Genomic DNA, 113,626 nt, shown 5'->3' on the forward strand with positions numbered 1-113,626 from the left:
ACCGGTGACTTTCAGCAGATCCTGCCAATATTCTTCTTCGGGATAGGCATCGACCAACACATCTTGCGGTGCGTCGTGCATGCAGCGCAGGTTTCGGGTGTGTTGCGAGTTGCCGCCGCGCCAGATTTTTGGTGCACCTTCCAGCAACATGACGCTAGCGCCGGCCTCTCGAGCCATCAACGCTGCACACAAGGCAGCATTGCCACCGCCAATTACTAATACGTCGATCATCATCACTCCTCAATCGCAAGGAGGCATGAACGAAGTGCTCCTCGCGAGTGGGGAGAAGGTAGTGCTGTCAGCTTATTGTCGAAAGGCGCGAAATGAGTTGGGGTGTTTAGTTTTCGTAAAGGCTTTGCCGGTTGGCGCTCACCGTAAAGCCGGGGTAGGGGGCATAGAGATCATGGCGCGACGTCTTCGATCCACGAAGCGCCCGGCCACTGATGATCAATCACCAACTGTCGCGCGACATCAGTGATGACCAGCCGCGCCGCCAGGGCTGCGGGAGCCAGTTCATCATCAGGCAGTGTCGCCAACAGGTTTCGTCGACCCACGTGAGCATCGGAAATTTCCACCACGGAAAGTCCCGACTCGCCTTTAAGCGCCGCCGCCGCTCCGGGCTGGATGGTGGCGGCATGACCTGCGCGTACGGCGTTCATCAATACGGCAAGACCATCCACTTCCATGATGATGTTGGGCGCCAATCCCGAACGTTCAAACGCAACCATCAGCGTAGAACGCAAACCGTGTTGCACACTCGGCATCACCAGTGGAAGTTGACCCAGATCCGCCAGTTGCACGCTGGTTCCTTGGGGGGCGTGGAGCAGGTGAGGTGAGCTGATGACAAATAGTTTCTCGTCGAGCAGCGGCGTCACGCTCCAGCGCTTACCCCCTTCGAGTTGAAACAGAATGGCCAGGTCGATCTGGCGAGCATTGAGTTGCGTGGCCAAATGCCCGGACAGCATCTCGACCAGGTGCAATTGAATATCCGGGTAGCGCTCTCGCATCGCGTTGATCAATGGCAGGGCGAGAACAGTGGCAGTCGTGGGCGCCATTCCGACGGTGACTTACCCACTCATTCGCCCACGGTGAGCCGCCATGATCGCATTGTCGGCCTGCCGCAAACACAGCTGGGCATGGTGCAGGAACGCCATACCGGAGCTGGTCGGTGTGACGCCAGTGGTGGTGCGATTAAGGAGGCGGGTTGACAGTTCACTTTCAAGTTTCGCGATCTGTTGGCTAAGGGCTGATACGCCCACGTCCAGTTCAAGCGCTGCGCGTCCCAGGCTGCCGTGTTCGAGGATTTTTACGAAATAACGCAGTTGTCTTAATTCCAAGCGTTGCTGCTCCACGTCAAATCGATGTTGGAATGCCTTCCGATCACCGTGGTGACCACCAAGCTGCAATACAATATAGGAGAGCGACTGAAGATGATTTCTAGATTTGTTGTTGTCCCGCTATCCCAACAAGTGAACGGATGCTGGCCCAACGCGATTTTGTGCCCGAAGGCTCGGCTACGGCCAAAGCCTTGGATTACAGTCTTGCAGGTGTAGCTGCGAGTTTGGTCACAGTTGCAGGCGACGTCGCTACAGAGGTTAATGGCGTCGTGCCAAGGGCAAAGATGCTTCCAGTAAGAGGCACGGCGCTGCTGGGGTGGGCGGGGTTTACGAAGTTGCGATTGATTTAAGCGTTGCGCAGATTCAGCGTGGCGCTGGCGCCCTCGATAAAACCGCTGTTTTCATCGGCCTGGACAACGGCGATTTGTCCCGCACCCAGCGCCAGGGCCAGGCTTATCAAAGAGCGTCGTACGGGCACGCCTGGCGCAGCCAGGGCTGACAGCTTATGAGTGTCTGATGGACTACTGGCATGGGTGACAAGACCGCTGCATTTTGACCGGACATGGCGACGAGTGCCTCGTTGTAAAGTTGAGCGCCGAAGTGGCTGATCTTTCGGAGTCTATGCGTCTCACTTTGCGTGATGGGGCAGAAAAAATTGTTTCGAGAGTCACCACCGGCATCGAGCAGGGGGAAGTTGAAAAATGCCTGCCTGCCTGCCTAACGACGACGCACGCTACGTGGCTGAGACGCGATACCAACTTTGGTTGGGTGCAAGTTTGCTCAATAAGTTACAACATACGGGGCAATCCTTCCGCACGTCGATGGCCACGACTAAACGGCTTTTGGGCGCTTGAGCTCAGTATTTGTTCAGCTTTAAACCGTCAGGTTTGATCCGCTATAAGACGGATCCATGACCGTGGGTGTTCAACGTCGACGATCAAGGCCGTGCGGTATCCAGGTGAGCAGAAAAGGAGATGGGGCAATCCGAGTAATACTGTGAGCAAACAGATTATGCGCAAAAGACTCAGCGTATTGATCGCCTCGATTTATGAAAAATCAGGGCATCTATTCCTGGTCAATGTTCTGAGGCGGCCATGTGACGTTTGGCAGCGTTTCATATGCGGGCTTTGCAAACAGATAGCCTTGATAGTAGTTAATGCCCATGGCTAGTAACTGCTGTAGTTCAGCATTGGTCTCTACGCCCTCTGCAATCACTTCAATATTGAGCGCTTTGCATACACCGAGAATGCCTTGGACGATTGCCTGTCGCACCGGGTCAGTGCATATGCTACGTACCAAGGTCATGTCCAGTTTGATGATGTCGGGTTGAAACTCTGCCAGCAAATTGAGCCCCGCGTACCCAGCGCCAAAATCATCTATCGCTGTCTTGAAGCCTTTAAGACGATATTCTCGAATGATACTTTTTAGATGTTCCTTATCCACCAGCTCTTCGTTTTCGGTGATCTCAAAAATCAGTCTTTCGGTGGGAAATCCAAATCTGCGTGCGGCTTCAAGTGTTGCACGAATGCACGTGGCTGCTTGATATACCGCATTGGGTAAGAAATTGATGCTGACAAAGCAGGGTATTTGTAAGCGTGAAGCAAGCTCCACAGCCTTGACTCGACATGCTTGGTCAAAGGCATAACGGTTCTGTTCGTTCACCTTTCCAAGAATGGCAGCGGCACCACTGCCATCGCAACCACGTACCAAAGCCTCGTAGGCAAAAATACTGTTGTCGCGCAGATCTACGATTGGCTGGAACGCCATACTGAACTCAAAACCCAGTTCTTTGCCATCCCTGCAGGCCCTACAAGTAGGGACTGGTTGTGATATTTCGTTCATTCAAAACCTATTTTTCAATTACGCATCAATGTGTCGGTCAAATCAGGATTTTGTTCAAGCCGCAAGGCTGAATCATCTAGCTAATGTCGACGAGAAATTTCTGATCGCGTGTACGACTTGGCGAGCACTATCCTGAATATCCATAATCACTTGACCAGCCTCTCCGGCTAATTTGACTCCTTGTTCCGCCTTGTCTTTACTCGCCTCCATCCTCGCTACTGCCCCCTGGGCCAATAAACGATTGTGCTGCACCACTTCGACAATTTTGATGGTGGCCTGGCTTGTGCGCGAAGCCAGATTGCGCACTTCGTCAGCGACCACCGCAAAACCTCGACCCTGCTCTCCGGCACGAGCCGCTTCGATGGCGGCGTTTAACGCAAGAAGATTCGTTTGTTCGGCGATGCCACGGATGGTCTGCACGATGCTGCTGATGACTTCCGACTGCTGACTGACATCATTGATACCTTCGGCTGCGTGATTCAATTCGCCAGCCAGGCTTTGCATGACATCCACGGTCTCCTGCACCACCCGGGCGCCTTCCTGTGCTGTATTGTCGGTTTTCAGTGAAGTCTCATAGGCCATGCGTGCTGCTCGTGACTCAGTTTCCTGCTGGAGAACCTGAGCAGTAATATCGCTCGCAAACTTAACTACTTTGTAAAGGCTGCCGTTGGCGTCGAACACTGGATTATAAGTCGCACGTAACCAGACCGTTTGTCCCTGTTGGTTGAGGCGCTTGAAGTTACCGGAGAAAAATTCGCCTTTATTCAGGTGCTCCCAGAACTGGCGATACTCGTTGGATTCACTTTCGCTACGTTCACAGAACAGACGATGGTGCTTTCCAACAATCTCATCGAGGCGGTAACCCATCACTGCAAGGAAGTTCTCGTTGGCGCTGATGACATCTCCCTGCCGGTTGAACTCAATGGTTGCCATGGAACGGTTAATCGCGTTGATTTGACTTTCCTGCTCTTGTTCCTTCTGCACCCGTGCAGTGACATCAGTAGCAATCTTGACGACCTTGATCACCCGCCCAGAGGCTTCGCGAACAGGGTTGTAGCTGGCCTCCAGCCAAATCTCATGCCCCTTTTTGTCCAGGCGCAGGAAGCGGTTGTTTATCGACTCACCATTACACAGGCGTGACCAAAAACCTTGATAAGCGACGCTGTTTGCGTAGGTCGGTGTGCAAAATATGCGGTGATGCCGGGAGTGAACTTCCTCAAGGCGATAGCCCATTACGCTGAGGAAATTGTGATTGGCGCCGAGGATCGTGCCATCAGGTTGGAACTCAATCAGAGCCATGGAACCACCTAATGCTGCGAGGGTGGCTTCGCAGTCAGCGAAACGCTGCTTACTGATGGCCAGTTCTTTTTTGATTTTCGAGTTGAACATACGTACCTCAGTGGCTATGGACTGCATGGCGCTTTCATTAAGCCGACACAAACCTATACAGCGCAGTAGCAATTGTACAAGAAAATTCGAGATTGAGCACGAGAGAAGCATGTTGAACGCGGGTAATGCGCTGATCGGGCAGGGGACTGAGCGCCGAAAATTAACTATAGCTCCCAGGCGCAGGTTCAAACCGATCACAGCGGACGCTAATAAACAAAGGTTGGGGCTCATTGTCCCCTCTGCGCAGGTCATTAATGTATAGAGCTCAGAACGGGCATCCATCAACAAAGGAAGGCGTCACCCACTGCTGATCAGTCTTGTGCGAATGACAGCGTCTTGTATAGGTTTGCATCAAGTACGCATAGGTACACACTGATGATGGACGCTATGCTTTGCACCTTGAAGTCCGCCGCATTCCCTTGTCTGGCATGGCCAATCGGGTCGAGTTATCAGCGGCCTGCATTTTATGGTCAAGGATCAGAAAGGCGCTGTCACCGGCATCACCCCTGTAACGTGAACCAAGCCTAAGGCATGAACGTGGTCATCGCTGAAGGTTTTGATGCCGAAAAGTTAAGCGACAGTGCCGCCCTTTTGAGTAGGGGCGGCTGTCTTCTCCTTCGAACGGTATCCTTTAGTAACGCTTAACGATCAATTTCCTCGGTATGTGGAGAAACCGTAAGGGCTCAGAAGCAACGGGATGTGATAGTGAGGAACGGTACCGTCCACCTCAAAAATGACGGGTACCTCCGGAAAGAAGCTGGATGTTTTGTGCGACTTGAACCACTCGCCAGTCTTGAAGGTGACACGGTACGTACCTTTCTCCAGACCCCGACCTTCCGGATACAGCCCGGTAATACGACCTTGCTCATTGGTTGCCGCGCTGTTGAGCATGTCCCAGTTTTTCCCGTCCTGTTTTTCCAATGTGACATTGACTCCAGGGGAGGGCAGGCCATCCTGCAAGTTGAGTACATGCACGCTCAATGGATTTGCTGCCGCTGATGCAAGGGTTGAAAGGGCACTCAATACAGCGCCAGCGAAGAAACTTTTCAAAACGGTCATGGTGATGTCCTTAATTTTTAACGGCAGGTAAAACTTTGTTGATAGCAACCTCTGCACAACCTTCATCGTTTGCAGCGCCCCCTGCACCGGCCACTCCGATGGCGCCAATGACCTGGCCATCGAATTTCAATGGCACGCCTCCGCCCAGCAGCAACAACTCATCAAGGGTGTTGAGGTTTTCAGCGTCTGGATTCGCGCGAGCGCGTTCAGCTAACAAACGCGTCGAAGTCTTGGTCGAGAGGGCGGTATAGGCTTTGCGTTGCGCGGCTAACGTGTTGTGCGGGCCGACATTGTCATCGCGTTGCACGGCAACCAGATTGCCCCCTCGGTCAACAACGGCGGCAACGGCCGTGCGGCCATCGGCGTGACAGGCCGTCAGCGCGGCATTTAGCAAATCGTTGGCCATTGCAAGTGACACGTCCTTGCGCTGCGCAACTTGATCCGGGGCTGCAACGGCGAATGCAGAGCTCATTGCGAGTGGGATCAGCAATGAAGTCGATAGGCTTTTACGCATGCTGTTTCCTTGGTGGGTTGAGTCTGTCTGAGTCATTGCCAGACATCATGAACAGCGCCCCCCGTCAGAATGATTGCCTGCGGATTACGAATATGTAATGTGAGAAATCAGCGAAGCGGGCTAGCCTTCGCGCCAGTCCTGGAGGAAAAAATGCGTATCCTGGTGGTTGAAGATGAAACGAAAATGGCGGATTACCTGCGCAAAGCCCTGACTGAGTCGGGCTATGTCGTAGAGATCGCCCTTGACGGGCTGGATGGCCAGCATTTGGCGCAGGAGAGTGAGTACGATCTGATCATTCTGGATGTCATGCTGCCGGGGTTGGATGGCTGGCAATTGCTGCAAATCATCCGCCGTAAGTGGCAGACCCCGGTGCTGTTTCTCACCGCACGTGATTCGGTTGATGATCGGGTCAAAGGGCTGGAGTTGGGGGCCGATGATTATCTGGTCAAACCCTTTTCCTATGCCGAGCTGTTGGCGCGCGTACGCACTTTGCTGCGCCGTGGCCCGCCTCGCGAGGTGGAGCATTTTGTGGCTGGCGACCTGAGCCTGGATTTGTTGCGGCGCAAGGTGACGCGCAACGGAGAGCGTCTGACCCTGACCAACAAGGAGTTCTCCCTGCTGCATCTGTTGCTGAGTCGTGAAGGGGAGGTTCTATCGCGCTCGCTGATTGCCTCTCAGGTCTGGCAGATGAATTTCGACAGTGACACCAATGTGGTGGATGTCGCTATCCGTCGACTGCGGGCCAAGGTTGACGATCCATACACGCTCAAGTTGATACACACAGTGCGTGGTATCGGTTACATGCTTGAGGTGCAATCTTGACTCTTTTTCCGCGCACCCTGAGCCTGCGCCTGGCGATCATGTTCGCATTGGTCAGCGCACTGTTACTGGGCTCCATTGGTTTTTATCTTTATCAATCGTTACAGCGAGAGATTGCGTGGCGCGACGACCAGGCCCTGCTGGGACGCCTGGAGCGAATGCAAGCATTGATCAGCGATAGCGACAGCATCGAGCAACTGCGAGGTCGGCCCAAGCTTTACGAAAACATGCTGGGCAATCGCGACAGTCTGCTATGGATTGTCGATGACACCGGCAAGGTGTTGATCGAAATCAACCCGGTGGGTATGACTTTTCCAAAGTTGCCGGCTGCCCCCCAGGCGCGCCTTGTTGAGGATCACTCTTCCGAGCCTGTGCGGCTTGCCTGGCAGGATGTCATGCAGGGTGATCGCGGTTTGACCCTGATTGCTGGCAAGTTGTTGGGGGAGCGCGACCAAATGCTGGGGGCTTACCGGCTCAAGCTCTGGGTGGCCATGTCAGTCGGTGCGCTGCTGGCGTTCGCATTCGGCTGGTGGGTCAGTCAACGAGGCTTGCACCCTGTGCGCCTGCTGGCCAAGCGCGCTGCCGGAATCGATGTGCAGCATCTGCATCTGCGGCTGGATGAGTTCATTGAGCTGAATGAGCTCAAACCGCTGTGTAATGCCCTCAACCAGATGCTTGCACGCCTTGAGGACGGATTCGCCCAGCTTTCACGTTTCTCCGAAGACCTCGCCCATGAGATGCGAACCCCACTAGGCAACCTGATGGGACATACCCAACAAACCCTGAGGCGCAGTCGTTCTATAGAGGACTATCAGAATCTGCTGGTTTCCAATCAGGAAGAGTATGAAAGGCTGGCCCGCATGATCGACAGCATGCTGTTTCTCGCTCGCACCGAGCAGCCAAACGCGTGCGTAAAATTCGAGCAAATCAACCTGCACGATCTGATCGAGCAGCTCTGTGAGTATTTCGAAGGGGTAGCGCAAGAACGAGATGTACAGCTGATAAACCAGGCCCGGGATCAATTGCTGGGGGATCCAGGCTTGATCCGTCGAGCACTGGCTAACTTGCTGGCGAATGCGCTGCGCTATGCAACTCCTACCTCTGCAGTGACGATCTGCAGCAGGGTTTTGGAGCACCGTCTCAACATCACGGTGCACAACCACGGCGAGCCGATTGCTGTAGAACATCTTCCACGATTGTTTGAGCGCTTTTACCGGTGTGACCCATCACGCAATCAACCCGACGATTCAGGTGGTCTGGGATTGGCCATCGTTCGTTCGATTATGCAACTGCATGGCGGTGGTATAACCGTTGATAGCAGTGACGCAGGTACGAGCTTTCACTTGGAGTTTCCGCTTATAAACGCCTGAGCTCAAACCGAAGGTATTGCACACGACACAGCGAATGATGGCAAATTGCCCTATAGTGAGTCTCGTTGCAGTGGTGACCATCGAGGAAGCAGCAAATGGAGCTCGAAAATTTTTCTTTCGAGCACATGCGAAAGGGGGAGTCGCAGTGCAGAGCACAAATCGTATCGGATCTGATTCCTTGGGAATTTTTTTCAATGCTCAGCGACCTTTAAATCGGCATTTATCGTTCGTTCACCCGCGATCTCTTTTAGCTTCAACGGTGCTTGCCAAGGCTCGGCTCTCACTCTGCGCCTTGGAAAAGTTAAAGTGATGCTCACCAGGCGGCGCCGCTCCCTGGCAGGTTTCATTATCCTCGCTGTCGGATTGGTCGGTTTTTCAGCTCTGTTACTGCTGAAGTCTGAGACTGAGCGTAGAGAAAAGCGTTTCTCGGAATACGTGCAAAATATTTCAGGTATCGTGCGAAATCAGCTTGATACTAATGAGGCTGTGCTGGCGGGTTTCTCGGCATTTCTTCAGGCCGTCGATCAGAGCGATACGGAAGCTGCGGCCCGGTATGCAGCTGTCGTTTTAGCCGCTTACCCTCATATTTATATGCTTGAGGCGGCGCGGGCGGTACCCATCGCCGAACAGGCGGCTTTTGAAGATCTGTTGCGCCGTACTTGGCGTCCAGACTTTCAACTCAAGGATTTTCCGAGTCTCACTCACCAACCTGCGCAACATCAGGTCTATCTCAATGAGACTTGGCCTGTGTTGTTCATGTACCCCTTACTCCCTGAATCGAGTTCGATCTATGGCGTCAAGCTAGAAACCGTCGCCTATCTCTCCTATGCGTTGGCTCGAACACACAATAATCAGAAGCCGGTCGTATCGCCTGTTTTCTCAATGTATGAGGGCGGTGACGCTTACATTCTGATGCAGTCAGTCATTCGTCCTGAACAGGATCGAGAGAACACTCGCCCCAATTTCTTTGGCAGCACGATGGTGTCTTTGCTTTTGATCAAGACGGATTCGCTAAAGGATGCTGTGAGTTATGCGAACGTGGATCCCCTGGTTCGCGTCAGTGCGGCCCTGAAAACCGCTGCAGGATCTGAAAGCAATGTTTTTTCAACGCAGACCGAGCAAGCCTGTATCTTGGATCGCTTCCTATTACCGGCGCTATCTGACCGGGTCGAGATCAGGAGTGTTTCGCAACCGATGACCTTGTTGTTTGAGCGTCAGTTGCGATTGGAGGATATTCTGACAGCGCAAACATTGATCATCCTTGCGGTTCTCGCGGGGGCGTTCGTGCTTGTGCCTGTGGTGTTGACTCGGCATTTCAAAGCGATCGAAAGAGCAGAGGTTGAACACGAACGCTCGGTTTATCTCGCAACTCATGACGTGCTCACCCAATTGCCTAATCGCTACCTTTTCGCCGATCGCTTTGAACAGGCCTCCGCCGATTGGAAAGTGAACGGGGTTCCGTTTGCCGTGCTGTTGATCGACCTGGATCACTTCAAGGATATCAACGATAAGTACGGCCATGAGGTCGGCGATCAGGTTCTCCGAGCGGTCGCAAATCGCATGCTTCAAGCCACTCGCTCGTGTGACACCATCGCACGCTACGGCGGGGATGAGTTCGTGATTCTGGTTACAGGCATTACCCACCCCGAGAGTGCGGAACTGAAGGCGGCGAGAGTGCTCGAAACCATCGAGCAGACAGTCGTGACCAGTGCGGGAGAGCTTTCAATATCGTGCAGTATTGGTGTCTCGCTCTGTCCTATCCATGGCAATAGTCTCGATACATTGCTTAAGGCAGCGGATCAGGCCATGTATGGCGTTAAACAACTGGGGCGAAGAGGAGTCGCGATGACTGAGTCCCCGCAAGCTTGAGATGCTTATAGGATGTTCAGGCTCATTTAATCGCTAAGTTCGGCAACAAAAAAAGCCAGGGAGCCAGGCTCTATTAAAGGTTCTCTGGATGCAGATATCATTTTTGCATATCGGCATTCCGACTTCTGATGCGGCCTTCCAGATTGAAATAACTTGCAACTCTTGTGTGATTGAGAAACCGCACGCGTCTCTCTAGATTTGATGTCGCAATGCCGGGCCCCTCTGACAGCTACCCGCTGCCATGTCGGAGTTGCAGTTTGTACAACTTCGACACTTAGAGGAGGGGCTCATGACTGCCCTAGAACCGTTCTTCCTGGCCGAGTTCCTCGGCACCGCCACTTGGTTGTGGCTAGTCTTTATCAGCATCGTGATAGGCCTGTTGGTCTTCGACCTCGGGGTTCTCCACCGTGAGCAGCGAGAAATCGGCGTTACTGAAAGTCTGCTGCTGTCTGCTGGCTATATCACGGCTGGCTTGCTGTTTGGCCTCTGGGTCTGGCAGGTCAAGGGGGTTGACGCCGGGATGGATTTCTACACCGGTTTTCTGATCGAGAAATCGTTGTCGATGGACAACGTGTTCCTGATGGCGATGATCTTCAGCTTCCTCTCTATCCCGCGCAGGTATCAGCACGAGGTGCTGTTCTGGGGCATTCTCGGTGTCATCGTGATGCGCGCGATCATGATTGGCCTGGGGGCGGCGCTGATCGCCGAGTTCAGCTGGATTCTCTATGTGTTCGGCATCTTCCTGCTGTTAACTGGAGTGAAGATGCTGTTCAGCAAGGTCGATGCCCATCCAAACCTTAGCGAAAACCTGCTGGTGAAGTTCCTGCGCAAACACATGCGGGTGACCGAGCAACTGCATGAAGGGCGCTTCTTTGTCCGTCAGGCAGATGCCAGCGGCAAGTCCGTGGTCTGGGCGACGCCGTTGTTCTTGGCCTTGGTGCTGATCGAGTGTGCCGACCTGGTGTTCGCCGTGGACAGTGTGCCGGCGATCTTCGCCATCACCCAAGACCCCTTCATCGTCTACACCTCGAACATCTTCGCCATCCTTGGCCTGCGTGCGTTGTATTTCGCCCTGGCGGCGATGATTCACCGCTTCGCCTACCTAAAGTACGCGCTGGCACTGGTGCTGGTGTTTATCGGAGGCAAGATCTTCCTGGTCGGCATCATCGGCAAGATTCCGGCGGTTATTTCCCTGAGCGTGACCCTGGTGTTGCTGCTGGGCGGTGTGCTGCTGTCGCTGTGGAAAACCCGCGTCCAGGCCTCTGCTGGCACGCAGGAGTAAATCCAAAAAGGTGGTGGCCCCGGTCGGCTACCTCCTAGCGAATTGGCGACTCTGAGAAATGGGGTAGTGATGAACAAGACGCTGCAAAGGATACCAAAGGGGCTATTACTGCTGCCGGCGCAGTCGAATTAGTTTTGGCCAAGGTCAGTTATCCCACCACGAGGCGTGTTTGCCTGCGATAAAAGACGTGAATTGCCCATACCACCCCGACCAATAGCAACCCTGTCCCAAGCGCTTCCATAGGAGAGGGCCAGCGTTGGTTGATCAGCAGGCCCATCGTAGTTGCATAAATGGTTCCGCTGGCGATCAATTGCCCGCTGAGCGCCAAAGGTAGACGTCGAGTTGCAATTGACCACGCCCAGGCACCCGCAAGGGTAGCCCCTAACCCCTGAATCAACCCACAGACTAATAGCGCCTGAGTACCTGCTAACCCGCTCGGATGGCTAGCGAAGTGGGACAGGTTCAAGTGCAGACCAACGGGTATGAACGCCAGCATCTCGACGCTGCACATGAAGATCAGCATGGCTGACCACAACATGGGCGACATGCTTGGGCGCTGAGCCAAAGCACTTTCATTTAACAATCCAAAGCCCGTCCAAAATCCAATTGCCATTAACGATGCGAGCAGCCCCAGCAGTATCGAATGGGTCGGGAGCACCACCTTTGCGGCGCTAAAATCAAACACGCTCAAGTTGACCAAACTTATGCCCAATGCGGCCACCAGCAGCGGCCCGGCAATGGCGCGCCAGGGCACGCTGGAGCTTCGCATGTTGCCGGCGATCGCTAGCACAATCGGTACTGACCCCATCATTACCGGAGGAATCACCGGCCCAGCTGCCAAGACCGCAGTGGTGATCAGGAAGAAGTAGCCGATGTATCCCAAGAAGCCCAGCAGTGCTGCACAGGCCCAGTCGGTGAGTCGCAATTGCCTCACTTCGCTACGGTAAACAAACAGCACAAGCAGACTACCTAAACCGGCAAAGGCATAGCTCACCACAGCCAGATCAAAAAGGCTGTAATCGCCGACCAACCCCGGAAAGATGTAGAGAAGTGACCAGGAAAAAGTGGCGGCAATGGCCGCTATTAAACCTAGAGTCATACGCTCTGCTCCTTCTGGCATAGCTTCCGGATCCAGCAATGAGCTACGTGCCGGGCAGTGTCGAATACCCGCACATCCTGGCCCATGGCGCCGCTGACAAAACTACCCTCCAGCAAGATAAAGAGCCCCTCAGCAACTGCGTCAGGGTCGCTTGTACCGGCGCTCACAGCCAAATCAGTAAGTTTTTCGCGTATCCCTTGCTTATGCCTGCTCACTGCCAAATGCACAGGGTGGCTAAACTGGGGGAATTCAGCCGCACTGTTGACGAACAGGCACCCGCGCTCGCTATCTTGCAAAAGAAAGCGTTGATACAAATCGAAAAAAGCGAGCATGCCACTGACCGGGTCAGGATGCCCTGCCAAGGTGCGCGCTACCTCTTCACGCCAGCGTCGGTCACGCTCCTCAAGGCAAGCCACTATCAGCGCATCTTTGGAGGGGAAATGGTTGTAGAGCGTCATCTTGGTAACGCCCGCCATCGCGGCGATGGCCATCACACCAGTAATGTTTATACCTTGTGACAGAAATAGCTTCAGCGCTGAGTCAATCAAGCGCTCGCGGGTATTGTCCAATTTAAGGCACTCCGGCATAGCGACGGAATTGACTATACTGACCGGTAAGATCTGGATGTACCCAAATACGACCTGAATCATGGCCGCTACGACACAAGCCACAGCATGCTAAGGCGGCAGTAAATCGTAGGTTTGGCCAATCAGGACGTTCGCTACGCTAGCTAAACGCACCCTGCACCCGAGTGGTTAACGCATACGCTCTTGCCTCTGGTATGTGACGGGAATCGATCCACTGGGTAAGGATGTGCATTTATGGGGCTAGTTGTAGAGGTCGGCAAAGCGCCAATAACATCATCTTTGAAGCCGATTACGCTTGCAGCGACGTTTGAGGGCTTGCCTATTACATCGGATAAATCACTGAAGCTGGAACAAGCCCGTTTTCTGGCAATTTAGCGCCACGATGCTATCTTTTAACATCTATCAACCGAAATGGAGGTCGTCTTCAAGAAACCGATCGCTTCGAAGCAATAGGTAAGTTTGGACGGCAATACACGATTGTTGAATCAACGAGCCAGTCGTCACGAGATGCCATGATTGGCGATGAGTCAAAGTGGGTTAACGGATCATCATATTTGCGCGCGATAGATTTTGGGCCGGTCAGTCAAATCAGCGATTCCGAGTTTATAATTTTTCTCACCGGAGAAAAAGTGAAGAGGCTTAAATGAGCGCATTTCAATTTTCCGATTACCAAATCAAGTAAAGCAAACCGAGCTTGTTAGATCGCGGACTAAGTAGTAGCTAGAATTTTAAGGTCTACGATAAGACCCAATTAATGCCACTGACGTTTTATTTCCTGCCACTGCTCGTCTGACAGCCACTTATCTGCCAACGGAAAGAAAATATTTTCCTCCGAGTCCATATGATCGAAATATTTTTTGATAAAGTCATCGATAGTGTCAGCAATTACTCTCGTTTCCTGAGTTGTATCCTCCAACATCTTTAGCTGTCCAGCAATGCGTCCAAATGCTTGATGATCTCGCTCGATATCCTTGACCCGTTGGTGGATCGGTGCCTCAGTCCCTAGCAAATACAGCCGAATAAGTTCTTCATTTTCATGGTGGTGTTGTTCTTCGTCACCATGCATGGCTTCCAGCATCTTGAACAACAACTTGCAGTCATCAGAACCATCGGATTCATGCCTTATCTTCCTCAGCAACTCTTTGATCTGAGTGATTTTTATAGCTGCCTCATGATGATAGGCCTGAAGTTCTTTCAACAAGACGTTCATATCAAAACCTCGTCACGACACCAAACCATCTCACAGAAAAATTTATTAACTAGCAACCTCAAAGGCAACCAATATTTTAAATTTCCATATATATCAATACCTTGTTAATCGAGCTCGCCAAAATGACTTAACATTTTTAGTATAGGCGAGCATAGAGCTCTCATCCCCGAAAATTTGCCGCCTTTTGAAAGAATTAAATATTAAATGAATAATCATATGCACCATTTAGATCTTTCGGATGTCGTCGCGCGAATACCGAGGGAGAGAGCGGTGCCGCCCATAAGGTAGATCCCGAGCGTTTTTTAGGAAGCTTCCAGTCAACTCATGTCCGCTCATGCTCCAAATCGGAAATTGACAACGGTCGTTTGCGATGGTGTCATATGGCCACTAATAGCGAAGGGGGCTTGGATAGGGCGTGAAGATGATATCGAGAGCTGTTGTCCCTGAAATTCGAACGGAAAGGGGATCCATGCGAAACAAAACGGATTTCTACTGCGAGACCACGACCAGAGCTTTTAATCTCTGTGCCTAATGTGTAGAAGCTGCGACTGAAGACCACCTACCAGACTCAAGTTGAAGGCGTAGATCCTCGGGTGCTTTGAGTCCCTGCAGGAGACGTACTCTTATCTGTTTCACACTCTCACCATTCAATGCTCCTGCGCCGTTGGCAACGCTGCGAGCAATAGCGCACTTGAGCCCAGCAGCGCGCCCATTTCTTGCGCCAGGCGAAGGGCAGTCCGCAGACCGCACAGGTTTTGACCGGGAGTTCACTCTTCTTCAAAACGACTCCCCGGCATCCAGTTTGGTGAGCAGTTTCTGGCCACGATCCCATAGCGCTTGCTGCTTTGATTCAGTCATGCGATCGAGGTTTTTGTAGACCATGCCCATGCGCTGATTGCCGCGCAAAAGGTCGGCGTGACGCATTAGAAAATGCCAGTAAAGCGAATTGAAAGGGCAGGCGTCGTCCGTCGTGCTTTCACTGACTTTGTACACGCAATTACGGCAGTAGTCGGACATGCGCTTTATGTATTGGCCACTGGCGCAGTAAGGCTTGGAGCCCAGGTAACCACCATCGGCGTGCATGACCATACCCAGTGTGTTGGGTAGTTCGACCCAGTCGAATGCGTCCATGTAGATCGCCAGGTACCAGTCGCAAATCCGGGTTGGCGCGATGCCGGCCAGTAGTGCAAAGTTGCCGGTCACCATCAGCCGCTGGATATGGTGGGCATAGGCATGTTTCAAACTTTGGTCGATCGCTTGGCCCATGCAATTCATCCTGGTGTCGCCCGTCCAATAGAACTCTGGAAGCGGTCTGCTGTTGCCAAACAGATTGCCATAGGCGTAGTCGGGCATCTTCAGCCAATAGACGCCCCGAACGTATTCACGCCAGCCGATGAGTTGGCGGATAAAGCCTTCAGCTGCATTCAGCGGGATCCTGTGCGCCCAATAAGCAGCTTCCACGTCGTTACACAATTTACGCAGATCCAGCAGACCAATATTCAGCGCGGCGCTTATCCGTGCATGAAACAGGAAGGGCTCATCACTGGCCATCGCATCTTGGTAGTCGCCGAAGGCTGCCAGCCCCCAGTCGAGGAAGTAGTCCCACAAGGCTTGGGCATCGTCGTGGGTCACCGGGTAGTCAAAGTTGTCGAGGGCGCCATAGTGGCCGGAGAAGTTTTTTGCGACCAGTTCCAGCACGTGCTGTGTCATCGCATCGGCCGAAAAGCGCATGGGCGAGGGGGCTCTTAAGCCTTTGGGAAGTGCCTTTCGGTTTTCGGCATCAAAGTTCCAGGCGCCGCCGACCGGGCTGCCGTCACCATTGAGTAACAAGCCGCTCTTGCGCCGCATCTCACGATAAAAGAACTCCATGCGCAGTTGTTTTTTATCCTTGGCCCATGACGAAAACTCGGCGCGGGTGCAGAGAAAACGGCTATCGCTATGCCAATGGATCGCTAAGCCACAGTCCTTGAGCGACTGCTCCAGGCGCCAATCTCCACACTCGGTCAGGTGCAGTTCCACTGGGTGCAGCAGCGACTGCCAACGTCGTAACTCTCCTGGCACCGATCCGCTGTTGTGCGGATCGTCAAGGGTGACGTATTGCACTCGCAGGCCGAGCTGCTTCAATGCTTCGGCAAAATGGCGCATCGCACTGAAGATCAGCGCGATTTTTTGCGGATGATGAGGTACATGGCTAGCTTCCTCCATCACCTCAACCAGCAGAATCGTATCCTGCTCGGCATCCAGCCCCTTTAATGATGGCAGGTCGAAGGACAACTGGTCACCCAAGACCAAACATAGTCGGTGAGTCTTGTTCATTCGACAGGTTCCAAAGGAAAGAGAATCACCAGGGTGCAGTCAGCGAAAAAGAAATGCGTAACGACTCGATGGGCCCTTCCCGTGAGCCGCACATCTCGTCATGGACACACTGCTGCACAAGCACGCAGGGGAATGGTGGGACAAACTGCAACAACTCACGCAGATGATTAATGGAGTGAAGGTGAATAGGCTTTGCTTCATCGTTCAGCAGCGTGAACTGGCCGTGATCCAGTCTGACTCGCGCCAGATAAAAACCGCCTTCCAGAGACAGCAGCTCCAGCTCTCGTACTTCTCCCTTCGCGGCCCGTTCGGTCAACGCTTGCAGATTCAACATTCACTCCCTGCCTACCAAGGTAGGCGTTCTCCGGTATATGCAAAGAAATTGCCGCTATCGGCAGGCGCCAAACGATCAATCAGTGATAACAACTCCTCGGCAGCAATACTTGCCGGCCTGGCTGCCGAGGCACTACGAAAGGGTTGTGAAAGGCCCGAAACAACGGTGCCAGGATGAAGGCTCAATAAGCGGGTATGAGGGCGTGTCCGTGCGAGTTCGATCGCAGCCGTTTTAATCAACATGTTCAATGCTGCCTTGGAGGCGCGATAGGCGTACCAGCCCCCCAAACGGTTATCGCCGATGCTGCCCACCTTGGCGGAGAGCACCGCCATCACGCCGTGGGGGTCAAGCAAGGGCAGGAAGTGACGCAAAACAAGTGCAGGCCCGAGTGTGTTGACTTGGAATATCGCCTGGAGCGCATCCGATTCAATAGATGTGTAACTTTTTTCAGGCTTGATGTCTTCGCGATGAAGCAGACCGGCAGCATGCAAAATCAACTGGTAAGGAGCTTCTTCAGCTAATTCGACGGCCGCGCTGGCGATACTGTCGGGCTTTTCCAGATCCAATCCTGGAGCACTGTTGCGCCCCAGTTCACGAACAACCGAACATTTTGGATCTTCGTTGAGCAACTCACAAAACGCGGTGCCAAGCGCTCCACTGGCGCCTATCACCAAAGCACGGTAGCCCTCGCCAAGGGAGTTCATACGGAAGGAACTGTTCATTTAGCCTCTGCGCAGAAAGACATGTTTTTTCGGCGCTAACCGATTCGTCCTATCAACTGAAGGAATTCGTGACGCGTAGCGGACGAATCGCGAAAGGCGCCCAGCATCACCGATGTGGTCATCACCGAGTTTTGCTTCTCCACGCCTCGCATCATCATGCACATGTGCTTTGCCTCAATAACCACAGCCACACCGGCTGCATCGGTCATGTGCTGAAGGGCGTCGGCAATTTGTTTGGTGAGGTTTTCCTGAATCTGTAAGCGTCGGGCAAACATATCCACCACTCGTGCGACCTTGGACAGGCCCAATACCCTGCCTGTCGGGATGTACGCGACATGAGCTTTGCCGATGAAGGGCAACATGTGGTGCTCGCACAATGAATACAGTTCGATGTCGCGCACGATGACCATTTCGTCGTTCAGCGATTCGAACAGTGCGCCGTTGATAACTTCCTCAAGATTCATCGTGTAGCCGTTGCAAAGGTACTGCATCGCTTTGGCTGCGCGCTTGGGCGTATCCAGCAGTCCCTCACGGTCAGGGTTCTCGCCTATGGCGACGAGAATTTCACGGTAATGCTCGGCTATTGATGGGTTCATTTAGACTCCTCGCAGCCATGCTGCGCTTCATCAGACGGCAATCCTTGGTGGTAGGGCCGTTTCTACTGCGCACGATATGAGGCAGATAACACGAGTTGCGCGAGATCACCTGTGGCTCAGGCTCTTCGTCGCGCACCGGTTACCGATACATCGACGGCGGCCATCGGGGTGAGGTAACCACGCTAAATGGGGACGAAGACGACAAAACAGCCGATAACAGAGTGCAAGCAGCGGTCTGAGTGCACGCCAGCTAAGCGGTTGGGCCCAAAATCCCAGGCCAGCGGCACGCCAGCTCCATAGGGTGGCATCCAGACCGCTAACCCAGCGGCCGTCGGCGAAACAGGCATGAAGCGTCGCCTGCATGTGCTCCAACGTGAAACCAAGTGCTTTGGCGTCAAACTCAGCACTGTTTATGTCAACAAAAAGCAGTCGGCTCTCTGCGGCGTGTCGGCGCAGAACCTTAATTTCTCGCGCACACAACGGGCAATCGCCGTCAAAGTACAGCGTCAGTGGCCAACACCTTTTATTATACATTGATCATATCTCTGTATAGGTTTTGTACAAGATAAGCTCAAAAAAACGACCTGACAATCACGGGCATTCCTTTGCCGTTAAATGAACCAATCACGGCAGGCAGGCTTCACCCGCGGCACACCGACTGCAGTCACCGTAGCAGCAAACATCACGAGACTATCTTTGACGTATTTCAGGAAGCGTCACAGGCTGCCCCCGGAAATGCGACACACCACGCCCCAGTACGGCGAAGATCAAGAGGGCGACACAGACATAGAACATCAGCTTGCCGGGCACCGACCAGGCTGGTTTTAACCAGCATACGAGGGGAGGGTTTCATCACCCCCTGACAGACGGCACTACATCGCGCATCGCTGCATAGCGGGCTGAGGTGACTGGCTCCGACGGCGTGGAGTATCGGGTCGGCCATCAGTGTGCTCTATAAAATCGCGAGGACTTTCGCTGACGATATGTTACCCCGCGGGAGGTGGGAGGGCAGGGCGTGAGTGCGCCGTAGCGGAATGCGGTTTTCTGTAGTCGCATTTTCTTGATCTGGCGCAAAGTATCTACCTTCCTTGGGCGTATCTTTTTTATGTTTCTAACAACATTTTTTAGAAATGCTGGAAATTGGCGCTCATCCTTTACGTTTGTCAGTGTGTTTTTTCATACTTTCAAGGGAGTCCCATGAAAACCTCATATTTCGTAGCAGCGGTAATTCTCGCTGCTGGCTTGTCTGCCATCACCCCTCACGCCAACTCGCAGACACTCGAAAAAGTTGCCGACAGTAACAAAATCACCGTGTCTTACCGCGAGGCATCGGTACCTTTCAGCTACTTGATTAGCCCCACCAAAGCCGTGGGTTTCTCAGTCGATTTAACCGATGCCATCGTTGATGATGTGCGCAGGAAGCTCAAGAAGCCGAACTTGGAAGTGGCTTACATTCCTGTGTCTTCGCAGACCCGCATTCCGTTGCTGGTCAACGGCACATACGATCTGGAGTGCGGATCCACCACCAACAACGCTGCGCGTGGCAAGGACGTAGCTTTTGCAATTAGCCATTTCTACACCGGTACGCGCCTACTGACTAAGAAGAACTCCGGCATAAAGAACTATACCGATCTCGCAAAGAAGACTGTCGCCAGCACCGCCGGTAGCACCAACGAGAAGGTCATCCGCCAATACAGTACCGACCACAATCTAGACATACAGATCGTCCTGGGCAAAGACTACGACGACTCCTTGGCACTGGTTGAAAATGATCGTGCCGTGGCGTTTGCTATGGACGATGTACTGCTGTTTGGCCTCATGGCGAACTCTAAAAATCCCGACGCGCTCGAAGTAGTGGGTGATGCGCTGCAAGTTGAACCCTATGGCTGCATGCTTCGCAAAGATGATCCTGAGTTCAAGGAATTGGTCGATGACACCATAACCCGTCTCATGACGTCAGGCGAATTCGAAAGGCTATACACCAAGTGGTTTCAATCACCGATACCTCCGAAAGGAATGAACCTGAACATGCCAATGAGCGAACAGCTCAAAGCCAATCTCAAGGCCCGCAGTGACAAACCAGCGCTGTAAAGCTACCGGGTGAAAACGACCGATTCTGCTGAAAGCCGGTTATGAACAATTACCTGATCATTGACCGGTGAAAACGGTGGTTGCCTCGCTGCGCAACCACCTTCCGTTCGGCGTTTGCGTCAACCGGCCATGCTAACGCTGCCTAAGCTCTGATTTACCGGAAATTATTCCGGAAAATACAAGGAAGGTGTGGCATGACGTTATTGAAGTGCTGCACGTCCATTTTGTTGCTTACCCTGGCAGGTTGCTCGACCAGCAGCTCTTATAAACCGCCACCAGTGCCTTCATCCGCAGTGACGCTCAATGATGAGCAAATCCACGGCACTGAGGGGCCTGAGCAGCTGAATGTTGGTGAGAACTTCTCAGCGAGTAACGGTGACACTCTGTACCTGGCATCCAGCCATTAAAAAAAGCACCCCTTACTCCCAGATATCATGATTTTTCACAAGCACGAGCCTTCCATATAGTCCTCCCAAGCCCACCAGGAACACGGTTGTGTTTCCCTTGATGCGAGACAACTTTATGGAAAACAAAAAACGCACCGTCCAAGCTTCAGAGGTTGGGATGGGAACTCGAGCCGTATGGGGAGGAGAGCAGGTTCAACATCCCTATAATGCGACCCAGGCACCCATAGTGGTCAGTGCCGCCTACGGCTATGACGATATCGACAAGTGGTATGACGTGGCATTGGGAAAGGAGCCCGGCTTCATTTACAGCAGGATGAGCAATCCCACGGTCTCTGTCCTGGAAGATAAACTCTGTGAACTCGAAAGCGCAGAGTCTGCCGTAGCTTTCAGCACCGGAATGGCCGCAATCAGCGGTGTACTACACACCTTCCTATCCTATGGGCAGCGTGTGATATCTACACGTGACAGCTACGGTGGTACGAACAAGATTTTTGAGGAGTTCCTTCCACGCATGGGGGTGGAGGTCACCCTTTGCGATACGCTCGACACTGTGGTTCTTGAGCAGGAGATTGCTAAAGGATGCAGCGTCCTGTACTTGGAAACACCCACGAACCCTACGCTGAAAATTGTTGATATTCGGCGCCTTGTGGCAGCGGCGAAGCGAGTGGGTGCTTTGGTTGTTGCGGACAACACATTCGCGACGCCTCTAAATCAGAATCCGCTCGCTTTAGGCGTTGATGTGGTTGTGCACAGCGCGACCAAATTTCTGTCCGGTCATGGTGATGTACTCGGCGGTGTAGTCTGCGGCGCTGAGCATCTGATGTCTCAAGTTCGCCATTACCGCGAAATCAATGGGGCATCGCTGGATCCTTTTTCGGCGTATCTAATCATCCGTGGCATCAAGACTCTGGCTCTGCGCCTTCGTCAGCAACAGGCGAGCGCACAACTTTTGGCCGAGTACCTCTGTACCGAGCCGTTGGTAGAGTCCGTGAACTATCCGGGCTTGCCTCAACACACTGGTCATGACATTGCTCGATCGCAAATGAACGGATTCGGAGCCATCGTCAGCTTCGTGCTTAAAGGAGGCATGGACACTGTCACTCGTTTGCTCCCGCTGCTCAGATATGCGCATCGGGCGGGTAATTTGGGTGCGGTCGAGACTATTTATGGGCCTGCTCGGACAACCAGTCATGTGGAAAATACCCCGGAAGAACGTCAGGCACTTGGAATTTCCGAAGGTCTGGTTCGGGTGTCTGTAGGAATTGAAGATTCAGCAGATTTACTGGCTGATCTAAAGCAAGCCTTCGCTTTAGTGCGAAGTAAACAAAATGATGCAATCCTTCACGCTGACAGTGCCAAACGTTTCATTGAGATAGAAGCCTGAATGCAGGCAGGACTTTCGATATTCATCTTAAGCCATTCATGAAGAATGAAAATAATAATATCCAGCGACGAAAAAATTGTACTGCCAAAAAACCAGTTACAAGTTTTGTCCGAACATTTCATGAGAATACAACTATGTCCACGCGTATAGAAAATAATCAGCCCGATCCAAACTCGCGCTTTAAAAAGGAAATGCAAACCCGTCATATCGTTATGTTGGCACTGGGCGGTGTGATTGGTACGGGGTTATTCCTTACCTCCGGTTACACCGTGAATCAGGCAGGGCCGCTCGGTGCGGTGATCGCTTACATCATCGGTGCGGTGATGGTGTATTTAGTCATGGTCTGTCTCGGTGAGTTGGCTGTACAGATGCCAGAAACCGGATCGTTCAGTAGCTACGCAACGCGATACCTTGGCCCAGGCACCGGCTATACAGTGGCCTGGCTTTACTGGCTCACATGGGCAGTCGCTATCGGTTCAGAGTTTACAGCCGCGGGTATACTGATGGTGCGGTGGTTTCCTGAAACGCCGGTCTGGATTTGGAGTGCGTTGTTTGCCATTGCAGTCTTCTTAAGCAATGTTGTCTCTGTCCGGTTGTTTGCGGAAACTGAATTTTGGCTTTCGCTGATTAAGGTCCTGACCGTTATCACGTTCATAGCGATCGGGGGGGCGGCAATTATCGGACTTTTGCAAGTACAGAGTCTGCAGGGGGCGGGACTTTCCAACTTCACTCGTGAGGGGCTGTTCCCCACCGGGTTCTTGCCCATTGCAATGACCCTCCTGGCTGTTTCCTTCGCATTTTCAGGAACAGAGCTGATCGGAATTGCTGCAGGCGAAGCGAAAGATCCACAAACCAGTGTACCGAAGGCAATCCGCACGACAGTGGTGCGTTTGGCGTTGTTCTTTGTGGGAACAATTTTCGTCCTTGCGACCTTACTGCCACGGGAGCAGGCGGGACTTGTAGAAAGTCCATTCGTCATGGTGTTTGAGTTGATTGGTATCCCATACTCCGCCGACATTATGAACTTTGTCATTCTCACTGCACTGATTTCTGCCGCCAACTCTGGGCTGTATGCAGCATCGCGCATGCTGTGGACATTGAGCGATCAAGGACATATGCCTAAGCGCTACGCCAGGCTTTCCAGGCGCGGAACGCCCGTAAACGCCATCGTTCTTAGCATGGCAGGAGCAGTGGCTTCTCTGCTCAGCAGTGTGTTTGCCCCTGATACGGTTTACTTGGCTTTGGTGTCCATTTCCGGTCTGGCGGTCGTCGTCGTGTGGATGAGCATTGCTGCAAGCCAGATCGCGTTCCGTCGTCAATACGTTGCCAATGGCGGACGCGTTGAAGACCTGCATTTCCGTGTGCGTGGCTATCCGTGGGTGCCTATCGGTGCAATGTTGTGCTGCCTCCTGGCCTGCGTCGGTATTGCATTTGATCCGGAGCAGCGAGTGGCGCTTTATTTCGGCCTGCCCTTTATTGCGTGGTGCTATTTCGTTTATTGGATCACTCGAAACAAGAGAGCAGAAAGGTTGGCATTAGCCGCAGCTGCTCATTCTTCTAGCACTGCGTGAATTTCTCAGGCAATGATTGAGTATAGATAACGCCCTGATGAGGTTGCGCCGATGAGTCAAAAGTCACTACCACCCTTGAATTGGTTGAGGGCATTCGAAGTATCGGCGCGTTGTTTGAACTTTACCCACGCATCGCAAGAACTCCATTTGACTCAAGGGGCCGTGAGTCAGCAGATTCGTCAGTTAGAAAGTCACCTCGGTGTGGCGCTGTTCAAGCGCTTACCCCGAGGGCTTGGCTTGACCGAGGAGGGGCAGTCGTACCTGCCTGTTGTTCAGGACGCGATCAGTCGCCTTGCCGTTGGCACGAACGAGATTTTCGGTCAGCACAATCGAAGACATGTGAAGGTGCGCGGCAGCCTTTCCTTTCTTCATTATTGGTTGGCCCCCCGACTCGCAGACTTTTGTCGGGAGTATCCCCAGATTGATATTCGATACATCAGCAATCTTTGGGTGAAAGAACCGGATGGTGAGGATGACCTGGAGATCCGGTGGGGATGCGGTGAGTGGTCTGGCTTGCACGCTCAGCGATTGACCTGGGACATCCTTCAACCTGTTTGCTCTCCAGATCTCATGGTCAGATCACCCATACATGAGCCTCGCGACTTGATGAACCATTCCCTGCTTCACGTGTTGGGTTACGAAGAAGGTTGGGGCTATTGGTTGAAGCGAGTTGGAGCAGACGACGTCGATTATTCCCGTGGGCTTCAGTTTGACACGCTGATTTCCACGATTCGCATGGCCGAATTGGGGCAGGGCGTTGCGCTGGCGCGGTCTTCCGTTGTCGAGGATTTGCTTCAGAGTGGGCAATTGATTGCGCCATTCAATCACCGAATAGAGGCCAGCGAATCTTTTTATCTGGTGCACGAGCAGTCCGAAGTGCTATCGCCTGATGCCGCAAATTTTTCTACTTGGCTGGTGGCTCAAGCCCATCGCCTTTTGTAATACCGATTGGGAGTGACCATGGATTATGTAAGCACACGCGGCGGTGACATGCGGGCGGACTTTCGCCGTGTGGTGCTGTCGGGGCTCGCCGAGAATGGTGGCCTGTATGTACCAACCCGTTTGCCGGTATTCACAGAGAAACAAATCACCAGCTGGTCATGGCTGCCGTTTGATGAGCTGGTATGGCGGGTAATCTCGCCATTTGTTGGTTCGTCCATGGACGAAAGCACCCTCCGAGCATTGCTCAGCGACAGTTATCGACAATTCAAGCACCGCGCTATTACCCCGCTTGAGCAGATCGGGCATAACGAGTGGATACTCCAGCTGTTTCATGGCCCGACGCACTCTTCCAAGGATTTCGCCGCGCAGTTGCAGTCGCGCCTGGTCAAGCATTTTCTGGAGGAGGTGGGTAGAGAGGCGTTGGTGGTCGGTGCAACCAATGGTGATACAGGTCTCGCGGCGCTTGAAGCCTTTGCTGACTGCCCGGCTGTCCGCATGGCGATACTGTATCCGCGCGAGGGGCTTGCGCCTGAGCAACTCAGTGCCTTGCAGGCAGCCGACCCAACGCGGGTTCAGCTGTTTGCGGTTGACGGAAATTTCGATGATTGCCAGACGCTGGTCTCCCGACTCTTGCGTGAGTGGCCGTTGGACGCAGTGATGCCGGTCTGTTTCAACTCGACCAATTGGATCGGCGTCCTGGCCCAAATCGTTTTTTACTTCCACGCGGCGTTGCAACTGGGGGGTGGTTCACGTCCCGTCGGCTTTAGCGTTCCCGCTGCCAGCTCGGCCGAGATATACGCAGGTTACATTGCGCAGAAAATGGGATTACCCATCAATCAGGTGATCATCTCTACCAATAGCAATGATGCGCTGCACCAGTTTTTTCATTGCAATCGCTACTCCACCCGGATGACCAGTCGAACAGTTTCGCCAGCGATGGACTTCTCGTTGTTTTCCAACCTGGAGCGGTTTATCTGGGAGATTTACGAGCACGATGGCTGCTCAACAAAAGCGCTGATGGAGCAATTTGAAAGTTGCGGAGAAATGAGCATTGGCAATCAGCAATGGCTGCGTGCCCGAGTACTCTTCGATTCCTATGCGGTAGACGAATCCCAGGTACGCGATGAGGTGGTCGAACTGTTTCGAGAGACAGGTTCTGCCATCGATCCTCACACCGCTGTCGGTGTGCTGGCCGGCCGGCTTCATCGACGCAGCCTGGGGGCGCCAATGGTCACCTTCGGGCAAATAGCGCCGGCCAAGTCAGCAGCGCTGTTGGCAGAGCTCGGCGTCTGGCAAGCAAGCGTTGCGAGGACTGTCGAGGTGCGCGAGCAACTGCCTTACCTGGCCAAGGGCGATCTGGAGGGCCTGTGCCAGGCTCTCCGTCTGGCACAGCAGAGGCTTTCATGAAGCGCATTCTGGATCCGCTGGACGAACGCATACTGGCCGAACTGACCGCCAATGCGCGAATAGCCCATATCGAACTGGGTGCCAAGATCAACTTGTCCCGCAATGCTGTGCGTCAGCGTATCGAGCGTCTTGAGCGCGATGGTGCGATCCAGGGCTACACAGTCCTTCTCGGTGAGTCACGACGACCTACATCGCTTATCAGCGCGGTGATCTTTGTCTACCGCTATGACCGCATGCGTGGCGAAGAAGTACTCGCGGCTCTGCGCTCCATTCCCGAAGTCGTGCAGTGTGAAGTACTCAGTGGTGAGTTCGATTTGATGTTGCGCGTGAATGCCGCCACACCTGAACGTGTCCACCTCGTGTGGAAGGAAATTGCGGCCATGTCGGGGGTGGAAAACACCGTGACATCGTTCGTTCTTTCCGCGGTGTTTTAAAAGATCGCGCTTGGGCAAAACGCTCAACTAATACAGCAGACTGCCATATTCAACTGCCAAAGCTCCGCTCTTAGGATGTTCCTATCGAACAACATCAATAAAGGAACAGCTGTTATGACTGAGTACAAAATTGCCTTGGTAGGGTTTGGTGGCGTGAACCGTGGCTTTGCCCAATTGGTCGCCGAGCGTAATGCCGAGTGGAAAAACTCCCTGGGTTTCACGGTTAAAATCGTCGGTGTTACCGATCTGTTCCTTGGCTCCATCGTTGCCAAAGAGGGTCTTGATGCAAAGCAGTTGGTCGCGCTACCGGTGGAAAAAGGCGCATTCGCTCACCTGCCTGGCGGCAAGGCTGAGGCCTTCAATGAAGCCGTGATCAAGAACTCCGGTGCAGACATCATCGCTGAGGCCACTTTCACAAACCCGGTGGATGGTGAGCCCGCAACTACCTTTTGCCGTTGGGCCTTGGAAAGTGGCATTCATGTAGTCACCACCAATAAGGGGCCCATTGCGCTGCACGGGGCCGAGCTCAAAGCGTTGGCCCGTCGCAACCAGGTGGCTTTCGAATACGAGGGGGCGGTGATGAGTGGCACTCCTGTGATTCGCCTGGCCAAGCAGGCCTTGGCGGGTGCTAACGTCCAAGGTTTTGAAGGCATCCTCAATGGCACTTCCAACTATGTGCTCAGCCAGATGAAAGATGGCCTGGCGTTTAACGATGCCGTGGTGCAAGCGCAACAACTCGGCTACGCCGAGGCCGATCCAACCGCCGATGTAGAGGGGTTTGACGTACGCCTCAAGGTGGTCATCCTGGCCAACGAACTGCTGAATGCACGACTGAATGTCAGTGATGTAGCGTGTTCGGGCATCAGCAATATCAGTGCGCAAGATATTGCTCAGGCAAGTGCCAATGGTGCGAGCTGGAAACTGATTGGCTCAGCCGATCGTGCAGCCGATGGCTCGGTTCGAGCGAGTGTCGAGGCCCGGCTGCTGCCGGATTCGCATCCTCTGGCAGGTATTGCCGGCGCCACGAATGCCGTGTCATTCAATACCGAACTGCTGGGAGCTGTCACGGTGTCCGGGCCTGGGGCAGGGCGTATCGAGACGGCCTTTGCATTGCTGTCGGACATCGTCGCCATTCACACCACCCACGGCAAGTAACAGGAGGTTGTCATGAGCGTATCCAGCATGGCCAGTATCCAGCTTGTGGAAGCCAAACAGATTGATGTTTTCAGTCCATTCGATGGTCGCTTGGTAGGGAGCGTCCCTTGCCTTGATGCAGCCGCAGTTCCTGGCTTGCTGGAACGCGCGCGAATCGGCGTGCGCGAGAGTGCGGCAATGCCTCGTCACCTGCGTGCGCGCATTCTTGAGGATGCCGCTCGGTGTGTGGAGCTTGAGTCTGATGCATTTGCCAAGCTGATCGTTGCAGAGGCGGGAAAAACGCTGCGACAAGCAGAGAAGGAGGTGAAGCGTTGCGTGAACACCTTGAAGCTATCGGCGGAAGAGGCGCGTCGTAACGCCGGTGAAGTAATTCCATTTGGGGCCTATGAAGGATCGGAATCGCGGCAAGGTTGGTTCACACGGGAGCCGTTGGGACTTATCGTCGCCATCACGCCCTATAACGATCCGCTGAATCTGGTCGCCCATAAGCTCGGCCCGGCCATCGCCGGCGGCAATGCCGTGATTTTGAAACCCTCGGAACTCGCGCCGCTGTCTGCTCTCAAGCTCGTCGAGTGCTTGGTGAAAGCGGGGCTTCCACCCTCTGTGATTACCCCGGCTACGGGTGGCGTTGACCTGGGTAAAGCATTGGTGGAGGTTCGCGACGTACGGATGATTTCCTTCACGGGTGGTTTTGCTACGGGTGAGGCCATTGCTCGTACCGCCGGGTTGAAGAAGCTGGCAATGGATCTGGGGGGAAATGCCCCGGTTCTTGTGCTTGAAGATTGTGATATCGGCCCGACCGTTGAGTCCTGTGTGTCGGGTGCCTTTTGGGCAGCAGGGCAGAATTGCATCGGCACTCAACGCATCCTCGTACATAGTTCAATTTATGAGGAGTTCCGTGAGCGTTTTGTCAGTCAAACGCGCGCCTTGGTAGTAGGTGATCCTAACCAGCGAGCAACGGATGTAGGCCCGATGATTACGGAGCAGGCGGCGCGCCGTACGGAGCAATTGGTCAATGAAGCACTGGCCGAAGGTGCTGTCCTTCTGTGTGGGCACCAACGCCAAGCTGGAAGTTATGCGCCGACCGTGCTCGAGCATGTGAGACATAGCAGTACGATTTGGCAGCAGGAAGTCTTCGCGCCGGTGGTTATCCTGGAACCTTTTGATCATCTGGACGACGCCGTTGCTCTGGCTAACGCAACAGAGTACAGCCTGCATGCAGGTCTTTTTACACGTGATATTTCCAAGGCTTTAAAACTATCGCGTCAGATTGAAGCGGGTGGCGTAATGATCAATGACTCTTCGGATTATCGTTTCGATGCCATGCCTTTCGGTGGTTTCAAGTACGGAAGTCTGGGGCGCGAAGGTGTTCGATTTGCGTATGAGGACATGACGCAGCCTAAAGTGGTCTGCATCAGCGAGTTGGATTAAACCTACAAAAAAAATTGCGATTGACTCACATCGGGTGGACGCTTTTTCTGACGCCCGATGTCCGGTCGTCGTGCACCAGTTACTGAGTCCAGGACCAGCACTCGTAAGCCTCGTCAGGTAAAAGTCTACAAAAAGCCGCACACCGGCGGATCGTCGAAACCAAAGGCGGCAATCACAAAACGCTGAAGGAATGGAAAGTGCAACACGGCTCCGCGACCGTTGAGTCCTGGCTGACCAAGTGATTTTGGTTTGAGAACAAAAGGGCCCGTCGAGGGCCCTTTTTTGTGGGCTCCTAAATTTCGCACACCGCGTACACGTCGCGGGCTTAAACCCAACTTCATCCCTCCCATCGACACCTGGTGCGAATCAGCGCCTATGCCTGCGACCGTCAATCACGCAAAAGCAAAAAGATTCACGAGCGCTGTTGACACATCAATTCGTAATTCGGACGCTCATCCCACTGACTCCCGCAGTGGTTCCATTCGGGCTGGTTACCGGGTTTATGGCTATTGAGATGGGAATGTCGCTAGGCATGAGTATGGAGGAGACACGGCTCCTCTACTCAGGTTCGGCTCAGCTCGTTGCACTCCGGTTACTGTCTGCCTTTGTGGGTCGGCCTTGGTTCGCAAGGCCGGGTACCGATGAGCGCAGTTGGCTCAACTGCCCCCCCCCTACAACAACGATATTGGGTAGCTGATGAACAGCCGGTTTTCGTCAAACTCATTGGTGCTGAAAGTCTTGCGGATATTTGAGTTTCTCCATTTGACGCTTAGGTTTTTCAACGTGCCGGACTGCACCACATAAGCCAGTTCTGACTCGCGCCCCCATTCCTTGCCATCGGTAAACGCTCCCGAGTGCACGTTGTCGCCACTGATGTAGCGGTTCATCATGGTCAGTCCCGGGAGGCCCACTGCGACGAAATTAAAGTCATGGCGCACCTGCCAGGAGCGTTCCTGAGCATTATCAAAACTGGAGTTGTAGCTGTCGTTCGCCAGCGTGCCGCCACTGGCTCCGTTGACGCGCATCCAGGCAGTGTCTCCGGTCAGTTTCTGTAAGCCCACATAGAAGGTGTTGCCCCCCAGTTTTGCCGAGAACAAGCCGAAGGCGGTTTTGTTGTCCATGTCGCCAGCGAGGGCGGCACCGTCTTCCTTGCCGGTGAAAAAGCCCATGTTGGCGCCGAGCGTCCAGTCGCCCACCGGCTGGCTGTGGGTCAAGCTGATGTATTGCTGCTGATAGATGTCTTTGAGTTCGTCATACCAGAGTCCAATGGTGGTGCGTTTCTCGTTGAAGGTGTATTCACCACCACCGAAGTTGAATCGGTCAGACGTGAACGCCGCTTTGCCGTTCATGGACATGTCTTCCATGCTGGCGTCGTTACGCGGGCTGTTCTGCCTGATCTGACCGCCGTACAACGTCAATCCGCTGATTTCCTGGGAGGTGATCTGGGCGCCTTGAAAGGTCTGCGGCAACGAACGGCCGTCATCGGAACGGAGAATCGGCAGCGTGCTGACCCATTCGCCTACCTTGACCACCGTCTTCGACACCTTGGCCTTGGCGGCAACGCCAAGCCGTCCGAAATTGTCGGCGGGGCGTCCGTCATCATGGATAGGCAAAAGCTGAGTGCCGCCTTTGCCGCCGTCGAGTTTCTGTGAATAAAGCCCCAGCACATCAACACCAAACCCTACGACTCCTGGGGTATAACCGGAGCGGGCGTCAAGGATGAAGTTTTGCGTCCACTCCTCAGCCTTGCCCTGAGGCGCGGCGCTGCTGGGGTAGGCGGGGTTGACGAAATTGCGGTTGATGTAAGCATTGCGCAGATTCAGCGTGGCGCTGGCGCCCTCGATAAAACCGCTGTTTTCATCGGCCTGGACAACGGCGACCTGTCCTGCACCGAGTGCCAGGGCCAGGCTTATCAAGGAGCGTCGTACGGGCACGTTGCAGTGAAAAAGAGGGGAGTACATGGAGGTGTTCTCGCAGTGGATTATTGTTTTTTTGTGTGCACTTATGAGGTCGGCACCTGGATTTCAGGCGCAGGCGGCCCGGCTAACCTTCTGCCAAAGAGACCGCCGTATCAGGAGTAAGCGATGAGATGCGTCAGTTGCCCAGGGCCTTGCGGCGCAGCAGGTCATCAATGGCCCTGATAGCCAGGGGATAACCGTCGGCTCCCATGCCGCAAATAACGGCGTTGACCACACCGGACATGATCGAGTGACGATGTAGTTCATCGCGGGCGTGGATGTTCGACAGGTGCAGTTCGATCAGCGGTGTATCGAGCAACTTCAGGGCATCGAGCACCGGAATCGAGTGAAACGAAAAGCCGGCCGGGTTGATGATCAGCGCCGCGCCCTGTTCAAAAACCTCCTGGATCCAGTCGACCATCACGCCTTCGTGGTTGGTCTGGCGAAAGTCGCAGACCAGGTCAAGTTCCTCGGCCAGTCTTTCACTGGTCTGGCGAATCTGATCAAGCGTGGTGTGGCCGTAGATGTGCGGCTCGCGCCGACCCAGCAGGTTCAAATTAGGGCCGTTGAGGATGAAGACAGTGCGGTTCATGGTCGTCCTGCTGCTTTATTTAGTGAGTATGGCGGTGGGGGTGGTATCAACGGTGTCTTGTGCAGCGACGGTATTTAGGTCAATACCTCGGGTTTCCGGGCCGATGACGATCATCGCCAGCGAGATCAGATTGATCACCGCGCACAGCGTCACCAGAGGCCACGGCGAGTTGTTCGACTGGGCCATCAGATAGACCGCGATCATTGGCATTGGGCCGCCAACGACCAGGTTGGCGCCGGTGTAGGCCAGTGCGGAACCCGAATAGCGAACCTGGGTCGGGAACGCTTCGGCGAATGCCACGGGCTGGATGCCGCTCTGGAACTGGGTGAAGCCCAGGAACAGACCCATGATTGCCATGATGGCGGGGACGTTCAGGGTGTTGAGGATCGGGAAGTACACGAACAGGATCAGCAAGGTCATGCATGAACCCAGCGCCAGCGCCTTTCTTCGACCCCAGCGATCGGCCAGGTAACCACCGGCCAGTGCACCGAAAATCGCGCAGACGTTTGCCACCATCAGCGACATAAAACCCGTCTGCTGGCTAAAGCCCAGGTGCTTGGTCAGGTAGCTGAGGGAAAAGATCACGATCAGATAGAACAGGGCGGCGGGCGAGCAGAAGAACAACATCAAGCGCAGGATGGTCTTGTAGTGGCTGCCGACGGCGGATTTAAGTGGGCTTTTTTCCTGTTTGACCGGAGTCTTTTTCAAGGCAACGAACGCGGGTGTTTCATCGACTTTCAGGCGGATGAAGATTCCGACCACCACCAGTATGAAACTGAGGAGGAAGGGGATTCGCCAGCCAAAACTTTCAAACTGCTCGCTGGACAACGTGGCGGCCAGTCCCATGAGCACGCCATTGGCCAAAATCTGGCTAAGCGGTGAGCACAGGCCCAGCATGCCCGAATAGCGCCCACGGCGATCGGGTGAGGCGTGTTCCAAGGCCATCAGTTGGGCGCCGGTGGACTCACCGCCCAGCGCGAAGCCTTGAATGATGCGCAGCAGCACCAGCAGGATCGGTGCCCAGACGCCGATCTGACCATAAGTCGGCAACAGGCCCATCAGTACCGACGCCAGCCCCATCAGGGTCACGGTGGCCAGCATCAGGTTACGACGACCCAGTTTGTCGCCGAGGTAGCCACAGGTAATCGCGCCTAATGGGCGAGCGGCCAGACCCACACCGAAGGTTGCCAGCGAGGCCAGAAGGCCCGCTGTTGGCTCCATCGCCGGGAAAAACAGCTTAGGCAAAATGGTTGCCGAAATCGCGCCATACAGCGTGAAGTCAAACCATTCCAGCGCGGTGCCAATAGTCGCGGCGGTCACCGCTTTGCGAGGCATGCGCGAATCATGAGTCTCGTGACTTGTCGTGCTCATAGAGGTGCTCGTCGTTGTTTTTATGGTTATGGGTACTCACACGTTCCCGTTCGGGGCAGGGCCACTGGCAGGACGCGTCGAAGTGGGTAGACGTTAACGCATCCTGCTTGCAGAATAATTATCGAAATCCGTACAAATACATAAGCCAACCTTATGAGTAAGCCTAATGGAACTGCGACATCTGAAGGCCTTTGTCGTTGCGGCCGACCTCCAGCATTTCAGCAAGGCCGCCGAGCAGCTGGGCATTGCACAACCGGCGCTCAGTCAATTGATGCGTACCCTTGAATCAGAGTTAGGCCTGACACTGTTCAGGCGCGAGAACCGTGGCGTGGCATTGACCGCTGCCGGCCTGGCGTTTCTGCCCCATGCCAGGCAATCCATTGAGTCTAGCGAACTGGCGATTGCGGCTGCGCGGCGTGCCAGGAGGGGCGAAGTCGGCGAAATCAACATCGGCTACCATTCGGCATTGTTCGAGGCCAATCTGCCGCAATTGCTGCGGCATTACTTCAGCACGTTCCCCGAAGTCAAAGTGTCGCTGGTGGATGCGGGTATTCGCGCGCAGTTTGAAATGCTGCTCGATCACAAGCTGGATCTGGCATTTGCCAGGGTGTTCAAGGATCACCTTCCAGACCGGTTGCGCACGCATCATTTCAGTCAGTCCAATCTCGTCCTGCTCATGCCGGACAACCATGAACTAGCCGAACGTTTTACCGGCGAGCTGGCGATGCTGCGGCACGAGAAATTCGTATTTTTGCAGGACACTGCCGGTATCGGCTTAACCTCGCACACACTGCAGGCCTGCCGACAGAATCAACTGCATCCGGAGAACATCATGTATGTGCCCTCGTTGATGAGCATTCCCGGACTGGTCGCAGCGGGCATTGGCTTGAGTATCGTGCCGGAAACCATGACCCGACTGACCATGCCTGGCGTGCGGATAATTCCGTTGGCTCAGCCGGAAATGGTCAGCGAGCTTTCTCTGATTTCGCGCATTGATGAGCGTTCCAGCGCCGTGTTGCACTTCATCGAGGAAGCTCATGGTTGGGGTTGATGCTTTAGCGCTTCTGGGCCCTTTGCTTTTGCGTACAGGCTCAGGTTTGGCTGGCCGCTTACGCTGCTCAGTCCGAGGATTTTGGTTTTGCGAACTATGAGGTGGAGGAAGTGAAGTGACTTGGAAACAGAGCGTAGCCAGCAAGCCTGAATTCAGGTCTTTCTGGCAAGGCGTTTCAATCCCATCCAACACGGCAACCACTAACGCCTGGCCATTTCGATGGAGTGGAAGGTCGACCACAGCAACCGCACATTGGCGTCAGTCTCGCTGATAAAGATCTGGGTGGAATTTGCTGGTGAGCTCTGATTTGGTAAGGGGGGAGGGTTCTCAGGAGAGGTTTGGGTTGGATGTGCAGTTGATTACGTCAGGAGGATGATGTTTGATTGCATGAGGTAGAAATTTCTACCTTTGAGCTATCAACCAGCGAACACCATAGCGGAGGGATAAGTCGATGATCCTTACTTATCAGCAACGCGTTCTCCATGAGGTTAAGCTTGCTTTTCTCACCGCACAGACCGGCGAAAAAGATCGATATTTTTCGACGTCCGAACAACTCACGGCCTATTTAAAGAACAGGCCCGACATCAGATTCCACATCTACGCCACAACCGTAGGATCGGAACTTTCCCACGATCCAGAACCGGAAGGTGCGTATGGCGGTGTGTTTGGTGACGTTTTTTGTGGCGACGAAGTCTTTTACGACAGCGTTAAGGGATGCGTTGTGACATACACACAGACAGGACGAATCTGGGGTGGTTAATTTCGGTTAGTAAGCACCGGCAGAAGTCGACTCAACGCCGCCCAGTTGGTCGGAACCGTTTGCTGCCGGTGCGCCGTTTATTGCTGGGTGTGTTCTGATGAAACGACAATGTAATCGAAGGTTACCTGGATGAATGCTGTGAGTCTCTGGGCCTGCTCACAATGCTTTGTAATCTCCAACAGAAAATGAATTTGCTTGGATGTGGATGTACATGCGCAAGGTGCTTCAGGTTCGGTGATCAGTGGGTAGAACTGGGAATGGGGGCAGGCAGAACTCCAGACTTATGAGGTGAGCAACCGAGAACAATCCAAATAAATGATTTAACATAATATACATTATGCGTACTCTAGGGATGCAGCCTTGGGTGGTAGTCTTCTCCTTTTTGAGCACCAAATGGCCTAGCTTCACTAAGCGGCTGTTTTTCATGCCGCGGAGAAAAACCCCAGTGGTCTCCCGATCGCCAGGGTTTTCCTTTGGCAAGTGATCAGCCGGATTCTGTCGAACGCGTACCGTCCAATTACCCCACAAGCTGGTCCAGCTGTGCTGAGGACCGATAAATTATCCGGTTACTCATCTGGTGGTAGCTTAACCTCCGTTAACAAGTCCTTCGAATTCCTCATTTGCTTTTCTAGCTGCTGCTGGCGGAATAATGCGTCTCGTTGTTCCAATTGCTCTGGTGACAAATACTGCAGTTGATCATCTGGCATTTCAACGAGTTGCTCGGGCGTAAAAGTCACCATAACGATTTCTCCTGGGGCTGAGGAAATGAACTGTTCTAACAACCCTTATAGTTCAGCCACCAACTACATTTGAAAACTGTAAGAAATACCAGTTTTTCAGGCGTTTTTACTTTGATCATCATTCACAAAAGGCATATCAAAAGCTCACATAGCCATGGACGTCAAAATACGGCGGAAGCCGGCTTACTTCAAAGCCAAGCCGTATCCCTCGACCACTACACAACCCCCAGGATCCTTACCCTTGCTTGAAGCAGCCCGTGAAATCATCGACCTTTAACGGAGGATCCTGCTTGTGGTGGGCACACGATTCGGCTGCTGCTTTCAGTTAGAATCACAGGACTTCCCTGCCCTATATACAGATGATTCTTATAGCTCAACTAAATGTCTGTTTAGTTGAGTTAGCTGATAGTAGGTTTTGGAATCAGTGATGTAAAACCAACCTCCTCTAAGGCTAGACAACACGCTGGGAATACAAAACTAAATTCAGGCACCGCTCTTAGCCTCTGAAAATTTCGAATGGTTCAATCCTCAATACCTTGCCGATACCCAGGTAACTGGAAAACCCGGCGATGAGAAGGACCAGGCCAAACGCCAAACCCAGATTCCAGAACGCAATAATCACTGCGTAATTGGCCAATTACGTTCGTACAAGGGCAATCATCAGAGTGACCAGGCCGATGCCCAATCCAAAACGGGTCATGGCCGTGAACAGCGCCATGAACAGGATCATATATGCCAGCTCCCGGCTGATGGCTGGATGATCCGCAGGAGTAACCATGACGGTGTTCATCATCTCTCCTGCCATTCGGGCGAATACAAAACCGCGTTATGGCATCAATCGGCACGTGCAAGTTCGATGTCGTAATACTCCGGCACTGACACCGACAAACCCAATTGCGGGCTGATGATATGTCGATGCAGTCGTTCACATGATCGCCGCGTGGTGCAGCCCCTCCCCTACATCCAGTTTCTGCAAAGGCCAAATACACGCGCCTGTACCGCCGCTTCTAAACCGCCAGAATGCTGCATGGCGCCTGATACAGAATGTGTTCGGTGGTGCTGCCCAATAACTTACCCAGACCACGGGACTGGACTTTGCCCATGACGATCACATCCATTTGATGGTCGTGGCTAAACTCATTCAAGACTGCGATCGGGTGTCCTTCTATGAAATGTCGGCGATCGGACGGCACGCCGAACTGGTCGGCCAGCGCCAGAAAGGCTTTTTTCAGATCCCTGCCGAGCGCCTTGGTCAGTTCAGCAAGGGTAAGGCCGTCATAGTCCGCCAGGTACGCTGCCGAGATGGTGCAGGCGTACAGCAGATGCAGCTCGGCATCGCACTGCAGGGCAAGGCTACTTGCCTGCTGGATGATCCGTTCGTTCAACGTGTTGTCGGCGGGCGTGGTATCGGTGACCTCGACAGCAGCCACCACTTTGCGTGGTAACACGTGCCGGCTGCTTCCCACCAGATACACCGGCACTTGGCAATGGCGCAGCAGTTGCCAATCCAGCGGGGTGAAGATTGCCCGTTTGAATGCCGACTCATGCCGGATTTGCTTGATCAGCAGATCAGGTTGCATGTCGGTCACATAATCGATGATGTCCTTTTCCATATCTTCAGCCCACGCCAGTTGCGTGGTCACTGTGATCCCCCTGCCATGCAACGGGGCGGTCTGCTCATTGAGCCAGTCGTGATGGGGTCGCAGGCAATCCTCACGAAGCTGTAACCTGTCGCGCTCCTCAAGCATCCACAACCCTTTTATAGCGGGAACAAGTGCCAGGATATGCAGACTGGCGCCGCTGGCCCTGGCCAGCGCCATCGCATGTTGTGCCGGGTATTGGCGCAGCGTCGGATCGATTATCAGCAACAAGCGTTGATACTGGCTCATGACAGGTCCTCCAGTCAGATGAAAGTCCTACATGGACGAGTGCACGAGCGCCCCGTCCCAGGCGTCCAGCCCTTCCAGTTACTCAGCATTCAGAAAGTCGCTCATGCATTTCTGCGCCCAAGAGCCAACCCCGCCACTTTTTTTGATTTTGAAAGTCTGCCCTGCTTGCGACTTGATCTACATCAAGTCTGCGATCCCTTGTTCCAGCTGAATCGAATGGCCGGGGCGTGTTGTCTAACGCTGACATAAGCTTTGAACCCGTTCTGTTTGCCTGTCCCCGCCACCGCGCAGAAACGACTTCAGCGTTGATAGCGACCGAGTGTTGAGCACGTTATGGGGTTCCAGCCAGGCTCGACGTGCCTGCGCGACCCCGAAACGCAACTGGGAAAAATCAGCCGTGCGATGCGCATCCGAATTGATACTGATCAGCACACCTTGATCCTTGGCGTGTTGGCACTGCAGATCGAACAGGTCCATGCGCTGCGGCTGCGAATTGAGCTCCAGACAGCAGCCCCGCTCAGCGGCAGACTTGATGATGGCGAGGAGGTCCAGGTTCAGGGGCTCGCGCTCATTGATCAACCGACACAATGGGTGCGCCAGAATCGTGAAATAGCGATGGTCGATAGCCCTGAGCAGGCGCCGGGTTTGCTGGCGTCGAGTCAAATTGAAATGACTGTGGACGGCACCCACCACTAGGTCCAGGCGCCCCAGAATATCGTCCGGCAGATCCAGGCTACCGTCTTCGAGAATGTCGACCTCGACACCTTTGAGCAACGTCATGCCCTGCAACCGGCCATTGAGCGCATCGATCTGGTCGATCTGCTGCAACAACCGGTCGCCGTCCAGACCATGGGCCACCCTGAGGGAACGGGAGTGATCGGTGATTGCCAGGTATTGCAAGCCCGCGGCCTGCGCCGCAAGCGCCATGTCTTCCAGGCTGTTGCCACCATCCGACTCACGGGTATGGGCATGCAAGTCACCTTTGAGATCGCTTGATTCGATCAGTCTGGGCAAGCGATTGGCCAGCGCCGCTTCGATTTCACCCCGATTCTCGCGAAGCTCCGGCACTATCCAGGGCAGGTCCAGCGCCCGATAAACGTCGACTTCAGTGCCACTGGCCAGGCGTCGGTTTTCCTTGAATACCCCGTATTCACTGAGTTTGAGCCCCTTCTTCTGTGCCCTTTGGCGAATCGCGATGTTGTGCGCCTTGCTGCCAGTGAAGTACACCAGGGCCGCGCCATAGACCGCAGGTTCAATGACCCGTAGATCCACTTGCAGGCCTGAACCCAGGAGAACGCTGGCACGCGTTGGCCCTTGAACCAGCACGGTGGCAACATCCGGGTGCTTGATGAACTGCGCGGTAACCTCCACGCCAGGTGCGGCCGCAACGAGGATGTCGATATCGCCGACGGTGTCGCGCATGCGTCTCAGGCTTCCGGCCACGGTCGCTTGCTCGACACCCGGGATCTGCTCCAGATAACACGCCAGCCGCTCTGCCAATGGCTCGACATGGGCGAGCGGTAAACGCCGGTCCTTGCCGATTCCTTTCTGCGCGGCACTCAATAGCCGGGCCTCCAACTTTTCACCAAAGCCGGGAAGATGGCGAATACGTCGCTGTTCAGCGGCCAGACATAACTGTTGTACGGTTTCGATTCCAAGATCGTGATAGAGGTGCCGGACCCGCTTCGGACCCAAACCGGCGATAGATAGCAATTGGGCCAACCCCTTTGGCAAGGTGGCGCGCAACCGTGAGTGCAATGCGCAATCGCCGGTGGTGACGATTTCATTGATCTTGCCGGCCAGGTCAACACCGATCCCGGACAGTTTAGGCAGTGGTTCGCCACGCGCGATGATCTTCGCCAGATCGACGGTCAACGCCCTCAGCGTTCGCGAAGCGTTACGGTAAGCCCTGATCCGGAAAGGGTTGGCATCCTCCAACTCGAGCAGGTCGGCAATATCATCGAAAATCGAGGCAATCTCGTCATTCGCGGTGCCCTGGCCGAGCGATGAAGGCGCCAGGGTGAGCAATGGCGCGTGTGGTGATCCGTCCGGCCGCGGCATGGGGAAATCCCGCTGTTATGGGTGTCGATGCCAACAGCATTGCCGATCCCGATGTCTGCTCCTTGATGTAGATCAGATGCGCCCAACGAACGGTCTCGACGCCCGGATAGCCGACCGAGGCCGGGCAGTGCTTTCCAGGGGCGATCGCCCTGCCCAGCCCATGGGTGTCGCAAGTCAGCCTACCCAGCAAACCTGCGGCTCCTTGTGCGTGACGGGCATTGGCGTGGACTTCGGATGGCCTACGATGATCGGTGCCACCGGCACCCACTCTGAGGGCAAACCAAGGGCATTCTTTCCCTGGGGCGTGTTGAGAAAACCCTGGGCAAAACCGATCCAGCAGCTCCCCAACCCTTCAGCATAGGCAGCGAGCATCAGATTCTCGGCAGCCAGTGAACAGTCTTCAACGATCCACTGGCCGGGGGCGTTTGCCGAAATCAGGATAAGCATAGGCGCATGATAGAAAATCTGGAAACTGTCATCGTTGAGCAACGATAAAAAGTGACCGGAGTGCAATCCTGAAGGCAGGGCCTCGAGCATGTAAGCCTTGGCTTCGCGCGAAATCCGATCGAGCAATGCCTGGTCACGTAATACCGTGAACGTCCAGGGCTGTTGGTTGACTGCGCTGGGCGCCTGAATCGCGGCATTGATCAAACGGCCTATGAGCTCTTTATCAACAGCTTCAGTCGTGTACTCGCGTGTAGAGCGACGGCCGTAAATCGCCTCATCGATATTCATGGGTGCAAACCTCAAGAAGTTTGTTCATAACGTCGTCCAGCCAATGGGGTGGGCTGTTGATTTACATCAAGTCTGCGCACTCGTTTCGTCCGATGGCGTGCGGCCCTGCGAATGGCTTCGCAACGCTGGAAATTGATCTGCATCAAATTGACGAAGCGTGCTGATCGCACACTGAGCGTGGATTGTTTTCTTCCCAATGGCCGAGGAGAACCACGATGGACAAGTATCAGCAGAGCCACAAAGACAAGTTGTTCAAAACCTCCACCCATGATCCTTATTGCTCGCAGCGGGTTGAAGGCTCAGCCATTTGTTCGCAGTGTGGTGCGGTGTATCACGCCGGGAACTGGACCTGGAGTCGTCCTGAAAATACCGTGGCGCATGCAGCCAAAGACACTACCTGCCCGGCTTGTCGACGTGTCGCGGACGACATGCCTGCGGGCACCCTCACCTTATCGGGCAGCTTCTTGCAAAAGCATCGAGATGAAATCATTCACCTGATGGAGCATACGGAAAAGGCGGAGAAAGCCGAGCATGCCCTGGAGCGCATCATCAAACTTTCGGACTCCGCGGATGACCTGATCGTGACTACGACCGGCATCCATCTGGCGAATCGCTTGAGTCATGCGCTGGAAAGTGCTTTCAAAGGGCAATCCGATTACCGGTACAGCGCGGATCAGTATGGCGTGAGCATCCACTGGACGCGCGACGAATAGGACCGGACGCGTTAGTTGTCCGATGAAAAAAAAAGCGCCAGCAAAAAAATACCGGCGAGTTTTGACAAGCGTGGATGCGGCCATTCAGCCCGCCGCCCCACGCTCAATCGCAAAGTTGTTCCAGGCCTGGGCAACGCAGGCTCAACGAAAACTGGCGCGCGAAGGCCTTGGTGGCGCCGTATACGTGGTCACAGCTTTGGCCGGGGTCAACCTGATGGCCGGTTTCATCCAGCCCAGCAGTGCTTGATCACCCTGGGCGATTTCCGAGGCCAGCTCCCGCAATAGGCCTCGGCGGTGGCGCAACTGCGCGACCAGATCACCGGGCCAGGCTGCGAACGCAGGCACGATTTGCAGTATGTCACTTAAGCGTCAAGCGCTTGGCCAGTTCGGCGTCTGGCTTCCACAGGGCGTTGATACAGGCCTCTCCGTCTTCCTCTGTTACAGGCTCGAGTGACTGCGGATCCAGTAGGTGGCTGTCGACCAGCGCAATGCGCACGACGCCGTTTTTGTTGAGCAGTGTTTGTGCCTGACATTCGCACAAGGATCGCGATAGAGCTTCGATGGGAGGCTCTATCTCGGCTTTTTCAAGCTCGATCTCGAAACGCGCGGAGCAAGAGTTCACCAATTCCCTCAAGGTATGGGCAGCAAAGTGATACGCCATGAAATAACCCGCCGGCAACGCCAGCGAGATCAACAGCAGGTAGGTTGCGTCACGTTTCCAGAGCCTTTTACCGGGTCGACGCAGGTTTCCTATTGCCGCTCCCCTGCTCCGCCACCAGCCTTGCACCGCGTGAATCCCGATCAGCTTGTTGATGTTCATGACCAAGTGCCTTACCCAAGTGTCATTAAGAGCATGGGGCCGCCAACAGAATGCCCATTGATTTAGGTCAACTTGGCTGCACCCGTCTATTCACGTTTTGCGATGTATGTTTTTGCCCGCTTCTGGCTCTTCAATCGCAAAAGCAGCTTGCGCAGCTCGATGAACCAGAACAAAGAACTGGCCACTACAAGACAAAATCCCCACTGGCCAAACGTCAATGCACTTGTACCGAACGCCTTGTTGAGCGGTGGCGAGTGCACTACTGCAACCTGCAGGGCTACAGCCAGGACAATCGCCCCCCAAAGCCATCGATTGGCGAACAGTCTCCTGAATGCACTGGTTGACTCGGAACGCGCACTCAATGCGTTAAACAACTGCGCCAATACCAGGACCGTGAAACCGCCAGTGCGTGCCTCAACCAACGAGGCATCACCCGGTATCATCCCCCCCGGCAGCAACCAGTCGATCGTGAATAAACTCGCCAATGCCATGACCAGCCCCACCTCGATTACACCGATCCACATGCGTGTGTCGATGATTCGGTCCCAAGGTTTGCGTGGGCTGCGTGTCATGACATCCTCGCCGTGCGGATCAAGGCCCATGGCGATGGCGGGCGCTGCATCGGTGATCAGGTTGATCCAAAGAATCTGCGTGGCCAGCAGCGGCAGGATGATCGCGCCCTTCTCATCAACCAGGCCGATGACACCGGCACCCACGACGCCGAGAAACACCGTCAGCACTTCTCCCATATTGGATGACAGCAAGTAACGAAGGAACTTGCGGATATTGTCCAGAATGCCGCGTCCTTCACGAATGGCCAGCACAATGGTTGCGAAGTTATCGTCAGCCAGAATCATTTTCGCCGCCTGTCTGCTCACCTCCGTTCCCGTGATGCCCATCGCAATGCCGATATCGGCTGACTTCAGGGCCGGTGCATCATTGACACCATCCCCCGTCATCGCCACCACATGCCCCTGCGCCTGTAGCGCATCGACGATTCTCAGCTTATGCGAGGCAGCCGTGCGTGCGTAAACGCAGGTCGACTTGACCGCCTCGGCCAAGGCCGCGTCGTCCAACTTGTCCAGGTCGGCCCCGGTCAACGCCCTGCCACCGGCCGGGATAATGTCCAGGTCCTCGGCGATGCGCGCAGCCGTTCGGGGGTGGTCGCCCGTGATCATAATGATGCGGATGCCTGCCCGACGGGCCTCGACAATGGCTGGCGCGACCTCCTCCCGCGGTGGGTCACTGATACCGACCGTACCGATAAACACAAGCGCGGTTTCAAGGGGTTGACCGGTCGTGACATCTTCACTGGCTGTCAAGGGACGGTAAGCCACGGAAAGCGTGCGCAATGCCGCGCCCGATAACTCATTCACATTGGCCACCGCCCTGGCACGCAGGTCGTCGGTGAGTGGCACGACATCCATGCCAACTTGTATGTGCGTGCAATGTTGAAGGAGCACATCGGGTGCCCCCTTGCTGAACAGCAGTCGCTGATCGTTGTGCTCATGATCGATGACCACCGCCGACATCATTTTTCGATCAGAGGTAAAGGGTATTTCAGCCACACGCTCGAAGCCATTGGTACTGTGCACGGGCGCATCAAGCTTGCGCTGTGCCACTAGAAAGGCTCCCTCGGTCGGGTCGCCATGAATGACCCAGCTGCCATCTTCGCGTTGCGTCAGCCTGGCGTTGCCAGCGAGGCTTCCACCACGCAACAGCAGCACATTTTCGTTATGCACCGGGCCTTTGCTCGTGGGCATGCCCAGGTAATCAATCTGCCCATTGGGCGCGTAGCCGACTCCACTGACCCGCCCTTTACCAGATGCTGTCATGGTTTGCTGGATGGTCATTTCGGAGCGGGTCAGCGTACCAGTCTTGTCGGTACAGATAACCGATGCAGCCCCCAGGGTCTCCACAGACGACAGGCGCTTGATGATGGCTTTGTTGCGGGCCATGCGTAGCATGCCGAAGGCGAGCACCAGTGACAGAATGGCGGGCAGCCCCTCTGGCACCGCAGCCACCGCCAGGGATACGCCCAGCAACAGCACGCTCAGCACATCATCGACAGTGTCAACTGGAATGAGTATCAGCACGGCCACCACCACAACCATGGTGATTAGCAGAACCGCAATGCCGAGCATCCGCCCTATGGCGCGCACTTCCTTCTGCAGAGGCGTCACCTCTTCGGGTGTGACCTCCAACAAATGAGCGATCGCCCCCACTTCAGTCGCCATGCCGATAGCCGTGACCACCCCGACTCCAGAACCCTGGGCGATGGCGGAGCCTTTGAACACCATGTTGGAGCGCTCCGCCAACGGTACTTCAGTGCCTGGGCACGCGGTGTTTTTCGAAACCGCCTCACTCTCTCCAGTCAACGACGCCTCCAGTACCCGCAAGGCATTGGCCTGGACAAGGCGAGCATCGGCTCCTACCGAATCGCCTTCGGATAACACCAACAGATCACCGACCACCAACTGGTGACTGGGAATACGTTCCATGGCCCCGTCGCGGATGACTGACGAAGAGCTCTGGGTCAGGTTGGCCAATGTTGCAACTGCGCGCTGTGACCGGGTTTCCTGGAAAAACCCGAGGAGCGCATTAGCCAACACAATGAGCGTGATGACCAACGCATCGACAGGCCAATCGCGACCGTCCATCAGCCACCAGCTAGCCAGGTTGATGACCACGGCGACGAGCAGCAGATACACCAACGGGTCCTGAAACTGCCGTAGAAAATACTGCCAGGCAGGCTTGACCGGTTGGGCCCGTAACTCATTGGGTCCGTCACGACTCAGCCGCGCCTGGACTTGCGCACTGGACAAACCCACACCGATGTCAGTGTCCAGCTCGCGGATAATCGTCTCGACGTCCTTGAGGTATGGCGAAGCGATACGGTTGCGGCCGGGCTCAAGCGCGCTACTCATTTCATCTCCTTGACAACGGAGTGTGCGTCGTTACTCGACCAATGGCGCGGGCAGAGCTGGCGTGATCCAGGCAAGTCCAGAGCCCGCACCGCGCTTACACCTTTTCGCCCTGTCAGCCGCTCATTGCCTGGCCCCGAGTGTCGCCATGTACTTCGCGACCGACTGGGCATCCACCTGAGACAGCGCATGATCCACCTGCTGCATCGGAACCCCGTGGGGGCGCTGCACACTTTGCTGAAGCCGCAGGATCTGGCGAGCCATGTACATCGCATGCTGACCTGCCACCCGTGGAACCTGCCCATTGCCCCGCCCGTCCGCACCATGGCAGCTGCTGCACGGGGCGATGCCCGCCTGCGGCAAGCCCTGGCGGTAGATCGATTCACCGCGCGCATCCGGCGTATCGGCTTGCGCCTTCATGGCAGTCTGGCTCGAAAAATAGTCGGCCAGTTCAACAATCTGAGTCCCGGTCAAATGGGTCAATCCGCCCATGTAGCGATTACCGGGTACATCGGTGCGGCCATGCTGTGTGAAGTCGGTCAGCTGTGAGGTCAAATAGTCCTTTTGCTGGCCAGCCAGCTTTGGAACCAGGGGCGAGACAGATTCCCCCGTCAGCCCGTGGCACAACGAACACAGATTGTCTGCCAGGGCGATGGCGGACATCGGTGCCGTTTCTTGCGCCCCGTCTTCGTTGGACCCGGTGCAGCCCAGGAGCGTGGCCAGACCAATGACCAGGAGGGTGGGTGACCGGTTGTCAGTACGCTGCATGCCCTTGACGTTCATGACCTGTACCCCTGAAGTGCGCTTTCAACCATTTTCGCCCGGCGATCGCACCTGCAATTGACAAACCTCAATCAATCCTGCTGAGCGCGTTGCAGCAATGGTGCCCCCCCACCTGCTTTATTGAGCGCATGAACTACGTCTGGCTCGATGGCCCGTCGGCGCCCGACTGGCGCCTTTGTCCCAAGTAGGCGATGAGCCTGTCCAAGGTATCCACCTCGCGATAATCGGCTTCGGGTATGGCGACACCCAGGCTGCGATTCAGCGCCTCGATGAAACGCAGCCAATCCATGGAGTCCAGGTCCACCTCTTCGCGCAATAACCGATCAGTGTGCAACTGTTCGACTTCGACTTCCGGGGCGATGCCTTTCAATGCACGCAACACCTCATTGCGGACCACTTGCGAATTCATATGAGCCTCTTCAAAGAGCCTGCGGTGTTTGCAAGAGACGACGCACTTCACTAAGGAAACGCGCCCCATAATGACCATCGCTGACCCGATGATCGGCAGACAAACTGCCAATGACGGTGGGCACGACGCACAGTTGGCCCTCCCTCACCCAAGGCCGTTCGCTGATACGACCGAAGCCGACCAAGGCAACCTGCGGCGGGTAGATCACCCCCAGCACGCTGTCCACCCCCTGATCGCCGAGTTGCGTCACGGTAATCCCGGCGCCTCCCAACTCGGAGCTGCGCAAGGAGCCGCTGCGCGCCCGTTCAACCAGGCTGGCCAGTTCGCTCATCAGGTGGGTCAGGGTCGAGTCCGCCACTTGATGCAGCACCGGGGCAATCAGGCCTCCCTGGCGCAAATTTATGGCCACGCCAAGGTTGATTTCGCGTGCCGGCTCGAAGGCGTTGTTCAGCCAGACACCATTGAGCTGGGGATATTCGCGCAAAGCCAGTGCCACCGCTTTGAGCAGCAGGACATTGGGCAAGAGGCGCTCTTGCAGCGTGCTTTGTGCGTTGTGCTCCTGCAACCAGCCCATGGCCTTGTCCAAAGCGATGGTTTCGCTCAGGTAATAGTGGGGGATCTCGCGTTTGGAACGACTCATGACGGCGGCGATGGTCTGGCGCATGGCCTGTTCATGATCGGGTTCATGCGTCAGGTGGGCGGCCACTTCGACATCTTCCAGGGTGATAGCGCCTTGCGCCCCGTGGCCTTTCAATTGATCGACATCGAGTCCCAACTCGACAGCGCGCCGACGCGCAGCAGGGGAAATACGCGGGCGGCTACCCGACAGGTCTTGCGCCTCGATCACCAGCGGCGCTTCTGGCGATGTTCGCTTTACGCTTTGCGGATCCTCCCCTGGCTCCAGTAACAGTGCGATGGGTGTACCTACAGGTATCTTCGTACCGATGTCGACCAGCAATTGCAGGACGGTGCTTTCATGCAAGCACTCCACGTCGATGGCCGCCTTGGCCGTATCGACGACGGCAATCACCTGCCCAGGCTTAACCTTATCACCAGGGTGTATTTTCCATTCCAGTAGCGTGCCTTCATCCATGTCGGCACCCAGCGACGGCAGTTTGAACTCGATCATGGATGACTCTCCAGACTCAACCCGGCAGCTGGCAGACTGCAGCAATCAGGGGATTTTTCCTTGGCACAGTTCGTGTGCCGCTGTGATTATCGAAGCCACCTGTGGCAGCGCCGCCTCCTCCAGATGCCGTGGATAAGGGATCGGCACTTCGGCGCTGCACACCCGCGCCGGGGGCGCATCGAGCTCGTAAAAGCCTTGCTCGACGATCCGGGTGATGATTTCCGCCGACAGACTGCCGCTGCACCATCCCTCATCGACTACCAGGGCACGGTGGGTCTTGCAGACAGAAGCCAGGAGCGTTGCGTCATCCAGGGGGCGCAGGACCCGCAGGTCAATGACTTCACACTCGATGCCCTCCCCGGCCAGCACCTCGGCTGCCGCCAGGGCTTTGCCCAGGGAGCCGCCATACGTGATCAGGGTCAGGTCGCTGCCGGCCCGGCGAACTTTGGCGCGACTGATGTCCATGGTTGCCCATTCGCCGGCATCGCCTTCCAGGTTGTACAGCTGCGCATGTTCGAATATCAGCACCGGGTCGGGGTCGAGCAGCGCGGGCCAGAGCATGCCGCGTGCATCTTCGACGGTCGCCGGCGTCAGGATTTTCAATCCCGGAATATGGGCGAACCAGCCTTCGAGGCTGTGCGAGTGTTGGGCAGCCAGCTGACGACCAGCCCCGGTCGCCATGCGCACAACCAAGGGCACCGAGAATTGCCCGCCTGACATGTGCCTCAGGGTCGCCGCGGTATTCATCAGAGGGTCGAGAGCGAGCAGGCTGAAGTTCACCGTCATGATTTCGACGATAGGCCGCATGCCTGCCAACGCCGCGCCGATACCGGCCCCGACGAAACCCAGTTCGGACAGTGGCGCGTCGCGGATACGCTCGGGGCCGAAGGCTTCCAGCAATCCAAGGGACACGGCATAACTGCCGCCATAACGCCCCACGTCTTCGCCCATCAGGAACACCCGCGGGTCCCGCTGCAGGGCGTCACGCAATGCTTCGCGCAGCGCTTCGCGATAGGTCATGGACAGGCTCATGGCGCAGGCTCCGGCGCAGGTCCCGGCGTATAGACATCGCGGGACAAATCCTCGATCGGCTCCCATGTGCCTTTCTCGGCGAAGGCGATGGCGTCTTCGACCTCGGCGTCGACCTGGGCCAGGATCGCCAGAAAACCCGGTTCATCCAGCAGCCCTTCAGCCTTGAGTCGCGTGCTGTAGGTGTGGATGGGACCTCGGGTTTTCCATTGTTCGACCTCTTCCCGGCAGCGATACAACTGCGGATCGAACATCGAGTGGGCCCGAAATCGATAGGTCCGAAACTCCAGGAAAAAGGGACCCTGCCCTGCGCGGATGTGTTCGACTGCGTCACGGGCGGCTTCATGCACGGCGATCACGTCCATGCCATCGACCGTCCTGGCCTGGACCTTGTATGCCGAAGCTTTCGCACACAGGTCGGTCTGGGATTGCGAACGCTCCAGCGCCGTGCCCATGGCATAGAGGTTGTTTTCGCAGCAGAACAGCACCGGCAGGCGCCACAATGCGGCAAGGTTGATAGACTCGTGAAAGGCCCCTTCCGCCATCGCCCCTTCGCCAAAAAAACAGGCGCACAGACGGGTTCCACCTTGCATGTGTTCCGCGAGCGCCAGCCCAACCGTCAATGGCAAGCCACCGGCGACGATGGCATTGCCGCCGAAGAATCGTGTACGGGCATCGAACAGGTGCATCGAGCCACCACGGCCTCGCGAGCATCCTTGCTGGCGCCCGAACATCTCGGCCATGATCGCCTTCATGGAAACACCCTTGATCAACGCATGACCATGTTCGCGGTACGTGGCGACGACCGCATCGTCAACGGCCAGGGCATGCAGAACACCGACCGCCACCGCTTCTTCACCGATGTACAGGTGCAAAAAGCCGCGAATCCGGCTTTCCCCGTACAACTCGCCGGCACGTTCTTCGAGACGGCGGATGCGTACCATGTCCCGCAGCAGATCCAGTTTGGTCTCCCGGGGCAGCGACACGGGCGTCATGATGGATTCTCCAGGGCGGATGTATCGCCTTCAGGCAGGCCCAACTCGCGGGCCTTGAGCAGACGCCGCATGAGTTTGCCGCTACGGGTGTGAGGCAGCGTGTCGACGAACGCCAGTTCCTTGGGGGCGACCACGGCCCCCAGGTGCTTGCGTGCATGACCGAGCAATTCATCGTGCAGGGCCTGGCTGGCGGTGAATCCACTCTTGAGGGAGACGAAGGCCTTTACCGTTTCGCCCAGCAACGGATCGGGCTTGCCGATCACGGCGGCCTCAGCGACTGCCGGATGCTCCATCAACGAGCTTTCGACTTCGAACGGGCCGATCAGGTGCCCGGCGGACTTAATCACATCGTCACTGCGTCCGATGAACCAGTAATAGCCATCGGCATCACGACGAGCCAGATCGCCGCTCAGGTACCAGCCGCCGACAAAGCAGCGCCGATAACGCTCCTCTTGTCCCAGGTAACTGCGAAACATCGCGGGCCAGGGTTGCTTCAGCGCCAGTTCGCCCACTTCATCGCTGCCCAAAAATTGCAAGGTATCGTCGGCGTTGCGCAGGACGACGGCCGCCTCGACGCCCGGCAGTGGCTTGCCCATGGAGCCGGGCTTGATGTCCATCGCGACCGTGTTGGCAATCATGATGCCGCCGGTTTCGGTCTGCCACCAATTATCGTGGATTGCCAACCCCAGTACGTCCTTACCCCACCACACTGCCTCGGGATTGAGTGGTTCGCCGACACTGGCGATGAACCGCAGGCAGGGAAAACGATGGTTGTGCGCCAGCGCGGCACCGGCTTTCATCAGCAGACGGATGGCGGTGGGTGCCGTATACCAGACCGATACCTGTTGTTCTTCGAGAATGCCGTACCAGCGCTCGGCGTCGAACTCGAAACCTTCGATCACACAGGTCACGCCCAACAGCAGCGGCGCAATGATGCCGTATGAAGTGCCCGTGACCCAGCCCGGATCGGCGGTGCACCAGTAGATATCCCCTGGGTGCAAGTCCAGCGCATATTTTCCGCTGACCAGGTGGGTCAGTGCTGCGCCATGAACATGCAAGACCCCTTTGGGGGTGCCTGTCGTACCGCTGGTGAAATGTAAAAGTGCCGGGCTGTCGGCGGTCGTGCAAGCGATGCTGAAATGGTCATCGGCTTCGGCCAGCAACTGATGCAGGTTTAACGCACCCTCCAAGGGCGCGATATCCTCGGCATTTTCGTTGTACACCAGCACATGCTTCAGGGTTGGCAGACGATCACGGATGGTCGATATCTTGCGTCGATACAGGGCATCACTGGTGAGCAACACGTAGGCTTCGCCAAGACACAGACGCGTTTCAAGGGGTTGCGGGCCGAAGGCGCAAAACAGCGGCGATACCACGCATCCGGCCTTCATTGCGCCGAGCACGCCCAGGAACAATTCCAGGCCGCGGCCACACAGCACGAACACTCGTGCTCCGGGAGTCACGCCCAGGCTCTTGAGCACGTTGGCAAATCGGTTGGTCAGCACGCTCAGCTCGGCGTAGCTGACATCGCGGTGCCCGCCGTTACGATCAAGAATGCGCAATGCCGTGTGCGGTCCAGCGTCTCTCTGTGCATGACGATCCACGGCTTCATAAGCCAGGTTCAAACCACCGCCGGGCAGTCCCGACAGCCCACACATTTGTGCTGCCCAGGAAAAGTGCTCACGGGCTTGCACGCTGTCGACCCAGTTCGGCGCTACAGGCAAGTCATCGAGCGTTTTTTTGATGATCCTGGAACGCATGGTTGGCCTCTTGTACTCAACAGCATCAGTAACCCTGCCTACCGTTTTCAAGGAGTAGACAGCCAATACGCTGTAGAAGTGGCTGTGGCGCAATGCCCAGAAAACCGGTCTGTGCTTGGCGCCGACTGCACAACCGGGTTTGATTTAACTTGCTCCGCCCAATTGTTCCTGGCGTTGATAAATATCAAGTGGAACGGGACTAGCCTTGTTCATTGTCGAAAAGGCTCTGGACGGCTTGAGGCCGACAAGGCGCGAACCCGTAACGGGCAAAATGCATGACACCTGGCCGAGGAAGACCGACTGTCTGCTCTCGCCTTGAAATTGACAAAAATCAATGCTGGCGCAAGGAATCAGCATCCCAATACAGACGTGAAATCGGTAGACGGGCAGCTCGTGTTCTGCCCTGCCTCTCTCAATTGAGTCAGACAATGGAGCAAGCATGCACTTCCTGGCCTTGGCAGTGGACTATGACGGGACCATTGCCGAAAACGGCAGCGTTCCACCGCAGGTCTGCGCAGCGCTCGGCAAACTGAAAAAAAGCGGCCGCAAGCTCGTGCTGATTTCAGGCCGGGAGTTGCAAGCGCTCAAGCATCATTTTCCACACCTGGATCTGTTTGACAGGGTCGTTGCGGAAAACGGCGCGATCTTGTACGACCCGAGCACAGACACCGAGGAGCTTATTGCAGACCCCGCTTCGACCGAGCTGGTGGGCCACCTGCGCGACAAGGGTGTCACGCCTTTGTCGATCGGTCGTTCGGTCATCGCCACCTGGCAGCCGTTTGAGAATGCGGTGGTCAGCAGCATTCGAGAGCTCGGCCTTGAACTGCAGATAACGTTCAACAAGGATGCGATCATGATCTTGCCAACCGGCGTGAACAAGGCGTCTGGCCTTGTTGCAGCCTTGCGCGAGTTGGGCATATGCGAGCTGAACGTGGTGGGCGTGGGCGATGCGGAAAACGACCACTCCTTTCTATCGATCTGCGGCTGTGCCGCGGCGGTGAACAATGCCATAGCGTCGATCAAGTCCAGCGCTGACCTGTGCCTGACTCATGATCATGGCCAAGGTGTCTGCGAACTGGTCGACATGCTGCTGGAAAAAGACGCGGCACTGGTTTGCGTCGAACGCATTGGCGTCCAGTTGGGCCAGTCCACCCATGGCCGCAAGCTCTGGCTGCCTGCGGAATCGGTGATGTTGGTCGTTGGCAATTCGGGTGCCGGTAAATCCAGCTACATCACCTGGCTGACAGAACGAATGGTCCAGGCTCATCAGGGATTTTGCATCATCGATCCAGAGGGAGACTATCTGACGCTGGAAGATGCGGTAACGATCGGCGGGCTGACCGCCCCCCCGACGACAGAAGAGTCGGTGCATTACCTTCTACAGGCTCAGCTCAATGTGGTGGTCAACGCCCTTGCCCTGGATCCCGTAGCGCGCGTGCAGCTGTTTGGCGAACTGCTGCCCTTTATCCAGAATTTGCGCAGCGCTTCCGGCCGGCCTTACTGGCTGATCGTCGACGAAGCGCATTACATGCTTCCCCACTGCGCAGGTTGGCCGCCGGGTTTTCTCGGGGACATTGGCGCAATCATCGTTGCCCTCGACTTCGATCAGGTCTGTCCGGCACTGCTTGAGGGGGTAGACGTACTGGTGACACTCGGCAGCACCGCCCGGGAACTGGTCGAACAGTTCGCCAAACGCATGCAGCGCCCGAGCCCAGGGTTTCCAGAACGCTCGCCAGGCCTCGAAAACGCCTGTCTTTGGAATGTGCACGAAGGCGACGAGGTCTTCCTGCTCGATCAGGTGCAGCCTCATCAAAAGCACCACCGTCACAGCGGCAAGTACGTCGCGGGAGATGTGGGTGCATGGCGATCATTCCACTTTCCCGCACTTGGCCAGAGCGCCTCTAACCTGACTGAGTTTTTGTCCTGTTCAACACGACTTGAAGAGCCCGCCCTTCGCGAACATATCAATGTCGGGGATTTTTCCAATTGGTTTCGCAAAGTGATCCGGGACGACGTGCTTGCCAATAAGACGCGCCTGATCGAGACGGACACAAGCCTGGCACCCGGGCAGGCAATGGAACAGATCAGGCGACTTGTACAGTCACGCTATCACCTCTGAATGTCACTTAGGCGTTCCCTTTTCGATCATTCGGCTGGTACGGGCATTGGCTTCATCGGCGGTCCGTTGTGCCTGACGTGCCACTTCCATCGCCAGTTCCGCCTTGAGGTGCGCCTCGTCGGCCCTCAATCGCGCCATTGCGGCGTTGTTTTCAGCGTATTCCAGCCGGGCATCCAGTTCCTGGGCCTGCTTACTACTGCATCCGGCAGTGGTGGCTAGAAGAATACCGAGGCAAACAACAGGCAAGCGCTTGTCCATGATCTTCTCCAAATAAGTCCCGGCTGCGAAGGCCAGTCAAACGCAGTATCCAACGCCACTGCAGGCTTTCTCTGACATTTATCAAAAAACCGGCTGGCCAATGGCAGAGCGGGCGACTGCGGCCTTTTTGATTTAACTCAATGTCCTGGTGCCGCTCAGGCGTAAAAAAAGACATGGGCTTTGGCAGCCCATGTACTTCAGTCATGCGGGAGAGGACAGGATCATGAGCGACATAACCTTGCGCAATACCATTTTGGATGAGCTTGATTTTCAACCCGATATCGACGCCGCCCACATTGGCGTGAGCGTGGACAATGGCGTTGTCACACTCTCCGGTCACGTGAAAAGCTATGCCCAGAAAGTCAGTGCCGAACGGGCGGTCAAAGCGATCAAAGGCGTGCGTGCCGTGGCGGAGGAAATACAGGTCCGGCTGGAAAAAGGCGCAGGTACGGCCGATGACACCATCGCCAATCGTGCCGTCAACATTATCTCGTGGCGCTCCGATACGCCCGAAGGCGACGTCAAGGTCGTCGTGCAAAAAGGCTGGGTAACCCTGGAAGGCCAGGTGGACTGGCAATATCAAAAGGAACTCGCCGAAAGCGCGGTGCGCAAATTGTCGGGCGTTGTGGGCGTGGACAACCGCATCACCCTGCGCCCGAGAGTCAAAGTCGTCGATATCCAGCAAAGTATCGAAGAAGCCCTCAAGCGCAACGCTGAAGTCGACGCCAAGGGCATACGTATCAAAGTCGAAGGCAGTGTCGTGAAACTGGAAGGCAAAGTGCACTTCTGGCGCGAGCGTGAAATCGCCGAACGAGCCGCCTGGTCGGTGCCGGGAGTCACCAAGGTGGAAGATCAATTGCTGATCGCCTGAATGATCGCCCCGGTTAACCCCAGGTTACCCGGGGCGATCCAATGAACATGCGTGGCGGACTCACCTTGATCGCCTCACTCGTGCCTGATCCAGATCAAATCCGGGAGCGGCCAACGGCGTAGAAAAGAATTGAAACTCGCAGGTTTTACTACGCATCAAGAGAATGTTGGATGGAGGGCCGCACGATGCTCGCTTCCAAGAGCCCCGATGATTGGCATGACTGGGACTACGCCCGTGGAAAATCCCGGATTGATGTACTCAGCAACGGTCGTGCGGTGTTGATCCGGCATGTCGCGCAAGCAGATCGAGCTTATGAATGCGCCCTTGTCCGGCAGTTGGCGCCGGCGTCCCGGCACGGGTTTTTACTCGGGCAACAGCACGAAGCTCGCAAGGGCCAAGGCTGCATAGCGCTGGTCCACGAAAATGGCCGTTTGAGCGCAATCGGCGCCAGTCGTTATGCCGCCATGGGTCAATACCAGTGCGAATGCGCGCTGACCGTCGCCGCTGCCTGGAAACGCCTGGGCCTGGGAACGATATTGATGGAGCACTTGATCGACGCCGCCCGCAGTAACGGCGTCCACCTGTTGTACTCGGTTGGCGCCTCCAGCAACGCGCCCCTGCGCGACCTGGCCAGATGTCTTGGTTTTGAAGCCCACGACGATCCCTTCGACCCCCAACAGGTCATTCACCGCCTGTACCTGTAAACCCGTGCAATGTTTTCGGGGCGCTTGAGCCTCTGGTACGACCCGAGCGCCATGCCGCCACCAGCAGCCTACCTTTCGGAGGATGGCGTTCATGAACTCTCATACGCAATCATTGCTGGAACAACTTTACGGCCAGCAACATCACGATGACACGTCGCACATAGCGCCGGTGTTGCATCGATACGCCGAACCGTTGCCGGACCTGGATTCCCCCGCTTTTGGCGACCTGTTTGACCGCTACGCCGATGCGCGGGTGGTGATGATCGGCGAGGCGAGCCATGGAACCCGGGAATTCTATCGAACCCGGGCTGCGATTACCCAACGGCTGATCGAGCGGCACGGCTTCAATATTGTCGCGGTGGAAGCCGACTGGCCCGACGCCGGCCATGTCGACCAGTATGTCCGAGGGTTGGCGCATACGGCGTGGAAGCGCCACATTTTCAGCCGCTTCCCCACCTGGATGTGGCGCAACAGCGAGGTGAAGGCTTTCACCCACTGGCTGCATCAGTTCAACCATCAGCAAGCGCCTGAACATCGCGTCGAGTTTCGCGGCCTGGATGTCTACAGCTTGCGTAATTCCATTCATGAAGTACTGAGCTATCTGGATCGGGTTGACCCGCGCCTGGCCCAGGAAGCACGTCGGCGCTATGGCTGCCTGACCCCATGGCAGGATGACCCTGCGCTGTATGGCCATTTTGTCGAGCGCGCCGGTGTAATGCCCTGTGAACAGCCGGTGATCGATCAGCTCAATGCCATGCTGGCTGAACAACTGGCCGGGCTCATCCGCAACGACGAAGCCTTCTTCAATGCGACGCAGAATGCCCGGGTAGTGATGGCGGCCGAGCAGTATTACCGCGCGATCTATCGGGGCTCGACAGCCTCCTGGAACCTGCGTGACCGGCACATGTTCGATACGTTGCGCGCGTTGCTCGAACACCGGGGCTCGCAAGCCAAGGCCGTGGTCTGGGCCCACAACTCCCATATCGGCAATGCCGGCGCCACGGAAATGGGCTGGAAGGGGCAGTTCAACATCGGTCAACTGTGTCGCAGCGCCTTCGGACGCGATGTCGTACTCATCGGCATGGCCACTGACCGCGGTCAGGTGGCTGCCGCTGATGACTGGGACGGCGAGATGTTGATCAAGGACATCCGCCCCTCCCGGCCAGACAGCTGGGAGCATCAGTTCCTCAAGGCGGGCGTTGCAGCGTCGCTGACCGACTGGCGTGACACGCAGCGCAAAGAGCTGCGCAGCGTCCTGTCCACGTGCTTGCTGGGACGGGCCATCGGGGTGATTTACCGTCCCGAAACCGAACGCTTCAGTCACTATTTCGAGTCGATGCTGGCGGAACAGTTCGATGCCATGATCTGGATCGAGCAAACCAGGCCGGTTACCGCGCTGCCGCTGCCGAAAAACCAGCAACTGGAAGCGGAGGACGAAACCTATCCGTTTGGGGTGTGATTTGCTGTCGGAGTGCATATCCATTGCTGCCGTAACGGGGCGCCTGCGATCAAAGCCTCGTTAGCCTTTGCTCTGCTTTGATCGTTCCCGCGCTCTGCGTGGGAATGCCGCCAGGGACGCTCTGCGTTCCACTGACGACGCGTTAATTGAGCCGTGCACGACGGTAATGCGGGCCGTCACAGGAAGCCCTGTGTGAAATTGGTTGCCTGCGTACATATCCATTGCTGCGGTAACGGCCACTTGTGGTTTCGCTTTTACAGCGACTCCCTTTTTCAAACGCCAAAAAGGAAGCAAAAGGCTTTGCCCCACCACTCGGTGCCTCGCTTGGGCTCGGCATGCCCTCTCTCCGGCATTGCTCCGTGGGTCGCCGCGATGGGCCATCCATGGCCCAGCGCGGCTAAACCGGCGTCCTGCCGGTTTACCCACTGCGCAATGCCTGCGTTCGGCCATCGTGGTTAACGGGGCGCCTGCGATCAACAGCAAAACGAGGCGGCCTTAAAGCCGACCTGCTTTTTAGGTGATGCCTGTGTTGATCGTTCCCACGCTCTGCGTGGGAATGCCGCCAGGGACGCTCCGCGTTCCGCTGACGACGCGTTAATTGAGCCGTGCACGACGGTAATGCGGGCCGTCACTGGAAGCCCTGTGTGAAATTGGTTGCCTGCGTACATATCCATTGCTGCGGTAACGGCAGCTTATGGTTTCGCCCTTACGGCGACTCCCTTTTTCAAACACCAAAAAGGAAGCAAAAGGCTTTGCCCCACCACTCGGTGCCTCGCTGGGGCTCGGCATGCCCTCTCTCCGGCATTGCTCCGTGGGTCGCCGCGATGGGCCATCCATGGCCCAGCGCGGCTAAACCGGCGTCCTGCCGGTTTAGCCACTGCGCAATGCCTGCGTTCGGCCATCGTGGTTAACGGGGCGCTCGCGATCAACAGCAAAGCGAGGCGGCCTTAAAGCCGACCTGGCTTTTACGGGTGTACCTCGATTGATCGTTCCCACGCTCTGCGTGGGAATGCCGCCAGGGACGCTCCGCGTTCCGCTGACGACGCATTAATTGAGCCGTGCGCAACGGTGATGCGAAGCGTCACAGGAAGCCCTGTGTGAAATGGGTTGTCGGAGTACATATCACTCGGTGCCTCGCACAGTGGTTAACGGGGCGCCCGCGATCAAAAGCAAAGCGAGGCGGCCTTAAAAGCCGACCTGCTTTTGGTGATGCCTGTGTTCCCCTGTAGGAGCGAGACTGTCGAATCGTCGCACCGTCGCGATGGACGTCAACGATGACGCGGGAAACCTGACTCCCCGTGGTGCTCTCAGGTTCTACGTCGGAACGCCGCCCGGAGCATGCTCGTTCCTACAGGGGGGCATGCAGGTATTTTTCAAACCAGTCGCCAGCGAGCCTGGCGACTGCCTCCAGCGCGCCTGGCTCTTCAAAAAGATGCGTGGCGCGCTCCACGACTTCCAGCCGTTGCTCGCACCGCAGGGTCTGGCTGCTTTGACGATTCAAGCCCAACACCACCGGGTCCTGTGCACCGACAATCTGCAAGGTCGGCGCCTTGACCCGAGGCAGGGCCGGTCCAGCCAGATCGGTTCGCCCACCCCGACTGACCACTGCCCCTATCACTGGCGCACGCTCAGCGGCGGCCACCAGTGCTGCCGCCGCGCCGGTACTGGCGCCGAAGAGTCCGATGCGCAAAGCACGCAATTCGCGGTCACGCCCTACCCAGTCGATCACATCGATCAACCGCCTGGCCAGCAAAGGAATATTGAAGCGCAACTCCCCGCTGAGATTATCCAGGCGCTGCTCCGGTTCCGTTAGCAAGTCGAACAGCAGCGAAGCCAAGCCCCGATCGGCCAGGACATCGGCCACATATTGATTGCGCGGGCTCAAACGACCACTGCCGCTGCCGTGTACGAAGATGACCAGGGCGCGCGCGTTCGTCGGCAAACGCAAATCGGCGGACAATTCAACGCCCGGCAGGTCCAGGGATCGATATTTAGCTTCAAGCATCGCGATGTTCCATGTGGGAGGCGCCCGGCAATTCCCGCTGCCAGGCCCGTTGCATGAGATCGATGACCTCTTCGTCCGAGGTCTGGGAAAAATCCAGGTACCAGTAGCCGATCGACATCATCCACTCAGGGATGAGTGGGCAGATCACTTCGTCCACTTGCATGGACAAATCCTCGACCGTTTCCCGGGGCGCAACCGGTACCGCGACGACGATGCGCTCGGGCGCCTGCATGCGCACCGCATGGATCGCTGCCATCATTGAAGAACCTGTCGCCAGGCCGTCGTCGATCAGGATCACCACCTGGTCCTTGAGTTGCGGTGGCGGGCGGTTTCCCCGATACGCCTTTTCACGTCGCGACAGCTCCTGCGCTTCCCGGGCGACCACTGCCTCGAAACTGGCTCGATCGATCGGGTGCGCCCGCAGCGCGTCATCATTGAGGATTTGTACACCGCCGCTGGCAATGGCGCCCATGGCAAATTCCGGGTGCGAAGGCACACCGAGCTTGCGCACCAGCATCAGGTCCAGGCGCACATTCAGGGCGGTGGCGACTTCATAAGCCACCGGGACACCGCCACGGGGCAAGGCGAGAATGATCACATCAGGCCTGTTGGCATACTTGAGCAACGGTTCCACCAGGCGTCGACCGGCCTCGGCGCGATTGGGCAAGGTGGTTTGTAATGAAGGACTCTGGATCACGGCAACCTCCTGCGGCGTTGGCGAATGGCGCCTGGTAACCTGTGGCCTTGGCCGAACCGCGCTAAACGGCCAGGATGCTGCACGTCACCTGGTACAGGGTATGTTCGGTGGTGCTGCCCAATAGTTTGTCCAAGCCATGGGACTGGACCCTGCCCATCACAATCACGTCCATCTGTTGCTCATCGGCGAACGCATGCAGCACGGCCACAGGATGGCCCTCGATGAAATGTCGCCGGTCAGCCGGCACGCCATACCGGCCAGCCAGGTCGAGGAAGGTTTTTTCATGGCCCTTGCGCAACTGACTGTAGAGGTCCGCGAGCGTCAAGCCCCCGCCGCCCATATCGCCCAGGAACAGCGCAGAAGCGTCGCAGGCATACACCAGGTGCAATTCGGCCTGACACTGTATAGCCAGGCTGGACGCCTGGTGGATGATCCGCTGATTGAGCTCGTCGTCCTGTACCAGGGGATTGGAAACATCCACCGCTGCCACGACCTTGCGCGGCAAAGGGTGATCACCTTCGCCAGGCAGGTAGACCGGTATCGGGCAATGACGCAACAGACGCCAGTCCAGCGGGGTAAAAAACCCACGCTTGAGCGCCGGTTCCCGTTGTACCTGCTTGATCAACAGGTCGGGCTGCATTTCTGCGACGTAATCGAGAATGTCTTGCTGCAGGTCGTCGGCCCATTTCGCCTCGGCGGTCACTTCAAGACCCCTGTTGCGCAGATGATCGGCCTGGTATTTGAGCCAATTGCGCTGGTCTTGCAGATATTCTTCGCGAGCCTTTTCCCGGTCGCCTTCTTCGAGTAGCGACAACAGCTTCCAGGATGGAATCAAGGCGCCAATGTGCAGGCTGGCACCGCTGGCCTTGGCCAGGGCGGCTGCATGATCCATGGCTTTAGACTGGCGCAGGGCCGGGTTGATGATCAGCAATAACCGTTGATACTGGCTCATGATCGGACTCCACGAAGCTTGCTTTTATGTCGCTGCCCGCCACCACCCATTGCTGTGTTCGTCGGTGGCTCGGGCACCTGTGTCATGGATTCAGAATCCTCCGTCGAGGCGACCTTGGCGTTGATTTATATCAAGTGCCTGCGCAAGCAAGCGACTCACACCAGGCCGCTGCCGCCCATGCGCGTCACCAGACCGTCGAGCCGGCCGACGTTTGATTTGATCGCGATTGATCAATATCAATCGCGCCAGGGCCAACCGGGCTACATTGACTGAAAACGCACGTGCCCCAAGGCTCACAGGCAGGAGAAGGCAATGACGATCCTATTGGCAAGTCAGCGGTTGCGCCTGTATGAGCGCAACGAACTCGATGACGTGCTGCAGACGATGGCGCGCCAGGCCGCCAGCCTGCTGCCACCGGCGCACGCCGCCCTGATTGGAATCAAGCGCCGCGGTGAGCCCTTGGCTCAACGATTGCGCCAGCACATTGCGCACCAGACCGGCCAACCGGAACTTCCTCTTTACCCACTTGAGGTCAAGCGCTATGCCGACGACCTGCAAGTGCTGCATCCGTTCACGCAATTGACCGAAAATCCGCTGCTGGCCAAACTGGACCTCGCCAACACCACGTTGCTGGTGGTTGATGATGTGTTGTTCGAAGGCCATTCGCTGCTGCGTACCTGCGCCTATCTGGCACAACTGGGAGCTCGCCGGGTCTACACCGCTGTATTGGTCGACCGGCACATCTGCCGGCAGCCAATCCGGGCCGACATTGTCGGTGTGCATCTGCAAGTTGCCGCCGCTGACGTCGTCGAGTGCAACGTACCGCCGTTTGAGCAGGACTTTTGCATAGAGGTCGTGCGCCACGGCGCCGCCCGCTGACGGGAAGACGGCAAGCGCTGGCGGGCCTCAGGACGGCTGGAGATGAGGAGGCCGGGATGAGCAACGAACAAGACGAAGTGATTGCCTTTCTCTCCAGACCATCCGCCTACGATACGTCCAACCAGCCTGTGGAGCGAATCGAGACCCATGGTTCGGTGATTTTCCTGCATGCCGACCGTGCCTATAAACTCAAGCGTGCAGTGGCGTTTGCCGAACTGGACTTCCTCAGCCTGCAAAGCCGGAAAAAAGCCTGCCGGGCAGAGCTGTGGCTCAACCGACGAACAGCGCCGACGCTGTATTTGCGCGTGAGTTCGATCAACCGCCAGGCCGATGGCCAATTAGTGCTCGACGGCCAGGGACCCGCTGTGGACTGGCTGGTGGTGATGCGCCGCTTTGCTCAGGATGGCCTGTTTGACCGCATGGCCGTCCAGGGGCATCTGACCGAACCGATGATGCAGCAGCTAGGCATCGAGATCGCCCGCTTTCATGCCTGCGCCCGGATCACTCCGTCCTTCGGGCGCATCCCGAACCTGTATGAAGAGATCGAGAAAAACTATCGGGAAATGTCCCGCTATGGCTCTTTTCTCGACAGCGCGAAAATCATCTCGATTGCCCATGCCTCCAGGAAGCTGCTGGCATCTTTGACTGCGTGCCTCGAAGAGCGACGCAGCCAGGGCCGCGTACGCCGCTGCCATGGCGATTTGCGCCTGGCCAATATCTGCCTGTTCGACGGGCAGCCGACCCTGTTCGACGGCATCGAGTTCAGTGAACGGATCGCCTGCATTGACGTGCTGTACGATCTGGCATTCGTGCTGATGGACCTGCAACACCACGGCCTCAACACGCTCGGTGCAGGTCTTTTGACCACTTACATCAACCACTGCACCTGGAAAGAAGACTGCGAACCCTTGGCGCTGTTCCTTTCCCTGCGTGCCGCTACACGCTGTTTCTCCTTCGCAGGTGCAGCGCAACGTCATGCCGACCCAACCACGCGCCATGAGAAAAGACAAAAATCCATCTTGCTGATGCAGCAGGCGCTCGGTTATTTGCACGGCGAAAATCCGCTTCTCAATCACCTGGCGTTAACCGAGACAGCCGCCTATACCTGAGCGCCCCAAGCCGGCCTGCTCATTCAGGAAAAGGCGGCTGGATGGGTGATTCCTTTTCCGGAATATCAGTGATGGTCGCCTCCGTCAGCAACAGAATGCTGGCCACCGATACGGCATTTTCGAGGGCAATGCGCACCACTTTGGTCGGATCGATAATGCCGGCTTCGTACATGTCCACGTAACAGTTGGCGGACGCATCGAAACCGACGTTGCCGGGTTCTGCTAGCATGCGCGCAACCACCACGCCCGCGTCCACCGCCGAGTTTTCCGCGATGAGCCTGGCCGGGGCTTCCAGGGCCCGGCGAAGGATTTGCAGACCGGTCCTGACATCCCCCTCACACCGGGCTTCTTCGGCCGCGATCAGCGGGACCGCCTTGAGCAGGGCCAGCCCGCCCCCTGGCACAGTGCCTTCAGCAATCGCCGCGCGAGTCGCCGAGATGGCGTCATCCAGCGCATCCTTGCGTGCCTTCATTTCCGCCTCCGAAGGCGCCCCGACCCGGATCACTGCCACTCCACCAGACAGCCTGGCCAGTCGTTCCTGGAGTTTTTCCCGGTCGTAATCGCTGGTGGTGTGCTCCATTTGCGTGCGAATCTGTTGCAACCGCGCTTCAATCGCCTCCTTCGTACCTGCCCCACCAATCAATGCCGTGCTGTCCTTTTGCACCACCACGCGGTGCGCCCGCCCGAGCTGGCCCAATTCCACTTGCTCCAGCGTGATGCCCAAATCGTTGGAAACCACCGTCGCGCCTGTCAGCACAGCCATGTCCTGAAGCATTTCCTTGCGCCGATCACCAAAACCGGGCGCCTTGATGGCCACGGCCCTCAGGATGCCGCGTATCTGGTTGACCACCAGGGTGGTCAACGCCTCACCTTCGATGTCATCGGCGATCAAGACCAGCGGTTGACCACTTTTGGCAACAAGCTCGAGCATGGGCAGCAGGTCCTTGAGCGCGCCTATCTTGTGGTCGCAGAGCAGCAAATAGGCGTCATCGAGTTCGACCTGCATTTTCTCGGCATCGGTGACGAAATACGGCGAGACATAACCGCGGTCAAAACGCATCCCTTCCATCACTTCAACCACCGTTTCGGTGGTCTTGGACTCTTCGACGCTGACGACGCCTTCAACGCCGACTTTTTCCAGTGCATCCGCCACTAACTGACCGATGACAGCATCGTTATGCGCCGACAGCGTGGCGACCTGGGCCTTTTCCTTGGGCGTACTGACGGGCCGCGCCTGGGCGACAAGTGAATCCACCACCAACGACAAGCCGCGATCCAGGCCACGCTTGAGGTCGATAGCGCTGGCACCCGCGACAACGTTGCGAATGCCATCGGCCAGGATGGCGTGGGCCAGCACCGTCGAGGTACTGGTGCCATCCCCTACTGCCTCGCCTGTGCGCTCGGCGGCCTGGCGTAGCATTTGCGCGCCCAGGTTTTCCTCGGGGTCTTGCAGGTCAACGCGCTTGGCAATCGTCACACCGTCGTTGCAGACCGTGGGATTGCCCCATTTATTCTGGATCAACACCGATTTTGATTTCGGGCCCAGCGTCACGCGCACGGCGTCCGCCAACTGCGTGGCACCACTGAGGATTTTCTCGCGGGCTGCAGCACGAAAGTCAATTTTACTGTGGGCCATCTGGGTGCACTCCTCGCCATTTGCATCACACATGCATTGAGGAATGCTCATATGGCGTCGCCCGTGTGATGTTGATCTTTATCAACAAAATCACCGGGTCAGTCCGCCCGGAAACCAGGGATAAAGCTAATCGGTGACAGCCCCTGTCGACAGGCGCTCGTAACCCTCCTCAGGAAACGCTCTTCGGCGCAGCGGCCTTTCGTGTCCTTGGCTTGCGTTTTGTCGCGGGTGGCTGACGTACTTGGGCCAGTTGCTGCTCCAGTGTCTCGGCACGCGCGTGCTGAGCTGCGGCCCGTTGCTGGGTTTGGCTGAGTTCGGTTTGAATGGACTCCAGCCGCCGTTGCAACTGCTCGATCTGCCGCCCAGCCTCCTTGAAGTGGGCGGTCACGGCTTTGACCTCCTCCCGGGCGCGGTCGACCTCGCGGTGAGCACGATCCTCCACATTGCGTACGTAGCTCTCCTGGGCAACGCGCTCCTGCTCGGCCTTGAGCCGCAGCGCCTGCAGATCCTGCTGCAATGCCTGATTTTGTTGCTGGACATCACCGCGCTCACGCAGCAGAGCTTCGCGCTGTTGCTGCAGGTCCTCGATCTGCGTCTGACGTTGCGCCAGCAGCAACTCGAGGTCGGCCAGTCGTGTCTCGACGGCCTGGCGTCCCGCCATGGCCTCCGTCGCCTGCTGACGAAACCGCGCCGCATCCTGCCGCGCCTGCTCCTCTACGGTGGCGACACGTTCGCGTTCGGCAGCTATCACCTGCCGTTGTTCGTCCAGCGCCTGTTCGGCCACGCCCTGTGCCAGGTGAATCGCCTGCTGCCACACCGCTACAAAAGCCTGCGACACCTCGCCCGGCAGTGTCGGCAGTCGAGTCTCGCCGCTCAGCCGCTCGGACAGGCGCGTCCACCATTGATCGAGCAAACCACCCACCCGCGCCGGACTGCCACGGCCCAACTCCAACCGTACGCGCTCCACCGTCGGTCGCTCGCCACGGGCCAACACCGCGTCCGCCGCAGCAAACACCTCGTTTTCCGGCACCCCTATTGCCATGGCCAACCTCCGGGTATATTAGGTCTGATAATGGATTGTTATCCGACGTTATATTTCGATTATTGGAATTATAATACGTTGAACGTATTAAATGTTACAGATCAATTACCCTTGGTCGACGAAACCCCGCTAAACCCGCATTCCCTGGCGATCAACGCCCAGGAAGCGGCGGCGTTTCTTGCTGCCGGCACCGCAGCCAATACCGTGCGCAGCTATCGCAGCGCCCTGACCTATTGGTCGGCCTGGCTGCAGTTGCGTTACGGCCTGGCATTGGGCGATGCACCGCTGCCGACCACGGTGGCGGTTCAGTTTGTTGTCGATCATTTGGCACGCCCCCTGGCCGATGGCGGTTGGGCGCACCTGTTGCCGGCCAGCATCGACGCGGCGCTGGTCGAGGCGCGAGTCAAAAGCAGACCCGGAGCGCTGGCCTACAACACGGTCAGTCACCGCCTGGCCGTGCTCGGCAAATGGCACCGGATCAAGGGTTGGGACAGTCCCACGCAAGCGCCGGCGTTGAAGACCCTGCTGCGTGAAGCGCGCAAGGCCCAGTCGCGCCAGGGCGTGGCGGTACGCAAGAAAACCGCGATCGTGCTGGAACCCTTGCAGGCACTGCTCGCCACCTGCACCGATGGCGTGCGCGGCATTCGCGACCGCGCCCTGCTCCTGCTCGCCTGGAGCGGTGGCGGGCGGCGCCGCTCGGAAGTGGTGGGCCTGCAAGTGGGCGATGTGCGCCAACTGGATGCCGACACCTGGCTGTACGCCCTGGGCGCGACCAAGACCGACACCGGTGGCGTGCGCCGTGACAAGCCGCTGCGCGGCCCGGCGGCGCAGGCGCTGACGGCTTGGATGAAGGCTGCGCCGGCGCAGGAGGGCCCGCTGTTTCGGCGGATGTATAAAGGCGGCAAGGTCGGGACTGCGGGTTTGTCGGCCGATCAGGTGGCACGCATTGTCCAGCGCCGAGCGAAGTTGGCGGGCCTTGAGGGTGATTGGGCAGCGCACAGCCTGCGCTCTGGGTTTGTCACCGAGGCCGGTCGCCAGGGTGTACCGCTCGGCGAAGTCATGGCCATGACCGAACACCGCAGCGTGACCACGGTGATGGGTTACTTCCAGGCGGGCTCACTGCTGAACAGCCGGGCCACATCACTACTGGACGAAGATGAGTCATAACCGCAGGGCCAAAAGTTGCGCCCTGCGTAGCTTGGGACTCTTCAAAATGATGCCGTAACAGTGGCACCTCTCGGTAATCCCTAACGTAGACGCCTGCTCGCCTGTTGAATACCCCTCGAAAGGCACGATAAGTAGCCAGCTATTTGTTGATAAAAGTCTGAAGTGTTGATTTGAGTTTTCCGATTCTTTGACGCCCCCAGCTATGCCTAACATCGGCTCCCAAACGTACTCGCCGAGGATCACCGATGAAGCTGGAAATTTTCCGCACGTTGTGGGGCTACACCGCCAGCAAGGCCCAGGCGCTTGAAGAGCTGCTGCACGCAGGCTTTGACGGGATGGAAGCACGCCTGCCACTGGATGCACGTGAAAGGGCTGAGTTCAAAGCCTTTCTGCAGGCCAATCGCCTGGGCTACATCAGCACGATCTTCACCGCCTACGATGTACTGCCGGACCAGTCGGCGTCCCCTGCCCTTCATCTCCATGACCTCGACCGCAAACTTTCCTGGGCCGCCGAACTCGGCCCGCGTTTTGTCAACGTGCTGGCAGGCAATGATCGCTGGGCCTTGCCGCAACAAGTGGAGTTCTTCGGTCAGGCACTGGAATTGGCGCGCAAGCACGGCCAGGTCTGCAGTTTTGAAACCCACCGCTCGCGGTCGCTGTTCAACCCTTGGGTAACCCTGGAGTTGATTCGGCAACTGCCCGACTTGTTGTTCACCAGTGACATCAGCCATTGGGTCGTGACCTGCGAGCGCCTGTTGAATGATCCGGCCGATGACCTGAGCGCTTTCGTCGAGCGGGTTCACCATATCCAGGCCCGGGTAGGCTATGACCAGGGCCCACAGGTTCCGCACCCGGCAGCACCTGAATATGCCAATGAACTGGCTTTCCACCAGCAGCACTGGGAAAGCATCTGGCGCTCGCAGCAAGCCCGCGGTTACCAGGTCAGCACCCTGACCCCGGAATTCGGCGCCGACGGCTACTTGCATCATTTGCCCTTCACTAATGTCCCGGTGGCCGATCTGTGGTCATTGAACGTGTGGATGGGCCAGACCGAGCGCGAACACTTCGAGCGTTTCTACCACTCAAGCCATCCTTAGGGAGCCGACGCGTCATGCCTGACAATAAAAATAAAAGCCTCAGCACTGACACACACAAAGCCAACTTCAACAGCATCCCGGTGGTCAACATCGCCGGCTTGTTCAGTTTTGAACTGGAACACCGCCTGGCCGTGGCCGAACAATTGGGGCGCGCCGCCAGCGATGTCGGGTTTCTCTATATCACCGATCACGGCATCGACCCGCAGCTGATCGCCAACCTGCGCAAGGCGGCCAAGGACTTTTTCGACCAGCCCTTCGACACCAAGATGCAGCACTACATCGGCACTTCGCAAACCCACAAGGGTTTTGTACCCGAAGGCGAAGAGGTCTATTCCAAAGGCAAGCCGGACCACAAGGAAGCCTTCGACGTCGGCTTCGAAGTCCCGGCCGATGACCCGCTGGTGCTGGCCAACACGCCGCTGCTGGGACCTAACGACTGGCCGCAGATGCCAGGTTTCAAGGCGGCGGTGCAGGCCTACTATGAAGCGATCTTCGCCTTGGGCCGGCGCCTGTTCGCAGGCTTTGCCCTGACCTTGGGCCTGGAAGAAAACTATTTCGACAGCCTGGTCACCCGTCCGCCGTCAAAACTGCGCCTGATCCACTACCCGTTCGACGGAGCCGCCCATGACGCACCGGGACTTGGCGCCCATACTGATTACGAGTGCTTCACCATTCTCCTGGCCGACAAACCGGGCCTTGAAGTGATGAATAACCTCGGACAATGGATCGATGCACCACCGATTGCCGATGCCTTTGTGGTCAACATCGGCGACATGCTGGAAGTGATGACCGCAGGCGCATTCGTTGCCACGGCGCACCGGGTGCGCAGTGTGAAAGAGGAGCGTTACTCCTTCCCGCTGTTCTATGCCTGCGACTATCACACCCAGATCAAACCGCTGCCAGGATTCGCCCAGGCTGGCAACGACTACGAAGAGATCACGATCGGCGAACACATGTATGGCCAGGCGCTGCAGACCTATCAGTATCTGCGCCAGAGAGTGGCCAACGGGGACGTTCAACTGCCAGGCAAGGCACGCAAGCCCGCCAGTTTCGGACATCTGAAAAATCAGACTCAAACGTCCTGATTGAAGTTTTCAGCTTCACCCCCTACCTACGCCGGAGTCAGTAAGAATGAAAAACAATAAGAAAACCGTGTTGGGCCTGGCTGTAATGGCAGCCGCAATGTTCGGTGCCTCGGTGAGCATGGCCGCGACAGACACGTTCAAGGTCGGCATGGAAATCACCTACCCGCCCTTCGAGTCCTATGACAAGGACAAAAACGTGGTGGGCTCCGATCCCGAGCTGGCGGCGGCACTGGCCAGGCACATGAACGCCAAGGCAGAGTTCGTCGACACCAAGTTCCCCAGCCTGATCCTTGGCCTGAACTCCGGCAAGTACGACGCGATCATTTCCGGCATGTACATCACGCCGGAGCGCCAGACCCAGGCCCAGACCATTGCGTATGCCAACACCGGTGCCGCGGTCATGGTGCCCAAAGGCAGCGAAATCAATGCGAAGAAGCCTGAAGACCTGTGCGGACTGAAACTGGGCCTGGAACAGGGCACGACCTGGGTCAAGGAATTCAGGAAGCTGTCCGATGAGTACTGCGTGCCCAACAACAAAGGCGCAATCACCGTCAGCGAGTATCCCTCGGCACCCGAAGTGACCCAGGCCCTGTTGTCCAAAAACATCCAGGCCCAGGTCGAAATCGCCGGTGCGGCAAAAATGATCGCGGAAAAGACCAATGGCCGGGTCGTGATCACCACTGAGCACCCGATCTATCAACAAACCCTGGGCATTTTCGTCAAGAAAGGTAACGACGAAACCTTCCAGGCTGTGCAAAAGGCTTTCGAGGAAACCAAAAAGAGCGGTGAGTACGCCGCTATCCTCAAGAAATATGGCCTGGAAGAACCGACCTCAAACTAAAAACCTGTCCTTGTAGTCTGGTCATCTGCCGCCTCTGCTAGGGGCGGCAGATCGAGGTGCCCCATGCAATTCGATTGGTCGTATTTCTTCTCCCTGTTCTCCCTGCCAGACTTCTGGAATGCCTGCGTCACGGTGGTCCAGCTCAGTGCCCTGGCCTGGTTCATCGGCATGCTGCTGGGTTTTGTCCTGGCCACGGCCAAGCTGTCCCACTCGCCTTTTTTGCGCATTCCCGCAGCAGTCTATATCTGGTTCTTCCGCAGCATCCCGCTGCTGGTGCTGGTGGTCTTCGTCTACAACTTGCCGCAATTGTTTCCCGGCAGCGGGCCGATCCTGTCCAACCCCTTCTATTCCGGCTTGCTGGCCCTGGTGGTCACGGAAGCGGCGTACATGGCGGAAATCCACCGCGGTGGACTGATCTCCGTGGCCAAGGGGCAAAAGGAGGCCGGGCGCGCGCTGGGTATCGGCCTGTTCGGCATGCAGCGCTTGATCGTGATCCCCCAGGCGTTCCGTATCTCGCTGCCGACCCTGATCAATGAATACATCACAGTGGTCAAGCTTACGTCACTGGTCTCGGTCATCTCCCTGACCGAAATCCTCACGGTCGGCCAACGCCTCTACGCCACCAACTTCCTGGTCATGGAAACCCTGGCGGCGGTCGGCGTGTACTACGTGTTGATCGTCACCGTGTTCGGCTTTTTCCTGCAGCGCCTGGAGCGCTACCTGGACCTTAACTTCCGCAAGCCGCACACCCTCGATGACGCCGCCGTGGCCAAGTTCAAGGCCTGCGCCGAAGCCTTGCCCGACAGTGCGCGCAAGGCAGCCGGCAACAACGCGACGCCTATCCTGCAATTGAAGAACATCCAGAAGAGCTACGGCACGCACAAAGTGCTGCTGGGTATCGACCTGAGTGTCGACTACGGCCAGGTGGTCTCGATCATCGGGCCATCCGGCTCCGGCAAGACGTCGCTGATCCGCACGGTCAATGGCCTGGAAAGCATCGATAGCGGCGATATCCTGTTGTTCGGCGAAACATTCATCGAAGCCTCGGACAAACCCAACAGCGCCCGCCTGCGCAAAGGCGTGCGGCACATCGGCATGGTGTTCCAGAACTTCAACCTGTTTCCGCACCGCACCATTCTCGACAACGTCACCCTGGCACCGCGTTACCACGGCCAGCCGGGCGAGCTGAGTGAACATCGTGCGTATGCGCTGCTGGACAAGGTCGGCCTGCTGGCCCATGCCCACAAGTACCCGCACCAGCTCTCCGGCGGACAGCAACAACGTGTGGCGATCGCCCGGGCCCTGGCCATGGAGCCGCAGATCATGCTGTTCGACGAGCCGACCTCAGCCCTCGACCCTGAACTGGTCAACGACGTGCTGAACGTGATCCGCGACCTGGCCAGGGAAGGCATGACCATGCTGATCGTGACCCACGAAATGGACTTTGCCATGTCGATCTCCGACCGGGTGATCTTCATGGAAAACGGTAATATCCAACTCGATGCTGCACCTGAAACCATCCTGTGCGATGCCCAAGGAGAGAGGGTGCGGCGCTTCATGGGGATTGCGGCACGATCGCCAAGACCGTCTGCAACGGTGGATCTTGCATGAATAGACAGCCCCTTTCTTGTAATGCTGTTCACTTTAGGTTGGGGCGCGGCGGGTTTGGATTGGGTGTATATCCATTCCTGCGGTAACGGCCACCTAGGGTTCCGCTTTTACAGCGGGTCACTTGGAAAAACGGAACGCCGCCCGCCGCGAGGGGCAAGAAAAGCAAAAGCAAAAGCAAAAGCAAAAGCAAAAGCGAGGCGGCCTTATCGCCGACCTGATTGCAGGTGTGTCTGCGATCCCATTGTGGGAGCGAGCCTGCTCCGGGCGGCGTTCCGACGATGGACTTCCAGGCACCGCGTTCATCCAGACGGGGCGCGTTATCGTTAACGTCAATCGCCAGCAGGCTGGCTCCCACAGGGGATTGGGGGTATCCGCAAAGATCAGGTCGGCGATAAGGCCGCCTCGCTTTGTTTTTGGCGCCCCGTTAACCATGTGTCCGGTCCGTACCGGCGCTTGAAAAAGGGAGTCGCTGGAAGGGCGAAACCATAAGTGGCCGTTACCGCAGGAATGGATACACACCCAATCCAGTTCTTAACTACAACCCCATGCTTGAGTGAACAGTATTGCCCCTTCACTTGAGCTTTTTTCTTACAGGAACACACGCATGAACCTTGGAATAGCAGGACGCTGGGCGCTGGTGTGCGCTGCCAGCAAAGGCCTGGGTAAAGCCTGCGCCCAGGCACTCGTCAGCGAAGGCGTGAACGTGGTGATCACTGCCCGAGGCGAACAGGCACTGAATGAAACAGCCCGTCAGCTCAGGTCGTTGAATCCTGAAGTGACTGTGATCGCCGTCGCCGGCGACATTGCAACACCAGAGGGGCGTGCGGCAGCCCTCGCGGCCCATGAGCATTTCGACATCTTGATCAACAACGCTGGAGGCCCTCCTCCCGGGGATTTCCGCGACTGGAACCGCGATGCCTGGCTCAAGGCGCTCGACGCCAACATGCTGACCCCTATCGAGTTGATCAAGGCAACGGTAGACGGCATGGCGACCCGCGGATTCGGCCGCATCATCAACATCACCTCGAGTGCGGTCAAGTCGCCTATCGAGAGCCTGGGCCTGTCCAACGGTGCACGCAGTGGCCTGACTGGGTTTGTCGCAGGGCTTGCCCGGCAGGAAAACATTGCCAGTCGTAACGTGACGATCAACAACCTGCAACCGGGCTCGTTCGACACCGATCGGCTGCGTGACAACCTGGACGCCGCCGCGCAGGAACTGGGCCAGGACAGTGAAGCATTCCTCGACGAATGCCGTAGCCAAATTCCCGCTAAACGCTTCGGCTCACCCGAGGAGTTCGGTGCTCTTTGCGCCTTCGTATGCAGCAGTCACGCGGGCTACCTGACCGGGCAGAACCTGTTGATTGATGGAGGGGCCATTCGCTCCAGCCAATAAAATGGCAGGCACACTGGCCTGGATGCTTTCGCCCTTCGCTCAGACCCGTTACTACAGCGCAGTTTCGAACTGCGCGTTTTGCTTTTCTTCAGCCCGTAAATCTTTTCAATGACAAGTGCCTCGCTGGCGCCTGCCTACCATACCCCCAAGGTATCGCTTAGCACCCAAATGATATTAGACCCCACCGGACATCACACTTAGCCTGTGATTCGGCAGGGTCTGCCTGCGCGTAAAAACTATAAAAAATGCCTTACTGATTGGAGCAGTCATGAGCACTCACTATTCAATTCCCGAGCTGATCGATAGCACTCGAGTCAGCTCTTTTCAGTGGCGGGTTTTCGCCCTTTGTTTTTTCGTCGCCATTCTTGATGGATTCGATACCCAAGCCATTGCCTTCACCGGTCCCTCGATCACTGAGGCATTCGGACTCGGCGCAGGCGCCTTGGCGCCCATACTGACCGCCGGAATTGTCGGCATGGTGCTCGGTGCCATGGTACTGGGCCTGATGGGCGACAAATTCGGCCGCCGGCCCGCCATTATCGGGTCGGTTGCCTTGTTCGGTTTCGCCTCCCTGGCAACGGCATTTGCCCAGACTACCGAGCAGATCCTGGTCTTGCGCTTTATCGCCGGGCTTGGCATGGGCGGTGCGACACCCGTGGTTCTCTCGCTCGCCGCCGAGTATGGCAGCGCAAGACAACGCGGCACGATCATGACCACGGTCCTGCTCGGTTTGCCCGCTGGCGCCATTCTTGGCGGATTGCTGGCTGCGAAAATGCTGCCCTCGATTGGTTGGCAAGGCATCTTTGCCGTTGGCGGTATCGTGCCACTGGTACTGGTGGTGGTCTTGATGTTCGCACTGCCGGAGTCGTTGTATTTCCTGACCCGGCAACGGACCCATGGCAGCGTTGAGAAGATCGGGAAAATTGTCGCCAGCATCACCAGGAACCCAACGCTCCCGGGCAGCACCTACAGCGTCCCGGAGGTCGATGTAAAAACCAGCGTCACCTCCCTGTTCTCTGGCGGCCTGGCGCGCAATACCTTTGGCATATGGACGGTCTACCTTTTCAACTGGGTGGCATGGTTCATGTTCCTGTCCTGGCTGCCCACTGTTCTCAAAGCAACGGGACTGCCGGCAGAGCAGGCACCCATGGGCACTGTTGCGGTCAACGCCGTGTTTGTCGTGTGTGCCATTCCGCTGTCGATCATCTTGCCGAAAATCAACGTTCGGCTATTGCTGCTGGCCTTGTTTGTGTTCGGTATTGCCCTGTGCCTGGGCCTGGCGAACAGTGGCACCCATTGGGCGCTGGTATTCACCCTCGCAGGTCTCGCAGGCCTGGGCATTGGTGGGCAGCAAATCGTCTTGAACTACATGGTTGCCCAGGCGTATCCCACCGCATTGCGGGCAACCGCAACCGGCTGGGCGATTGGACTGGGCCGGGTGGGCGCCATCATCGGATCGGCAAGCGGCGGCTGGTTTCTGGAGCACGGAGGTCCTGCCGGTTATTACTCAGCGCTGATCGTGCCGTTGGCGATAGCAGCGGCAGCACTCTTGATCATTCGCACCCAAGCCGATGCACCGGCTAGCCAACCTGTCGCGGCGCATTGAAGGACAAGGACCAACACAATCGCGCCGCGGCGCCATCGCGCGGGGGCGTTCCTTTCATCGCCAGGCGATGACGACGCTGGCAACCGGGGTGCAGGCGCATGTGCCGTTTGACCTCAACTGCGCATCCGCCTGCAACACTCAGTCAAAACGGAACGAGGCGCCATAAGCCGAGGCAGGCAAATGACTCGAACCGTCGGCGCGCAACCGTGAACGCAAGGTGCCACTTTGCGGCCGGGTGCGGTATAGCCCGCGCTTTTGCAACTCGGGGATGACCAGTTCAACGAAATCCTCAAGGCTGCCGGGACTGATCAGCGGGTTAAGCATGTAGCCGCTGGTGCCGGAGATTCGCGCATGCTCCTCGATGCGCTCGGCCACCTGGTGTGGCGTGCCCACCAGGATAAGATCGCTACCTCGGGTGACCTTTGCAAAACGCTGTTTGACGTCACCCGCGGTCAAGGGTTTGCCACTGCCATCGGGATGCACCACGTAGGAAGTCATGCCTTCGGTGTGGGTGGACAGTGCCTCATTGTCGGCGTAGCGGCCGATATCAATACCGGTATCACCCGCGTAACTCACAAGCTGTGCCTGCAGGTGATAGTTGCTTTGCAACTCGTCATATTTGCGCTGGGCTTCGATTTCTGTTTTAGCGGTGACAATACGCAACACCGTCAGCGACTTTACATCGTCACGGTGACGACCGCGTGCCTGGGCCTTGGCCCGGATTTCCTCCAGCCCCAAGCGAATCTCCTGGGGGTTGGACTTGGCAACGAAAATCAACTCGGCGTGTTTGGCGGCGAATTCACGACCGCGCCCCGACCAGCCCGCCTGGATCAGCAACGGCGTGCGTTGTGGCGATGGCGAGGTCAGGTGCGGCCCGGCCACGCGGTAATGCTCACCCGCATGATTGATCGCACGCACGCGCTCGCCCCGGGCGTAGAGTTGGCGCGTCTTGTCCGCGACCACAGCGTCGTCGGCCCAACTGCCCTCCCAGAGTTTGTAGGCCACATCCAGGAATTCTTCGGCGCGCTCATACCGGTCATCGTGCTTGATCATTTGCTCCAGGCCAAAGTTGCGGGCGGCGCTGGACAGGTATGAAGTGACGATATTCCAGCCGACCCGGCCATTGGTGAGGTGATCCAGGGTGCTGAAGCGTCGGGCATGGGTAAAGGGATGTTCGTAGCTGGTGGTCACGGTAACGCCAAAGGCCAGGTTCTGCGTGACGGCGGCCAACGCCGGGATGATCATCAGCGGGTCATTGGCCGGTGCTTCAACGGCCCATTTCATCGCCGCATCAGCGTTGCCGCCAAACACGTCGTAGAAACCCAGTACATCGCCAAAAAACAGCATGTCGAGGTGCGCCTGGTCAGCAATGCGCGCCAGGTTCGACCAGTAGCCGAGGGAATTGATTGCCAGGCGTTCATCAGCCGGGTGAGTCCAAAGGCTTGGCGCACCGCCACAGCCCACGCTGGCTTGCTCATAGAGCGCAAACAGAAGAGGAGTTGGATCGGACATCGTGGTTCCTGATTAAGTAAGAAACGGGGGGCGAAACATCAACGCGGGTTCTTGAAACCTTTGCCGTAGTGGCGTTCAAGGCGGTGCTGGATCAGTTCAAGCCCGATGGACAGCAACCAATAGATGACGGCGGCGGTGGTGAGCATTTCGATGTAGCGATAAGAAGAACGCCCATAGGACTGCGCCAGGAACATGACCTCCCACACACCCATCACTGAGATCAGCGATGAGTCCTTGAGCATTGAAATGAACTGACTGGTTGTCGGCGGGATGATCGTGCGCATCGCTTGCGGCAAGATGATGTGCAAAAAAGTCGCTGCCGGCCTGAGGCCCAACGCCATCGCCGCTTCCCGTTGTCCGGGGGCTACCGCCTGGATACCGGCACGAAAGATCTCGCTGAGGTAAGCCCCGTAATTAAGCGAAAGCGCAATGATCCCCGCACTGATAGCGCCAGGTACGACGCCCAGTTGCGGCAAGCCCAGGTAAATCAGCAGGATCTGGATCAGCAGCGGCGTGCCGCGAAAAAAAGAGGCATAGAAACTGGCGATGCCGTAAGCCACTGCGCTGCGTGACAGTCGTGCAAGCGCCGTCACGAAGCCCAGCAGCAAGGACAGGCAGATCGAACACAAGCATAGGAACAACGTCAGCGCGGCGCCTTGCAGGAAACCGTTCGGCCCCAGGTGCAGTCCAAGCAGATTCGGCAACTTCTCCAGAATGATCGAGAACTTCAGATCGAAGCTCATGAAAAACATGACGCACAATCCCAACAGCGTCGCCCACGTCAGATACAGGCGCGTGCGAAATCCCGATAACAGGTGAACACGACGCTTCTCGGTTTCGGCGGCCACCGTCGCTTTGGCCGGGTATGGGTTCTGGGCTGTCATTGGCTGATGTCGGCACCGATCCACTTCTGCGAAATGTTGCCCAGCGTTCCGTCAGCCTTCAGTTGGCCAATGACTTCGGTCACCTTGGCGTTCCATTGCGCATCGCCCTTTTCAATCGCCACCACGTTCGGTTCGGCATACAGCGCATCGCCAGCAATCTTGAAGCGAGGGTCCTGGGCGATACGCTCGCGGGCCGTGATCAGGTTGGTGACCATCGCGTCAAGGCGCACGCCTGTACCCAGTGCCAGGTCCTGGAAGGCAACGGTCTCGTTGTCGTACGGCGCCACCTGGACATTATCGAAAGGAAAACTCAAAGGCTTGTCTTCGGCACCTTCGATCACCAGGTCCTTGTTCAGGTAGGCTTCATATGTCGAGGCGCTGATCACCCCGATTTTTTTGCCAGACAAATCCTTGCCTGCCGTGATCTTGTTGTCACTGGCATTCACCACGATCACCGCCGGCGACTGGTAGTATTCGACAGGGAAATCGAATACTTCGGCGCGGGCCTTGCTCGGCGTCATCGAGCACACGCAGATGTCATAACGACCGTTCCAGTGACCGGCGGCGATGACATCCCAGGATGGTGTTTCCAGCTTGAGCTTCACGCCAAGACGTTGGGCAACCGCCTTGGCCACATCCACGTCAAACCCTTCCAACTGGTTTTGCTCGTTGAGAAAAGAGAACGGCGGATAACTTTCCATCAGGACGCCGGTCAACTCGCCTTTTTGCGTGACGCGATCAAGGATGGCCCTGCGGACGCTGTTGAGCAGAGAGTCAGCAAGGCCAGGCCAAGGGGTAAAAACGCTTTGCTTTTCAAAGACAAGTACTCCAATCAATCGAAAATAACTGATTAGATTAAAACGCAATATAAAAATCGTTAGTACTTGTTTTATGGAATAACAGGCTCATTTCAAGGTATATCAATCAGCACCGAATACACCGGCGTACGGACTCAAACAGCCGCTACTCTCGCGCCATTGCCGCTCACCTCGAACTGCCCCACCAGCTTCTGCAGTTTATTGGCATTGAGCCTGACCGTTTCGGCACTGTTTTGCAGCACCACCACGGTCTGGCGCATTTGCGTGGAGCAGTGGTCGACCTTCTTGATCGTCTGGCCGCAGTCGAGGCTACGAGTATTGAGCTGCTGGATGATCGCAAACATGCTCTCTACCGCCTGATGCAGCTGCACGTTTTCCGAAGAGGCATCCTCGGCCAGGCGCAGGCTGTTATCGACGTCCTTGACGCCCTCCTCCATGAAGCTGACGGCTTTTTGCGTTTCGTTCTGCAGGCCTTCGACCATCTGCCGAATGTCATCGGCCGCCCGTGAGGTGCGTGAAGCGAGGCTGCGCACCTCGTCGGCGACCACTGCAAAACCTCGCCCATGTTCCCCTGCGCGTGCGGCCTCGATGGCCGCATTGAGCGCCAGCAGATTGGTCTGGTTGGTGATGTCGCTGATCAGGCCGGTGATCTTGCCGATCTGGGTCATCCTGCTGTCGAGCAACTGCACACTCGAAGAAGAACGTTCGACCACATCGCGAATGGATTGCGTCCCTTCCTGCACCGCCAGAAATTGCTCGCGAGCACGGCTAACCACTTCATCCATCGCCTGTTTCATTTGTTCGGCACTGGCGGAGGCCTGCTGGATCTCGCCCAGTTGGTCTTCGACGATAATCATCATGTGATGCACCGCTTCGGCCACCTCGGTCGAGGTGAGGCTGGCGTCCTGGCTGCGCCCCAGCATCAATTGGTTGGTGGTGCCGACGTTGCTGCTGGCCTTCACCACTTGCCCTACCACCGAGTCCAGATGGTCGATGAAACTGTTGATCCAGCGCCCCATGTCGCCCGTCTCATCATTGGCCATGCGCTTGATGTCCAGGCGCTGACGCAGGTTGCCCTCGCCTTCGGCAATGGTCCGGATCACGCCCGTCATCTCGTTCAACCTTGCCGCCAGGCGCTTGGGCCCGAGCCGGCTGAACAGGAACGCGGCGCCGGCCATGCTCAAGACCTCGACGGTATCGATCATGCCCTGGTCCAGGCCACTGTAGTGCTGGACCAGGAAATTACAGGCGAACAGTCCGGTCATGGTCGCGATGTAGGGCTTCATCAAGCCGTGGCTGAGCGAGCGCCGGCGGTATACCTCCTCAAGGTCAGCCTCGCACATCATGCCCCAGCGGTCCGGTGACCCTGGCAACTGGAAGGTAACGCCCTTGCCCACCACTGGAATGTGCCGGTAGTCGGAGTAACCGGGATACGTCACGAAGAGGTTGGAGCCCTTGCGGATAGTCTCGCGTACGCCGGGGTGCAGTTGTTGCGTCGCCGGGTCGGTGAAGCGCAGCTCAAGCTCGGTGTGCCGCTGGATCTGCACGGTCTTCCAGGGGGTGTGTACGCCACTCTTCAGATTTTCACCGTGGCTGAAGGTGCCGTCCTCGAAACGTGAGCGTGACAATGCGGTACCGGGCTCAATGGCGGGATCGAAACGCGATTGCGCCATGAACAGGTAATTGTCACCCGACTCGGCAAAAATGTGCCCGGCCTCACGCTGGATAAGATCGCCCAACACATCGTTGGGTATGCGGCCGCAGAGGCAGCCCAGGACTTTTCCATCGACCCTCAGGGGCTGATAGAACATCAGCGTGACTTCATCAAAGAAGCGCGAAGACGAGGGGCCGATTTGCAAGGTCAGCAGATCGCTGTAAGGGCCATGAAGGAACGGCGCCTTCAATCCTTGCGCCAATGCGCGGGTGTGCTCCAGCCGAGCTTTGCCGCGCTGGCTCCAGGTTGAAACGATGACACTGCCGCTGGCGTCAACGACAAACAACTCCGAAAAATCCTCCGCCTGGACGAGCTTGTCCACCAATGAAGTGCTGTCGAGGCTGGCGAAATCAGCACTCAGGTGTTCCGCCAGCTCCGCCAGGTGCTCCCACTTCTCGCGCGTCCAGTTCTGCAGCAACTGCACTCGGGTTTCAGCGATGGCTTCGAAGGTTTGCTCGATCACCGGATAAGCCGAGCGATTGAGCCAGCACGACCAGCCCATCGTGAGTTTTCCAGTCTTGCCGAACCAGGGTAGCCAGCGTTTTTCGTTGGCGGACAATTGCATGAAATTACTTGATAGCGACATCTACTTCGTCCATTGCGACACTCAGATGGCTAATTGATAGCAAATACCAGGCCAATTCGTGAGCAGGCTAACCAACTCATGGAAAGGAGTAAGGTTGACTTGGGCACCGGTTTTGTAGGCCGAGAAAAACGCAGGGCACCCCTGTCATCAAATGAAAAGAAAGTGTCGTCCGATGCGGGGTCGGCGCTCGCGGGATACGCGTAGAACACATCGCGTATTTTTTGATTTACCTGTTCCAGACCATAATAAAAATCCGTATAGGGATCGCATTTTATGCGTGTGAATTTGCCCGTAACCGACCATGAAAGATTATTCCCCGCCGATCAACGCCTGATCTCCACCACCGATCTCGATAGCCGAATCACTTACTGCAATGACGCGTTTGTCGACATCAGCGGTTTCACCTACGACGAACTGGTTGGTCAGACGCATAATCTGGTCCGGCACCCCGACATGCCGCCCGGGGTATTCGTGCATATGTGGCACACCATCAAGCAAGGCAAGCCCTGGATGGGGATTGTGAAAAATCGTGCGAAGAATGGTGATTTCTATTGGGTCAGTGCCTACGTCACGCCCATCTATGAAAACGGCCGCCTGAGCGGTTACGAGTCGGTTCGTTCGGTGCCCAGTCGCGACCAGGTGCGCAGGGCAAGCGCGCTTTATGCAAGGATGCGCGCCGGCAAGCCGATCGTCGCGCTGAGTGCGCGGATTTTCCGGCCGCTGCAACAGGGTTGGCCATTACTGATGGCAACCACGGTTTCACTGCTGGCTGATCAGTGGCTGGAAAAAGCGGCGGCCCAAGGGGTGCTGGTAGTGAGCCTGGGGATTGCCTGGTTCCTGATCGTGTCCCGACAACGCAACGCCATACAGCGCACCCTGGCCGAGCATCCGAAAGCTTTTGCCGACCGCTTGGTCGCACTCACCTACAGCGATAACCATGGTCCCCAGGGGCAACTGGACATGGCCATGCTCAGTGAGAAAGCCCGCTTGCAGACAGCCTTGAGTCGACTCGTGGATGCCGGGGTCAGTGTAAAGGCCAAGGCGGCGCAATCATCCGAGTTGTCCGGCTTGCAAGCGCAGGCACTTGACCGCCAGCGCAGCGAAACCGATCAGTCCGCCGCCGCCATCTCACAGATGGCGGCCACCAACCAGCAAGTGACGCAAAACGTCATCAGCACCGCGCATGCCGCCTGCGAGGCTGACCAGTTGACCAGGGACGGCAGCGAGTTGGCCGGACAAAGCCTGCGCGCCATGGAGGCCATGAACGCCGCCGTCAACGAAATCGCCCAAGCAGTCAATGCGTTGGCGAGCGAGACGCAGTCGATCGGCAGCGTCGTGGATGTCATCACGTCGATTGCTGAACAAACCAACCTGCTGGCGCTCAACGCGGCGATCGAGGCGGCCCGGGCAGGCGAGCAAGGTCGCGGTTTTGCCGTGGTTGCCGATGAGGTGCGATCCCTTGCCCAACGCACCCGCACCTCAACCGAACAGATCCACGGCATCATCGCTTCCCTGCACATCGGTGCCGATCGCGCAGTCACGACGGCCACCCGGGGTGAACAGATTTCTCGCGACAGCATGCAGCGTGTCGAGGCGGTGCAGGCTGCCTTGGTCGGTATCAGCCAGGCCGTCAGCCGGATCACCGATATGAGCCAGCAGATGGCGTCGGCGTCGGAAGAGCAAAGTCACGTGACCGAAGATATCAATCAACAGATCACGCGAATTGCTCAACTGTGCGATCACAGTGCGGGGCAGGCCAAGCAAGGCGCGGCCATCAGCCAGGATCTCGAAGGGATGGCCGAGTACCTGCACAGCCTGGCCGAGCGATTTAACCGATAACCTAAAGCTCAGCGACGGACTGTCTCAGACCGTCGCTGGTGCCCGTTGACGCCAGCTATGCAAACCCAAGGAACGACAGGACCACCGCGACGATCACCACCACCCCGACGATGTAGATTATGTTGTTCATCAGTCCACCTCTCAATCTGAACAGGATTGCAAAACGCGGGTGCGACAACGTCCAGCTCATGCACCTTTGCTTGTCACTCCATTCGACAACGCACAGGGCGCATTGTCCCAATCAGCCGCAGCAGGACCAATGGTCTGCGTTCACCTGTCCTATGCTTCTATCCAGCCCCACCACTTCGGACATTGCCATGCCTGCCGACGAAACCACACTCCTCCAGAGCTGGCACCACAACGCCCACGCCTGGATCGAAGCCGTGCGCACCGGCGCCATTGAAAGCCGCCGCAATGTCACTGACCAGGCCATCCTGCTGGCGATAATGGGCCGCCAACCCGAGTGCGTGCTTGACCTCGGTTGTGGCGAGGGCTGGCTGTTGCGTGCATTGGCGGAACGAGGCATCGAGGTCGTCGGCGTGGACGGCGACGCTACGCTCGTCGAGTCAGCGCGGGCGGCCGGTGCCTCAACGGTGTACCTGGCCAGTTATGAAGAGCTGGTGGATTCGAAGGTTTCAATCGGCAGCGACTACGACCTGATCTGCGCCAACTTCGCCTTGCTGCACCAGGACATCATCCCCTTGCTCGCAGCCATGAACGCCCTGCTCGCCCCCGGCGGCGCGCTGGTGATCCAGACGCTGCATCCATGGACCGTGGCTGCGGGCGACTATCAGGACGGCTGGCGGGAAGAGACCTTCGGCGGATTCGAGGGGCAGTGGCAACCGATGCCGTGGTACTTGCGAACCTTGTCCAGTTGGTTCAATGCGCTGGACATGGCCGGGTTCCGGCTGGCGGGGCTACAAGAGCCGCAGCACCCGCAAAGCCCAGCGCCGCAGTCGTTGCTGTTGGTGGCTGAGCGGCGGGATGGTTTTGTTTAGAGGATTTTTTCCAGTTTCATCGTGTGGCCGAGCCAGGGCCGCAGGTCCTGCGCAGCAGATGGCAGCATATTTGGACTGGGTGTATGAACTCGCCCCCACTGGGCAGAACCTTCAAAAAGCCAATGTAGAGCAAAAGCTATGCGAGGCGGACTGACCTGATCGTTTTCATCCTGTGATGTTCCGCATCACGGTTGCGCACGGCTCAACTAATGCGTCGTCAGCGGAACGCGGAGCGTCCCTGGCGGCATTCCCACGCAGAGCGTGGGAACGATCAGCGAGTTCACTTCAAGCCAGGCCGCCTCGCTTTGCTGTTGATCGCAGGCGCCCCGTTAACCACGATGGCCGAACGCAGGCATTGCGCAGTGGGTAAACCGGCAGGACGCCGGTTTAGCCGCGCTGGGCCAGGGACGGCCCATCGCGGCGACCCACGGAGCAATGCCGGAGTGAGGGCATGCCGAGCCCCAGCGAGGCACCGAGTGGTGGGGCAAAGCCTTTTGCTTCCTTTTTGGTGTTTGAAAAAGGGAGTCGCTGTAAAAGCGAAACCACAAGTGGCCGTTACCGCAGCAATGGATATGTACGCAGGCAACCAATTCACACAGGGCTTCTTGTAACGCCCCGCATCACCGTTGCGCACGGCTCAATTAACGCGTCGTCAGCGGAACGCGGAGCGTCCCTGGCGGCATTCCCACGCAGAGCGTGGGAACGATCAACACAGGCATCACCTAAAAAGCAGGTCGGCTTTAAGGCCGCCTCGCTTTGCTTTTGATCGCGAGCGCCCCGTTAACCACGATGGCCGAACGCAGGCATTGCGCAGTGGGGAAACCGGCAGGACGCCGGTTTAGCCGCGCTGGGCCAGGGACGGCCCATCGCGGCGACCCACGGAGCAATGCCGGAGTGAGGGCATGCCGAGCCCAAGCGAGGCACCGAGTGGTGGGGCAAAGCCTTTTGCTTCCTTTTTGGTGTTTGAAAAAGGGAGTCGCTGTAAAAGCGAAACCATAAGCCGCCGTTACCGCAGCAATGGATATGTACGCAGGCAACCAATTCCACACAGGGCTTCCTGTGACACCCCGTATCACCGTCGTGCACGACTCAATTAACGCGTCGTCAGCGGAACGCGGAGCGTCCCTGGCGGCATTCCCACGCAGAGCGTGGGAACGATCATCCAGGTGCACCCGAAAAAGTCAGGTCGGCTTTCAGGCCGCCTCGCTTTAGCTCTGGATTTGGGTACCCCGTCAAACCAAGAGCCTGTTGCCCAGTTTTTCGCTGGCCCGGCGTTCCCACGTTTGGAAAAGTAAGTCGCCGTAAGGCCCAAACTCTAAGTGGCCATTACCGCAACAACGGATATTTCCCCCAAATTTCTTCATACAGGCTATTGGCTTCCATGGATGAGCTACCATAGCTAAACCGTTTTTTTATCCGGAGAAGATTATGCATCGATTGGTTAAGCCGTCGGATTATGTTCTTCAGACTGCGCTGGACAAAATGGTCTACATGCTTCCCTGGGAACGACGACATTGCCCCGGAAACCCTACGGAAGAGCCCGAGCAAGGCGCGCTGCTCTACAACCAATACATCCTGAACTTCCTACACGGTGTGGCGCCGCGTACGCCCAGTGAACGAATCGTTGAAATTGCCCAATGGTGCCTGGCGTTAGCCGGCGAGCCTGCGCGGGCGTTGGCCGATGATTTGTCTGCGGCTTACCTCAGTCGATACAGCTTCGTGCTTGCTGATATTTCAAAATTCGACGATGAGTCGAGAGAATTTCGGGGGCATCTGGCGCTCTGGCCTGAAGAAATCAAAAAAATGCCAGCCAATCTGGTAATGGCTTTGCGAGCCAGGGCCGCGGGACTCTTACTGCGCTGACACATTGGGCAGCCAGAAAATCGGGGGCAGGCGACAGGCAAATCGATTGTTGACCTGCTCACCCCCATGCGCCAACCGCCAAGCTAATCTCCCATACGTTGTTTGTCGCTCTCCAAGGCACGCCAACACTGCCAGCAGCACCCACAGGCCCACGCCGAAGATCACCAGGTAGAACGCCAGGATTGTCCATGTCGCGCCTACCACCTGTCCCGGGTAACCGCTGACAGGCTGTCCGCCGTGCGCAGCAATCCATAAACGGTGAACGGCTGGCGGCCAACCTCTGTCGCTGTCCACCCACTCAACATCGCGAGGAATCCAGCCGAGGTCATCCCGACACTCCACCTGTACATCCAGCGCGTGGCATACAGGCGATGTCGCCACGCAGGACCAGGCTGGCCACGCCCTGCCCCAACATCAACAGGCCCAGGCCGACCATGACGCGAAAAGCAAAGAACACCGTGCACAGGGGGGATGTCCTGGGGCGGGAATTCGTCGAGGGCGGCGATGGTGCTACTCAGGTCATGCCGCAGGTACAGCGAATCCGCACGCAACAGCTGCCAGGCACTGACGCCGGCCAGTAGTGTCGCGAGACCAGGAAACGCGGCCAAGGTCATGTGCGCAAGCCGATAAGGGAAGGAAGGATTGAAGATGATTGCCCAGCAATCCCGTGCAATGAAGCGTCCATCTGCGCCAATGGCGTAACCGGCGGGTGTATGCATCCAGGAGTTGGCCGACAGGATCCAGAAGGCACTGAAGAGCGATCCGATGGCGACGGCGCAAGTGGCAAAAAAATGCAGGCGCGGGCCGACCTTCTTCATGCCGAACAACATGATGCCAAGAAAACACGCCTCCAGAAAAAAGGCCGCCAGCACTTCGCAGAAAATCAACGGGCCGAGGGTGTCTCCCGCCTGGGTCGACAGCCGCGATCAGTTGAGCCCGAACTGGTACTAGGGAATCAGCCCCGACGCCGTGCCCACCGCCACGGTGAGGGCAAACACTTTCAGCCAATAGCGGTAGACGTCCAGGAAGATCTTTTGCCGGCGCCACAGCCAAAGCGCTTCAAGCGCCATCAGGAAGTTGTGTTGCACACAGCACTCAATCGCAACTCCGGTAATCGGCTTTGTCGCCCATGGCTGTCTCTACCCACACTCGCCGGCCAACGCACGTTGATGAAAATGCGGCAGCAGCTTCAATGAGTGGTCTGCCGCCAACCGCTGCACCTCACAACGCGAACCGATGAACCGATGCTGCCGGCTGAAGATGCTCAGCCCCCGTTCGGTCTGATAAGCCCAGGCAAAACAAATGGTGCCAGCGGGAATCCCGTCGACGTCATCAGGGCCAAGGATGCCTGTCGTCGCCACAGCCACATAGGCGGTGCTGTCGTGCAGGGCTCCCAGAGCCATTTCCCGCGCCACTTCACAGCTGGTCAGATTGAACGTTGCGATCGTGTCGGGATTGACCCTCAACAGTCGCTGCTTCGCTTCGGGTGAGTAGACCACATAGCCGCTCTCGATCAGCTCTCCACTGCCTTCGACCTCGGAAAGCAGGGTGATGATTTTGCCGGCGGTGCACGACTCCGCCGTGGTCAGCAGCAATGCGTACTTGCGCAGATATTCAACAGTGTCGTCGGCAATAGGCATGGCGCCTCCCGGTAACGCCTGGTGTCGTTAATGTCGGCTCACGACTCGCACAGCGCTGGTTGCAGGTCATCACTTGCGCAGGGCTCTTGCGATGTTTCCATCAGCAGTTGATCCACCACGTCAGCGAGTGCGGCATGGGTATCCCCTGTGCTGCGCAGGGCTCGTTGGTAAACGCTGCGCTGTCGGTCGGCACTGGTGCCATTGCGCAGGATCCGGCGGGCCTGGGAAAAGACGTTTTCCACGTGCATTGACCGCGCTGTTTCACCCAGGATCTGCTGCGCCAGGACAAGCCACTGCTCGGCCGAGAAGGGTCGGTCGTACCCTTCGACGATGAATGCCCCATGCGTGCCTGACCGTTTCGCGCGCCACCGATTTTCCTTGAGGATCCAACGGGACTCTTGCGAATAGCCCGACCCAGGCCGAGGTTGATCAATCGCATAGGCCACCAGCAGTCGAAAAAACGAGGCGATACACAAGGTGTCTTCAAGGCGCGGGCAGGCATCCGTCATACGTAACTCCAGGGTCGGATACCGCGAAGCAGGACGCACTCCCCACCAGCATTCGCTGGCCTGCCTGATGGCGCCGGTACGCATCAGCAGTGCGATGTAGGCGTCATGGGCAGCCTCATCTTCGAAGTACTCCGGGATGCCCATCCTTGGCCACTCGTCACAGGCCGTTTGCCGATAGCTCATGAAGCCGCTGTCGGCACCGTCCCAAAAGGGCGAAGAACTGCTCAGTGCCAACAACAGCGGCGTCCACGGCAAGACTTCGTTCATCACCTGGATACGATCAAGGTGACCCGGCACCTCAACATGTACGTGCAGCCCCGACAGCACACTGCGCCGGGCGACCCGTTGGTAGTCGTCAAACAGCTGGAGAAAATGATCCTGCCCGGTGGCCTGCTGCGTGCGCCAGTCAGCCAAAGGATGGCTGCCCGCACAGAGCAGTCCAAGGCCGTAGGGCACCAGCCTACGCTGCAAATTTGTGCGAGCAGAGACAAGGTAGTTCTCGGCTTCCGGCATGCAGGTGAAGATAGGGGACGCTACTTCGATCTGGCCTTGGAACATTTCATAAGCAAAGCAATTGCCCATCGCCTCCTGGCACGCTTCGATCGAAGCGCCGGGAGGCTCATCGGACATTCGCCGGGTGTGCAAGTCAGTGATGAAGTATTCCTCTTCAATTCCGAACTTCAACCGTCTGTTCATTGATGTGCCCTCGCCTTTCACACTGCCGCCTGCAATCACCCCTGATCATCAACCGCGACGTCACCATCGCTCACTTGGCCCACTCGGTGATAATCCTCTCCCGCTACTGCGCGCAGAAAAGCCAGATCGGCCTTTATTCGCAGATCACGCCACTCTTGCCAACTGACAATGCGCAGGCGATCCATTTCATCTGATTGTCTGAGCAGTTCTTCGTGATAGGCATCCGGAGATTCCTTGCGCAGTGCAATGTCATCGAGTGCTTGGTACCAGGCGTCCAATGCACACAATCTTCGTTCCTGTGCCGGCGTCAGTCGGTTTGTGAAGGCGTTCATGGCAGTGGAATTCCCGAGTCATTTCTGAATGGATCAACACGGTTCGAGGCAGGTTCATGGGGACCGACAAGAGGCGCCGACCAGGTTGCAGGTGTTCTGGTTCAGCCCAATGCGTATGCACGGTAATGACCAGGACAAACAGCCAGACTCGATTGAAGCGCTCGACTTCAGGCCGCTTGCGTCCACGTTGCAGATCTCATGGGGCACAAACCGTCCGGCCAGTCGTCCGTCTATGTTCAATCGCTTAAAACTTTTCCCGGCTGCGCGTTCTCAACTGCTGTTGCAGCAAATCCCAAGCAAAAAAAGGGAGGTCAAGATTCGACCTCCCGCCTTTCGCTTGATGCCTTACGACGTACCTAACCCACGAGACAGATCGGCTGATTGGCTGCCGGGCACGGGGCGATCCCCTACGGGCTTCTCCACATCCGTGTGCTCGGTGGTTTTAGTCACCGTATCGCGCACCGCTTCGAATCCCTCCCGAGCCTGCTGCTTGACCTTGTCGGCCAACCCTGCGGCGGTCTTGCCCATGTAGCGCTGCTCGGTCGCTGTCGAGGGTAATGCTGCCCCCAACATCGCCCCCAAGGCGATGCCTGCAGCGGCCATCATCAGCGGCTGTTCCTTGAGCAACTGGCTGACCTGGTTGCTCATCTGTTGCGTTCCGCGCACCAGGCGATCGCTGGCATCGTGCACGGCATGGCTGATGTTTTCGCTGGCAGCGCCCAGGTTATCGCCCAAGTGCGCCGCTTTGCCTTTAACCGTCTGGTAACCCTCCTTCAGGGTGTCGGCAGTCTGGTGCAAATGCTCGCGCGCACCGTCGAGGCCATCCGCCAGGCCATCGGTCCACTCCCCTACCTTGTTCTCCTGTGGTTGCGCTCGATAAACGGGACGAGGAGTCGGCGGACGGTTCTGGCTCATCATCAACCATAACAGTCCCACCGACGTCACCACCGCAGGCACCGGATTATTGCGCACGCTCGTGCCAAGGTTACTCAGGAACGTAGTGCCGTTGCTCTGCATGAAAGACAACGCCTGATCGAAGACCTGACCCGGGGTGAACTTGCTTTCCAGCGCATCGACGATGTTGCCAATGCTTGCACGCTGCGCATCGATTTCACGCTCGATGGTCTCGGGGCTTTTTTGCGATTCGATTTCGAATTCACTGTTCATGAGACTCTCCTACGCAGCGCTTCCTGGTCTTTGTTCAAGGCGTCCAGCGTGCGATCAGGCTTGAAGTGGGACGGTTCGAACTGTTTTTTCCCGGATTGCAACATGGCGAACCCGACGATCATCACCACGACACCGACGATCAGTGCGGCCAGCCACGGTGCCATGACCATGCTCAAGCCATAGACCACGGACATCAGCAGAATGATGAACCCCGCCAGCAGCACAATCGCCCCGCCAGCGACACCGGCAATGCCAGCCTTGAGCGTCGTAAGGCTGGCTAGCAGCTCAGCCTTGGCCAACGCCAGTTCCTTGGTGAACAACGAGGGCACTTCGCGCGTCAACTGACGCAACAGCCCGACAACCGAAGCGTCAGTCTCAGGCACGGGCACCGGTCTTGCGCCCGGCAGATCTGGGTTATCTCTGTTCATCACAGCGCTCCTTTAAAGGACGTGGAACCGGGAGTCGGATTCGTCGCGAAGTCTGATGGATGACCCTGTCCGTTCGGCGAGGCCGGCGTGATGCCGGTTGCCAGACCCGGGTTGTGATCGGGACGTGTCGGAACGGAGGTTTCGTAAGGTCGTTGAGCGCCAAAACCACCTGACGGAGGCATTGAACGACCTGTCGCCGGATCGCCACCATCGCTATCGCTGACTGTCGCCGCAGGCGCGGTGCCGGCCTTGAGAAAACGCGAAAGGCCAAAGCCCAGCGCAATGCTGCCGGCAATGAACAATCCCGGATTATTGCGCGCCAGATCGGCCGCGTCGTGGAGCAGCTGCTCCGCGCTTTTCCCGCGCAAATTCCCCGCCAGCCCGCTCATGGACTCCGCCATGTCTGCGAGGTAGTCGGACATGCCAAGCTTGTCCTTGTCCTCAAGTTCCGAAACGAAAGATTTTGCCCCTTGGGCCAGGGCCTCGATCTGATCGGCTGCCGTGTCACGGTACTGGCCAAACTGCTCATCCACCTGCTGTCTCGCACCGCCAAGCGCTTCTGTCACGTTCTCCTTGAGGTGTTCAAAGTCAGGGGCTGGTGTTGCGGTATTGGGTTTGCCTGACAGGTCATCTGTCGTGCTGTCTGTAGTATTCATGTCGTCCCTCGCCTTCTGAGTGAAGAAAAGCGTTATCAGGGTTCGCCACGAAATACCCGCAGCCCCCCTCCCTTCTGATGACGGGGCAGTGTGATGGGGAGTTCCAATTGAATGATGAGTGATCAATACTTCTCAAGCGGGAAGCCCACCTGTTGCGTCAGTGCCAAGGCTGGGAGCTGGCGCCCCTCTCACCTAGCAGGTACAACGGATCGTGGTGATCACCAGCGCTACCAACTGACAAACAGGTACCCAGGCGACCTGGACGATCAGCAACAGGGTAAAGGACAGGAAGGCCCTGAGCAGAAAGGCATGGGTCATCTTGATGCAGGACAGCTTGCGATGGGTCCCGGTGTGGTTGTGCCTCACGGCAAGCAGCAGTTTCTCCACCAGCTCGGGCTTGGGATCGGTCTTGCACCACAGGCTCGCCAGGTCACTGGCGTCGACCCGGCTTGAGGTTGATACCTTGAGCGTTTCGAATGCCCATATACCTGCGCGAAACAGATACAAGGTGGCCACCAGGAAGATGCCCAACCAGACGATGCTGTAGCCGATGGTTGATTTGTCGCTCCAGATGCTCGCAAGCAAAGAGGCTAACACCGGTGCGAGCGCGGTGACGGCTGCCAGGTAGAGGCTGGCTTTGGCGTCTGCGGTTTTTCGTCGATCCGATTCGGCATCATCGAGGCGTCGCGCTTCTTCAAGCGCCGCATCGGTGTCAACGTCCCAGTTGGCCGCCCTGATACTCGTGTTGTCCTGCTGATGCCCGGTCTCTTGCTCCTTGAGCGCTTGCGTAGTGAGCGTTTGCAACCGGGGCCAGATCAACTCTGAAAGGTTCATGGGCGGCCAATGCCTTGGAGTTCATCGACAATGGCGCGGGGATAGGCACGGCGGCTACCTTGTCCCGCCACGCCCGCTGCCCATTGGGTTGATTTCATGATAGTCGAGTGCGCCGTATCTGACGGAGGGGCAAACCCGTCAGCCGATCACGCGCGCATACACCGATCTGTCGACGTTGCCACCGGACAGGATCACCCCCACCCTTTTGCCCCTCATTGCGTCGCGCTCCTGGATGAGCGCTGCCAGGGCGGCGGCGCCTGCGCCTTCTGCGAGATTGTGGGTATCGGTGTAATACATGCACATGGCCTCGGCAATCTGCGCCTCGTTGACCGACACGATCCGCGCTGCACCTGCCGCGTAGACGGCAAAGGCTTCGGCAATCGGCTTGCGCACGGCGAGGCCGTCGGCAAAGGTGTCGGCAGAGTCGGTTTCACATAGTGCACCCGTTTCAAAGGATAATTTCGCGGCTGCCGCCTCGGTGGACACCACGCCGACCACTTGGGTTTTCAGGCCCAGCGCATCGCGGGCGGCAATCACTGCGCAAATCCCCGAGCCACAACCAATCGGCACGTAGACGGTATCCAGGTCCGGCGCGGCCTTGAACAGTTCCAGCGCATAGGTGGCCACGCCTTTGACCAGCTCGGTGTGGAATGGCGGTACCAGGTAAAGGCCATGGACCTGTGCCAGGCGTGCGGCTTCCTCGCGGGCCTCATCGAAATCGCGGCCATGTTCGACCACTTCGCCGCCAAATCCGCGCATGGCATTGTTCTTTTCCAGAGAGTTACCTTGCGGCACGACAATCAGCGAATTCAACCCCTGCGCGCTGGCCGCCAGCGCCAGGCTTTGACCATGATTGCCGCGGGTGGCAGTGGCAATGCCTCGCACGCCCGGGTGCGTGCGCTTGAGCCAGTGCATGAAGGTAATGCCGCCACGCACCTTGAATGCACCGGTCGGCGTGTGGTTTTCGTGCTTGACCCACACGGTGCAACCCAGGCGTTCAGCCAGCAAGGGCCAGGGGTACTGCGCGGTGGCAGGCATCACCTGGTAAACCAGGCGAGCAGCTTGTTCGATATCGTCGCGAGTCAGTGTGTGCATGAGGAGGCTCCCAGGGGTTTGGCCCAGTCTAGACACGCACGCCCTTGGCCGGCTTTCAGAAAACCGACCTGACTTTCGGCCCCCTTCTTAATTACTATGGTGTGTATGAACCCTCTCAACCGCCTGCAACCGCCATTCCCGCCTGAACCGGTGCGCCGTATCGAGGTGGGGCCATGGGCGATCGAACTGCTGCCCGGCAGCGCCTACGCGACCCGATATGTCGCGAACCAGTCGGCGATTGGCTTTGCCTTCGACAGCCAGCGCGGCCTGCACGCCATCGGCAGCGATCGGGTACAACCCTTCATTGCCATGCCCAACGGCCTGGCGTTCGTCCCCACCGGGTGTGACGTATTGTCTGAATCGCCAACGGGCGGTGAATACCTGCGGGTGATACGCACCGACGGGAGGGTATTGCCGGGGGATCGGGCCTTTAACAACCGCATGGATCCGCAGGCGACCGCCCTCGCCCTGCGAATGCGCGGTGCGCTGTTACAGGCTGGGGTGGCGGACGATTGGGAGGCCTGGGCACTCGCACTGGCTGAGCGCGCTACAATGAACGCAGGTTTGTCGACTCCGCTGCAAGGCTCACTAACGCCCAACCGCATGCGCTTGCTCGATGAGTTCATCGATGCCGGCCTCGACGGCCCGCTGGGTGTGCAGGCAATGGCGCAATTGCTCGGGTTGTCCGAAGGTTATTTCATGCGTGCGTTCAAGCAGGCGACGGGGCAAAGCCCGCACAGTTACCTGATTGACCGGCGCCTTGCCAAGGCGCGTGCCCTGATGCGTGATTCGACCGCGAGGCTGGCGGACATCGCCCACGCCTGCGGTTTCAACTCCCAGGCGCACATGACTACCACCTTCAGGCAGCGTCTTGGCGTGAGTCCCGCGCAGTTGCGTGGTTGCTAGTCCCGGATGGGGTTAAGCCAGCAGCTCAGTGATCCATCGGGCCTGCCGGGTGATGTCCTGCATCTTCTCCTCGGGCACGGCCTGCCGCGCCCGCGCGAAATGGCCCAGGGTCTTGTGCTTGACGCGCAGCATTCGCTGCCATTTGGCCAGGAACACGGGGCTGCGGGCCTGCATCTGCAATGGGCCGAAGTACAGTTCCTGGGCGCTATACACCATCGGTCCGGCGCGCTCGGCGACGATGATTTCGTAATAAAAGCGATTTTCCCGCAGCACTTCCTCACAAAGGATGCGGTAGCCATTTTCCATCAGCCATAGGCGAAGTGGCTGTTCGCCGCCGTTGGGCTGCAGGATCAGGCGTTCCTGGCCGCTCAGGCGCGCCTTGCCGCTGTCGAGGATGTCGCGGATGGTCTCGCCGCCCATGCCACAGAGGCTGATCGCCGTGATGTCGTCTTCCGGCTCGATTGCTGCCAGGCCATTGGCCAGGCGTACGCTGATCCGTGCGTGCTGGCCGCTCTCGCGCACGGTGCGTTCGGCCGAGCGAAATGGTGTCAACGCCACCTCACCGGCCACTGCCGCGCTGATCGCGCCACGGCGCATCAACGCCACTGGCAGGTAGCCGTGATCCGAGCCGATATCGGCCAGGCGCGCGCCGGCTGGCACATGCGCCGCCACGCGTTCCAGGCGCATGGACAATGTCTGTTCGTTCAATTACTACCCCTTTTCACCCCGAACTTGCAGCACCTTTGGCCCGATCGGGGGGGCGATTCTGTCGAGTAACGCCGTGCATTTCAAATTTATGCGACAAGGGCGCCATGACTGTTGATCGGCAACACCTTCACCAGCCCCCCAGGCCGACTAGACTGATCAGGCACACCACCGGTTGCCAGCCGCTTGAGCCAGGGGAAACGGGATGACCGCAATAACAGTGCGCCAATGCTCGTCATGGGTCCTGCCCTCTTTTCTCGCCATCAACCTGGTGCTGACAGCGGGATGTGCGGGCAAGAACACCTCGGCTCGCAACTCGGCCTCAGGCACAGGCGCAAGCTGCTATGCCAAAGCCCTGCCCTCCGCTGGCGAAGGCGGCCTGGCCTTTGGCTCCACCTTGAGCATTGCGCGGCAGAAGTCGTTGAATAACTGCATACGTTATGCGGGTCGTTCGGGGGGTACACCCGGGACGTGCCAGGTGGTGTTGTCGGAGTGCAGGCATTGATCTGGCGGTCGCTAGGTGAGTCAGGTTTCCCGCGTGATCGTTGACCTTCATCGCGAGCAAGCTCCACAGCTACAACAACTCTCTGTCGCCAATAGCCATGGAGCAGTTCAGCATGCTCGCGATGGACGCTGGGCACCTGACGGCCCGCGGTGCTGTGATCGTTGCCACGCTCTGCGTGGGAATGCATCCTGTGACGCTCCGCGTCACCATTGCGCACGGCTCACGTCATGCACCGTCAGCGGAACGCGGAGCGTCCCTGGCGGCATTCCCACGCAGAGCATGGGAACGATCACAACGCGGACAGATCTGCAATCAGGTCGGCTGTCAGGCCGCCTCGCTTTTGATTGTGATCTGGCTTTTGATTTTCTTGCCCCCTCGAGAGGCTTCGTTCCGGTTCTGCGCAGTGGGTAAACCGGCATGGATGCCGGTTTAGCCGCGCACGGCCATGGATGGCCGATCGCGGCGACCCACGGAGCAGGACCGGAGCGAGGGTACCCCGAGCCTTAGCGAGGGGCCGAACGCCAGGGGCAAGAGCCCTTGGTTACTTGGGGCTGTTCCAAGTGACTCGCTGTAAAAGCGAAACCCCAGGTGGCCGTTACCGCAGAAATGGATATGTACCCGGTCAACAAAACCCAGGTCGGATGTCAGGCCGCCATCCCTGCGATGCGGCGACCCGACAAGCCAGCTCCCACAGGGGATCGCGCTCACCTGAAATCAGGCCCACGGCCACAAGGATGAAGCCGGCAAAAGCACGGCGGCGTTCAGTCAGTTTCACTCAGGGTTGCCCGGTTTTCTGCGCCGGTGCCGCATACCATTTATCCCTGGGCACCCGCTTCTCATGCTCGGGATCGCCCAGATAGTGCGGCGACATGATCTGCACTTCGTACTCGTTGAACACATCCTGGATATTGGCGTGCAGCATGCTCAACAACACCGCGCGCGGGCGTGGCTGGCTGGGGATGGCCTGGGCTACGAGGCGATACTCGGGATAAAAATCCGACAGGGCTGTCTGGAATACCTGCGCTGGCGGTTCATCGAGCACGCCGGGGGTGCGCCTGGCGGCTTCCAGCAGCATGGCTTCGACCTGACGCCACGGCGTGTCGTAGCCAATGGTCACCACGGTGTCGACCACATAACCCGGGCCCTGCACGGTGCGCGAATAGTTCTTGGTGACGGTGGCGGTAATCATTGAGTTGGGCAGGGTCAGTACTTCCCCAAGGCCCGTGCGAATGCGCGTGGTAAATATGCCCAGCTCCGTCACCGTGCCTTCGTATTCGCCAATGCGCACGAACTCGCCGGGGCGTAAGGTGCGCGTGTAGGTCAGGATCAACCCGGACGCGGCCTGCCCGACCACGCTGGAGGCACCCAGGGAAATCATCAGGCCGATCAGCACCGATAAACCCTTGAAGGCTTCAGTGCCAGCGCCCGGCAGGTAGGGATAGGCCATGGCCAGGGCGAACAGCCAGATGGCCAGCGACGTCAGGCGCTGGGTCGGTTGCAAGGTTTCCTGGTTCAACCAGCTGAAGGTGCCGGGGGTGGCCATGCGCCGCAGGATCCGACGGGCGAAGACCGTGGTGCCGCGGGCAATGAAAAAGATCGCCAAGGCCACGCCCAGTCCGGGTATCGCGCCGACGATGCCCTGGAATAGATAACCGGCGACTTCCAACAGGTAGTTGTTGAGGCTTTCGCCCCAAGGCCGGGTGTAGGGAAAGCGGGACAGGACAAAACCCAGCCATTCGTAGGTCAGCAGCAAGACGACCAGCCAGCGCACTATCCCCAGCAGGCGGCTGACCAGCGGATACAGGTAGTTGGCATCGATCACCTGCACCCGTCCGACTTTCAACGCCTGGGTGTGCCGGTGCATCAGGTCCGGCAGTTTTTTCAGCAAGCGACGGCGCAGGTACGCCATGCCCCAGAGCAACACAACATAGATACCGGTAGCCAGCGCTGCACCCGCCAACGATCTGAGAATCAAGTGCAGGCTACGGGCTTCCTGGGTTTCGGCCACCACTTGGCGCAGTTTGCCAGCAGCACTTTCAGCCGCCTGCCTGACTGATTCGAACTCGGTGGTATCGACATCCTTGGGGGAAACGATAAACGCGCGCTTGGCGCCCAGCAGCACCAGGTAACTACCCTGGATGCCATCAAGGGTGACACTCAGGTCGTCCGCATCATCCAGTGCTTCGTTGATCGCTGTCTTGGCCCGTTTGACCCGGATCTGCGGCGCTTCACCGAGTAATGCACCACGAAACACAATGATGCTGCGATTGGCGATTTTCAGTTCCGCAGGCGCCGGTTGCGCCTCCAGCGGTGGGGGAGCGTCCTCGGCTCGCAGCAATATCGACCAGCACATCGCGACAATGACGATCAATGGGGCGAGCAACCAGCTGCGCATGCATCCGTTCCTTACGTCACTGGGTTCTGGACAGGGTACGTATCGCAGCGTAGTCCAGCGACGGACGGTTGTCAGATATCGTCAACCGGCGTTCAACATGCACACCGGTGATCGGCCACTGCCGCCGTTGCGCCTCAGTTGGGATCCAGCAACCCACCGCTCCAGTGCCGCGAAAGGCGACTGCCAGTGAACTTCGCCACCCCCATGCCCCGGGCGATCAAACGATCGCGATAGCGTGTGACCAGGCGCCCGGTCTGCTCGGCATACAGCACCACTTCGGAGGACGGGTCACCTGGGCGGCGCAGGATTCGTGCAAAGCGCTGCCCCTGCTCGACCTGATCGCCCAGTTCCTTCTCGAAGATCAGCACCCCGGGCTGCGGCGCGACAATGGTCTCCATGTGGCCCATCTCCACGGCCTCGACGGCCCAGTCGGCGGGCGCCAGCGCATCGTCGATGATGCCTTGGCCACAAAGCCAGGCGTAAAGCCCCTGTGCATCCTGCTCGGCAAAACGGTCGCTGACGTCACCCTGCCCTCGCAGCTCCAGGGTCGCGGCCAGGCGCTGCCCAGTCGTGCCGTCGCGCAGCCATGGCGCAATAATCGTTTCCTCGAACGAACCGTCGCCGCCGTCATCCCAGATGATCGCCAGGTCCATCCGCAGCGCCGCCGCCAGTTCACGGCCACGGGGCCAGAAACTGCGGTGCACATACAGGTAGGGCAGCGCTTCGTCGTCGGTGTGCAGGTCCAGCATCACATCCGCCGGTGCCGCCAGTTGCACCAGTTTCTGTTGCCACTCCTGGACATTGGTCGAAGGCCGCGGCATCGCGGCCGACCGATCGAAGCCACGGTTGAAGTTCTGTCCGCTGGCATCGTGAAAACGTCCCAGGATCCGCCCCTGGCGAAACTGACCGATACCCAGCGGGTTGGCCTGTGGTACCACGGTCACGCTGCCGTTGAGGCGGCCTTGGGACTCGGCCACCTCAAGGCGTTGCATCAACAGGTGCAGCACCAGCATGCCGGCGATTTCATCGGCATGTACCCCGGCCTGCAAGTGCACCTTGGGCCCACCGCGGCCGCCCTCGAAACGCCAGGCACCGACCTGTACCGGCTCACCATTGTTGTTGCGAACCTCGAATGAAACATCCTGCGCCATAAGCCAGTCCTCCTGTCATTGATCCACGACACTCGCTCGGCCGCCATCGGGCTTGCCCTCGGCCGCTTCGGGATAGAGAGGCTGCGACACCGAGCATTCGGCACCGACGACCTCCTGCGACGGGTGCCGGCCGAAAATCATCGCCAGGGTGCCGCTGACCGCAATCAACCCGGCGCCGATCATCAGCGACACATCCATCAGCGTGCCCCAGATCAGGCTCGACAGCAGGAACGCCCAGATCAGCCCGGTGTACTCGAACGGCGCCAGCACGGTCGCGGTGGCACGCTGGAAACTGGCGAACAGTAGGAACTGGCCGATGCCGCCCATCAGTCCCGCACCGAGCATGCCCAGCCAGGCGGGAACCGGTGCCGGGGTGTGGGTCCAAGGCAACGCCAGTGCCATGCAGATGACGAACACCACGTTGGTAATCAACATCTGCTCGAGCACCGAGGTCTGCTCATCCACCTGGCGCAACTGGATGTAGGTGAACGCCCAGCACATCGCCGCCAACAGGGTCAGGACAATCGGCAGCGGATCGCCCATGTCACTGGGGCGACAAGCAATCACCACGCCGATGAACCCGATGATCAGGGTGAACCACTGCCAACCGTTGACGCGCTCCTTGAGAATCGCCGTCGCTAGCACCGTGACCATGATCGGTGCCGAGAAATACAGGGTGGTCATCTCCGCCAGCGTCAGGTCGCGGGCCGCCGTGTAATACAGCAGCCAGGCAGCGATCGACAGCAAGCCGCGCACCACCAGCAGCCGCCGGCTGGACGAACGCCAGGCACGCCGAACCAGTTGCAAACGGCCGAGCAGCAAACAGGCGAGCACCACCACCAGGGCGCGCCAGAACAGGATGGTGAACACCGAATAATCAGCCACCAGCCACTTGATACCGGCATCCTGCAAGGACAGGAACGCGTAGCCCAATGTGCACAGGCCGATGCCTTGCAAGGAGCGGTCAACCAACGGCGTACTCTTCATCATGCGGACCTGCGAACCGGGGTGCCACGACGCTCGGCGAAGGCGAAAAGCGCCTCGATCATGAACGTCAGGCACACGTAGACACCGGCCACCAGCAGCAACGGCTCATACACCTGCAGGGTTTGCGCGCGCACCACGTTGGCCGCGCCCAACAGATCGATCACGGCGATGGTCGAGGCCAGGGCCGTGGATTTGAGCAGCATCACGGTTTCCCCAGCCAACGTCGGCAACAGCAAGCGCAGCGCCCGGGGCAAGCGCACCCGCAACAGGGCCTGGCGCGGGGTCATGCCGAACGCCGAAGCTGCTTCCATTTCGCCTTTGGGCACCGCCAGCAAGCCACCGCGGATCACTTCGCCGACATAGGCCCCCACCGACACCACCAGGGCGAACACGATGTACCAGTAACCATCACGCAAGTATGGCCAGAGGAAACTGCCGCGAATCAATGGAAACTGCGCAAACAGACTGCCCAGGCCGTAGTAGAAAATGTAGATCTGGATCAGCAAGGGGGTGCCGCGGGTCACGCTAGTATAAAACAGGCTGAGCTTGGCGATGACTTTGTTCCTGGAGATCCTGGCCAGCGCTACCAGCACCGCCAGGAAAAAACCGAACACGCTGGCAATCAACAGGATCAAAAGGGTCGTTTGCAGCCCGCGGGCCAACAGCGATGCGTATTCAACTATCCACGTTGGAATCATTTCATTCTCTCTGCCGGTTCAGTCGACAAGAGGCATCCAGCGACGAATGCGTCGCTCGAGCCGTCCCGACAGGTAGTTGGAAGCCAGCGTCACCGCGTAGTACAGCGCCGCGGCCGTGAGGTAGAACAACAGGTAATGACGCGTCGAACCCGCCCCTTGCCGGGCGGTGTACAACAGTTCGTTGGTGCCGACCACGCTGATCAGGGCGCTGTCCTTGATCAGGTTGATCCACAGGTTGGCCATCCCCGCCATCGCATAGGGCGCCATGATCGGCAGCGTGACGCGCCGGAACAAAGCGAAGCCGTGCAGCCCGAAGGCCTTTGCCGCTTCGATCTGGCCGAAAGGAATGGCCTGGATCGCCGCCCGGAAAATCTCCGAGGCGTAGGCGCCCTGCACCAGACCCAGCACCACGATCGCCGCCAGCGGGCCGCTGACGTTCACCGCGTCGTAACCCAGCGTTGCCATCAGTGCGTTGAGCAGCATGGATCCGACGTAGTACAGCAACAGGATCAGCAGCAACTCCGGCACCGCGCGAAACAAGGTGGTGTAACCGCGCGCCAGCGCCGCAATCGGCCTTGGCCCGCCCAACTTGAGGCAGGCCACGACCAGGCCGATGGCCAGCCCGAGTACGAAGGCCCCGGCGGAAATCTGCAGGGTCATCCATAAGCCCCTGAGCAGCGCCGCCCCCCATCCTTGCTCGCTGAAACCGATCAAATCGAACATAGCTGGCATGTTGTTCTCCAGTCAGTGACCTTGAAGGCGCCACTTGCCCCTGTGGGAGCGGGCTTGCTCGCGAAAGCGGTATGCCATTTAGCGATGATGTCGACCGCCACACCGCCTTCGCGAGCAAGCCCGCTCCCACATGGGATCCGTGTACAGATCTGGCTATCAGAACGCCGGCTTCACGCTCGTGCCGAAGTAGCTTTGGGACAGGTCGTCATAATCCTTGCTCGCCAGCAGTTCCTGGATGGCTTTGTCGAGTTTGGCCTTGAGCTCGGTGTCGTCCTTGCGCAGGCCTGCGCCCACGCCCTTGCCGAAGATCGGGTCGTACGGCACGGCGCCGAGGTAATCCAGGTTGCTCTTGCTGGCATCCGGTGTCTTGACGAAGGCCGCCATGGCGGTGCCGTCGGCCATCATCAGGTCGAGGCGACCGGCGATCAGGTCGGCGTTGACCGAATCCTGAGTGTCGTAATACTTCACGTCGGCGATTTTTTCGTAGTAGGTCTTCAGGTAGCTGGCGCTGACCGTGGAGTTCTGCACGCCGATGGTCTTGCCCTTGAGGTCGTCCGGGTATTTTTTGACGACAGCGTCCTTCGGTCCGACAACCGCCACCACGGAGTCGTAGTAGGCCTTGCTGAAAGCGATCTGTTTTTCCCGTTCTTCGGTCACCGACATCGAGGAAAAAATCACGTCGATTTTCTTTGCCAGCAACGACGGAATAATCCCGTCCCATGCCACTTCCTTGATCTCGCACTCGGCTTTCATTTCGCTGCACAGCTTGTGGATCAGGTCCACTTCAAAACCTTTCCATTCGCCGTTGGCCTGTTTCTCGGTGTACGGCGGATAGGGTTCGGCGGCGACCGCGAACCTGATCGGTTGTGCCTGCGCCGCGCTCATGCCAGCCAGCATTACAGCGGCCGCGCCGGTCAACCAGTTTGCCAAACGTCGATTTCCCATGGTTTTTGCCCCGTCTTTTGTTGTTTTTAGCGAGTTTGATGAGCGTTGACGAATTGCCGGCAACGCTCGCTGCGTGGGTGTACGAACACGTCGTCCGGCGTACCGGTTTCCTCGATCAGCCCTTGATGCAAAAAGGCGACTTTGGAGGAGACATCGCGGGCGAAGGCCATTTCATGGGTCACCAGGATCATGGTCCGGCCTTCCTCGGCGAGAGAGCGGATCACCCGCAGCACTTCCCCGACCAGTTCCGGGTCGAGTGCCGAGGTGGGTTCGTCGAACAGCATGACCTTGGGCCGCATGGCCAGGGCCCGGGCGATGGCCACCCGTTGTTGCTGCCCTCCGGAGAGAAAAGCCGGGTACTCGTTGCGCTTGGCCGCCAGCCCCACCCGTTCAAGCAAGGCTTCGGCGCGCTCGGTCGCCTCGGCCCGGCTTTCGCGCAGGACCTGGGTCGGCGCTTCGATGAGGTTTTCCAGGACCGTGCGATGGGGCCAGAGGTTGAAGTTCTGGAACACCATGCCCAGGCTCGAACGGATGCGCACCAGTTGCTTGGCATCAGACACCAACGGTGCGCCGGGGCGGGTGTGGTTCAAGTGAATGCTTTCGCCATCTACCAGGATGCGTCCCTGGTCCGGGACTTCGAGCATGTTGATGCAGCGCAGCAAGGTGCTTTTGCCGGAGCCACTGGCGCCGATCAGCGAGATCACCTCGCCCTCGCGCGCCGTCAGGGACACGCCCTTGAGCACCTCGATGTTGCCGAAGCGTTTGTGCAGGCCTTCGACTTCGATCATGGTTCGCGCGGTGACCGGTTCGCTGACCGGCCTGCTCGTCACGCCGCTGACCACAGGCCGTGGTCCCTGGGTTTTCAACGCCAGGACAAAATCATGGATACGCTCGCAGGTCCTGGCCAACACCAGGGATTCGGCACGCGCCACCAGGGCGGGATCAGCGATGATCCAACCCATGTGCCAATCGGCCATTGGGTGGGATTTCGCCAGGCTACCCATCACCACACAACGCTCGGCCATGCCCGGCGCTACCGTGAGGCTCAGGTTCTGGTGCTGCAGTGTCAGGTCCTCATGGACTTCATCGATGACCACCCACAGGTCATGGGCAATGGCGAGTCTGGCGATGGCTTGCATTGGTTCGTGCTTGAGCATCGCACTGGCCAGGAAAATTGCCCGGGTACGCGGGGTAATCGCCTTGGCCAGCAGCGCTGCATCAATGGACGCCACCCGCACCAGCGTGGCGCCGCAGGCCTTGAGCGGCGCGTCGCCGGTCGGGTGCATCGGATCGACGACAATCACCTCGTCCCCGGCGGCGAGCAGGCATTTCGACGTGATGAGCAAGGCGTCCTGCGCCCCTGTCAGCGTGATCACGTTTGTGGCGTTGAGTTCACGCCCAAACAGCTTGCCGTAGTGCCCGGCGAGCGCTTCACGTAAAACCGGCCGATCGGTAAGTTCGCTGCCGTGGGGGTCATCAATAGCGGCTACGCCTTGTTCCGGGATCCGCTCAACAAAGGGTGAAAACCGCATGCCAGTGCCTCGTTCAAGATGAAGAAACGCAAGCCCGCAACCAGCCGGGAAAGAAGGTGAAACGAACATAGTTCAAGCTGAACACTCGTTCAACAGAAAACTGATGGTGGTTCGCGTTCAGCGCAAACAGGTCGTTTTTACGATAGTCGCGACGTTTTTACCTATTGCTTGGTAACGTCATGCAGAAGGCAAGCTGACGACTATGCTGCTGTGATGTCCTTTGGTTGGAAAACGCCCAATGCAATCAGCTACATCCACGCGGATGCGACGCCACCAGCTACTGCTGTTAGGCGTAGTGGTCCTCGGCGGTTGCGTACGACTGGGGCCGGACTTCCAGCCACCCGGCGAAGACTGGGTCGATCACTGGAACACCCCGGCCCTTGAGCATGCCAGCCAACGCGGGGTGTACCCGGACACCCGCCAGTGGTGGCAAATTTTCGCCGACCCGGTGCTCGACCGGTTGATCGCCGAGTCGGATGCGCGCAATACCAGCCTGAAGATCGCTGGTTTGCGCGTGATGGAGGCCCGCGCGCAATTAGGCATCGCGCAAAGCGGGCGATACCCGCAACTGCAGCAGATCAGCGCTGACAGCGTCTACATCAACCGCCATCAGTCCGGCGGAACCAACCCGGTAGACAGCCATTTCTGGCAACACAGCGCCGGATTCGATGTGGGCTGGGAACTGGATTTCTGGGGACGCTTCAGCCGTGCCATCGAAGCCGCCGATGCCAGCTACTTCGCGGCTGAGGCCAACTATGACGACGTGCTGGTCCTGGTGCGGGCGCAGGTCGCCGACTCTTATTTCTTCCTGCGCACCACCGAGGCACGCTTGCGCGTCGCCAACGAAAACGCCCGCCAACAGCAGCGTAATTACGAGATCACCGAAAGACTGTTCAACAGCGGCCAGACCGCCGAACTTGACCTGCAACAAGCCAAGACCCAATACCTGGGCACGTTGAGCACCATCCCCGTACTGGAAGATCAGCTGTCCCGCACCCGCAATGCCTTGGCCGTGTTGATCGGCCAACCACCCGGTGCGCTGCCGCTGGTAGTCGACAACAGCCAATTGATCCCGCTGGTCGATCGCGCCGTTTTGCAGGATGTCCCGGCCAATCTGCTGCTGCGCCGGCCCGATGTGCGTGCGGCCGAGCTGAACGTTGCGGCACAGTCGGCGCTGATCGGCGTCGCCGAAACCGATTTCTACCCGGCCCTGACGTTGCTCGGCGGCATCGTCTGGTCGACCGACACCTTGAGCGGAACGTCGCGCAGTCTCGACCTGATCGGCGGCCCGAGCCTGCGCTGGAACGTGTTCGACTATGGCCGCATCAGCAACAACGTGCGCGTGCAGGATGCGCGCTTGCAGCAGTTGATCGAAGCCTATCGCGACAAGGTGCGCCAGGCCGCACGCGAGGCGGATGACGCCGCCAACGGCCTGACCCGCGCCCTGCAACGTGAGCGCATCCTGCGCGATGCGGAAAAAGCCGCGCAACGCTCGCTGGCCTTGGCCAACACGCTCTACCGCGAAGGTTACTCGGATTTCCAACGGGTGCTGGATGCCCAAAGGGCACTGCTCGAACTGCAGGACAGCTACCTGCTCAGTCGAGGCGATGCGGTGAGCAATGTGATTGCCCTGTACAAGGCCCTGGGCGGCGGTTGGTACAGCGCCCAGCCCAAGGTCGATCGCGCCACGCGCCAGCAGATGGAACAACGCACCGACTGGGGCGACTTGCTCGCCGAGCCCCCGGCGCAGCAGCCCGCCTTCCCTTTGCCCAATCAGGTGAAAGAACCATGACTGAAGCCGCGCCTTCCCCCCAGCCCGCGCCGGCCGCCGCCGACCCGATGAAAAAAGGCATCAAGTGGGTCTTGCTGCTGATCGTCCTGAGCCTGGCCTGGTACCTGCTGGCTGACCGCTTCACACCCTATACCCAGCAGGCACGGGTGGGTGCGTTTGTGATTCCGGTGGCGGCGGAAGTCGCCGGCCGGGTGACACGTGTCAACGTGCGAAATAACCAGGATGTGAAAGCCGGCGAGGTGATTTTCGAGATTGACCCGCAGCCCTACCAGATCGCCGTGGATCGCGCGCGCGCCGACCTTGAATCCACCCGCCGGCAGATCGGCGCCAGCACCGCCGGTATCGCATCGGCGCAAGCCAGTCTGCGCGCGGCGCAGGCCAACGAACTCAAGGCGCGACAGGACAATCAGCGTCTTGAGGGCTTGTACCGCGAAGACCCCGGAACCATTTCCGTGCGCCTGCTGGAGGTGTCCCGCGCCAACCGCGAGGCAGCTGTCAGCCAGGTCGCCGCGGCCCGCGCCGAAGTGCAGCGCGCCCGTGAGCAGGAAGGCGGCAGCGAGGAAGACAACGCCCTGTTGCGCAGTGCCGCGACCGCCCTGTCGAAAGCCGAGCTGGACCTTTCCAACACACAGATTCGCGCCCGTTCGGCTGGCTTGATCACCGACCTGCGCACCGATGTCGGCCAATTCGCCGCAGCCGGCAACCCGGTGATGACACTGATCGCGATCCACGATGTGTGGATCAGCGCGGACATGACCGAGAACAACCTGGCGCTGGTCCGGCCCGAAACCCCGGTGTCGATCGCCCTCGACGCACTGCCCGGCGAAGTGTTCCAGGGTCGCGTGCGCAGTATCGGCTACGGCGTCAGTGTGGGTCAGCCGACCGCGCCCGGCAGCCTTCCCACGGTGCAGAACAGCCGTGACTGGCTACGCCCGGCCCAGCGTTTTCCGGTGGTCATCGAGTTTTCCCCCGAGTCACTGACCCTGCTCAAGGACAACCGCGCCATCCGTTCCGGCGGCCAGGCCGAAGTCATGGCCTTCCCTGCCGAAGGCAACGTGCTCAACCCGCTGGGCCGCTTGTTCCTGTGGCTGATGAGCTGGCTGTCGTATGCCTACTGAGCGCTCGCCCAGGGTGCAGCGCGCGCTGCGCCTGGCCTGTGGCACAGCGCTGTGCCTGGCCGCGAGTTTTGGCCTGGGCATGCCGATCCCCTTCCTGGCGCCGGTGCTGGGGGCATTGTTGCTGGTCAGCCTCAATCGCCCGTTGCCGTTCAAGGCCACCCTGGTGCTGGCGCTGACCGCGATGCTGACCACCGGCATCGGCCTGCTGTTGATCCCGCTCCTGCGTTACTACGCCTTCAGCGGCGTGCTGTTGATCGGCCTCGGCCTGCTGATGGTGTTTCGCTTTGGCCAGCGGGGTGGCAATAACCTGGTGGTGACCTTCCTGGTGATCGGCCTGACCATGATCCCGGCGGCCGGGGTCGCCGACTTCGGCCTGGCGGCAACGGTGATCAAGGCGTTGACCAGCGGCTTGCTCCTGGCGGTCCTGGTCGGCAGGGTCAGTCACTGGCTGTTCCCGGAACCCGCCAACGCCCCGACGCCCCCGCCCGCCCCGGCATTGTCTGAGACAGACGTCGACCGCGTCGCATTGCGCGCAACCCTGATCGTGATCCCAACCTTCCTGCTGGCACTGATCGACCCCGCCAGCTACCTGCCCATCGTCCTCAAGGCGGTGAGCCTGGGACAACAGAGTTCCAGCACCAACGCCCGCGATGCCGCCCGCGAGCTGATTGGCTCGACCCTGCTCGGCGGCCTGCTGGCGATTGCGTTCTGGAGCGCACTGACGGTTTTCGTGCACCTGTGGATGTTCTTCCTGTGGATGCTGCTGTTCGCCCTGATCCTGGCCCGCAAGCTTTATGGCTTGAGTGCGGGCCGGTTCAGTCCTGGCTTCTGGCTTAATACCTTGATCACACTGATTATCCTGTTGGGGCAATCGGTTCAGGACAGCCTGGCGGGCAAGGACGTCTACACCGCCTTTGCGGTGCGCATGGGGTTGTTCATTGCGGTGACGTTGTATGCCTGCCTGATGGTGTATTTGCTGGACCAGCGACAAAAGACCAGTCTCCGGATTTAAACATCCCCTGTAGGAGCGAGCATGCTCGCGATGGAGGCTCAGGCACCGCGGGGTGTCAGATGGCCAGCGTTTTCGTTCACGACCATCGTCGGAACGCCGCCCGGAGCATGCTCGCTCCTACACGGGACGGGTTCACGGATTGACCTGGTAACCCTTCCCCTGCAAGCAACTGGTATACGCCGTCGAGGTGTTCGCTGCATTGGTTTTCTCCTGCGCCCGACGCTCCTGGCGCTGGCGCGAGCCGCCGACCACGGCGCCCGCCGCCGCCGTTTCCTTGGCGCGGTTCTGCCGGTAGTCCTGCTTGGTATCGTCGTCGACACGATCATAGAACTCGTCATGCTGGCGGCCGCGTACCTGGGCACCAGCCGCACCGGCTGCTGCGCCTACTGCGGCGCCCTTGAGCCGTCCGCCAGAGGGCGTGGACGTGGTTGAGGTACTACTGGCGGCGATGCTGTTGCATTCGTTGATGTCCAGTTGAGTCTGTTGCGAAGTCTGGCCCTTCAGCGGTACTACCGTCTGGGCCCATCCCTGGGCACTGCAAAATGACAGTGCGACGCACAGGCCGATGGGTGACAACCTTTTCATGATGATCTCCTGATGGGCGTGATTCACCCTGAAACAGTGTAGTTCACCCCTCCTCGCCCACCTCCATGACCAGACGATTATCCACCCAGCGCACCGGCACGGATTCCAGCGTCGCACCTTGGCACGGCCCATCGATACAGTGCCCGTCTTCAAACCGAAACATCGCGCTGTGATGCGCGCACATCAGCACCTGGCCGCGATAGGTGCAGAATTCCTGCGGGCGATAGTCCAGTGGTACGGAAAAATGCGGGCAGCGGTTGATGTACACCCACACCTGCTCGCCCTGGCGCACCGCGACGAGGCCGGCGGGATGCAGTTGCTGGTGCTGCGGCAGGCCCAGGGCGCCGCCGTCGGCGATGTCTTGGAGGTGACACAAGGTGATGAGGGTCATGGTCAGCCCCGCAGTTCCGGGTTGCCGAGGCTCCAGTGCCAGGGACGAATCTGGATGCTCGAAAACAGCCCGGCCTGGACGTAGGGATCGTCCTGGATAAACGATTCCACCTCGGACAGGCTGCCGGCTTCGATCACCAGCAGCGTGCCATTCATCGCCAGGCCCGCGTCATCAAGGGTCGGGCCTCCCAGGCGCACGACCACGCGGTGTGCATCGGTCCCACGCAAATGCGCCTGGTGGCTGGGCCGTAAGCGTTGGCGCAGGGCCAGGGAATCCGGGTGATCGGTGGCGAATACGGCAAAAAACTGGCCCATGATTCACGCCGCCTCCATGACGAATTCGTAACAGGCACGCTTGAACGGCAATGGCATGCCCAACCGTGCGGACAGGTCATCGTGGCTCGTTCGATCTTCGTAGATCACCTGCAACGACTGTTTCACACCGAACACTGCATCGGACGCCAGGTACGGATCATCGTGATTGAACAGGTGGGTCACCAGTTTGCGATATCCCGGCGCCTCGATCATGAAATGCAGGTGCGCCGGCCGCCAAGGGTGCCGATTGGCGGCCTTGAGCATCCACCCCACCGGGCCATCGGTCGGAATCGGATAACACACCGGGACAATCGTGCGGATCGCAAAGCAGCCGTCGGCGTCGGTGCGATAGCGCCCGCGCAGGTTACCGAACGGCTGTTCTGTGTCCTGGCCCGAATACTTGCCGTTTTCGGCAGTCTGCCAGACGTCCAGCACCGCGCCGTCCAGGGCATTGCCCTGGGTATCGACCACCCGCCCGCGCACCAGCGCCGCCTCGCCCGGGGTGAAGGCCATATTCTCGCCGAACGCGCGCTCGGGCATGCCTTCGATGTAGAACGGCCCAAACACCGTGGTCTCGGTGGCCGTGGCGCTGTGGCGATGATTGATCGCGTCGACCAGCATCGATACGCCAAGGGTGTCCGACAGCAGGATGAATTCCTGGCGCACCTGGCCGTCGCACTTGTGGCCGGTCTCGGTCAGGAAACGTATCCCTTCAAACCACTCTTGCTCGGTCAGTTCAACCTCGCTGACAAACGCATGCAGGTGCCGCACCAGGCTCTGCATGATCTGTTTGTAGCGCGCATCGGTTGCATCAGCGAAGCTGTTCACGGCCTGCTCGCAGATCAGTTTTTCCATGGAGTTATCGTGATCGGTCATTGTTTTTATTCCGACATGTGCTGATAGCACGGTTGATCAGGCTGGCGCCTGGCCCAGCATGGCGCGGGTCAGCAGCGCTTCGATCGGGCCTTGTTCGAACGGCCGTGGATTGTAATACGGGCTGGCACAGGCGATTTGCGCCGCTTCGGCCGGACCGCTGGGCGGCAGGCCAATATCAGCCAGTGCCAATGGAATGCCCAGTTTCTGGTTGAGCGCATACAACAAGGCGCCTACCTCACTGGCGTCGCGACCACCCAGGGCTCGGGCGGTACGTTGCAAGGGTTCGGCGGCGGCCTCGCGGTTGTAATGCGCGGCATGGGGCAGGACGATGGCGTGGGCTTGGGCGTGGGGCAGATTGAATGTGCCGCCCAGGGTGTGGCAGAGCTTGTGGTGCAAGGCCATACCGACCGAGCCCAGGCAGATGCCCGCCAGCCACGCACCATACAACGCCTGGCTGCGAGCATCGGGATCGTTCGGGTCCTTGACCACCCCCGGCAATGCCTGTGCCAGCGAGCGGATCGATTCCTCGGCCATGAAACCGATGATCGGGTTGGCGTCCTCGGCGTACAGCGCTTCCACTGCGTGGGCCATGGCGTTCATGCCCGAACAGGCGGAGATCTGCGCCGGCAGGGTCAGGGTCAATTGCGGATCATAGATCACGGTTTTCGGCAGCACCCGTGGGTCGCGTCCGGTTTTCTTCAGGCGGTTTTCGGTCAGGCCGTAGATCGGCGTCATCTCCGAACCCGCATAGGTGGTTGGCACCGCCACAATCGGCAACCCCGAATCCATGGCGATCGCCTTGCCCAGGCCAATGGTCGAGCCACCGCCGATGGCCACGCAGCAATCGGCATCCAGGCGCGCCGCCTCGATGCGCGCCGCTTGCGCCACTTCCAGCGGCACATGCATCACCGCGTGCGGGTACACACCCGCGGCACGTTCACCGAGCAACGCCGCAACGCGTTCGCCGAGCCCGTGCTGTTCCGGCGTGGTGAGGATCAGCGCCCGTCGGGCGCCCAGGCGCTCGATTTCTTCAGCCAGTGCCGAGAGCTTGCCCCAGCCGAACACCACGCGGGTCGGCAGGCTTTGGTAGACAAAAGGATTCATGGCCGACCTCAGCGTTTGAAGTGTGGGGGGATTTTCGCGTCGACGTTGACCCACACCGAGCGCGCTTCGGTGTAGTCGTGGATCGCTTCAAAGCCCATTTCCCGGCCATAACCGGACTGCCCTACGCCGCCGAACGGACTGCCGGGGCTGACGCGCTTGTAGCAGTTGATCCAGCACATGCCCGCGTGGATCGCGTCGGCCATTTTATGCGCGCGGCTGAGGTTTTGCGTCCACAGGCCACTGCCCAGCCCGTACTCGGTGCTGTTGGCAATGGCCAGCGCTTCTTCGTCGGTGCTGAAACGCACCACCGTGACGAAGGGACCGAAGACCTCTTCCTGGCAGACACGGTCACCCGGCTTGGCTTCGACCACTGTGGGTTCGACATAGAAACCCTTGGCCAAGGCCTGGTCGTCCGGCGCCTTGCCACCGGCGAGGATCTTGCCGCCCTGCTCGATGGCGATATCGATGTAGGCCAGAACCCGGTCGCGGTGCAGGGCCGAGGTCAGCGGGCCCATCTCGGTGTCGGGGTTCATCGGGTCACCGAGGCGAATCGACTTGGCCAGGGCGATGAAGCGCTCCAGGAATGCATCAGCGATGTCTTCATGCAGAATCAACCGCGAACCGGCGATACAGGCCTGGCCCTGGTTATGGAAGATCGCCCAGGCAGCGCCGTTGACCGCCGCTTCCAGATTGGCGTCTTCAAATACAATGTTCGCACCCTTGCCACCCAGTTCCAGTTGAATGCGCTTGAGGTTGCCCTGCGACGCTTCAACAATCCGCCGACCGGTCGCGGTTGAGCCGGTAAAGGCAATCTTGCCGACGTCGAGGTGCTCGGCCAGCGCCTGGCCCGCGGTATGGCCGTAACCCGGCACCACGTTGACCACGCCTTTGGGAAAGCCGACTTCGGTCATCAGCTCGACAATGCGCAAGGTCGACAGCGGCGTGATTTCCGAGGGCTTGATGACGATGGTGTTGCCCGCCGCCAGTGCCGGGCCCATCTTCCAGCTGGTGAACATCAGCGGAAAGTTCCAGGGCACGATCTGCCCGACCACGCCGATTGGCTTGCGCTGCACGTAATTGAGGAACCCGGCTTCCACCGGAATCACCGCGCCTTCGATCTTGTCGGCCATGCCGCCGAAGTAACGGAAGCACGCCGCGGTGCGCGGCACGTCGAGGCCACGGGAATCGCGGATCGGGTGCCCGGTGTTAAGGGATTCCAGCTGTGCCAGTTCTTCGCTGCAGGCCTCGATCCGGTCCGCCAATTTGAGTAACAGGCGCCCACGCTCGGCGGCACCCAGGGCCGACCAGGCCGGGAAAGCGCGTTTGGCGGCGGCCACCGCGAGGTCGACGTCGGCGGCTTCGGCGGCGGCGATGCGGGTGATCAACGAGCCGTCATGGGGCGACACCACGTCGATGGTGCCGCCGGCGACCGCATCGACGAAGCGGCCATCGATATAGAGCTGATTTTGCATAATGGTTTCCTCGCACCGCGCCTTGGGCGCAGTGTCTGACTGGATGGCTGAGTGCATGGCCCGGCGCAAGGCCGGGCAAGACATGTGGTCTTAGAACTCGATCGGATACGGCTTGAGCTCACCGCTTTCGTAGCGTTGCGGCAGGTTCGGCGTGGCGTTTTCCCAGACCAGCAGCATCGAGCGCTTGGTCGAATAGCCCTGGTGGCGAATGTCGGCGGGCATGGCGCAGATATCGCCGGCCCGCATGGTGATGCGCGCACGGGGGTTGCCATCGTCCTTGTCGCCGACGTCCCAGATGATCTCGTCCGATAGCTGCAGGAACCACTCGATCCGGTCATTGCCATGGAACACCGGCAGGATGAATTCCTCGGTGGTCGGGCAGAACAGGCTGGCCTTGCACACCGAAGTCACCGAGGGGTTCCAGGTCACGTCGGAGCGCGACAGGTACTTGTGCAGGTTGAAGGCATGCATCTGGCCTTCGAAACCTTCTGCGGCGTGAATTTCCGGCTCGTCCTGCGGCACATCGATGAACTGGCGGTTGACCGGCAGATCGTTGCGCAGCGGCGAATCATCCGGCAGGCCGGGCATGCGCCGGGTGGCGATACGGAAGCGCTCGATGGCCTCGATGTTGTTGCCGTTCTTGCGACCGAAGGCGCTGCCGGTTTCTTCCGGTGCGGCGAAGGGGTCGAAGGTGGCGTTGGTCCAGTCGCGCAGGATCGCCTTGAATGTCGCCATGATCAGCGGCGTTTCGAAGTTTTCGGTGTAGTTGACCCCGGCCGCCTTCAGCGTGCCGTTGAAGGTGCCGGCGTACAGGTCGACCTTGCCGTAGTAGTTGCGGGTGCCGATGACGTGGTCGAAGTTGACCCAGCCGTAGAAAAAGCCCCAGGCCACGTCGCGCATCAAGGCGCGCAGAAAGGCATCGGCCGGGATCAAGTGCGAACGGGTCTGGCCTTTGGCGGGCCAGGTGATGCGGGCGAAGTACTCGTCTCGCGACAGTTCGAATGCGCCGAGTTTGAAAGCGCGATAACCGGTGACGGGATGGGCGGCGCTGGCCTGGACGTCTTCGTCGGCGAACAATGGCGTTTGAGCAGCGGTTTCAAGCATGGCCATGGCGGGTTTCCTCTTTTTATTGTGGGTGGAGTTCGGCTGGGCAGATCACTTCAAGCAGATGTCGGCCCACTTCTCGACCGACAACGGGCCTTTGATCGTCTGCTGCAGGATCACGCCCGGCCGACTGGCCTCGAAGCGATACGCGGTGCCCACCGGCAGCAGGCACTGGTGGCCACGCTTGAGCAGGACGTAGCCCATGGGTTTGCCCACTGGCACGTCCCCGGCCAGTTGCGTGCCCTCGCCTGCTGTCAATGGCGTATCGAGCTTGAGGAAGTCCACCCGCACTTCGCCGTCCATGACGATAGCGAATTCGTCGTGCGCGGCCGTGTACCAGGGCGACTGGCCTTCGGCGCGCAGGGTTTCAATGACGTAGCCGAGGTTGAGGCCGACCACGACCTTTTCATACGGAAGGGATTTTTCCGCCACCTCGAAAACGTTGGAAAAGGCGTAGTGACTGGCCTGGCCGCTGATGATTTCAACCGAGCCCTTGGTGTATTTTTCCAGCGAGCCGAAGACCGTTTCGATTGCCGCGCTACTCATGGGTTTTCACCGTTTTGTTGTTGTAGTAACAGTGAGCCAACAGTACGTCGCGCCTGGTCCCGGAACAATTAGAGGACCGGCGACAACAGTGTTCGCGAAACGCAAACACTGTAAGAGTTGTGTAGGAGCTGTGTAGGAGTTGTCGAGTGCAACGAGGCTGCGATCTTTTGATCTTAAAAAACAAGATCAAAAGATCGCAGCCTGCGGCAGCTCCTACAGGGTGCGAGGTTCATTAGCGCACCCAGCCACGCTCCAGCAACGGTTTATCCCAGCAGGGCTCATCGCCGAAGTTATCCACCAGAAAGTCGATCAACGTACGTACCTTCAAGGCCCGACGCTGGGTCGCGGGGTACACTGCTGAAAAATTGAAGGAGGACAACGCGTACTCAGGCAACACTGGAATCAACCGCCCGCTGAGCAGGTCGTCACTGGCCACCAGTGTCGGCAGGCAGACAATGCAGACTCCGGTCTGTGCGTAATCACGCAACAGGTGCACCGAGTTCGAGCGCACCTGGCCAGGCAGGCTCAGCTCCACTTGTTCGTCTTCGCGGTTGAACAGCCAGCGGTTGCGCGACGGATAACCCTCGTACAGGGCGATCTTGTGTTGCAGCAATTGCTGGGGATGGGTGGGCACGCCGAACTCGCTGGCGTAATCGGGAGACATGCAAAACAGCCGGCGAACGCTGAACAACTTGCGCTCGATCAGGGTTTCGGCCATTGGCGGAAACATCTGGAACGCCACATCGAAGCCTTCTTCGATCGGGTCCACCACCCGGTCGTTGACGATGACGTCCACTTCAATGTCCGGATACAGCCGGGTGAACTCGGCCAACAGACGACCGAAGTGCCCGATGGCAAATCCGGGCAGCATCTGCACCCGCAGTTTTCCGGTAGGTTTGGCGCGCAGTTCGCGCATGTGTTCGGTCAGCGAGTTGAAGCTCGCGACCATGTCCGCGCATTCCTTGTAGTACGTCTCCCCGACCTCGGAGAGGCGTACATGGCGTGTGCTGCGGTGGAACAGCGGCGCATTGATGAACTGCTCCAGCTGCTGGATGCGGTGGGTAATGACCGAGCGGGTCACGCCCAGTTGCTGGGCCGCCCTGGCGAAGTTGCCGGTTTCGGCAACCCGCACGAAGGCTTCGACACTGAGTAAACGATCCATGGGGGCAGGTTCTCTGGATGTTTTTGTTCTTATAGGAATACGAAGCGAGAACCTGCGAGATTACGATGAACTCGAATGGCAAGCCACTGTAGGAGCGAGCATGCTCGCGATGAACTCAAGAACGCCGATGGGTGTCAGGTTCCCCGCGTTTTCGTTAACGACCATCGCGAGCAGGCTCGCTCCTACAGGGGGGGCTGCGGTTAGCGGTTGAGCCAGGGATAGCGCGCCGTGTCCTGGCTGCCGTAGTCAGGGTCCAGGTAGATGAAGCAGCGCTGGATCTTGAAATCCCGGATCTCGAACACGTCGGCCCAGTAGCCGGCACCGGCCGCTGACGGGACGCCCGCACGCCAGTGGCCGTCGACGTGTTCACCAAAACTGGTGCCTTCGCAGACCAGCGTGTCGGTGCCCGTAAGAATCCAGTTGAAATGCGCATAGTCGTGGGTAATCGATTTCAAGCGGCTGCCAAGGTCGCTGAACATCTGGCCGATCTGCTCACGGCCGGTGGCCAGTCCCCACTTGGGAAACAGGACCTGTGCATCCTCGGCGAACAGGTCGAGAATGCTGCCGCCAGTGGAGGTGATACCGCCGTTGTCGAAGGCCTTGAGG

Annotated in this window: 106 protein-coding genes and 6 pseudogenes (2 of these 112 running past the window's edge); 39 read left to right on the top strand and 73 right to left on the bottom strand. The window is 58.1% G+C overall.

Annotation, left to right across the window (positions count from 1 at the left end; genetic code table 11):
- From tcuA to PSUM_RS04560, 8 genes and pseudogenes are all read right to left on the bottom strand, one after another.
- A protein-coding gene (gene tcuA, locus PSUM_RS04525; RefSeq protein WP_020797488.1) for an FAD-dependent tricarballylate dehydrogenase TcuA crosses the window boundary here: on the bottom strand, positions 1-231 show its beginning. The gene continues 1,221 nt to the left of window position 1, outside the view; only the first 231 of its 1,452 coding nucleotides appear in the window; the start codon lies at positions 229-231; its stop codon lies beyond the left edge, outside the window.
- Positions 232-401: 170 nt separating this feature from the next.
- Positions 402-1,337: pseudogene (locus PSUM_RS04530) on the bottom strand (LysR family transcriptional regulator).
- 346 nt (positions 1,338-1,683) lie between these two features.
- Positions 1,684-1,815, bottom strand: a complete 132-nt coding sequence (locus PSUM_RS32330) for a hypothetical protein (RefSeq protein ID WP_263863846.1) — start codon at positions 1,813-1,815, stop codon at positions 1,684-1,686.
- A 587-nt stretch (positions 1,816-2,402) separates the two neighbouring features.
- Positions 2,403-3,179, bottom strand: coding sequence for an EAL domain-containing protein (locus PSUM_RS04545; RefSeq protein WP_083349083.1), 777 nt, complete (start codon positions 3,177-3,179; stop codon positions 2,403-2,405).
- 72 nt (positions 3,180-3,251) lie between these two features.
- Complete coding sequence (locus PSUM_RS32555; protein WP_225441944.1) at positions 3,252-3,761, bottom strand: methyl-accepting chemotaxis protein; 510 nt, start codon at positions 3,759-3,761, stop codon at positions 3,252-3,254.
- Between the two features lie 33 nt (positions 3,762-3,794).
- Positions 3,795-4,850 (bottom strand): annotated as a pseudogene (locus tag PSUM_RS32560) (PAS domain-containing protein); the annotation flags it as partial.
- A gap of 366 nt (positions 4,851-5,216) precedes the next feature.
- The gene (gene uraH / locus PSUM_RS04555; protein WP_083349085.1) at positions 5,217-5,627 is read right to left on the bottom strand and encodes a hydroxyisourate hydrolase; all 411 of its coding nucleotides are present in this window, start codon (positions 5,625-5,627) and stop codon (positions 5,217-5,219) included.
- 10 nt (positions 5,628-5,637) lie between these two features.
- Positions 5,638-6,141: a GlcG/HbpS family heme-binding protein gene (locus tag PSUM_RS04560; RefSeq protein WP_083349086.1), complete on the bottom strand. Its 504-nt coding sequence runs from the start codon at positions 6,139-6,141 to the stop codon at positions 5,638-5,640.
- A 150-nt stretch (positions 6,142-6,291) separates the two neighbouring features.
- Between PSUM_RS04560 and PSUM_RS04565 the strand changes: the two genes are divergently transcribed.
- The 4 genes from PSUM_RS04565 to PSUM_RS04580 all read left to right on the top strand — a co-directional run bounded on the left by PSUM_RS04565 (position 6,292) and on the right by PSUM_RS04580 (position 11,481).
- Positions 6,292-6,963, top strand: a complete 672-nt coding sequence (locus PSUM_RS04565; protein WP_033044304.1) for a heavy metal response regulator transcription factor — start codon at positions 6,292-6,294, stop codon at positions 6,961-6,963.
- Positions 6,960-8,330, top strand: a complete 1,371-nt coding sequence (locus PSUM_RS04570) for a heavy metal sensor histidine kinase (protein WP_083349087.1) — start codon at positions 6,960-6,962, stop codon at positions 8,328-8,330. Before PSUM_RS04565 ends, PSUM_RS04570 begins: the two co-directional genes overlap by 4 nt.
- Positions 8,331-8,639: 309 nt before the next feature.
- Positions 8,640-10,199, top strand: a complete 1,560-nt coding sequence (locus PSUM_RS04575) for a sensor domain-containing diguanylate cyclase (RefSeq protein ID WP_083349088.1) — start codon at positions 8,640-8,642, stop codon at positions 10,197-10,199.
- Between the two features lie 289 nt (positions 10,200-10,488).
- Positions 10,489-11,481 (top strand): TerC family protein, encoded by a 993-nt coding sequence (locus PSUM_RS04580; protein WP_033041311.1) that lies wholly within the window; start codon positions 10,489-10,491, stop codon positions 11,479-11,481.
- Between the two features lie 148 nt (positions 11,482-11,629).
- On the opposite strand, the gene PSUM_RS04585 is transcribed toward PSUM_RS04580, so the two are convergent.
- The 9 genes from PSUM_RS04585 to PSUM_RS04625 form a co-directional block, all read right to left on the bottom strand.
- Positions 11,630-12,580, bottom strand: a complete 951-nt coding sequence (locus PSUM_RS04585) for a DMT family transporter (RefSeq protein WP_083349089.1) — start codon at positions 12,578-12,580, stop codon at positions 11,630-11,632.
- Positions 12,577-13,149, bottom strand: a complete 573-nt coding sequence (locus PSUM_RS04590) for a TetR/AcrR family transcriptional regulator (protein ID WP_033041313.1) — start codon at positions 13,147-13,149, stop codon at positions 12,577-12,579. Before PSUM_RS04590 ends, PSUM_RS04585 begins: the two co-directional genes overlap by 4 nt.
- Before the next feature lie 769 nt (positions 13,150-13,918).
- The gene (locus PSUM_RS04595) at positions 13,919-14,377 is read right to left on the bottom strand and encodes a hemerythrin domain-containing protein (RefSeq protein WP_083349090.1); all 459 of its coding nucleotides are present in this window, start codon (positions 14,375-14,377) and stop codon (positions 13,919-13,921) included.
- Between the two features lie 640 nt (positions 14,378-15,017).
- Positions 15,018-15,158 carry a DUF2256 domain-containing protein gene (locus tag PSUM_RS04600; protein ID WP_080725393.1) on the bottom strand — a complete coding sequence of 47 codons (141 nt, stop codon included), beginning with the start codon at positions 15,156-15,158 and terminating at the stop codon, positions 15,018-15,020.
- The gene (locus PSUM_RS04605) at positions 15,155-16,693 is read right to left on the bottom strand and encodes a cryptochrome/photolyase family protein (protein ID WP_033044592.1); all 1,539 of its coding nucleotides are present in this window, start codon (positions 16,691-16,693) and stop codon (positions 15,155-15,157) included. The genes PSUM_RS04600 and PSUM_RS04605 overlap by 4 nt, the downstream gene beginning before the upstream one ends.
- Before the next feature lie 25 nt (positions 16,694-16,718).
- The gene (locus tag PSUM_RS04610; RefSeq protein ID WP_083350156.1) at positions 16,719-17,024 is read right to left on the bottom strand and encodes a DUF6482 family protein; all 306 of its coding nucleotides are present in this window, start codon (positions 17,022-17,024) and stop codon (positions 16,719-16,721) included.
- Positions 17,025-17,038: 14 nt separating this feature from the next.
- Entirely contained in the window at positions 17,039-17,749 is a 711-nt protein-coding gene (locus tag PSUM_RS04615; protein WP_033044514.1) for an SDR family NAD(P)-dependent oxidoreductase, read from the bottom strand.
- Between the two features lie 35 nt (positions 17,750-17,784).
- Positions 17,785-18,345, bottom strand: a complete 561-nt coding sequence (folE, locus tag PSUM_RS04620; RefSeq protein ID WP_033044513.1) for a GTP cyclohydrolase I FolE — start codon at positions 18,343-18,345, stop codon at positions 17,785-17,787.
- A gap of 105 nt (positions 18,346-18,450) precedes the next feature.
- On the bottom strand, positions 18,451-18,879 hold the full coding sequence (locus PSUM_RS04625; protein WP_080725387.1) for a thiol-disulfide oxidoreductase DCC family protein: 429 nt from the start codon (positions 18,877-18,879) through the stop codon (positions 18,451-18,453).
- A 663-nt stretch (positions 18,880-19,542) separates the two neighbouring features.
- Between PSUM_RS04625 and PSUM_RS04630 the strand changes: the two genes are divergently transcribed.
- The 9 genes and pseudogenes from PSUM_RS04630 to PSUM_RS32060 all read left to right on the top strand — a co-directional run.
- Positions 19,543-20,436 (top strand): transporter substrate-binding domain-containing protein, encoded by an 894-nt coding sequence (locus tag PSUM_RS04630; protein WP_083349091.1) that lies wholly within the window; start codon positions 19,543-19,545, stop codon positions 20,434-20,436.
- Positions 20,437-20,958: 522 nt separating this feature from the next.
- Positions 20,959-22,227 (top strand): cystathionine gamma-synthase family protein, encoded by a 1,269-nt coding sequence (locus tag PSUM_RS04640; protein ID WP_083350157.1) that lies wholly within the window; start codon positions 20,959-20,961, stop codon positions 22,225-22,227.
- A 134-nt stretch (positions 22,228-22,361) separates the two neighbouring features.
- The gene (locus tag PSUM_RS04645) at positions 22,362-23,798 is read left to right on the top strand and encodes an amino acid permease (RefSeq protein WP_020797499.1); all 1,437 of its coding nucleotides are present in this window, start codon (positions 22,362-22,364) and stop codon (positions 23,796-23,798) included.
- A 51-nt stretch (positions 23,799-23,849) separates the two neighbouring features.
- Entirely contained in the window at positions 23,850-24,740 is an 891-nt protein-coding gene (locus PSUM_RS04650; protein WP_033045435.1) for a LysR substrate-binding domain-containing protein, read from the top strand.
- Positions 24,741-24,758: 18 nt separating this feature from the next.
- Positions 24,759-26,147, top strand: coding sequence for a threonine synthase (gene thrC, locus PSUM_RS04655; protein ID WP_083349092.1), 1,389 nt, complete (start codon positions 24,759-24,761; stop codon positions 26,145-26,147).
- On the top strand, positions 26,144-26,581 hold the full coding sequence (locus tag PSUM_RS04660) for an Lrp/AsnC family transcriptional regulator (RefSeq protein ID WP_020797502.1): 438 nt from the start codon (positions 26,144-26,146) through the stop codon (positions 26,579-26,581). Before thrC ends, PSUM_RS04660 begins: the two co-directional genes overlap by 4 nt.
- 114 nt (positions 26,582-26,695) lie before the next feature.
- Positions 26,696-27,736 carry a homoserine dehydrogenase gene (locus tag PSUM_RS04665; protein WP_020797503.1) on the top strand — a complete coding sequence of 347 codons (1,041 nt, stop codon included), beginning with the start codon at positions 26,696-26,698 and terminating at the stop codon, positions 27,734-27,736.
- Positions 27,737-27,748: 12 nt separating this feature from the next.
- The gene (locus PSUM_RS04670; protein WP_020797504.1) at positions 27,749-29,167 is read left to right on the top strand and encodes an aldehyde dehydrogenase family protein; all 1,419 of its coding nucleotides are present in this window, start codon (positions 27,749-27,751) and stop codon (positions 29,165-29,167) included.
- 54 nt (positions 29,168-29,221) lie between these two features.
- A pseudogene (locus tag PSUM_RS32060) lies at positions 29,222-29,409 on the top strand (histone-like nucleoid-structuring protein, MvaT/MvaU family); the annotation flags it as partial.
- A gap of 429 nt (positions 29,410-29,838) precedes the next feature.
- On the opposite strand, the gene PSUM_RS04685 reads toward PSUM_RS32060, so the two are convergent.
- From PSUM_RS04685 to PSUM_RS04695, 3 genes are all read right to left on the bottom strand, one after another.
- Complete coding sequence (locus tag PSUM_RS04685) at positions 29,839-31,128, bottom strand: OprD family porin (protein ID WP_093935737.1); 1,290 nt, start codon at positions 31,126-31,128, stop codon at positions 29,839-29,841.
- 133 nt (positions 31,129-31,261) lie between these two features.
- Positions 31,262-31,717 carry a type II 3-dehydroquinate dehydratase gene (locus tag PSUM_RS04690; RefSeq protein ID WP_020797506.1) on the bottom strand — a complete coding sequence of 152 codons (456 nt, stop codon included), beginning with the start codon at positions 31,715-31,717 and terminating at the stop codon, positions 31,262-31,264.
- Between the two features lie 15 nt (positions 31,718-31,732).
- Positions 31,733-33,088, bottom strand: coding sequence for an MFS transporter (locus tag PSUM_RS04695; RefSeq protein WP_033041255.1), 1,356 nt, complete (start codon positions 33,086-33,088; stop codon positions 31,733-31,735).
- A gap of 166 nt (positions 33,089-33,254) precedes the next feature.
- Here PSUM_RS04695 and PSUM_RS04700 point away from each other — a divergent pair, with 166 nt between their 5' ends.
- A complete protein-coding gene (locus PSUM_RS04700) occupies positions 33,255-34,139 on the top strand; it encodes a LysR family transcriptional regulator (protein ID WP_020797508.1) in 885 nt (294 codons plus the stop codon).
- A gap of 451 nt (positions 34,140-34,590) precedes the next feature.
- Positions 34,591-34,899: a hypothetical protein gene (locus tag PSUM_RS04705; protein WP_083349094.1), complete on the top strand. Its 309-nt coding sequence runs from the start codon at positions 34,591-34,593 to the stop codon at positions 34,897-34,899.
- 566 nt (positions 34,900-35,465) lie between these two features.
- Here PSUM_RS04705 and PSUM_RS31780 read toward each other — a convergent pair.
- The 5 genes from PSUM_RS31780 to PSUM_RS04725 all read right to left on the bottom strand — a co-directional run bounded on the left by PSUM_RS31780 (position 35,466) and on the right by PSUM_RS04725 (position 40,324).
- A complete protein-coding gene (locus PSUM_RS31780; protein ID WP_169840429.1) occupies positions 35,466-35,639 on the bottom strand; it encodes a hypothetical protein in 174 nt (57 codons plus the stop codon).
- Between the two features lie 637 nt (positions 35,640-36,276).
- The gene (locus tag PSUM_RS31925) at positions 36,277-36,429 is read right to left on the bottom strand and encodes a hypothetical protein (protein ID WP_175582348.1); all 153 of its coding nucleotides are present in this window, start codon (positions 36,427-36,429) and stop codon (positions 36,277-36,279) included.
- A 217-nt stretch (positions 36,430-36,646) separates the two neighbouring features.
- Complete coding sequence (locus tag PSUM_RS04715) at positions 36,647-37,528, bottom strand: universal stress protein (protein ID WP_020797511.1); 882 nt, start codon at positions 37,526-37,528, stop codon at positions 36,647-36,649.
- Between the two features lie 234 nt (positions 37,529-37,762).
- Positions 37,763-39,589, bottom strand: a complete 1,827-nt coding sequence (gene polX / locus PSUM_RS04720) for a DNA polymerase/3'-5' exonuclease PolX (protein WP_083349095.1) — start codon at positions 39,587-39,589, stop codon at positions 37,763-37,765.
- A gap of 174 nt (positions 39,590-39,763) precedes the next feature.
- Complete coding sequence (locus PSUM_RS04725) at positions 39,764-40,324, bottom strand: nitroreductase family protein (RefSeq protein ID WP_083349096.1); 561 nt, start codon at positions 40,322-40,324, stop codon at positions 39,764-39,766.
- 215 nt (positions 40,325-40,539) lie between these two features.
- On the opposite strand from PSUM_RS04725, the gene PSUM_RS04730 reads away from it, so the two are divergent.
- Complete coding sequence (locus tag PSUM_RS04730) at positions 40,540-41,037, top strand: BCAM0308 family protein (RefSeq protein WP_033043809.1); 498 nt, start codon at positions 40,540-40,542, stop codon at positions 41,035-41,037.
- Between the two features lie 22 nt (positions 41,038-41,059).
- On the top strand, positions 41,060-41,284 hold the full coding sequence (locus PSUM_RS04735; RefSeq protein ID WP_083349097.1) for a hypothetical protein: 225 nt from the start codon (positions 41,060-41,062) through the stop codon (positions 41,282-41,284).
- A 111-nt stretch (positions 41,285-41,395) separates the two neighbouring features.
- Here the strand turns inward: PSUM_RS04735 and PSUM_RS04740 are convergent, their stop codons facing one another.
- From PSUM_RS04740 to acsA, 8 genes are all read right to left on the bottom strand, one after another.
- Positions 41,396-41,857, bottom strand: coding sequence for a hypothetical protein (locus PSUM_RS04740; protein ID WP_083349098.1), 462 nt, complete (start codon positions 41,855-41,857; stop codon positions 41,396-41,398).
- 86 nt (positions 41,858-41,943) lie between these two features.
- The gene (locus PSUM_RS04745; protein ID WP_083349099.1) at positions 41,944-44,784 is read right to left on the bottom strand and encodes a cation-translocating P-type ATPase; all 2,841 of its coding nucleotides are present in this window, start codon (positions 44,782-44,784) and stop codon (positions 41,944-41,946) included.
- A gap of 120 nt (positions 44,785-44,904) precedes the next feature.
- A complete protein-coding gene (locus tag PSUM_RS04750) occupies positions 44,905-45,564 on the bottom strand; it encodes a c-type cytochrome (RefSeq protein ID WP_083349100.1) in 660 nt (219 codons plus the stop codon).
- Between the two features lie 133 nt (positions 45,565-45,697).
- Positions 45,698-45,973 (bottom strand): acyl carrier protein, encoded by a 276-nt coding sequence (locus tag PSUM_RS04755; RefSeq protein WP_033043816.1) that lies wholly within the window; start codon positions 45,971-45,973, stop codon positions 45,698-45,700.
- Positions 45,974-45,983: 10 nt separating this feature from the next.
- Positions 45,984-47,102, bottom strand: a complete 1,119-nt coding sequence (locus PSUM_RS04760; protein WP_083349101.1) for a dihydrolipoamide acetyltransferase family protein — start codon at positions 47,100-47,102, stop codon at positions 45,984-45,986.
- Positions 47,103-47,147: 45 nt separating this feature from the next.
- Positions 47,148-48,122, bottom strand: a complete 975-nt coding sequence (locus PSUM_RS04765) for an alpha-ketoacid dehydrogenase subunit beta (protein ID WP_404821809.1) — start codon at positions 48,120-48,122, stop codon at positions 47,148-47,150.
- A gap of 8 nt (positions 48,123-48,130) precedes the next feature.
- The gene (gene pdhA, locus PSUM_RS04770) at positions 48,131-49,126 is read right to left on the bottom strand and encodes a pyruvate dehydrogenase (acetyl-transferring) E1 component subunit alpha (RefSeq protein WP_033043822.1); all 996 of its coding nucleotides are present in this window, start codon (positions 49,124-49,126) and stop codon (positions 48,131-48,133) included.
- Entirely contained in the window at positions 49,123-50,886 is a 1,764-nt protein-coding gene (acsA, locus tag PSUM_RS04775) for an acetate--CoA ligase (protein WP_033043824.1), read from the bottom strand. Before acsA ends, pdhA begins: the two co-directional genes overlap by 4 nt.
- Positions 50,887-51,325: 439 nt before the next feature.
- Between acsA and PSUM_RS04785 the strand changes: the two genes are divergently transcribed.
- Positions 51,326-53,005 carry an HAD-IIB family hydrolase gene (locus PSUM_RS04785; protein ID WP_083349103.1) on the top strand — a complete coding sequence of 560 codons (1,680 nt, stop codon included), beginning with the start codon at positions 51,326-51,328 and terminating at the stop codon, positions 53,003-53,005.
- Between the two features lie 3 nt (positions 53,006-53,008).
- Here the strand turns inward: PSUM_RS04785 and PSUM_RS04790 are convergent, their stop codons facing one another.
- Entirely contained in the window at positions 53,009-53,263 is a 255-nt protein-coding gene (locus PSUM_RS04790) for an Lpp/OprI family alanine-zipper lipoprotein (RefSeq protein WP_020797515.1), read from the bottom strand.
- 223 nt (positions 53,264-53,486) lie between these two features.
- Here PSUM_RS04790 and PSUM_RS04795 point away from each other — a divergent pair, with 223 nt between their 5' ends.
- From PSUM_RS04795 to PSUM_RS04805, 3 genes are all read left to right on the top strand, one after another.
- Entirely contained in the window at positions 53,487-54,134 is a 648-nt protein-coding gene (locus tag PSUM_RS04795; RefSeq protein ID WP_083349104.1) for a BON domain-containing protein, read from the top strand.
- A 185-nt stretch (positions 54,135-54,319) separates the two neighbouring features.
- Positions 54,320-54,838: a GNAT family N-acetyltransferase gene (locus PSUM_RS04800; protein ID WP_083350159.1), complete on the top strand. Its 519-nt coding sequence runs from the start codon at positions 54,320-54,322 to the stop codon at positions 54,836-54,838.
- Between the two features lie 91 nt (positions 54,839-54,929).
- Entirely contained in the window at positions 54,930-56,297 is a 1,368-nt protein-coding gene (locus PSUM_RS04805; RefSeq protein ID WP_020797519.1) for an erythromycin esterase family protein, read from the top strand.
- 1,348 nt (positions 56,298-57,645) lie between these two features.
- Here the strand turns inward: PSUM_RS04805 and PSUM_RS04815 are convergent.
- The 3 genes from PSUM_RS04815 to PSUM_RS04825 all read right to left on the bottom strand — a co-directional run bounded on the left by PSUM_RS04815 (position 57,646) and on the right by PSUM_RS04825 (position 59,951).
- Positions 57,646-58,302: a dienelactone hydrolase family protein gene (locus PSUM_RS04815; RefSeq protein WP_083349105.1), complete on the bottom strand. Its 657-nt coding sequence runs from the start codon at positions 58,300-58,302 to the stop codon at positions 57,646-57,648.
- A complete protein-coding gene (locus PSUM_RS04820; RefSeq protein WP_020801293.1) occupies positions 58,295-58,999 on the bottom strand; it encodes a phosphoribosyltransferase in 705 nt (234 codons plus the stop codon). Before PSUM_RS04820 ends, PSUM_RS04815 begins: the two co-directional genes overlap by 8 nt.
- 61 nt (positions 59,000-59,060) lie before the next feature.
- Positions 59,061-59,951: a universal stress protein gene (locus PSUM_RS04825; RefSeq protein WP_020801294.1), complete on the bottom strand. Its 891-nt coding sequence runs from the start codon at positions 59,949-59,951 to the stop codon at positions 59,061-59,063.
- Positions 59,952-60,035: 84 nt separating this feature from the next.
- On the opposite strand from PSUM_RS04825, the gene PSUM_RS04830 reads away from it, so the two are divergent.
- The 3 genes from PSUM_RS04830 to PSUM_RS04840 are packed head-to-tail and all read left to right on the top strand — an operon-like array spanning position 60,036 to position 61,939.
- Positions 60,036-60,224, top strand: coding sequence for a hypothetical protein (locus PSUM_RS04830; protein WP_083349106.1), 189 nt, complete (start codon positions 60,036-60,038; stop codon positions 60,222-60,224).
- A 39-nt stretch (positions 60,225-60,263) separates the two neighbouring features.
- Positions 60,264-60,830, top strand: coding sequence for a phosphoribosyltransferase family protein (locus PSUM_RS04835; protein ID WP_020801296.1), 567 nt, complete (start codon positions 60,264-60,266; stop codon positions 60,828-60,830).
- A 56-nt stretch (positions 60,831-60,886) separates the two neighbouring features.
- Entirely contained in the window at positions 60,887-61,939 is a 1,053-nt protein-coding gene (locus PSUM_RS04840) for a phosphotransferase (RefSeq protein WP_083349107.1), read from the top strand.
- A 19-nt stretch (positions 61,940-61,958) separates the two neighbouring features.
- Here PSUM_RS04840 and groL read toward each other — a convergent pair whose 3' ends face one another.
- Together groL and PSUM_RS04850 are read right to left on the bottom strand one after the other, a co-directional pair.
- Positions 61,959-63,575: a chaperonin GroEL gene (gene groL / locus PSUM_RS04845; RefSeq protein ID WP_083349108.1), complete on the bottom strand. Its 1,617-nt coding sequence runs from the start codon at positions 63,573-63,575 to the stop codon at positions 61,959-61,961.
- A 169-nt stretch (positions 63,576-63,744) separates the two neighbouring features.
- On the bottom strand, positions 63,745-64,617 hold the full coding sequence (locus PSUM_RS04850) for a DNA-binding protein (protein WP_083349109.1): 873 nt from the start codon (positions 64,615-64,617) through the stop codon (positions 63,745-63,747).
- Positions 64,618-64,695: 78 nt separating this feature from the next.
- Between PSUM_RS04850 and PSUM_RS04855 the strand changes: the two genes are divergently transcribed.
- The 7 genes from PSUM_RS04855 (at position 64,696) to PSUM_RS04885 (ending at position 73,417) form a co-directional block, all read left to right on the top strand.
- Positions 64,696-65,784, top strand: coding sequence for a site-specific integrase (locus PSUM_RS04855; protein WP_083349110.1), 1,089 nt, complete (start codon positions 64,696-64,698; stop codon positions 65,782-65,784).
- Positions 65,785-66,029: 245 nt separating this feature from the next.
- On the top strand, positions 66,030-66,881 hold the full coding sequence (locus PSUM_RS04860; RefSeq protein ID WP_083349111.1) for a sugar phosphate isomerase/epimerase family protein: 852 nt from the start codon (positions 66,030-66,032) through the stop codon (positions 66,879-66,881).
- 14 nt (positions 66,882-66,895) lie between these two features.
- Positions 66,896-67,966, top strand: a complete 1,071-nt coding sequence (locus PSUM_RS04865) for an isopenicillin N synthase family dioxygenase (RefSeq protein ID WP_083349112.1) — start codon at positions 66,896-66,898, stop codon at positions 67,964-67,966.
- A 46-nt stretch (positions 67,967-68,012) separates the two neighbouring features.
- Complete coding sequence (locus tag PSUM_RS04870) at positions 68,013-68,807, top strand: ABC transporter substrate-binding protein (protein WP_020801303.1); 795 nt, start codon at positions 68,013-68,015, stop codon at positions 68,805-68,807.
- A 63-nt stretch (positions 68,808-68,870) separates the two neighbouring features.
- Positions 68,871-70,418: an amino acid ABC transporter permease/ATP-binding protein gene (locus PSUM_RS04875; RefSeq protein WP_020801304.1), complete on the top strand. Its 1,548-nt coding sequence runs from the start codon at positions 68,871-68,873 to the stop codon at positions 70,416-70,418.
- Between the two features lie 604 nt (positions 70,419-71,022).
- On the top strand, positions 71,023-71,811 hold the full coding sequence (locus tag PSUM_RS04880) for an SDR family oxidoreductase (RefSeq protein WP_083349113.1): 789 nt from the start codon (positions 71,023-71,025) through the stop codon (positions 71,809-71,811).
- A 268-nt stretch (positions 71,812-72,079) separates the two neighbouring features.
- Positions 72,080-73,417, top strand: a complete 1,338-nt coding sequence (locus PSUM_RS04885) for an MFS transporter (protein WP_083349114.1) — start codon at positions 72,080-72,082, stop codon at positions 73,415-73,417.
- A gap of 138 nt (positions 73,418-73,555) precedes the next feature.
- Here PSUM_RS04885 and PSUM_RS04890 read toward each other — a convergent pair whose 3' ends face one another.
- The 4 genes and pseudogenes from PSUM_RS04890 to PSUM_RS04905 form a co-directional block, all read right to left on the bottom strand.
- On the bottom strand, positions 73,556-74,929 hold the full coding sequence (locus PSUM_RS04890) for an LLM class flavin-dependent oxidoreductase (RefSeq protein WP_033045516.1): 1,374 nt from the start codon (positions 74,927-74,929) through the stop codon (positions 73,556-73,558).
- Positions 74,930-74,967: 38 nt separating this feature from the next.
- Positions 74,968-75,813: an amino acid ABC transporter permease gene (locus PSUM_RS04895; protein ID WP_083349115.1), complete on the bottom strand. Its 846-nt coding sequence runs from the start codon at positions 75,811-75,813 to the stop codon at positions 74,968-74,970.
- A pseudogene (locus PSUM_RS04900) lies at positions 75,810-76,630 on the bottom strand (transporter substrate-binding domain-containing protein). The gene PSUM_RS04895 and the pseudogene PSUM_RS04900 overlap by 4 nt, the downstream one beginning before the upstream one ends.
- Positions 76,631-76,765: 135 nt before the next feature.
- Positions 76,766-78,931 carry a methyl-accepting chemotaxis protein gene (locus PSUM_RS04905; protein ID WP_083349117.1) on the bottom strand — a complete coding sequence of 722 codons (2,166 nt, stop codon included), beginning with the start codon at positions 78,929-78,931 and terminating at the stop codon, positions 76,766-76,768.
- 273 nt (positions 78,932-79,204) lie between these two features.
- Between PSUM_RS04905 and PSUM_RS04910 the strand changes: the two genes are divergently transcribed.
- Positions 79,205-80,770: a methyl-accepting chemotaxis protein gene (locus PSUM_RS04910; RefSeq protein ID WP_020800446.1), complete on the top strand. Its 1,566-nt coding sequence runs from the start codon at positions 79,205-79,207 to the stop codon at positions 80,768-80,770.
- 55 nt (positions 80,771-80,825) lie between these two features.
- On the opposite strand, the gene PSUM_RS32340 is transcribed toward PSUM_RS04910, so the two are convergent.
- Positions 80,826-80,960, bottom strand: coding sequence for a hypothetical protein (locus PSUM_RS32340; RefSeq protein ID WP_020800447.1), 135 nt, complete (start codon positions 80,958-80,960; stop codon positions 80,826-80,828).
- 127 nt (positions 80,961-81,087) lie between these two features.
- Between PSUM_RS32340 and PSUM_RS04915 the strand changes: the two genes are divergently transcribed.
- On the top strand, positions 81,088-81,768 hold the full coding sequence (locus tag PSUM_RS04915) for a class I SAM-dependent methyltransferase (RefSeq protein WP_033044633.1): 681 nt from the start codon (positions 81,088-81,090) through the stop codon (positions 81,766-81,768).
- A gap of 1,428 nt (positions 81,769-83,196) precedes the next feature.
- Positions 83,197-83,631 carry a hypothetical protein gene (locus PSUM_RS04930; RefSeq protein WP_020799224.1) on the top strand — a complete coding sequence of 145 codons (435 nt, stop codon included), beginning with the start codon at positions 83,197-83,199 and terminating at the stop codon, positions 83,629-83,631.
- A gap of 197 nt (positions 83,632-83,828) precedes the next feature.
- Here the strand turns inward: PSUM_RS04930 and PSUM_RS32425 are convergent, their stop codons facing one another.
- From PSUM_RS32425 to PSUM_RS04975, 10 genes and pseudogenes are all read right to left on the bottom strand, one after another.
- Positions 83,829-84,245, bottom strand: a complete 417-nt coding sequence (locus tag PSUM_RS32425) for a cytochrome ubiquinol oxidase subunit I (protein ID WP_331717107.1) — start codon at positions 84,243-84,245, stop codon at positions 83,829-83,831.
- Positions 84,231-84,701: pseudogene (locus PSUM_RS32075) on the bottom strand (cytochrome ubiquinol oxidase subunit I); the annotation flags it as partial. The gene PSUM_RS32425 and the pseudogene PSUM_RS32075, both read right to left, overlap by 15 nt.
- A 69-nt stretch (positions 84,702-84,770) precedes the next feature.
- Positions 84,771-85,271: a CinA family protein gene (locus tag PSUM_RS04940; protein WP_083349118.1), complete on the bottom strand. Its 501-nt coding sequence runs from the start codon at positions 85,269-85,271 to the stop codon at positions 84,771-84,773.
- A 38-nt stretch (positions 85,272-85,309) separates the two neighbouring features.
- On the bottom strand, positions 85,310-86,476 hold the full coding sequence (locus PSUM_RS04945) for a carboxylate-amine ligase (protein WP_020799228.1): 1,167 nt from the start codon (positions 86,474-86,476) through the stop codon (positions 85,310-85,312).
- A gap of 35 nt (positions 86,477-86,511) precedes the next feature.
- Positions 86,512-86,808, bottom strand: coding sequence for a hypothetical protein (locus PSUM_RS04950; RefSeq protein ID WP_020799229.1), 297 nt, complete (start codon positions 86,806-86,808; stop codon positions 86,512-86,514).
- A gap of 345 nt (positions 86,809-87,153) precedes the next feature.
- Positions 87,154-87,975 carry a DUF3618 domain-containing protein gene (locus tag PSUM_RS04955; RefSeq protein ID WP_020799230.1) on the bottom strand — a complete coding sequence of 274 codons (822 nt, stop codon included), beginning with the start codon at positions 87,973-87,975 and terminating at the stop codon, positions 87,154-87,156.
- Positions 87,972-88,403: a phage holin family protein gene (locus tag PSUM_RS04960; RefSeq protein WP_020799231.1), complete on the bottom strand. Its 432-nt coding sequence runs from the start codon at positions 88,401-88,403 to the stop codon at positions 87,972-87,974. The genes PSUM_RS04955 and PSUM_RS04960 overlap by 4 nt, the downstream gene beginning before the upstream one ends.
- Positions 88,403-89,059 (bottom strand): hypothetical protein, encoded by a 657-nt coding sequence (locus PSUM_RS04965; RefSeq protein ID WP_083349119.1) that lies wholly within the window; start codon positions 89,057-89,059, stop codon positions 88,403-88,405. Before PSUM_RS04965 ends, PSUM_RS04960 begins: the two co-directional genes overlap by 1 nt.
- 192 nt (positions 89,060-89,251) lie before the next feature.
- A complete protein-coding gene (locus PSUM_RS04970) occupies positions 89,252-89,893 on the bottom strand; it encodes a hypothetical protein (RefSeq protein WP_083349120.1) in 642 nt (213 codons plus the stop codon).
- 138 nt (positions 89,894-90,031) lie between these two features.
- On the bottom strand, positions 90,032-90,988 hold the full coding sequence (locus PSUM_RS04975) for a threonine dehydratase (RefSeq protein WP_083349121.1): 957 nt from the start codon (positions 90,986-90,988) through the stop codon (positions 90,032-90,034).
- Positions 90,989-91,084: 96 nt separating this feature from the next.
- Between PSUM_RS04975 and PSUM_RS04980 the strand changes: the two genes are divergently transcribed.
- The gene (locus PSUM_RS04980; protein ID WP_083349122.1) at positions 91,085-91,894 is read left to right on the top strand and encodes a helix-turn-helix transcriptional regulator; all 810 of its coding nucleotides are present in this window, start codon (positions 91,085-91,087) and stop codon (positions 91,892-91,894) included.
- A gap of 12 nt (positions 91,895-91,906) precedes the next feature.
- Here PSUM_RS04980 and PSUM_RS04985 read toward each other — a convergent pair whose 3' ends face one another.
- Positions 91,907-92,602 carry a tRNA (adenine(22)-N(1))-methyltransferase gene (locus PSUM_RS04985; RefSeq protein ID WP_282958372.1) on the bottom strand — a complete coding sequence of 232 codons (696 nt, stop codon included), beginning with the start codon at positions 92,600-92,602 and terminating at the stop codon, positions 91,907-91,909.
- A 202-nt stretch (positions 92,603-92,804) separates the two neighbouring features.
- On the opposite strand from PSUM_RS04985, the gene PSUM_RS04990 reads away from it, so the two are divergent.
- Entirely contained in the window at positions 92,805-93,104 is a 300-nt protein-coding gene (locus tag PSUM_RS04990) for a hypothetical protein (protein ID WP_080725397.1), read from the top strand.
- A 775-nt stretch (positions 93,105-93,879) separates the two neighbouring features.
- Here the strand turns inward: PSUM_RS04990 and PSUM_RS04995 are convergent.
- The 8 genes and pseudogenes from PSUM_RS04995 to PSUM_RS32570 all read right to left on the bottom strand — a co-directional run.
- Positions 93,880-95,499 (bottom strand): mechanosensitive ion channel family protein, encoded by a 1,620-nt coding sequence (locus PSUM_RS04995; protein WP_083349123.1) that lies wholly within the window; start codon positions 95,497-95,499, stop codon positions 93,880-93,882.
- A 134-nt stretch (positions 95,500-95,633) separates the two neighbouring features.
- Positions 95,634-96,650, bottom strand: a complete 1,017-nt coding sequence (locus PSUM_RS05000) for a M14 family metallopeptidase (protein ID WP_020799176.1) — start codon at positions 96,648-96,650, stop codon at positions 95,634-95,636.
- 15 nt (positions 96,651-96,665) lie between these two features.
- Complete coding sequence (locus tag PSUM_RS05005; RefSeq protein WP_404821801.1) at positions 96,666-97,640, bottom strand: DMT family transporter; 975 nt, start codon at positions 97,638-97,640, stop codon at positions 96,666-96,668.
- Positions 97,637-98,335 (bottom strand): ABC transporter permease subunit, encoded by a 699-nt coding sequence (locus tag PSUM_RS05010; RefSeq protein ID WP_083349124.1) that lies wholly within the window; start codon positions 98,333-98,335, stop codon positions 97,637-97,639. The genes PSUM_RS05005 and PSUM_RS05010 overlap by 4 nt, the downstream gene beginning before the upstream one ends.
- A gap of 18 nt (positions 98,336-98,353) precedes the next feature.
- Positions 98,354-99,067: an ABC transporter permease gene (locus tag PSUM_RS05015; protein ID WP_020799179.1), complete on the bottom strand. Its 714-nt coding sequence runs from the start codon at positions 99,065-99,067 to the stop codon at positions 98,354-98,356.
- A gap of 156 nt (positions 99,068-99,223) precedes the next feature.
- Complete coding sequence (locus PSUM_RS05020) at positions 99,224-100,012, bottom strand: transporter substrate-binding domain-containing protein (protein ID WP_033042786.1); 789 nt, start codon at positions 100,010-100,012, stop codon at positions 99,224-99,226.
- Positions 100,013-100,038: 26 nt separating this feature from the next.
- On the bottom strand, positions 100,039-100,800 hold the full coding sequence (locus tag PSUM_RS32565) for an ABC transporter ATP-binding protein (protein WP_256874111.1): 762 nt from the start codon (positions 100,798-100,800) through the stop codon (positions 100,039-100,041).
- A gap of 60 nt (positions 100,801-100,860) precedes the next feature.
- Positions 100,861-101,613 (bottom strand): annotated as a pseudogene (locus tag PSUM_RS32570) (aminotransferase class I/II-fold pyridoxal phosphate-dependent enzyme); the annotation flags it as partial.
- 169 nt (positions 101,614-101,782) lie between these two features.
- Between PSUM_RS32570 and PSUM_RS05030 the strand changes: the two are divergent.
- From PSUM_RS05030 to PSUM_RS05040, 3 genes are read left to right on the top strand one after another with little or no spacing between them, the layout of a single operon-like run.
- Positions 101,783-103,336, top strand: a complete 1,554-nt coding sequence (locus PSUM_RS05030) for an efflux transporter outer membrane subunit (protein ID WP_050511610.1) — start codon at positions 101,783-101,785, stop codon at positions 103,334-103,336.
- Positions 103,333-104,454: an HlyD family secretion protein gene (locus tag PSUM_RS05035; RefSeq protein WP_083349125.1), complete on the top strand. Its 1,122-nt coding sequence runs from the start codon at positions 103,333-103,335 to the stop codon at positions 104,452-104,454. Before PSUM_RS05030 ends, PSUM_RS05035 begins: the two co-directional genes overlap by 4 nt.
- Positions 104,444-105,466, top strand: coding sequence for a DUF2955 domain-containing protein (locus PSUM_RS05040; protein WP_033042776.1), 1,023 nt, complete (start codon positions 104,444-104,446; stop codon positions 105,464-105,466). Before PSUM_RS05035 ends, PSUM_RS05040 begins: the two co-directional genes overlap by 11 nt.
- A 132-nt stretch (positions 105,467-105,598) precedes the next feature.
- On the opposite strand, the gene PSUM_RS05045 is transcribed toward PSUM_RS05040, so the two are convergent.
- The 10 genes from PSUM_RS05045 to PSUM_RS05090 form a co-directional block, all read right to left on the bottom strand.
- Positions 105,599-106,051 (bottom strand): YMGG-like glycine zipper-containing protein, encoded by a 453-nt coding sequence (locus PSUM_RS05045; RefSeq protein WP_033042775.1) that lies wholly within the window; start codon positions 106,049-106,051, stop codon positions 105,599-105,601.
- A 43-nt stretch (positions 106,052-106,094) separates the two neighbouring features.
- On the bottom strand, positions 106,095-106,442 hold the full coding sequence (locus PSUM_RS05050; protein ID WP_033042774.1) for a Rieske (2Fe-2S) protein: 348 nt from the start codon (positions 106,440-106,442) through the stop codon (positions 106,095-106,097).
- A 2-nt stretch (positions 106,443-106,444) separates the two neighbouring features.
- A complete protein-coding gene (locus tag PSUM_RS05055) occupies positions 106,445-106,756 on the bottom strand; it encodes a YciI family protein (RefSeq protein WP_083349126.1) in 312 nt (103 codons plus the stop codon).
- A gap of 3 nt (positions 106,757-106,759) precedes the next feature.
- Positions 106,760-107,632 (bottom strand): dioxygenase family protein, encoded by an 873-nt coding sequence (locus PSUM_RS05060; protein WP_033042772.1) that lies wholly within the window; start codon positions 107,630-107,632, stop codon positions 106,760-106,762.
- A gap of 36 nt (positions 107,633-107,668) precedes the next feature.
- Complete coding sequence (locus PSUM_RS05065) at positions 107,669-108,736, bottom strand: maleylacetate reductase (RefSeq protein ID WP_033042771.1); 1,068 nt, start codon at positions 108,734-108,736, stop codon at positions 107,669-107,671.
- A gap of 8 nt (positions 108,737-108,744) precedes the next feature.
- Complete coding sequence (locus PSUM_RS05070) at positions 108,745-110,208, bottom strand: aldehyde dehydrogenase family protein (RefSeq protein WP_033042770.1); 1,464 nt, start codon at positions 110,206-110,208, stop codon at positions 108,745-108,747.
- A 90-nt stretch (positions 110,209-110,298) separates the two neighbouring features.
- Positions 110,299-111,318 (bottom strand): hypothetical protein, encoded by a 1,020-nt coding sequence (locus PSUM_RS05075; RefSeq protein ID WP_020799496.1) that lies wholly within the window; start codon positions 111,316-111,318, stop codon positions 110,299-110,301.
- A 45-nt stretch (positions 111,319-111,363) separates the two neighbouring features.
- On the bottom strand, positions 111,364-111,858 hold the full coding sequence (locus PSUM_RS05080; protein WP_020799495.1) for a cupin domain-containing protein: 495 nt from the start codon (positions 111,856-111,858) through the stop codon (positions 111,364-111,366).
- A gap of 232 nt (positions 111,859-112,090) precedes the next feature.
- Positions 112,091-113,020 carry a LysR family transcriptional regulator gene (locus PSUM_RS05085; protein ID WP_083349127.1) on the bottom strand — a complete coding sequence of 310 codons (930 nt, stop codon included), beginning with the start codon at positions 113,018-113,020 and terminating at the stop codon, positions 112,091-112,093.
- A 200-nt stretch (positions 113,021-113,220) separates the two neighbouring features.
- Positions 113,221-113,626, bottom strand: the 3' portion of a protein-coding gene (locus PSUM_RS05090) for a nuclear transport factor 2 family protein (RefSeq protein WP_020799493.1). Its footprint extends 56 nt past the window's final position; the window shows 406 of its 462 coding nt (coding positions 57-462); the start codon falls outside the window, past its right edge; it ends in the stop codon at positions 113,221-113,223.

The organism is Pseudomonas umsongensis, assembly GCF_002236105.1.
GTDB classification, from domain to species: Bacteria; Pseudomonadota; Gammaproteobacteria; order Pseudomonadales; family Pseudomonadaceae; genus Aquipseudomonas; species Aquipseudomonas umsongensis.

What these genes read in the sequence shown, in the direction of transcription:
- PSUM_RS04965 (WP_083349119.1), bottom strand. Translation starts at nt 89,059, where the DNA reads ATGAATACTACAGACAGCACGACAGATGACCTGTCAGGCAAACCCAAT.
- PSUM_RS04815 (WP_083349105.1), bottom strand. Translation starts at nt 58,302, where the DNA reads ATGCTTGAAGCTAAATATCGATCCCTGGACCTGCCGGGCGTTGAATTG.
- PSUM_RS32565 (WP_256874111.1), bottom strand. Translation starts at nt 100,800, where the DNA reads ATGATCGAAGTCGAAGGCCTGCACAAACGCTTCGGCAACATCGAGGTG.
- thrC (WP_083349092.1), top strand. Translation starts at nt 24,759, where the DNA reads ATGGATTATGTAAGCACACGCGGCGGTGACATGCGGGCGGACTTTCGC.
- PSUM_RS04650 (WP_033045435.1), top strand. Translation starts at nt 23,850, where the DNA reads ATGAGTCAAAAGTCACTACCACCCTTGAATTGGTTGAGGGCATTCGAA.
- PSUM_RS05045 (WP_033042775.1), bottom strand. Translation starts at nt 106,051, where the DNA reads ATGAAAAGGTTGTCACCCATCGGCCTGTGCGTCGCACTGTCATTTTGC.
- PSUM_RS04695 (WP_033041255.1), bottom strand. Translation starts at nt 33,088, where the DNA reads ATGAGCACGACAAGTCACGAGACTCATGATTCGCGCATGCCTCGCAAA.
- PSUM_RS04995 (WP_083349123.1), bottom strand. Translation starts at nt 95,499, where the DNA reads ATGCGCAGCTGGTTGCTCGCCCCATTGATCGTCATTGTCGCGATGTGC.
- PSUM_RS04645 (WP_020797499.1), top strand. Translation starts at nt 22,362, where the DNA reads ATGTCCACGCGTATAGAAAATAATCAGCCCGATCCAAACTCGCGCTTT.
- PSUM_RS04980 (WP_083349122.1), top strand. Translation starts at nt 91,085, where the DNA reads ATGGTGTGTATGAACCCTCTCAACCGCCTGCAACCGCCATTCCCGCCT.
- PSUM_RS04880 (WP_083349113.1), top strand. Translation starts at nt 71,023, where the DNA reads ATGAACCTTGGAATAGCAGGACGCTGGGCGCTGGTGTGCGCTGCCAGC.
- PSUM_RS04875 (WP_020801304.1), top strand. Translation starts at nt 68,871, where the DNA reads ATGCAATTCGATTGGTCGTATTTCTTCTCCCTGTTCTCCCTGCCAGAC.
- PSUM_RS04760 (WP_083349101.1), bottom strand. Translation starts at nt 47,102, where the DNA reads ATGATCGAGTTCAAACTGCCGTCGCTGGGTGCCGACATGGATGAAGGC.
- PSUM_RS04560 (WP_083349086.1), bottom strand. Translation starts at nt 6,141, where the DNA reads ATGCGTAAAAGCCTATCGACTTCATTGCTGATCCCACTCGCAATGAGC.
- PSUM_RS05000 (WP_020799176.1), bottom strand. Translation starts at nt 96,650, where the DNA reads ATGGCGCAGGATGTTTCATTCGAGGTTCGCAACAACAATGGTGAGCCG.
- polX (WP_083349095.1), bottom strand. Translation starts at nt 39,589, where the DNA reads ATGCCGCGGCCGGACGGATCACCACACGCGCCATTGCTCACCCTGGCG.
- PSUM_RS04940 (WP_083349118.1), bottom strand. Translation starts at nt 85,271, where the DNA reads ATGCCTATTGCCGACGACACTGTTGAATATCTGCGCAAGTACGCATTG.
- PSUM_RS04595 (WP_083349090.1), bottom strand. Translation starts at nt 14,377, where the DNA reads ATGAACGTCTTGTTGAAAGAACTTCAGGCCTATCATCATGAGGCAGCT.
- PSUM_RS05080 (WP_020799495.1), bottom strand. Translation starts at nt 111,858, where the DNA reads ATGAGTAGCGCGGCAATCGAAACGGTCTTCGGCTCGCTGGAAAAATAC.
- PSUM_RS04975 (WP_083349121.1), bottom strand. Translation starts at nt 90,988, where the DNA reads ATGCACACACTGACTCGCGACGATATCGAACAAGCTGCTCGCCTGGTT.
- PSUM_RS04795 (WP_083349104.1), top strand. Translation starts at nt 53,487, where the DNA reads ATGAGCGACATAACCTTGCGCAATACCATTTTGGATGAGCTTGATTTT.
- PSUM_RS32340 (WP_020800447.1), bottom strand. Translation starts at nt 80,960, where the DNA reads ATGAGCTGGACGTTGTCGCACCCGCGTTTTGCAATCCTGTTCAGATTG.
- PSUM_RS04805 (WP_020797519.1), top strand. Translation starts at nt 54,930, where the DNA reads ATGAACTCTCATACGCAATCATTGCTGGAACAACTTTACGGCCAGCAA.
- PSUM_RS04870 (WP_020801303.1), top strand. Translation starts at nt 68,013, where the DNA reads ATGAAAAACAATAAGAAAACCGTGTTGGGCCTGGCTGTAATGGCAGCC.
- PSUM_RS04630 (WP_083349091.1), top strand. Translation starts at nt 19,543, where the DNA reads ATGAAAACCTCATATTTCGTAGCAGCGGTAATTCTCGCTGCTGGCTTG.
- PSUM_RS04910 (WP_020800446.1), top strand. Translation starts at nt 79,205, where the DNA reads ATGCGTGTGAATTTGCCCGTAACCGACCATGAAAGATTATTCCCCGCC.
- PSUM_RS32425 (WP_331717107.1), bottom strand. Translation starts at nt 84,245, where the DNA reads ATGACCTTGGCCGCGTTTCCTGGTCTCGCGACACTACTGGCCGGCGTC.
- PSUM_RS04575 (WP_083349088.1), top strand. Translation starts at nt 8,640, where the DNA reads ATGCTCACCAGGCGGCGCCGCTCCCTGGCAGGTTTCATTATCCTCGCT.
- PSUM_RS04860 (WP_083349111.1), top strand. Translation starts at nt 66,030, where the DNA reads ATGAAGCTGGAAATTTTCCGCACGTTGTGGGGCTACACCGCCAGCAAG.
- PSUM_RS05040 (WP_033042776.1), top strand. Translation starts at nt 104,444, where the DNA reads ATGCCTACTGAGCGCTCGCCCAGGGTGCAGCGCGCGCTGCGCCTGGCC.
- PSUM_RS04960 (WP_020799231.1), bottom strand. Translation starts at nt 88,403, where the DNA reads ATGAACAGAGATAACCCAGATCTGCCGGGCGCAAGACCGGTGCCCGTG.
- PSUM_RS04865 (WP_083349112.1), top strand. Translation starts at nt 66,896, where the DNA reads ATGCCTGACAATAAAAATAAAAGCCTCAGCACTGACACACACAAAGCC.
- PSUM_RS04565 (WP_033044304.1), top strand. Translation starts at nt 6,292, where the DNA reads ATGCGTATCCTGGTGGTTGAAGATGAAACGAAAATGGCGGATTACCTG.
- PSUM_RS04735 (WP_083349097.1), top strand. Translation starts at nt 41,060, where the DNA reads ATGAAAAAAAAAGCGCCAGCAAAAAAATACCGGCGAGTTTTGACAAGC.
- PSUM_RS04785 (WP_083349103.1), top strand. Translation starts at nt 51,326, where the DNA reads ATGCACTTCCTGGCCTTGGCAGTGGACTATGACGGGACCATTGCCGAA.
- PSUM_RS05020 (WP_033042786.1), bottom strand. Translation starts at nt 100,012, where the DNA reads ATGGGAAATCGACGTTTGGCAAACTGGTTGACCGGCGCGGCCGCTGTA.
- PSUM_RS04890 (WP_033045516.1), bottom strand. Translation starts at nt 74,929, where the DNA reads ATGTCCGATCCAACTCCTCTTCTGTTTGCGCTCTATGAGCAAGCCAGC.
- PSUM_RS05050 (WP_033042774.1), bottom strand. Translation starts at nt 106,442, where the DNA reads ATGACCCTCATCACCTTGTGTCACCTCCAAGACATCGCCGACGGCGGC.
- PSUM_RS04970 (WP_083349120.1), bottom strand. Translation starts at nt 89,893, where the DNA reads ATGAACCTTTCAGAGTTGATCTGGCCCCGGTTGCAAACGCTCACTACG.
- PSUM_RS04850 (WP_083349109.1), bottom strand. Translation starts at nt 64,617, where the DNA reads ATGGCAATAGGGGTGCCGGAAAACGAGGTGTTTGCTGCGGCGGACGCG.
- PSUM_RS04705 (WP_083349094.1), top strand. Translation starts at nt 34,591, where the DNA reads ATGATCCTTACTTATCAGCAACGCGTTCTCCATGAGGTTAAGCTTGCT.
- PSUM_RS04585 (WP_083349089.1), bottom strand. Translation starts at nt 12,580, where the DNA reads ATGACTCTAGGTTTAATAGCGGCCATTGCCGCCACTTTTTCCTGGTCA.
- PSUM_RS04740 (WP_083349098.1), bottom strand. Translation starts at nt 41,857, where the DNA reads ATGAACATCAACAAGCTGATCGGGATTCACGCGGTGCAAGGCTGGTGG.
- PSUM_RS31925 (WP_175582348.1), bottom strand. Translation starts at nt 36,429, where the DNA reads ATGAACACCGTCATGGTTACTCCTGCGGATCATCCAGCCATCAGCCGG.
- PSUM_RS05055 (WP_083349126.1), bottom strand. Translation starts at nt 106,756, where the DNA reads ATGGGCCAGTTTTTTGCCGTATTCGCCACCGATCACCCGGATTCCCTG.
- PSUM_RS04725 (WP_083349096.1), bottom strand. Translation starts at nt 40,324, where the DNA reads ATGAATATCGATGAGGCGATTTACGGCCGTCGCTCTACACGCGAGTAC.
- PSUM_RS04840 (WP_083349107.1), top strand. Translation starts at nt 60,887, where the DNA reads ATGAGCAACGAACAAGACGAAGTGATTGCCTTTCTCTCCAGACCATCC.
- PSUM_RS04950 (WP_020799229.1), bottom strand. Translation starts at nt 86,808, where the DNA reads ATGAACGCCTTCACAAACCGACTGACGCCGGCACAGGAACGAAGATTG.
- groL (WP_083349108.1), bottom strand. Translation starts at nt 63,575, where the DNA reads ATGGCCCACAGTAAAATTGACTTTCGTGCTGCAGCCCGCGAGAAAATC.
- folE (WP_033044513.1), bottom strand. Translation starts at nt 18,345, where the DNA reads ATGAACCCATCAATAGCCGAGCATTACCGTGAAATTCTCGTCGCCATA.
- PSUM_RS04580 (WP_033041311.1), top strand. Translation starts at nt 10,489, where the DNA reads ATGACTGCCCTAGAACCGTTCTTCCTGGCCGAGTTCCTCGGCACCGCC.
- PSUM_RS04750 (WP_083349100.1), bottom strand. Translation starts at nt 45,564, where the DNA reads ATGAACGTCAAGGGCATGCAGCGTACTGACAACCGGTCACCCACCCTC.
- PSUM_RS04990 (WP_080725397.1), top strand. Translation starts at nt 92,805, where the DNA reads ATGACCGCAATAACAGTGCGCCAATGCTCGTCATGGGTCCTGCCCTCT.
- PSUM_RS04640 (WP_083350157.1), top strand. Translation starts at nt 20,959, where the DNA reads ATGGAAAACAAAAAACGCACCGTCCAAGCTTCAGAGGTTGGGATGGGA.
- PSUM_RS04765 (WP_404821809.1), bottom strand. Translation starts at nt 48,122, where the DNA reads ATGACCTATCGCGAAGCGCTGCGCGAAGCATTGCGTGACGCCCTGCAG.
- PSUM_RS04685 (WP_093935737.1), bottom strand. Translation starts at nt 31,128, where the DNA reads ATGTACTCCCCTCTTTTTCACTGCAACGTGCCCGTACGACGCTCCTTG.
- uraH (WP_083349085.1), bottom strand. Translation starts at nt 5,627, where the DNA reads ATGACCGTTTTGAAAAGTTTCTTCGCTGGCGCTGTATTGAGTGCCCTT.
- PSUM_RS04955 (WP_020799230.1), bottom strand. Translation starts at nt 87,975, where the DNA reads ATGAACAGTGAATTCGAAATCGAATCGCAAAAAAGCCCCGAGACCATC.
- PSUM_RS05035 (WP_083349125.1), top strand. Translation starts at nt 103,333, where the DNA reads ATGACTGAAGCCGCGCCTTCCCCCCAGCCCGCGCCGGCCGCCGCCGAC.
- PSUM_RS05085 (WP_083349127.1), bottom strand. Translation starts at nt 113,020, where the DNA reads ATGGATCGTTTACTCAGTGTCGAAGCCTTCGTGCGGGTTGCCGAAACC.
- PSUM_RS05030 (WP_050511610.1), top strand. Translation starts at nt 101,783, where the DNA reads ATGCAATCAGCTACATCCACGCGGATGCGACGCCACCAGCTACTGCTG.
- PSUM_RS04745 (WP_083349099.1), bottom strand. Translation starts at nt 44,784, where the DNA reads ATGAGTAGCGCGCTTGAGCCCGGCCGCAACCGTATCGCTTCGCCATAC.
- PSUM_RS04670 (WP_020797504.1), top strand. Translation starts at nt 27,749, where the DNA reads ATGAGCGTATCCAGCATGGCCAGTATCCAGCTTGTGGAAGCCAAACAG.
- PSUM_RS04625 (WP_080725387.1), bottom strand. Translation starts at nt 18,879, where the DNA reads ATGTATAATAAAAGGTGTTGGCCACTGACGCTGTACTTTGACGGCGAT.
- acsA (WP_033043824.1), bottom strand. Translation starts at nt 50,886, where the DNA reads ATGCGTTCCAGGATCATCAAAAAAACGCTCGATGACTTGCCTGTAGCG.
- PSUM_RS04930 (WP_020799224.1), top strand. Translation starts at nt 83,197, where the DNA reads ATGCATCGATTGGTTAAGCCGTCGGATTATGTTCTTCAGACTGCGCTG.
- pdhA (WP_033043822.1), bottom strand. Translation starts at nt 49,126, where the DNA reads ATGACGCCCGTGTCGCTGCCCCGGGAGACCAAACTGGATCTGCTGCGG.
- PSUM_RS04905 (WP_083349117.1), bottom strand. Translation starts at nt 78,931, where the DNA reads ATGTCGCTATCAAGTAATTTCATGCAATTGTCCGCCAACGAAAAACGC.
- PSUM_RS04755 (WP_033043816.1), bottom strand. Translation starts at nt 45,973, where the DNA reads ATGAATTCGCAAGTGGTCCGCAATGAGGTGTTGCGTGCATTGAAAGGC.
- PSUM_RS04605 (WP_033044592.1), bottom strand. Translation starts at nt 16,693, where the DNA reads ATGAACAAGACTCACCGACTATGTTTGGTCTTGGGTGACCAGTTGTCC.
- PSUM_RS04660 (WP_020797502.1), top strand. Translation starts at nt 26,144, where the DNA reads ATGAAGCGCATTCTGGATCCGCTGGACGAACGCATACTGGCCGAACTG.
- PSUM_RS04690 (WP_020797506.1), bottom strand. Translation starts at nt 31,717, where the DNA reads ATGAACCGCACTGTCTTCATCCTCAACGGCCCTAATTTGAACCTGCTG.
- PSUM_RS04700 (WP_020797508.1), top strand. Translation starts at nt 33,255, where the DNA reads ATGGAACTGCGACATCTGAAGGCCTTTGTCGTTGCGGCCGACCTCCAG.
- PSUM_RS04790 (WP_020797515.1), bottom strand. Translation starts at nt 53,263, where the DNA reads ATGGACAAGCGCTTGCCTGTTGTTTGCCTCGGTATTCTTCTAGCCACC.
- PSUM_RS04825 (WP_020801294.1), bottom strand. Translation starts at nt 59,951, where the DNA reads ATGAGCCAGTATCAACGGTTATTGCTGATCATCAACCCGGCCCTGCGC.
- PSUM_RS04665 (WP_020797503.1), top strand. Translation starts at nt 26,696, where the DNA reads ATGACTGAGTACAAAATTGCCTTGGTAGGGTTTGGTGGCGTGAACCGT.
- PSUM_RS04800 (WP_083350159.1), top strand. Translation starts at nt 54,320, where the DNA reads ATGCTCGCTTCCAAGAGCCCCGATGATTGGCATGACTGGGACTACGCC.
- PSUM_RS04615 (WP_033044514.1), bottom strand. Translation starts at nt 17,749, where the DNA reads ATGAACAGTTCCTTCCGTATGAACTCCCTTGGCGAGGGCTACCGTGCT.
- PSUM_RS05070 (WP_033042770.1), bottom strand. Translation starts at nt 110,208, where the DNA reads ATGCAAAATCAGCTCTATATCGATGGCCGCTTCGTCGATGCGGTCGCC.
- PSUM_RS04835 (WP_020801296.1), top strand. Translation starts at nt 60,264, where the DNA reads ATGACGATCCTATTGGCAAGTCAGCGGTTGCGCCTGTATGAGCGCAAC.
- PSUM_RS05015 (WP_020799179.1), bottom strand. Translation starts at nt 99,067, where the DNA reads ATGCCAGCTATGTTCGATTTGATCGGTTTCAGCGAGCAAGGATGGGGG.
- PSUM_RS05075 (WP_020799496.1), bottom strand. Translation starts at nt 111,318, where the DNA reads ATGGCCATGCTTGAAACCGCTGCTCAAACGCCATTGTTCGCCGACGAA.
- PSUM_RS04545 (WP_083349083.1), bottom strand. Translation starts at nt 3,179, where the DNA reads ATGAACGAAATATCACAACCAGTCCCTACTTGTAGGGCCTGCAGGGAT.
- PSUM_RS04945 (WP_020799228.1), bottom strand. Translation starts at nt 86,476, where the DNA reads ATGAACAGACGGTTGAAGTTCGGAATTGAAGAGGAATACTTCATCACT.
- PSUM_RS32555 (WP_225441944.1), bottom strand. Translation starts at nt 3,761, where the DNA reads ATGGCCTATGAGACTTCACTGAAAACCGACAATACAGCACAGGAAGGC.
- PSUM_RS05005 (WP_404821801.1), bottom strand. Translation starts at nt 97,640, where the DNA reads ATGATGAAGAGTACGCCGTTGGTTGACCGCTCCTTGCAAGGCATCGGC.
- PSUM_RS05060 (WP_033042772.1), bottom strand. Translation starts at nt 107,632, where the DNA reads ATGACCGATCACGATAACTCCATGGAAAAACTGATCTGCGAGCAGGCC.
- PSUM_RS05065 (WP_033042771.1), bottom strand. Translation starts at nt 108,736, where the DNA reads ATGAATCCTTTTGTCTACCAAAGCCTGCCGACCCGCGTGGTGTTCGGC.
- PSUM_RS04730 (WP_033043809.1), top strand. Translation starts at nt 40,540, where the DNA reads ATGGACAAGTATCAGCAGAGCCACAAAGACAAGTTGTTCAAAACCTCC.
- PSUM_RS31780 (WP_169840429.1), bottom strand. Translation starts at nt 35,639, where the DNA reads ATGGTGACTTTTACGCCCGAGCAACTCGTTGAAATGCCAGATGATCAA.
- PSUM_RS04885 (WP_083349114.1), top strand. Translation starts at nt 72,080, where the DNA reads ATGAGCACTCACTATTCAATTCCCGAGCTGATCGATAGCACTCGAGTC.
- PSUM_RS04895 (WP_083349115.1), bottom strand. Translation starts at nt 75,813, where the DNA reads ATGACAGCCCAGAACCCATACCCGGCCAAAGCGACGGTGGCCGCCGAA.
- PSUM_RS04715 (WP_020797511.1), bottom strand. Translation starts at nt 37,528, where the DNA reads ATGAGCCAGTATCAACGCTTGTTGCTGATAATCGATCCGACGCTGCGC.
- PSUM_RS04915 (WP_033044633.1), top strand. Translation starts at nt 81,088, where the DNA reads ATGCCTGCCGACGAAACCACACTCCTCCAGAGCTGGCACCACAACGCC.
- PSUM_RS05010 (WP_083349124.1), bottom strand. Translation starts at nt 98,335, where the DNA reads ATGATTCCAACGTGGATAGTTGAATACGCATCGCTGTTGGCCCGCGGG.
- PSUM_RS04830 (WP_083349106.1), top strand. Translation starts at nt 60,036, where the DNA reads ATGGATTCAGAATCCTCCGTCGAGGCGACCTTGGCGTTGATTTATATC.